This is a genomic window from Pectobacterium sp. F1-1 (genome assembly GCF_025643735.1).
In the GTDB taxonomy this organism is placed as follows: domain Bacteria; phylum Pseudomonadota; class Gammaproteobacteria; order Enterobacterales; family Enterobacteriaceae; genus Pectobacterium; species Pectobacterium colocasium.
Map to the genome: position 1 here is coordinate 3,229,597 of NZ_CP104733.1, position 115,343 is coordinate 3,344,939.

Here is a 115,343-nt window from a genome sequence, read left to right on the forward strand (position 1 = left end):
CCGTTAGAGGAGCCTGATAATGAAAACGATGCGCAAAATCAGCAAATTCTTTAAAAGAATGGGAGATGTTTATGTCAGTTACTGTGAACGTATTGGGTCAATCATCAGCCCGTTCTGATTGTGATATAAACAATCTCTGAAGCCGCCTCCTACAGGCGGCTTTTGTTTTTTCAGCCTCTCTCATACCTATTCATTCCCCTTTCCTTTTTGTCTACCCACACGTCGCAGATTTGTGCAGCACACCGCATGCCTGAACATTCTCTTTTAAAAACAGCTCAATGCGTTTTCCTTTCACGGCAAAACCACCGTTAACAGACTATGCTTTTCTCTGGCTGTACTTGCTTCGCGTCCCCGACGTCTGCGCTAAAAGATAAAAAGGACATGACTATGAGTAAAGTTAAGCAACAGGATATTGACCGTCTGATCGAACTGGTCGGCGGGCGCGAGAATATCGCGGCTGTCACGCACTGCATCACCCGTCTCCGCTTCGTTTTGCATGATGCGTCCAAAGCCCATCCCAAGAACATTGAAGAGCTGCGAATTGTCAAAGGGTGCTTCACGAATGCCGGGCAGTTTCAGGTTGTAATCGGCACCGACGTGGATGAGTATTACAAAGCGCTGCTCGCCACGACGGGAAAAGGCGAAATCAATAAAGAAGAGGCTAAAGTCGCCGCTCGTCAAAATATGAGCTGGTTCGAGCGCAGCATTTCACATTTTGCCGAGATCTTTTTTCCGCTGCTTCCTGCGCTTATCAGCGGAGGCTTGATCCTCGGCGCACGTAACGTTATCGGCGATATCCCGATGCGCGACGGGCAAACGTTGGTACAGCTCTACCCCACCTGGCAAACCGTTTACGATTTCCTCTGGCTGCTGGGCGAAGCCATCTTCTTCTATCTCCCCGTCGCGGTCTGCTGGTCAACCGTACGCAAAATGGGCGGTACGCCGATCCTCGGCATCGTACTCGGTATCACGCTGGTATCGCCGCAGCTAATGAACGCCTACCTCATCGGCCAACAAACGCCTGAAGTGTGGAATTTCGGCTGGTTCACGATTGAGAAAATAGGCTATCAGGCACAGGTTATCCCTTCTGTCTTAGCCGGGATGGCGCTGGCGCTGATCGAAATACGGCTGAAAAAAATCGTGCCGGATTACCTCTATCTGGTGGTCGTGCCAGTGACCTCACTCATTCTGGCTGTTTTCCTGGCACATACCTTGATTGGTCCGTTTGGCCGAATGATTGGCGATGGTGTCGCCTGGGCCGTTAAGGCAGTAATGACGGGAAGTTTTGCCCCCATTGGTGCTGCGCTGTTTGGGTTTCTGTACGCACCGCTGGTCATCACTGGCGTGCACCAAACAACGTTAGCGATTGATATGCAGATGATTCAGAGTATGGGCGGCACGCCGGTTTGGCCACTCATCGCGCTGTCCAACATTGCCCAGGCGGCCGCAGTCGTTGGGGTGATTCTCGTCAGCCGGAAAGCCAACGAGCGTGAAATTTCTGTTCCCGCCGCCATTTCCGCCTTTCTGGGCGTGACCGAGCCGGCCATGTACGGTATCAACCTGAAATACCGCTTTCCGATGCTGTGCGCCATGATTGGTTCCGCCGCCGCTGCGCTCATTTGCGGCCTGTACGGCGTGACGGCCAATGGCATCGGTGTCGGTGGATTGCCGGGTATTCTCTCCATCAAGCCACAATTTTGGGGAATTTTCGCGCTCGCCATGCTGGTTGCCGCCGTCATTCCAATCGTATTGACGTCGCTGGTCTATAAACGCAAGAGCCGCAATGGCACACTGGATCCTGCATAACGGCCACGCATAGATTAGGAGGATTGTTCATGACTACCTCGCTTCCCTGGTGGCAAAACGGCGTAATTTATCAGATCTACCCGAAGAGCTTTCAGGACAGTACCGGAAATGGCAGTGGCGACATCGCTGGCATTACCGCCCGACTCGATTATCTGCAACAGTTGGGCGTTGATGCGATCTGGCTGACGCCGGTTTATCTTTCCCCTCAGGTTGATAACGGCTATGACGTCGCCGACTACTGCGCCATCGACCCGACCTACGGCACCATGGCTGATATGGAAACGTTGATCGCAGAAGCGCACCGACGCCGCATTCGTATCGTCATGGATATGGTGTTCAACCACACCTCTACGCAACACCACTGGTTCCTGAACGCGCAGGATCGCCGCAGTCCCTATCGACATTTTTATATCTGGCGTGATGGCAATGACGGCGCATTACCCAATAACTGGCGTTCAAAATTTGGCGGCTCCGCCTGGCAGTGGCACGAAGAAAGCAAACAGTATTATCTGCACCTTTTCGCCACTGAACAGGCCGATCTGAATTGGGAGCACCCGCGCGTACGGGATGCATTAAAACAGGTCTGTAAATTTTGGGCGGATAAAGGCGTGGACGGGTTGCGTCTGGATGTGATCAATTTGGTCTCCAAACAGCAGGATTTTCCGTCCGATGCTCAGGGCGATGGACGCCGTTTCTACACCGATGGACCGCTGATTCATGATTACTTGCAGGAATTCAGCCAAGATGTTTTTCAGCCCCGTGGCTTGATGACCGTCGGCGAGATGTCATCAACCTCGCTGGAGCATTGCCGCCGCTACGCCGCGTTAGACGGTAGCGAACTCTCTATGACGTTCAATTTTCACCATCTGAAAGTCGATTATCCGAATGGGGAAAAATGGACGCTGGCGGAGCCTGACTTCATCCAGCTCAAGCAGATTTTCACTCACTGGCAGCAGGGTATGCACAACCATGCCTGGAATGCGCTGTTCTGGTGTAATCACGATCAGCCGCGCATCGTGTCGCGTTTTGGCGATGAAGGCGAATTCCGCGTGCAATCCGCCAAGATGCTGGCGATGGTGCTTCACGGCATGCAGGGCACCCCCTATATCTATCAGGGCGAAGAACTGGGTATGACCAATCCCGGCTATACGCAGATTGAACAATACCGGGATATTGAAAGCCTGAATCAATTTGCTGAACAGCTCGATCGGGGTCAGCCAGATGCACAAATCTTAGCGATCCTCGCCAGCAAATCACGCGATAACGGCCGTACACCGATGCAATGGGATGCCAGCAGCCATGCTGGATTTACGACTGGCACGCCGTGGATAGCACCGTGTCAAAACTTTACCCACGTCAACGCGAGTCAGGCATTGGCGGATAAAGACTCTATTTTTTATACCTATCAGCAGCTTATCGCCATGCGTAAAGCGCTACCGCTACTGACGTATGGAGAGTATCAGGATTTGCTGCCAGATCATCCCCATATCTGGTGCTATCAGCGTACCTGGGAAGGCCAACGGCTTCTGGTTCTGGCAAATCTCAGCAAACAGCCCCTACGTTGGGAACCACCAACGGACGCCCATGAGCGCCGCTGGCGACTGTTGTTCAGCAATTATTCTGACACACAACCCCAGCCCGCCATACTGGCGCTGCGTCCGTTTGAAGCCATATATTGGGTGCAAGGCATGCCGGAGAAAGAGGATAAGATCCAGGAATAGAGAATATTGGAGGATGTAGCGGGGAATCCCGCTACATGATTGGCAGAAATTAACGCTTAGCCAACAGTAATCCCACGACCAGACCGACGGTGGCACCGATACCGATACCGTGCCAGGGTTTGTCATGCACATACACATCGGCTTTGTCGGCCACCTGTTTTGCACGCGCATAATAGCTGTCTGTTACGCCAATGCGGGCTTTCACTTCCAACAGCGCTTTTTCTGCTCCTTTTTTCAAATCAAGGTAGGCCTGATCGGCCTGATCGCCCGTATAGCGCAGTACCTCATCCAGCGTTTCAGACAGAAGTTTTAAATCATCATCGACACGAATTTCTTCAGACTGTTTTTTGGTTGTCGCCATAAAGTGCTTCCTTCTGTTATGAAAGATCATTGGTTATGAAAAATCATGAGTTACAAATCGTTGCCTTCTTAACTATAGACAATTTTTCCTGACTTCTATGGCTTCAGCAGACCAGATCATTCCTAAAACGTACCTTGCTTGCTCTTACCCCCGTTCAAGAACGTGGTGATTTTGCTGATAAAAAAACGCAGGGAGCGTTTTTCAACGTCGCTTGCGACGGCCCGAAGGATGGCGAGCAGGAAGCTTGCCATAAAAAAACGCCGTTGATTCTCATCAACGGCGTTTCATGACTCAACCCGACTCTCGTCGGTGGTTACAGCATTGGCTGCGCCAATTGCACCAGAGAGATAAGCGGCTGTGGATACAAACCGAAGAACAGAACTGCGATGGAGGAGATCAGTACGACTACACCACCTGCGGTTAAGGCCCAGTTATTTGGCGTATCACGCTGTAGCTGTTGAGGAGCCGTCAGGTACAGGCTCACCATCACGCGCAGGTAGTAGTACAAACCAATGGCGCTACCCAGCACAACGGCACCAGTCAACCACCACAACTCCGCATTCACACCGACAGCCAGCACGTAGAATTTACCGAAGAAGCCCAGCGTCATCGGGATACCCGCCAGCGACAGCATCATCACCGTCATTACCGCAGACAAGATCGGTTTATGCCAGAACAAGCCACGGTAAGAAAACAGTGAGTCGACATCCGGACCACGGTACGGGCTGGACATCAGACTAACCACGCCGAACGCCCCCAGGCTGCTGAACAGGTAACCCACCAGATAAACGCCGACGGTTTCCAGCGCCAGTTGATGGCTCTGCACCGCAATCAGGGCAACCAGTAAATAGCCCAGATGCGCGATGGAAGAGTAACCGAGCAGACGTTTGATGTTGGTTTGCGATACCGCCATCACGTTACCGAACAGAATCGACGCGAACGCGATGATACCCAGCACGATTCTGACAGACTCGCTGTCGGCCATTGGCGCGTACAGGAACAAACGCATGACCGCACCGAAAACCGCAATTTTACCAGCCGTAGCCAGGAAGGTAGAGACTGGCGCAGGCGCCCCCTGATACACATCAGGCGTCCACAGCTGGAACGGCACCAGAGACAGCTTGAAGCCCAGACCGACAATCATCATCCCCAGACCAGCCAGCAGCAGTGGTTCATGAATTTGATGATCGCTCAGGCTCTTACCGAGGCTGGCAAAACTCATATCGCCCGATTCAGCATAAATCAGCGCCATACCAAACAGCAGGAAGGAAGACGCCGCCGCCGATAGGAGCATGTATTTAATACTGGCTTCCAGCGAACGTTTCTGACGGAAGGCATACCCCACCAGACCAAACAGCGGAAGGGAAAGCAGTTCAATCCCGATGAACAGCGACGCCAGATGGTTGGCGCTCGACAGCAGGATTCCACCCAACGCAGCAATCAGCACCAGCAGGTAGAACTCATCGCGGTTGTCCGAGTAGCCTTGCAGCCACGGATAGGCAAACGTACTGGTTGCCAGACTCGCAAGCAGAACCAGCCCGGTATAGAACATTGAGAAGCCATCAACACGCAGCAGCGGCGTTACGTCCGTTGGGCCAGCCTGGCCGACAAAGTACAGTGACAGCAACGCAATATTCAGGCCGATAACCGTCATGGTTGCGTTGACAAAATGGTTGCGTCGCCACGCAATGCACAGCATCACAACCACTACCGTCAATCCGACGATCAACAGCGGCGATAGCGCAATTAGTTGTTGAAGAGTTATTGTCATGGCGAATTACGGCCTTGTTGTTGAAATAATTGAATCTGGAGCAGACGACATAAACCACTGCTGGATATTTGACATCGCGGCACTGGAGGTATCCAGAATCGGTTGCGGGTAAACCCCTAACAACACCAGTAATACCACCAACAGCATCACGATAGACAATTCGCGGATCGACATACTCTTCAATGGCTCATCAGATTTAGGCGCGCCGTAGTAAGCACGCTGCATCATGATCAGTGAGTAGACTGACGCAAATACCAGACCGAAGGTTGAGATCACCGTAATCACCGGCACAACCTGATAGCTGCCGAACAGAATCATGAATTCGCCAACAAAGTTGCCCGTTCCTGGCATCCCCAACGTCGCGACAGCAAAGAACAGAGACAGCGCTGGCAGGTATTTCAAACGCGCCCACAGGCCGCCCATTTCACGCATGTCACGAGTATGCAGACGCTCGTACAGTTGACCGCACAGAATAAACAGACCGGCAGCAGACAGGCCGTGCGCAATCATCTGAATCACTGCGCCCTGATAAGCCAGTTGATTACCAGAATAGATGGCAATCATGACGAAGCCCATGTGGGACACCGAGGTGTAAGCGATCAGGCGTTTGATATCCGTCTGTTTAAAGGCCAGCCAAGCACCGTAGAAGATACCAATCACACCCAGCCACATGGCAATCGGTGCAAAGGCATGCGAGGCGTTCGGGAACAGCGGCAGGCTGAAACGCAGCAGACCATAGGCCGCCGTTTTCAACAGGATCCCCGCGAGGTCAACAGAACCTGCCGTTGGCGCCTGACTGTGTGCATCCGGCAGCCAGCCGTGCAACGGCACAACAGGCATTTTTACAGCAAACGCGATGAAGAAGCCCAGCATCAGCAGATATTCAACACCATACGACATCGGCGTTTTCAGCAGGTCTTCATAGTTGAACGTCCAGACACCAGTGGCATTGTGATGCACAAAGACCAGCGCCAGAATCGCAATCAACATGATCAGGCCGCTTGCCTGGGTATAAATGAAGAACTTGGTCGCCGCCGTAATTCTGGTTTTACCGTCAGAGCCTTTATGCCCCCACAGTGCAATCAGGAAGTACATCGGCACCAACATCATTTCCCAGAAGAAGAAGAACAGGAACATGTCGATGGCAAGGAACACACCGATAACGCCGCCCAGAATCCACAGCAGGTTCAGATGGAAGAAGCCCTGATAACGCTGAATTTCATTCCAGGAACAGAGGATTGCCAGCACGCCCAGCACCCCCGTCAGCACCACCATCAGCAGCGACAGGCCGTCCAGCGCAAGATGGATACCGATGCCGAAGCGCGGGATCCACGGCACATAAAACTCGGATTGCCATTGTGGTACGCCTGTCGGCGCGGTCAGCGAATAACCGCCTTGCAACCACAGTTGCAGAGACAGTACGAGTGTCAGCCCCATTGCAATCAACGCGATCCAGCGCGGTACTTTCGTACCAAAACGCTCTAACTGCCAGCACAGCAGACCGCCGATAAAGGGGAGAAGAATTAGCCAAGGTAGTAGCATGGCGTTTTGTGTCCCTAAATTAAAGAAATCTGAAAACTTGCCGTGGCGGGCATCCCTGTCTGCGGAATGCCCTACCTTTCATACGTTACCGGGTACTGCTTTACACCAGCAGCAACAAGGCCAGTACCAGCACGGCACCAAAGCCCATAGAAGCAACGTACCAGCGCAATTGACCATTCGCACTGAGAGCCAGCCCACGGTTACCCCAGCGGGTAATCGTTGCCGGAATGGTCATCAGCCCATTTAACGGATCACGCTGCAACAGCTTCGCGATAGCCAGATACGGTTTAACAAAGACATGGTCGTACAACCAGTCGAAGCCCCACGCGTGGAACCACCAGGTCGAGAAGAAACGACCCGGCGCACTCTTCGCGATGCTGCTCACCGCCTGACGTTTACCCAGCCACAGCACAGCAGCAAGCAGAATACCGGCAATCGCCACGACACCAGAGGTAATTTCCAGCGTCATCAACTGGCCGTGTTCAAGCTCAGTCGTCGCCGGCAACACACCGTGCAACGGCGGAACAATCATCGCACCAATAAAGGTGGACAGAACCATCAGCACAACCAGTGGTAAGTGGTGAGAAATGCCTTTTCCTGCATGCGCTTTGGTTTTCTCTTCACCGTGGAACACGATGAAAATCATACGGAACGTATACAGCGAGGTCATGAAGGCACCGGCCAATCCAGCCACCATCAGATTGATGTGACCATTTGCCCATGCACCAGCCAGAATCTCGTCTTTACTGAAGAAGCCTGCGGTAACCAGCGGCAGTGCAGCCAGCGCCGCGCCCCCGACCAGAAAGCAGACATAAACCAGCGGAATCGTTTTACGCAGGCCACCCATCTTGAAGATGTTCTGCTCATGGTGGCAGGCCAGAATGACCGAGCCAGAAGAGAGGAACAGCAGCGCTTTAAAGAACGCATGCGTCATCAGGTGGAAAATTGCGGCATCCCATGCCTGAACACCCAGCGCCAAGGGAACATATAACCAATCTGGCTCATGGTGGAATAGGCCAGCACGCGCTTGATGTCGGTTTGCACCAGAGCGGCAAAACCTGCCAGCACCAGCGTGACTGCCCCCACAATCCCCACCAGATGCAGGACATCCGGTGCCATCAGGAACAGACCATTGGTACGCGCAATCAGGTAGACACCCGCGGTAACCATCGTCGCGGCGTGGATCAATGCAGAGACTGGTGTTGGACCCGCCATCGCATCCGCCAGCCAGGTTTGCAGCGGCAACTGTGCAGATTTACCGACCGCACCACCCAGCAACATCAGCGTCGCCCAAGTGATTTCCGGTGAGCCTTCAGCCAGTTTCTGCGGCGCTAATACCATCAGCTCGCGGAAGTTGAGCGTACCCAACTCTTTGTAAAGGATGAACAGCGCAAAGGCCAGGAAGACGTCACCCACACGGGTAACGATGAAAGCCTTCATTGCCGCCGCACCGTTTTTCGGATTGGTGTAGTAGAAACCGATCAGCAGGTAACTGCACAGCCCTACCCCTTCCCAACCGAGATACATCAGCAACAGGTTATCGGCCAGTACCAGAACGACCATACTTGCGATAAACAGGTTGGTGTAGGCGAAGAAGCGGGAATATCCCTCTTCCCCACGCATATACCAGGAGGCAAACAGGTGAATAAAGAAGCCGACACCCGTAACAACGGACAGCATCGTCACCGCAAGGCCATCGAGCGTCAGCGTTACGCTGATGTCGAAATTGCCAACGGCCATCCATGTCCACAAATGCTGATTAAAGAAGGTGACGCCACCGTGCTGTTGGCCCATGAAATCGACCACAACCCAAGCGGTAACCAATGCTGCCAGACCAATCGAGCCAACACCGACTGTCGCGGACGTATTTTCCGACCAGCGACCGCGGGAAAATGCCAGCAACAGAAAGCCGAGCAGCGGGAAGAGTATTGTTAAATAGAGTAAGTTCATCCGCGCATCTCACTGACTGTATCAATATTCAGGGTCTGACGACGACGATACATCTGCAACAGCAGTGCCAGACCAATACTGGCCTCAGCCGCTGCCAGCGTAATCGCCAGAATGTACATCACCTGACCATCCGGCTGCTGCCAGTAGCTGCCTGCGACGACAAATGCCAGCGCGGCAGCGTTGATCATAATTTCGAGACTAATCAACATAAACAGCAGGTTACGACGAATCAGCAGACCAGTCAGACCCAGAACAAACAGAATAGCCGCTAAAATCAATCCATGTTGTAACGGAATCATGCGCGTTCCCCCGTTATTTTCTTCTCAGCGTCCTGATTCGCGCTTTCTTTATTCACAACGTCACCGCGTTTATCTTCACGACCAATGTGGAAAGCGACAACTAATCCCGCCAGCAGCAGCATTGACGCTAATTCAACTGCCAGAACATAAGGACCAAACAGGCTGATACCTACGGCTTTCGCCTCAACAGGCGTGCCCGTGATTCCCTGCTCTTTCAGGCTGAGGATCGCGTTGACGACAATCACCAGTAACGCCAGAGAAAGAATACCTGGCCCTACCCAAGCGCTAGGTTTCAGCCAATTCCGCTCTTGTTCTTCTACGGAATTACCGAGGTTGAGCATCATGACCACGAACACAAACAGCACCATGATGGCGCCCGCATAAACGATGATGCTCAGCGCGCCGGCAAAATTAGCCCCCAGCGAGAAAAATACGCCCGCAATCGCCATGAGCGAGGTGACCATATACAACAATGCATGCACAGGATTGGTATGCGTAATGACGCGCAATGTCGCCAGTATCGCAATCAAGCCTGTGGTATAAAAAGCGAATTCCATGCTAACTCCTTAGGGCAACAGGCCTTTGACATCAATGGGTTTGGCTTCGTTTTCAGCTTCGCCTTTATCTTTCCCATCGATTGCCATACCAGCCATCCGGTAGAAATTGTATTCCGGATATTTACCCGGCCCCGATATCAGCAGATCTTCTTTCTCGTACACCAGATCCTGACGTTTGTAATCGCCCATCTCGAAATCCGGCGTCAGCTGGATAGCGGTTGTCGGGCACGCTTCTTCGCAGAAGCCACAGAAAATGCAGCGCGAGAAGTTGACGCGGAAGAACTCGGGATACCAGCGACCATCTTTGGTTTCCGCTTTCTGCAATGAGATACAGCCGACCGGACAGGCCACAGCACACAGGTTGCAGGCAACGCAACGCTCTTCGCCATCGGGATCGCGCGTCAGCACGATACGACCACGGTAGCGCGGCGGTGGATTCACAGGCTCTTCTGGATACATTCTGGTTTCGCGCTTCTTAAAAGCATTCGATCCCACCATACAGATACTGCGTATCTGGGTGCCGAAACCAACCACTAAGTCTTTCAATGTCATGGTTTATTCACCCCTTCTTAAGCGTTGTACAAAATGACGGCCGCTGTCGCCAGCAGATTCAAAAGCGTTATCGGCAGACAGACTTTCCAACCGAAAGACATCACCTGGTCATAACGCGGACGGGGTAACGAAGCACGAATCAGGATGAACATCATCATGAAAAAGCCCGTTTTCAGCGCAAACCAGACAAATGGAGGCAGGATTGGACCATGCCAGCCGCCGAAGAACAGCGTCACCATCAGCGCAGAAACCGTAACGATCCCGATATATTCCCCAACAAAGAACAGACCGAATTTCATACCGGAGTATTCAATGTGGTAACCATCGGCAATTTCCTGCTCAGCTTCAGGCTGGTCAAACGGGTGACGGTGACACACCGCCACGCCTGCGATGGCAAACGTAATAAAGCCGAAGAACTGCGGGATCACGTTCCACAAGTGTTCCTGAGAATCGACGATGTCACGCATGTTGAACGAGCCCGCTTGCGCGACTACACCCATCAGTGACAGGCCGATGAACACTTCGTAGCTTACGGTCTGAGCAGAAGCACGTACCGCACCCAGCAGCGAGTATTTGTTGTTACTCGCCCAACCAGCAAACAGCACTGCGTAAACGGCCAAACCCGCCATCATCAGGAAGAAAAGGATCCCGATGTTCAGATCGGCGACACCCCAGGTTGGCGTAATCGGCACAATCGCAAAGGCAATCAGCATTGACGTAAACGCGATCATCGGTGCCAGCGTGAAGATCACCTTATCGGTGAAATTCGGCACCCAGTCTTCTTTGAAGAACATTTTGATCATGTCAGCGACAAGCTGCAATGAACCGCCCCAACCTACCCGGTTCGGTCCATAACGTCCCTGGAAGAGACCAAGCAGTCGACGTTCACCCATACTCATGAATGCGCCACAGGTCACCACAACCAGCAGAATCACGATCGCTTTTCCAACGGAGATCAGAATTTCGGTTAATTCCGGCGTTAACCAACTCATTGTGCGGCCTCCCGCAGATTTTCAACGGTTGCACCCGCCAGCACCGGTGCAATACCCGGCAAGCCCAGCGGTAAACCAACCTGTCCCTGACCCAATTCCGCACTTAAGCGCAGTGGCAGACGTAGCGTTTGTCCTGCACAGGTCAACTCCAGCAACGCACCAGCGTTCACACCCAGTGTTGCCGCATCAGCTGGGTTCACCATCACGTAAGGCTCTGGCATACGCTGTTGAATCACGTCGGAACGCTGTGACATTTCATCACTGCCAAACAGGTGATAGTACGGCGCAACGCGCCATTGACCAGCTTGTGGAACGAAAGCCGCAGGAATGTTGTCGAAATACGCCAGAGAACCTTCGCCAGCTTCGATCAGACGAACACCCGGATCGCCATGACGCAAATGTCCACCCACTTCATCCTGGAATTTGTTCGAGGCTTGCGGTGAGTTCCAGCCTGGTGCCCAGGCAAATGGAATCTGCTGACGGTTGGCTGTCGGGCTGTTATTCCCTTCCATTGAGAAGGCAAACATCGTGTCTTTATCGACAGGCTGACGTGGTTCATGGACGCTGATGTTAGCGCGCATCGCAGTACGGCCACTGGAGCGAATCGGTGAACGCGACAGTTTCTGACCACGGATACGGAACGAGGCGTCCGGCGCGGCGTCTTTGATCGCAGCCAGCTGCGGCAGTGCAGCAGCACACGCATCAATCACGTTATCCAACTGCGTCCAGTCAACCTGACGGCTGTTGTAAGTGATATACAGCGAGTGCAGCCAGCGCCAGCTCTCCAGCATCACGACTTTGTCGTTGTAGTACGTTGGGTCATAAACCTGGAAGAAACGCTGAGCGCGACCTTCCTGGTTAATTAGCGTACCGTCGCTTTCAGCAAAGCTGGCAGCAGACAGAATCATGCTGGCCTTGTCCATAATGCGGGTACGCTGATGGTCGACCACAATCAGGTTTTCCGCTTTTTCCAGCGCCGCATCAACGCGAGCGATAGGCGCATGGCGGTAGAGATCGTTCTCCAGCACCACTACGCTATCGGCGTCACCGTTTTCCAACTGCGCCAGCGCATCATCCAGCGAACCGCCGCCCATGATTGACAACCCGATGCTGTTGGCAGCAGGAGCAACAAAGGTAATTCCGACGTCAGAACCGCGATTTTTCAGCGCTTTGGCAACGTTTGCCGCCGCAGAGATCACGTCTTCGCTGCCAGCATTGGTGCCGGAAATGATGAGTGGTTTTTTCGCACCGGCCAGCGCCTGTACGATGATATCAACTTTCTGGTCAAGCCCCGCAGCCAGATCGGCAACGGCCGGCGCACTGCTATCCAGACCGTGTGCAATGGCAAAGCCAAGGCGCGCCTGATCGGCAACCGGCGCACGGTAGTTCCATGCGGCGATGTCGTCCAGACGAGTGCTGTCTACGTTGGTGACAAACAATGGATGTTTGGCGTGTTGACCAATGTTCATGATCGCCGCGATCTGCCAGTCAGCCACTTTCTGCGCTGCCGCCATTTCACGTGCTTTGCCTTTAACGGCCTGACGAACAGCCAGTGCGATACGTGCCCCTGTCTGCGTCAAGTCTTCACCCAGAATCAGAACGGCATCGTAGCCTTCGATTTCACGCAGCGCCGGCGTTCTCACCCCGCTTTCGCGCAGCACTTTCAGGATCAGTTGCAGACGATTTTGCTCTTCCTGCGCGATACCAGTGTAGAAGTTTTCTGCACCGACCAGCTCACGCAAGGCGAAGTTGCTTTCAATGCTGGCACGCGGCGAACCGATACCGATCGTTTTCTTCGCCTGACGCAGCACATCCGCCGCGCCTTGCAGTGCCTGATCGGCATTCAGCGCGATCCAGTCATCGCCGCGACGTTGCAGCGGCTGGTTCGGACGGTCTTTCTGATTCACATAGCCGTAGCCAAAACGGCCGCGGTCACACAGGAAATAGTGGTTTACGCTACCGTTAAAACGGTTTTCGATACGACGCAGTTCGCCATAGCGTTCACCAGGGCTGGTATTACAACCGATACTGCACTGTTGGCAGATGCTCGGTGCAAACTGCATATCCCATTTACGGTTATAGCGCTCAGAGTGCGTTTTATCAGTGAATACACCGGTAGGACACACTTCGACCAGGTTACCGGAAAATTCGCTTTCCAGCGTGCCATCTTCCGGACGACCGAAATAAACGTTGTCGTGCGCGCCGTAAACGCCGAGATCTTTGCCATCCGCATAGTCTTTGTAGTAACGCACGCAGCGATAGCATGCGATACAGCGGTTCATTTCGTGAGAAATGAACGGGCCAAGATCCTGATTGCGGTGGGTACGCTTGGTAAAGCGATAGCGACGGAAGTTCTGCCCCGTCATGACTGTCATATCCTGCAAATGACAGTTACCGCCTTCCTCACACACCGGGCAATCGTGCGGGTGGTTGGTCATCAGAAACTCAACTATCGTCTTACGGAATAGTTTCGCTTCTTCATCTTCAATGGCGATGAACGTACCCGGTGCCGCTGGTGTCATACAAGACATCACCAGACGACCGCGGGTGTCTTCCGCGTTTTGATACTGTTTTACCGCACAGAGGCGGCAGGATCCGACGCTCCCGAGCGCGGGGTGCCAGCAAAAGTAAGGAATATCAAGTCCCAGAGTCAGGCAAGCTTCCAGAAGGTTGTCTGCTCCGTTTACTTCATACTCTTTGCCGTCTACATGAATAGTAGCCATAGTCAGCATGCTTCCATAATGGCCCGTGTTGCCACGAGCGCTAATCAAAAATTCTGTATACCCTCATCTTTCAAATCGCAAATGCGTTAGCTACCTGCGCCTGAAATCTATTGGGTTTATAGAGGGTGGCTTATTTGCGCCACCCTGCGGATACATTCACTCACTGCATCTCGCACGTGTTGAGCGATAGCTTACCAGCGCTCTTTCAACAGGTTAGGCTGAATACCGCCAATCGCTTTAACGTTGCCTAAATACTGTTTAGAGATACCCGCTTCGAATTCTTCCCGGAAATATTTGATGGCACTTTGCAGCGGCTCAACCGCACCCGGCGCATGCGCACAGAAGGTGTTACCCGGACCAAGGAAGCGGCAAAGCTGCTCCAGCGTTTCGATATCGCCGGGCTGACCTTCGCCCTTCTCCAGCGCACGCAGAATCTTCACGCTCCACGGCAGGCCATCACGGCACGGCGTACACCAGCCGCAGGATTCACGGGCGAAGAACTCTTCCAGATTGCGCGTCAGCGAGACCATATTGATCTCGTGATCGACGGCCATCGCCAACGCCGTACCCATACGGCTACCTGCTTTCGCAATGTGCTCAAAATCCATTGGCAGATCGAGATGACTTTCTGTCAGGAAGTCCGTCCCTGCGCCGCCCGGCTGCCAGGCTTTCAGCTTCAGACCATCGCGCATACCGCCCGCGTAGTCTTCCAGAATCTCACGCGCCGTGGTGCCGAATGGCAATTCCCACAGGCCAGGATTGTTGACGCGACCGGAGAAGCCCATCAGCTTCGTGCCGGCATCTTTACTTTTACCCGCAGACAGCCCCTGATACCACGCCGCACCGTGTTCGATAATCGCCGGTACGTTACACAGCGTTTCCACGTTGTTGACGCAGGTCGGTTTACCCCACACGCCCGCAGACGCCGGGAACGGCGGCTTGGAGCGTGGGTTGGCACGACGGCCTTCCAGCGAGTTAATCAGTGCAGTTTCTTCACCGCAGATGTAACGCCCGGCGCCCGTATGCACGAACAGCTCGAAATCAAACCCGCTGCCCAGAATATTTTTGCCCAGCAGACCCGCCGCTTTCGCTTCTTCGATGGCACGACGCAGGTGGACAGCCGCTTCGATGTATTCGCCGCGCAGGAAGATGTAGCCGCGGTAGGCTTTCAGCGCAAAGGCGCTAATCAGCATACCTTCAACCAGCAGATGGGGCTCTTGCTCCATCAGCAGACGGTCTTTATACGTCCCTGGCTCCATCTCATCCGCGTTGCACAGCAGGTAGCGGATGTTCATGCTTTCGTCTTTCGGCATCAGGCTCCACTTCAAGCCTGTCGAAAAGCCCGCACCGCCACGCCCTTTCAGGCCAGCGTCTTTAACCAGTGAGACCACGTCATCCTGCGCCATACCGGTTAACGCTTTTTGCGCAGCGACATAGCCATTTTTGCTGCGATATTCATCCAGCCATACCGGCTGTTTGTCTGCGCGTAAACGCCAGGTCAGAGGATGCTGCTCAGCAGTCAGAACAATGTTTTTACTCATTGATACTGCTCCAATAACGATTCAATTCCTTCCGGCGTCACATGGCTGTGGGTATCGTCATCAATCATCATTGACGGCCCCTTGTCACAGTTCCCCAGGCAGCAGGTCGGCAACAGCGTGAAACGTCCATCGAACGTCGTCTGCCCCGGTTTGATGCTGAGCTTACGCTCCAGCGCCGCCTGAACGCCCTGATAGCCATTGATATGGCACACAACGCTGTCGCAATAGCGAATGATGTGACGCCCAACCGGCTGGCGGTAAATCTGGCTATAGAACGTCGCTACGCCTTCCACGTCACTGGCAGGGATGCCCAACACATCGGCAATCGCGTTGATCGCGCCATCCGGCACCCAGCCGCGTTCTTTTTGCACGATTTTCAGTGCTTCAATTGACGCGGCACGCGCATCTTCATAGTGATGTTTTTCGTGCTCAATGGCGTCACGTTCAGCGTCGCTCAGCACAAAAACGTTGTTATCAGAAATGTTGCGTTCAGAAACATTGTTATCAGGTATGTTGTGATCAGGCATAATTAGCGGTCCACATCTGACATAACGAAATCAATACTGCCGAGGTAAACGATCAGATCGGATACCAGACATCCGCGAATAACAGACGGAATCTGTTGCAGATGCGCATAGCTCGGCGTGCGAATACGGGTACGGTAGCTCATCGTGCCGCCGTCACTGGTCAGGTAATAGCTGTTAATGCCCTTCGTCGCCTCAACCATCTGGAATGATTCATTGGCAGGCATAACCGGTCCCCAGGAAACCTGAAGGAAGTGGTTAATCAGCGTATCGATATGCTGCAATGTGCGCTCTTTTGGCGGCGGCGTCGTCAGCGGGTGATCCGCTTTGAACGGCCCTTCCGGCATGTTCTTGAGGCACTGATCCAGAATACGCAGGCTCTGACGCAGCTCTTCAACCTTCAGCATCACGCGGCTATAGCAATCACTGATGCCATCGCCAACAGGCACTTCAAAGTCGAAGTTTTCATAACCGGAATACGGACGCCATTTGCGCACGTCAAAACCAATACCTGTAGCACGCAGACCCGCACCCGTTACGCCCCAATCCAACGCTTCTTTCGCATTGTAGGCGGCAACGCCCTGAGTACGGCCTTTCAGGATGGTGTTCTGCAGCGCAGCCTTAACATAGGTATCCAGACGAGCAGGCATCCAGTCGAGGAATTCACGCAGCAGGCGCTCCCAGCCGCGTGGCAGATCGTGCGCCACACCGCCGATACGGAACCATGCCGGGTGCATACGGAAGCCGGTAATCGCTTCAACCAAATCGTAAATTTTCTGGCGGTCAGTAAACGCAAAGAACACCGGTGTCATCGCACCAACGTCCTGAATAAAGGTACTGATATACAGCAGGTGGCTATTAATGCGGAACAGCTCAGACAGCATCACGCGAATCGTTTTCACGCGATCCGGCACCTCAATACCCGCCAGTTTTTCGACGGCAAGTACATACGGCATTTCGTTAACACAGCCGCCAAGGTATTCAATACGGTCGGTATAAGGGATATAGCTGTGCCAGGACTGGCGTTCGCCCATTTTCTCCGCGCCGCGATGGTGGTAACCCACGTCAGGCACGCAGTCGATGATTTCTTCGCCATCCAATTGCAGGATAATACGGAAAGCACCGTGTGAAGAGGGGTGGTTTGGACCGAGGTTGAGGAACATGAAGTCCTCATTTTCAGTGCCGCGCTTCATTCCCCATTCTTCCGGTTTGAACGTCAGCGATTCCATTTCCAGATCTTCTTTCTGCTTGGTCAGCTCGAAAGGATCGAATTCGGTCGCACGCGCCGGATAATCTTTACGCAATGGGTGCCCTTCCCACGTCTGCGGCATCATGATGCGCGTCAGGTGTGGATGGCCGTTGAACGTAATACCAAACATTTCCCATGTTTCGCGCTCATACCAGTTGGCATTCGGGAACAGTTTGGTTACGGTCGGTACGTGCAGATCGCTCTCGGCCAACGCGACTTTCAGCATGATGTCGCGGTTACGCTCGATGGAAATGATGTGATAAAAGACGGAGTAGTCTGCGGCAGGTAAACCTTCACGGTGAGTACGCAAACGCTCATCCATACCGTGTAGGTCAAACAGCATGACATAAGGCTTCGGCTGTTTTTTCAGGAATGCGACAACGTCCAGTAATTGCTCACGTTTGACCCACACAACGGGAATACCTGTGCGGGTTGCTTGTACAGTAAATGCATCTGGTCCAAAACGGTTACACAGCTCGCCAACGACCGGATCGTTAAGATGATCGCGGGTTTGCCAGCCTGGCTGAGCGAGATCGTGTGTCGTTAAATCTGTCATAAATATGTCACCACATTAAATGTGCTATTTCTGCATCTGATAATGACCGCACACTATTATCGGGGTATTACACGGTCACCGGATTTATCATCTACAGGTCAAATCTCATCAGGCGAACGCAGGTTAGTCACCGCGATTCGCTCGCCGCGTTTGCGCTCACGCTCAGATTGCATATTGGCACGGTAAACGCCCTGTTCACCCACCACCCATGACAGAGGGCGGCGTTCTTTACCGATGGATTCTTTCAGCAGCAACAGCGCTTGCATGTAGGCTTCAGGACGCGGAGGGCAGCCCGGAATATACACATCAACAGGCAGGAATTTATCTACGCCCTGAACCACGGAATAGATGTCGTACATACCGCCGGAGTTAGCACATGCGCCCATGGAGATAACCCATTTAGGCTCCAGCATTTGTTCGTACAGACGCTGAATGACGGGAGCCATTTTAGTAAAACAGGTTCCCGCTACGACCATGAAATCGGCCTGACGTGGCGACGCACGCAAAACCTCAGCGCCAAAACGTGCTACGTCATGAACGGCAGTAAATGACGTCACCATTTCTACGTAGCAACAGGAAAGGCCGAAGTTGTACGGCCACAGGGAGTTTTGACGACCCCAGTTCACCGTATCGTGTAATGCATGTTCCAGTTTGCCCATGTAGACACTACGGTGAACATGTTGCTCCAGAGGGTCGGAAACGATCTCCTGACGTTGCAGGGGATAACGGTCATTCTCACCGTCCGGCTCTATGCGGGTGAGCGTATAGTCCATCTTAAAATGCCTCGCTGTTACTGCGGATGAGTGTTGGTAGTGTTGATGATGTCTGATTTAACGACTTGTCTCTTGGAACGTACCGGGGTCCAGTCAAGTGCCCCAACGCGTACCAGATAAATCAAACCAGCCAACAGCACCAAAATGAAAATGGTTGCTTCAATGAAGCCAATCCAGCCGCTTTCTTTGATAGACACCGCCCAAGCGTAGAGATAGAGGGCTTCAACGTCGAAGATAACGAAGAACATAGCGACAAGATAAAATTTAGCAGACAGGCGTAACCGCGCTGAACCCACTGAGTCGATCCCGGATTCATAAGGTACGTTTTTGGCCCTGGCTCTGGCTCTCCCCCCCAGCAAGAATCCACCGGTCAGCATGAAGACACAAAGGCCTACGGCAATGATAAGGAATAGCCCAAATGCCCAATGATGGGCGAGGATTTCAGTAGTTGTTGACATTCTCTTTGCTTACTCATCAAAAGTGGCGGGTAACATCTCTGCTCTATTATCGGCAGTTAATGCGCCACATCGATTAAAAGGAAGGATTAATAACCACAAAAAAGCACGGAAACGTATCAGGTAAGCCTTGCTTGGTATGGTTGAGCCCCTAAATTTGTAACCTTTTTTTCAACCTTACTAAAAATAACAGTACATTACTTTACATGCACGCTGTTTTGTTAACATTTTGTGTTCTCATCCATAGCTAAATCGAGTCAGTCCTTTTATCGGTTAACCCACACGCAGCAACACAGGAAGCAAATTCGCTGCGTCACTATACCATTTTCACAGAAAATGCCTGTTCCCCCATGTGGTTATTAGGGGTATTTTTTGATCCAGCACACATTTTTACCAATTTAGTTAGTAAAAAAATCAAGACGATGTAGGACAGGAGGGATATCATTTTCCATAACATAATTTTAAAAAAATAGAACCAGCGTTTCATAAAAAGCAAGTGAGCGTTAATCTCGCTACGCCTAGCCTATTGATGTGAAATGGAAAATGCAACGTGGGATCGGAGTGAAGAAATCGGGGTAATAAGACGCTGCCAACGCAGGTTTAACACCTTAGTCATAAATCATCATCATTCGGGGTGCATCCCTACCCTCCCCGAATGATGGTTAACTACCCATTACGATCAGATCGCGTCCTTCAGCGACGGATCGGAAGACAACTTTTCATCCGTGCTATTTATTAACATGCTGACAGGCGTAATGTGAGAGGGCTTCCCTGATTCAATCACATTGAAAATTGCCGTCGCCAGTTCATTCTCCTGGTTAGGGTTCTGGCAGAGGAAATAACGCGTTTCAGGCAATCTCGGCAACCCTTCTTCTTCGCCCAGCACCCGCAGTTCCGGACTCATCATTTCTACCGAACGTACGGTGATGCCCATACCGGCCTTCACCGCAGCTCGCACAGCAGAGAGCGTTGAAGCCACGTAGGCGATTCTCCAGGGAATCCCTGCGGCCGTCAGTTGCTGCGTAGCCAAGGCACGGAAAGGACTGGGTTCATCCAAAACAACCAGGGGTACAGGTTCCTGCGATCGGAACTGATAATCCGCCGCGCAATACCATAGCGTCGGGGAGCTACGTAATAACACGTGAGGAAATACCACACCGTTCATTGTGGTAATAACCAGATCTATTTTCCCCTGATTCAGCATTTCCATCATTTCAGCGCTGCGTTTTACGCTGACATTGACGGAGAGTTTAGGAAATACGGATGTCACACGATGCAAAATATAAGGAAGGATGGTGTCTGCAGTATCGTCAGACGCCCCAATGGTCAGCGTACCCTGAATATCGCTGTACATTAATGAAATACAGGCTTCATCATTGAATTGTAATATTTTTCTGGCATAACCCAGAAACTGGATACCGTGTTCGGTCAGTAATTTATTACGCCCGTGCCGGGCAAAAAGCTCCTTTCCGATGAGTTGCTCCAGCCGCTGCATCTGCTGGCTGACAGCCGATTGAGTCCGATTGACTGCGGTCGCCGCCGCTGCAAATGTATTTAAATCTGCAACGGCAACAAACGTCCTCAGTAAATCAAGATCGAGATTAAGTACTGGTCGATTTGCACTGGTCATACGATTTTTCACTTATCTATTTTAATTTTAACAAAATATTCCTGGTGTTTTATTACATGTACAGGTAATGACCGATACATTTAAAGACACTATCGCAGACGCACGATAAGGGCAAAAAAATACTTATATTTCGTTACCCCTATCGCCTTTCCATTGGTAAGACATCACTAATTAAATGACTCACCAGTCTTAATCCTTCATTCAATAACAACGACACGTTCTCTTTATTTCATTCTGCGAAATAAATACGCTTCACATTTAAATAAACGAGCTTTCCCTGTCACCCTATTCTGGCGCTAAAAAGTGCGGTATGAATAGTTGTCCGCACCCCTACCATATCGCACCATCCAACGAGTACACAACCATATAGTGCAGATGCGCAACCATTTGCAGCAAAAGCGATAATCATTCTTCAAAAGGTACTACAGGAGGAGTACATTAAGCAGGTTATGCTATTCCGTATGGGAATATGCGCTCTCTGCAGAAGGTTCGTACTATTTATGTCTCCGATTGAAAAATCCAAGAAACTGGAGAACGTATGCTATGACATCCGTGGCCCAGTCTTAAAGGAAGCCAAGCGGCTTGAAGAAGAAGGTAATAAAGTCCTTAAACTGAATATTGGCAACCCCGCCCCTTTCGGCTTCGAGGCACCGGATGAAATTCTGGTCGATGTCATCCGTAACCTGCCCACGGCACAGGGCTACTGTGATTCCAAAGGCCTCTATTCTGCCCGCAAAGCCATCGTTCAACACTATCAGGCGCGGGATATGCGCGATATCACGGTGGAAGACGTCTATATTGGCAACGGTGTGTCCGAACTCATTGTGCAATCCATGCAGGCGCTGCTTAACCCAGGCGATGAAATGCTGGTTCCTGCGCCGGACTACCCGCTCTGGACCGCCGCCGTCTCCCTGTCTAACGGCAATGCCGTTCACTACCTCTGCGATGAGTCCTCCGATTGGTTCCCCGATTTGGATGATATCCGCAAGAAGATCACGTCCAATACTCGCGGTATCGTGATCATTAACCCGAACAACCCAACAGGGGCCGTCTACAGCAAAGAACTGCTGTTAGATATCGTCGCGATTGCGCGCGAACATAACCTGATCATTTTCGCCGACGAAATTTACGACAAAATTCTGTATGACGATGCGCAGCACCACTCTATTGCCGCACTCGCGCCGGATCTGCTGACGGTCACGTTCAACGGCCTTTCAAAGACGTATCGCGTCGCGGGCTTCCGTCAAGGCTGGATGGTACTGAACGGCCCGAAAAAGCACGCCAAAGGGTATATTGAAGGGCTGGAAATGCTGGCTTCCATGCGTTTGTGCGCTAACGTGCCAATGCAGCATGCGATTCAGACCGCTCTGGGCGGCTATCAGAGCATCAGCGAATTTATTCAGCCCGGTGGACGCTTGTACGAGCAACGCAATCGCTCCTGGGAGCTGATCAATCAGATCCCCGGCGTATCGTGCGTAAAGCCACGCGGTGCGCTGTATATGTTCCCCCGCATTGATGCCAAACGCTTTAACATCCACGATGACCAAAAACTGGTGCTGGATCTCCTGTTACAGGAAAAAGTGTTACTGGTTCAGGGAACCGCATTTAACTGGCCTTATCCGGATCATGTCCGCATCGTTACGCTACCGCGCATCGATGAACTGGACATGGCGATCCACAAATTGGGCCGTTTCCTCGGGCACTATCACCAATAGCCCAGCCCTTCTTCGCCGGGCGGCCATAGCCCGGCGAAAACGCGACCTTCGTTTGCATAATCCCCAGCAAGTGACCACAATAGACGCCCACGCTATCGCTATTTCACCGTGCTGCTGTCTGAGAGATCGCCATGAATCAGAGCCATTTTTTCGCCCACTTATCCCGTCTAAAGCTCATCAGCCGTTGGCCGCTCATGCGCAATGTGCGCACGGAAAACGTCTCCGAGCACAGCCTTCAGGTCGCCTTTGTCGCACATGCGCTGGCAGTCATCAAAAACCGCAAGTTCGACGGTAATCTGAACGCAGAACGCATCGCACTTCTGGCGATGTATCATGATGCCAGCGAGGTGCTGACCGGCGACATGCCGACGCCCATCAAGTACTACAACGCGCAGATCGCGCACGAGTACAAAAAAATAGAGAAGATTGCACAGCAGAAACTGGTTGAGATGTTACCGGAGGAGCTACAGCAGGATTATCGGATGCTGCTGGATGACAACTACACCAGCGAAGACGAACGTGCCATCGTTAAACAGGCAGACGCGCTCTGCGCCTACCTGAAGTGTCTGGAAGAATTATCGGCGGGCAACGCGGAATTCATGCTTGCCAAAGCGCGGCTGGAAAAAACCTTGCAACAGCGCCACAGCCCGGAAATGGACTATTTTATGACAGTTTTTGTTCCCAGCTTTAGCCTGTCACTTGACGAAATCAGCCAGGATTCTCCGTTATAACGCGCATCCGTCAGCACAGGGTCAGAATGGATACAGCCACGGTACCATCACCACGCTGACCAGCATCACCAGAACAGTAAAGGGGACGCCAACGCGCACAAAGTCCCCGAATTTATAACCGCCTGGCCCCAATACCAGCGTATTCACCGGTGACGAGACGGGCGTCATAAACGCGGCGGATGCCGCAATCGCAATGATCATCGCAAACGGATACGGTGACACCCCCATCTGCTTCGCCGCAGCAATCGCAATAGGTGCCATTAACACCGCTGTCGCCGTGTTGGAAATGAACAAACCAATCACAGCACACAGTACAAACAAACACACCAACATCACATGTGGCCCGGCGTCCCCGGCAACATCCATCAACCCTTTAACGATCAGCGTCACACCGCCGGTTTGCTGCAATGCCAGCGCAAACGGCATCATCCCAACAATAAGGATAATACTCGGCCAGTGGATTGCCCGATAGGCGCTTTCCATGTCAATACAGCGGAACTTACCCATCAGCAAACAGGCAATCAGCGCGGCAATCGCATTCGGTATTTCATCCGTCAGCATCATCGCCACCATCAGCGCCAGACAAAACAACGCATGTGGAGCCTGGCTCACCGCGGGTGCGACGTCATCCACTTCAGCAGGAAGATTAAGCAGCAGGAAGTCGTTTTTCTGCGTGTGCAGCTGCCGGATCATGCGCCAATCGCCCATCACCAGCAGAATATCACCAAGCTGGAGCGGTTCATCGGCGAGGATACCTTCCATCGCCTCACCTGCCCGGCGGATCCCCACGACGCTCAGGCCATAGCGGCTTCGGAAGCCGACATCGTATAGCGTTTTTCCCAACAGCTCGGAATCAGGGATCAACGAAACCTCCGCCATCCCCACATCACGTGCCTGCTCAGAAAAATATTCACCGCGCAGCACCATCGGTTCAAGCCGCTGCGCGGTACAAAATTCACGTAAATCCACTTCCGATGCTGACATGTCGATCAGCAGAACATCGTTCAGGCGAAGTTCGGTATTGCCCGCTACGCTGATCATCACGCGGCGAAACTTACGCCAGCGTTCAATCCCCACCACGTTCGCTCCAAAGCGCTGACGCAGACGTAAATCATCCAGCCGGTGGCCGATAAAAGGCGAACCCGGACGAATCGCCAGCCGGCGCGCCCTGCCCGTCAGCCGGTAATCACGAATCAGATCGCGGAACGTTCTTCTCTTCCACATCTCTTTTGCTGTGGCTGTCTCCGCGCCGCCAAGCCAGTAACGCGCCACCATCATATACGCCACGCCCAGCAGCAATACCACTATCCCTATCGGCGTCACACTAAAGAACCCAAAACCTGCCACGCCTTCGCGCATCAATTCACTGCTCACCACCATATTCGGCGGCGTCGCTACCAGCGTCATCATGCCGCTAATCAACCCGGCGAAACTCAGCGGCATCATCAGCCTTCCAGGAGAAATCTTCATCCGTGCGGAAACACTCAGCACCACAGGAATAAAAATCGCGACAACCCCAGTGGAACTCATGAAGGCCCCCAGCAGCGCAACGGTGACCATCAGTAAAACCAGCATCTTCATCTCACCGCTGCCCGCCACGCGAACCAGCCAATCACCGACCTGATAAGCGACGCCGGTACGAACCAACCCCTCACCAATCACAAACAGGGCTGCAATCAATATCACATTCGGATCGCTGAACCCGACCAGCGCTTCAGATAGCGTCAGCGTGCCGCTCAGTACAAACGCGATAATGACCAACAACGCTACGACGTCCATGCGTAATTTATTGGTGGTAAACAACACAATGGCGATCAGCAACAGGGATAAAACCCAGAGAAGTTCGCTATTCAAAACGGTTCCCCTGACGGAAAAATGCATGTTGAGAGGTGTGGATTCGCATACCCTGAAAAAGGGAGCCAACGCACAGGCAGCTTGAAGTATAACGGGTATAGTCTGCCATAAAAAAACCTCGCGGATGCGAGGTTTGATCATATTTAGTCACAGTTTTGTCATTAGGTTACAGACGACCTACTGGCGCAGAAGTACCTTAGCGCCGTTCGGTAATTTCTCTATTTCTATCTGCTCCAGCGAATCCAGTACCAGATCGACCTGATCCAGCTTTGGCGTGTCCGCTGGCGCTTTCACCGCAATGACCTTGCAGCCCGCGGCCAGACCCGATAGCACACCCGCTGGCGCATCCTCAACGACGACACACTCTTCCGGTTTCAACCCTAACTGCTGCGCGCCAAGTAAATAGGCATCGGGATGAGGCTTACCTTTGGCAACCTGCTCCGCGGTAATGAAGGCACGAGGAGCAGGCAGCTCTCCACGGTGATGACGCGCGCTGGCAATCGGCACCGTGCCGGACGTCACAATCGCCCAGGGAATATCCAGCGCATCCAAACGCTCCAACAGCACCTTCGCCCCTGGCATGGCGACGATACCTTGCGTATCAGACGCTTCCGTTTTCTCCAGCGCATCGAACTCCTGTTGAATCGTTTCTTCGCTCTGCCCCTGAAGAAAGTGGCGCAGGGATGTGATGGCCTGCTTGCCATGAATAAAATCCAGCACTTCCTGTGGTTCAATACCGTGATCTTTTGCCCAGTTAATCCACGCACGTTCTACCGCTGGCAGTGAATCGACCAGCGTACCATCGAGGTCGAACAGAAAACCTTTACACTCCACAGAAAGCCCCTTTTTCATTAATCAGGCGTTGATGATCTGCGCGATCTCCACCGCACTCAAGTGATACTGACGCGGGCAGGATTGCCAGACCGCCAGCATTCTGTTGTATTTTTCCCACATCTTCGTCTGCGCGTTAAACCCATGCGTGCCCGCATCAAACTGGGGATAGCGCCCCTCGACATGTACCATAAAGCGTACAAAACCGAGGTAGCGCGCTTCCGTTGCGGCATCAAAGCCGAGGAAGGTCAGACGTCGTTCATCCACATCCTGCTTATCTTTCAGATTGGTCCACGACACCTGCAAGGCATGATGCATTTCCATGATGTTAATAATGGTACGGCAAACCTCTTCGGTCAGCTCGCCAAACTCACGGTCCAGTTCGCGCATCTGCAAACCATAACCACGCTCGATAATCGTTTGTAACCGGCGATAGCGCTCGGCATTGTCGGGATCGAGCATCGTCATCATTTTATATTGATTTGAAAGGATCAATCTCTGGGCATTTGTCATTTCCATGTTGCTCTCCTGAACCTCTTTGGTGTAAGCCAATGTCGCTAAATAGGTATTGGTCTCAGAATCGCATACTGAATCGTGTCACGGTAGCGGTAGCCACCGCTTCTTTGATTTGAAACAGGGGAAAGAGCAAAATAGCCATCAACCCGCACACAGCCTGACGCCGATCACAAATCATCAAGGAAGGTTTTATCAAGCTGGTTGAATGCCCGCTTCAGCACATCCGCCAATGCTTGGTACGTCGGCGCTTCTTCCAATGGGGCTAACGCCTGACCTGACTCCAGCAGCTTATGACGAATGTCATGGAACCACTGTGCCAGCGTCGGCGGTAAGGGCGTAACGGAACGGCGGCCAAGCCACCAAAGGCCTTGCAACGGCAGGCTACAGGCAAACAGTGCGGTGGCGATGGCTGGGCCGAGCTGGCCGCCGAGCGCGATCTGCCACGTTAAGGTAAACACCGCCAGCGGCGGCATGATGCGGATGCCGAACCGCGTCGCTCGCGCCACGCGGTTTTCAGGAAAGACTGGCGCCAGCTGCTTTTCTGCCGGCCACGTTTTCATGTAATGCTGCCCACGTTGGAGTAGCTGTAGCCAACTGATTCTACTGTCTGGTTTCGTTGCCATAGCCACACCTCAACTTTACAGATAAAAAATAAAACTTTTGCACAAATCAACAACTCAAGTTGATAAGGTTAAAATATATTTTGTGTTTACCTTACGCTATCGGTATCCTAGACCGGCCTTTTGGCCGCTGTATACCTAAAGTAGTATGACTACACGCAAGGAGTATAATTCCCTTCGCGACATAAGCGCAGCCAACGGCCATAACGCGGTTATCCATCGCTTTAAAAGCTGCGGTTTACATCAGGTCGACGTCACGTTGTTGTAGAGATTAGTTATAGAGATTCGTTGTAGCGGTTAACTGTTGTAACGATTACCCGATATAACATACGTCATCGTATCGACCCTATTTCATCATCGTGTCTGGTGTATCGCACCAAGGCATGATGTTAATCATAAATGCCAGCGGCGGCATGCGATACGCTATGCCCTGTATGAAATTTTTTTAACCATGTATAACAAGTAGGTACTTCCATGTCGAGTAAGTTAGTACTGGTTCTTAACTGCGGTAGTTCATCCCTGAAATTCGCCATCATCGATGCGATTAACGGAGAAGAGTACCTGTCTGGTTTAGCCGAGTGTTTCAACCTGCCTGAAGCCCGCATCAAATGGAAAATGGACGGCGGTAAACACGACGCCGAACTGGGTGCCGGTGCCGCTCACAGCGAAGCGCTGAACTTCATCGTCAACACCATTCTGTCTCAGAAACCAGAGCTGTCAGCTCAATTGGTTGCTATCGGTCACCGTATCGTTCACGGCGGTGAGAAGTTCACCCAATCCGCGATCATTACTGATGATGTTCTTCAGGGTATCAAAGATTCCGTACCTTTTGCACCTCTGCACAACCCGGCGCACTTGATCGGTATCGATGAAGCACTGAAATCCTTCCCTCACCTGGCTGATAAAAACGTCGCTGTCTTCGACACCGCGTTCCACCAGACCATGCCGGAAGAGTCTTACCTTTATGCACTGCCGTACAAACTGTATAAAGAAAACCACATCCGTCGCTACGGTTTCCACGGCACCAGCCACTACTTTGTTTCTCGTGAAGCCGCTAAAGTGCTGAACAAACCTGTAGAAGAGCTGAACGTCATCACTTGTCACCTGGGCAACGGTGGTTCCGTTACGGCAATCCGCAACGGCGAATGCGTTGATACCTCTATGGGTCTGACGCCGCTGGAAGGTCTGGTGATGGGTACGCGCTGTGGCGATATCGACCCGGCTGTGATTTTCCACCTGCACGACGCACTGGGCATGGACGTAGCCAGCATAAATACATTGCTGACCAAAGAATCTGGCCTGCAAGGTCTGACTGAAGTGACAAGCGACTGCCGTTACGTTGAAGATAACTACGAAACGAAAGCAGACGCGAAACGTGCGATGGACGTTTACTGCCACCGTCTGGCTAAGTATATCGGCTCCTATGCCGCGCTGATGGAAGGTCGTCTGGATGCCGTCATCTTCACTGGTGGTATCGGTGAAAATGCCGCAATGGTTCGTGAAATGTCGCTGAAAAAACTGGGTCTGCTGGGCTTTGACGTCGATCACGAACGCAACCTGGCTGCACGCTTCGGTAAAGGTGGCAACATCGCCAAAGATGGCACACGTCCAGCGCTGGTTATCCCGACCAATGAAGAATTGGTCATTGCTGAAGACGCTTACCGTCTGACTGCGTAAAACACGTAACTCCCAACACCGTCAGCCAAGGCTGACGGTGTTGTTTTTGACTAACGAGCAACCGTAAAGAGGTTCAGCCGTGTCCCGTATAATCATGTTGATCCCAACTGGCACCAGCGTCGGTCTGACAAGCGTCAGCCTGGGTGTCATCCGTTCCATGGAACAGAAAGGCGTTCGCCTGAGCGTGTTCAAACCTATCGCCCAGCCGCGCAGTGGCGACAATACGCCAGATCAAACGACAACCATTATTCGTGCGAATTCCGCCATCAACGCCGCCGAGCCGCTGGCGATGAGCCGCGTTGAAGCCCTGCTGAGCTCCAACCAGCAAGACGTGCTGATGGAAGAAATCATCGCGCGCTATCACGAAAATACCAAAGACGCCGAAGTCGTTCTGGTTGAAGGTCTGGTTCCTACCCGTAAGCACCAGTTTGCTAACGCATTGAACTATGAAATCGCCAAAACGCTGAACGCAGAAATCGTCTTCGTACTGGCGCTAGGTAACGACTCCCCGGCACAGCTGAAAGACCGTATCGAACTGGCACGCTCCAGCTTCGGCGGCAGCAAAAACAAAAACATCACTGGCGTGATCATCAACAAACTGAATGCGCCGGTAGATGAGCAGGGCCGTACTCGTCCTGACCTGTCTGAAATCTTTGATGACTCCACGAAAGCCAGCGTTGCCAACATCGATCCGAAGCAGCTGTTCGCTAACAGCCCGCTGCCGGTGCTGGGCTGCATTCCATGGAGCTTTGACCTGATCGCAACGCGCGCCATTGATATGGCGAAGCACCTGAATGCGCGTATCGTCAACGAAGGTGACATTCAAACGCGTCGCGTTAAGTCTGTGACCTTCTGCGCACGCAGCATTCCTCATATGCTGGAGCACTTCCGTTCGGGTTCACTGCTGGTGACCTCCGCCGATCGTCCTGATGTTCTGGTTGCCGCCTGTCTGGCTGCCATGAATGGCGTGGAAATCGGTGCCCTGCTGCTGACCGGCGGCTACGAAATGGATCCGAGCATTGCCAAGCTGTGCGAGCGCGCCTTCCAGACTGGCCTGCCTGTATTTATGGTCAACACCAACACCTGGCAGACCTCACTCAGCCTGCAAAGCTTCAACCTTGAAGTTCCGGCTGATGACCGTCAACGCGTTGAGAAAGTACAGGAATACGTTGCACGCCATATCGACACCCAGTGGATCGATTCCCTGAGTGCAGAGTCTGAGCGTTCACGCCGTCTGTCTCCGCCAGCATTCCGCTATCAGCTTACCGAGCTGGCACGTAAAGCAGGCAAACGCATCGTTCTGCCAGAGGGTGATGAGCCGCGTACCGTTAAAGCCGCTGCTATCTGTGCTGAACGCGGTATTGCTCACTGTGTGCTGATCGGTAACCCAGAAGAGATTCAACGTGTTGCAGCTGCTCAGGGCGTAGAACTGGGCAAAGGCATTGAAATCGTCGATCCGATTGTTGTACGTGAGCGCTATGTGGCGCGTCTGGTTGAACTGCGTAAGAGCAAGGGCATGACCGAAGTGGTTGCGCGCGAACAGCTCGAAGACAACGTGGTTCTGGGTACGCTGATGCTGGAACAGGGTGAAGTTGACGGTCTGGTTTCTGGTGCCGTTCACACCACCGCTAACACCATCCGTCCGCCGTTGCAGCTGATCAAAACGGCACCGGGCAGCTCACTGGTATCTTCTGTCTTCTTCATGCTGCTGCCTGAGCAGGTTCTGGTTTACGGCGACTGCGCCATCAACCCAGATCCAACCGCAGAGCAGTTGGCTGAAATCGCTATCCAGTCTGCGGACTCCGCTACGGCATTCGGCATCGACCCACGCGTTGCGATGATCTCTTACTCCACCGGTAACTCCGGCGCGGGTAGTGATGTAGAGAAAGTGCGTGAAGCAACCCGTCTGGCGCAGGAAAAACGTCCTGATCTGGTCATCGATGGTCCGTTGCAGTACGACGCTGCTATCATGGCAGACGTTGCACAGTCTAAAGCACCGAACTCACCTGTTGCGGGTAAAGCGACCGTGTTCATCTTCCCTGACCTGAACACCGGTAACACCACCTACAAAGCGGTACAGCGTTCAGCCGACCTGATCTCCATCGGGCCAATGCTGCAAGGCATGCGTAAACCAGTTAACGACCTGTCTCGTGGCGCACTGGTAGACGACATTGTTTACACCGTCGCCCTGACTGCCATTCAGGCTACACAGCTCTAATCTGTTTGAGAGCATGGATATTGATGCCAGCCTTAGGGCTGGCATTTTTATTTGGAAGGAGAGCAAGGAGAGATGCCGCAGCGGAGAAAAAGCCGCGGCGAAGCGGGTCCTGATTATTTCTGTGAATCCGTCTCCGATGGAGCAACGTTGCTGTCATTCTCATCATCAACATTGTCATGATTCACAACAGATGCTTCTGTAGCCTCAACCGCCTCATTCAGCTTGCGTGAAATAGGCTTACCGTATTCCCGATCGCTATAGCGCGTCAGCCACAGCGACAGGGCTTTCAGCGAGTCCGGCGTAAATTCATCGCAGCGCGCAGTAATCTCCTGTGGCGTCAGCCAACTGACTTCGTCCACTTCTTCTTCCTGTAACGCAAATGGCCCGTGAGTGACGCAGCTAAACAAGGCGCCCCACACCCGGCAATTCTCGCCTTCGTAATAGAACAAGCCGTGTTCTGCGAATGGCACGCCAGCAATACCAAGTTCTTCTTCCGCTTCACGACGTGCGGATTCCAGCATTTGCTCACCGCTTTGCACCACACCACCTGCGGTCGCGTCCAGCCAGCCTGGATAGAAATCTTTGATCTTGGTCCGGCGCTGCACCAGAATTTTACCCATTCCATCATGCACAACAATGTAAGTAGCACGATGACGAAGACTCTGCGCACGCATCTGCTGACGACTTGACTGAGCAATTACCTCGTTGTTTTCATTGACGATATCAACCCACTCTGTGCCTGCTGCCTGACTTTGTTCCGCCATCCTCTGAAACCCTTTAGTATTGGCACGTTGCTACGCGCGTCTGTTTTAAATGATCGATCTTTGCTGCGAATCTTCCCTGCTACCTTGCCGTTATTCAAGGTCAAAAGCAGGGTATATGCTAAATTAGTGTCTAATTGAGAGCTGTGCAATAGGCTCGCGGCCGTGTAACGGCAGAACCCGAAGCGCGTCTTGTTCAAGCAAGCCATAGCTCGCGGGGTATCCCCCTTTCGGCAAGCTCACTGAACCGGGGTTGAAAAAATAATATTCACCGCGTCGCTCAGCAACCGGAATATGGGTATGACCATATACCAGCACATCCCCCGCGCGTAACGGCGGCAGATTATCTGGATGATAAAGATGGCCGTGCGTCAGGAAAAGGCGGTTTTGAGGCAGTAGCACATGTTGCCACGGTGTCGTGATCGGAAAGGTCAACAACATCTGATCAACCTCGCTGTCGCAATTCCCGCGCACGGCGATAATACGTGACGCATAGGCGTTAAGCCGCGTTGCCACCTCTGCGGGTTGATACGTCTCCGGCAGCGGATTACGCGGACCATGATTGAGAAAATCGCCCAATAAAATAAGCCAGTCGGCATGACTCTGCTCAAAGATCTCCAGCACACGTTCCGTCGCGCTGAGAGAACCGTGTATATCGGACGCAAACATCAACTTCATCGTTATCTCCACAATGTTTATCTCAGCTGTGTTTATATTCACAACCTCCCCATCCTTTATCGGAAATAGTCTACCAAAGTTGACCAGGTGCTTCCGGTAAAGATCGCTCAACGACGTGCGTCATCGCTTATTTTTCACCCGTAGAAGTGGTAGGGTAAGAGCCCGTTCCCCAATACGCTATTCTGACAGCGCATCGCACTGTGAAGCGATCAACTGCCATACAGTCCATGATGTTTTTCTGAATTAAAACGGAGATGTGATTCATGATTGACCTGTATTACGCACCAACCCCTAATGGGCACAAGATCACCCTGTTTCTGGAAGAAGCGAATCTCCCCTACCAACTCCACCGCGTAAATATCAGTAAGGGTGAACAGTTCAGACCGGAGTTTCTGGCTATCTCGCCTAACAACAAAATTCCCGCGATTGTCGATACACAGCCCGCGGAAGGTGGCACGCCGATTAGCCTGTTTGAGTCAGGCGCTATCCTGCTGTATCTGGCGGAAAAACACGGCGTGTTGCTGAACACCTCATTACGTGAGCGTACAGCCACGCTGCAATGGCTGTTCTGGCAGGTTGCTGGTTTCGGACCGATGCTGGGGCAGAATCATCATTTTAACCACTACGCGCCTCAACCAGTGCCTTACGCCATTGAACGCTATCAACAGGAGACGCTGCGCCTGTACCGCGTGCTGGATAAACATCTGCAAGACAGCCCTTGGCTAGCGGGAGAACATTACAGCATCGCCGATATCGCGACCTACCCGTGGGTGGTTTCTTATGCTCGCCAGCGCGTCGACCTTGATGATTATCCGGCGGTAAAAGCGTGGTATACACGCATTAGCGAGCGCCCGGCAACGCAGCGAGCCTATCAGCTCGCCGAGCAATAAAATTCTGGCATCATCTCGTTCGGCCTTTAGGTATCTTCTGCTATGGTAATCAACATATTGTCGTTAACGATACCCCTGAGGCTGCGGTTTAGCCGCAGTCACAGAAGCAACCGAGGGCCGAGCAATGCCACATCACTATTCTGACGCCATTATTCGTATAAAAAATCTGCGGCTGCGCACCTTCATCGGCATCAACGATGAAGAAATCACGAATAAGCAGGATGTGATCATCAACGTTGTGATTCACTACCCAGCAGAGCAGGCGCGCAACAGCGAGAATATCGCAGATGCGCTGAACTACCGCACCATCACCAAAAGCATTATCCGCCACGTCGAAGATAACCGCTTCGCGTTGCTGGAAAAATTAACGCAGGATGTGCTCAACATCGCCAGCGAGCATGAATGGATAACCTATGCTGAAGTAGAAGTCGATAAACCGTTTGCCTTGCGATACGCCGATTCGGTTTCTATGACCCTGCGTTATCACAAGGCATAAATATATGGGAGCGCGCAATGCAACTACTCATAACAGGCGGAACCGGCCTTATTGGCCGCCATCTTATCCAACGATTACAGCTGCTTTCCCATCACATTACGGTACTGACACGCGATCCTGAGCGCGCCCGAGGTATTCTCGGTAATCAGGTAGAATACTGGTCAACGCTGAGTAATATCACTTCACTGAATGACTTTGATGGCGTCATCAATCTGGCCGGCGAACCTATCGCCGATAAACGGTGGACGCCACAGCAAAAACAACTGTTGGCAAAGAGTCGCTGGAACATCACCGAGCAGCTTGCTGCGTTAATAAAAGCCAGCAGCGAGCCGCCAGCCGTTTTTATCTCAGGTTCTGCTGTCGGGTATTATGGCGATCAGGGGGAAGCGCTGGTTACGGAGAATGAATCTCCCGTTGATGAATTCACCCATCACCTGTGCGCCCGCTGGGAAGCGCTGGCGCAGTCCGCCGAAAGCGATAAAACCCGCGTCTGCCTGCTGCGTACGGGTATTGTTCTTGCGGCACAGGGCGGTGCACTGGCAAAAATGCTGCCGCTTTTCCGGCTCGGGCTTGGCGGGCCGATGGGTTCTGGCAAGCAATATATGCCGTGGATTCATATTGATGACATGGTTAACGGTATTATTTACCTGCTAGACCAACCGATATTGAGCGGCCCCTTCAACATGGTTGCGCCCTATCCGGTCCATAATGAGCAATTCTCCGCCACGCTGGCACACGTCCTGGATCGCCCCGGTTTTCTACGAGCACCCGCTTTTGCGATCAAATTACTGATGGGAGAAGCCTCGACGCTGGTGCTGGGCGGCCAACGCGCCATTCCACAGCGGCTAGAAGCCGCAGGCTTTGGTTTCCGCTTTTTTGAGCTGGAAGAAGCCTTACAGGACGTCATCAAGAAACCGAGCTGATAACTATCCATCTTAGGTTGCTGGTAGCCTTTTCGCAGAACGGGAACGATGATAATGGGATAGAAGAGTAAAGCGTCCGCGCCAAGGATGGCGCGGCTCGAGCTTACAGGGATGTATTCACAGCGTCTTTACGATCTACCCATTATCATCGCTCAACGCACATCACTATCCCCCAAAACTTACTTCAACGCACCAGACAAAACTGCTGCAAACGCGCGCTTTTCGGGCTGCCAAACAGTTGATCCGGTGCCCCTTCTTCTTCGATCACGCCCTGATGTAGGAAGATAACGTGGCTGGAAACATGGCGGGCAAACTCCATTTCATGCGTCACCACGACCATCGTTTTCCCTTCCTCCGCAAGCTGCTGCATGATGCGCAACACCTCGCCGACTAGTTCAGGATCGAGTGCCGATGTCGGCTCATCAAATAATAACACTTCCGGTTCCATCGCCAGCGCTCGCGCAATCGACACGCGCTGCTGCTGACCACCAGAGAGATCAGACGGGTATTTCTGCTGGGCAGAATCGGTGATCCCAACTTTGTTCAAATAGAACACCGCCCGCTCGCGCGCTTCCGCTTTGCTAAGTCCTAATACCTGAATCGGCGCCTCCATCACATTCTCCAACGCCGTCATGAAGCTCCACAGGTTGAAATGCTGAAACACCATCGTCAGGCGCGTCCGCAGCATCTGAAGCTGCTTTTTATCAAACACCTTCAGCTGTCCGTCAGTATCTCGCACCATGCGAATTTCCTGATCGCTAACGTAAATCGCCCCTTCGCAGGGCTTTTCCAGAAAATTAATGCAACGCAGTAAGGTGCTTTTTCCCGAACCGGACGAGCCAATAATTGAAATAACGTCACCCGCTTTCGCCTGTAATGAGATCCCTTTAAGCACCTCATGTTGGCCATAGCGTTTACGCAGTTCCGTCACCATCAGTTTGTTGTTCGACATGCTCTTTTTCCTGCGTTTAATGGGATGAACGGGTATAAAGATGACGTAACCAGCGCCGTTCCGCTCTTCTGAACAGCCCGATTAACACAAACGAGATCGCCAGATAGATAACCGCAGCGATACCAAATGCATAAAACGGCTGGTAGGTTGCGGCGTTGATATCGCGGGCAATCTTCAGAATATCCGGTACGGTCACGGTAAAGGCCAGCGCCGTCGAATGCAGCATCAGAATCACTTCGTTGCTGTATGCAGGCAGCGCGATACGTAGCGCCCCCGGCAAAATGATGCAGCGATATTGCTTAAAGCGGGAAAAGCCGTATGCTCTGGCCGCTTCAATTTCCCCATGCGGCACCGCGCGGATTGCGCCCGCAAAAATCTCTGTCGTGTACGCACAGGTATTCAGCGCCAGCGCCAAAATGGCACAGTTTAGCCCGCTGCGAAAAAAGGCATTCAGCAGGTCGGTACCGCGCACAATCTCCAGGCTATACACGCCGGAATAGAACACCAAAAGCTGCACGTAGAGCGGCGTGCCGCGGAACACATAGGTGAATAACCAAACCGGAAAGCTGAACCGGCGTCGCGGTGACACACGAGCGATCGCCAGCGGCAACGCCATCAGCCCACCGATGATCACCGAAGAAATAAGCAGCCAGAGCGTCATCGCCAGCCCGGTCAGACGGTAACCATCGCTCCACAGTAGCGGCTGCCAATATTGTTGCAGGATCTCACTCATAGTTTACTTTCTTGACTCCCTGCGAATAGTGCCTTTCCAGCCACCACAACACGCCGTTAGAAACGGTGGTAAAAATCAGGTACATCGCCCCGGCAACCAGCGCAAAATAAAACGGTTCATGTGCACCCTTGCCCGCCAGTTGCGTCGCCTTAATCACGTCATTCAGGCCAAGCAGTGACACCAGCGCCGTTGCTTTCAGGATCACCTGCCAGTTATTGCCAATACCCGGTAGCGCGAAGCGCATCATGGAAGGAAACAGAATGCGACGAAACACCTTTATGGAAGAAAAACCGAACGCCACCGCCGCTTCGATTTGTCCACGCGGCACGGCAAGATAGGCACCGCGAAAGGTTTCAGTGAAATACGCGCCGTAAATAAAGCCCAGCGTAATAATCCCGGCGGTCAAAGGATCGATGTCAATCTGCGCCATCCCCATCGACTCCGTCATGCCGTTTAAGACGATTTGCAGGCCATAGAAAATCAGCAACATCAGCACCAGGTCGGGAATGCCACGAATCAGCGTGGTATAGCAGGAAAAACACCCCGCCAGCAAACGGTTGGAAGACAGCTTCGCCGATGCGCCAATCAGGCCGATAACCAGCGCCAACAATAGCGAACTGGCTGCCAGCTCCAGCGTCATGATGGCGCCATCCAGAATTAGCTGGGAATAGCCATAGAGCATCAATGATATCCGTTGAAATAGCGTTTAATGGCACGGTGCGTCATCATCAGGAACACGGTACGGGAGGAACGATCCCGTGCCGTATTACCCTGCGATCCCGCTACACACTATCTACTGTAATAAAGAATCTACTGTGATAAAGAAATATGTACCGTGATAACGATATGCATCGTTGTGACGACATTAGCCGCCGTAAACGTCAAAATCGAAGTATTTTTTCGCGAAGGTATCGTAGGTACCGTCTTTACGCATCTCTTCAAAAGCCTTATCCAGCGCGGCTTTCAGCTCGGTATCCGCTTTACGTAAGCCCATCCCCGTCCCTACACCGAAGAATTTGTCATCTTTTACCGCCGGGCCAGCAAATGCGTAGTCTTTACCCATATCGAGCTTCAGGAAACCTTCGCTTCCCGCCACTTCATCCTGAAAAGCAGCATCGATGCGGCCTGCGGTCAGGTCTGCGTAAATCAGATCCTGGTTTTGGTAAGCTACCACGTCAACGCCTTTTGGCTGCCAGTTTGCGTTGGCAAATGCCTCCTGCGTCGATGCCTGCAACACACCAACACGCTTGCCGCCCAGAGAGGCCAGCGTCGGCTCGATGCTCGCGCCCTTCTTCGCAATCAGACGCGCGTTAGCTGCATACAGCTTCTCGGTGAAAGCAATTTCCTGCTGGCGTTTTTCAGTGATGGACAGGGAAGAGATGATGGCATCAATTTTTTTAGCTTTAAGGGAAGGAATTAATGCGTCAAAGTCACTTTCCACAAACGTACAGTTAGCCTGAATGCGTTTGCACAGCTCTTTCGCCAGATCGATATCAAACCCAACCAGTTCGCCGCTGGCGTTTTTGGATTCAAAGGGAGCATAGGTCGGATCGGTGCCAATTTTAATATTCTTAGGAATCTCCGCCATCGCGCTGCCCGCAGCCAGAATGAGCGCCAACGGCAAAACTTTGATCAGTTTCTTCATATTGCTACCCTTATCATGAGTGATTAATGTGTCGTCAATGTCGGAACAGATATCGATTTATTGCTTTAAAAATGAACGAGATGAAGGCTATTTGTTTTCTAACGCCGACTATTACCTTTTTCGTAGCAGTTTTCATGCCACAATGAACGCAAGGACATTGTAAATGTCCGGTGGAAAACACATGCGAGAAAAAATGAATAACCAATTGATTATTAAATATTTTCATCACAACCTTTTGGTACACAATAATAAGAATAGATAAGATTGCCATGAATACAAAAACCCAATTGCACCATTTAAGTGCTTTCATGCGCAAAATTAGTGCAATGTGATAAAAAGGCACGAAAAAAGGGCAGTAACGTGTTACTGCCCGGTGAGAAAAAAATATCAGATGTCCGCGTCTACCCTGCTACGACGCCCCCTGCCAGCGGATAAAGAGATCTTTCGGCAGTTCGATATCAAACTGGTCAAGAATACGATTCACCGTCTGATCGACAATGTCCTGCACACTTTCTGGGCGATGATAGAACGCAGGCACAGGCGGCATGATTATCGCGCCCAGCTCAACGGCCGTCGTCATCAGCCTTAAATGCCCTAAATGCAGCGGCGTTTCACGAACCCCTAGCACTAAAGGACGACGCTCCTTCAGCACCACGTCGGCCGCACGGGTTAATAAGTTATCGCTGTAGCTGTGCACAATGCCGGACAGGGTTTTTATCGAACAGGGTAAAATCACCATTCCCGCCGTTTTAAACGACCCCGAAGAGACGCTGGCAGCGATATCACGCGTATCATGCACCACATCAGCCAGCGCCTGCACATCACGCAGGCTAAAATCGGTTTCTAACGCTAGCGTTTGCCGGGCGGCCTGACTCATGATCAAATGTGTTTCGATATCTTCCAGCGTCTGTAAAACCTGTAGCAACCGGACGCCGTAAATAACGCCGCTGGCGCCGGAAATCCCTACAATAAGTCGCTTCATTCGTACTGCCTCTGGCTGACCGCGTAAGCAAAAACGCGGAAAAATCATCTGCGCAAACTTTGCCGCATTGACTGGCGATAAGCAAGGAGAAGCGCTGAAGCGATGTTTTTATATACCATGCTGTTTTTTATATACAACGGTTTTCTCTATGCAACAATTTTTTCTATATACAATAAAAAGGGGAAGACACTTTCGCGCCTTCCCCCTTTGATGAAGCCTTGACGTGCAGTTAGCCGTTAGCCTTCGTTGTGCAATTCCAGATCTTCGACTTCATTCTGGCTACGTAACGCTTTGGCGTCGTCGTTGCGCAAGACTTCCAGATAATCCAGATAGCCTTGATCGACATCCTTCGTCACGTAAATTCCGTTGAACACCGAGCATTCAAACTGAGCAATATCCGGGTTATCTTCGCGCGCCGCCTCGATCAGATCGTCGAGATCCTGGAAAATAAGTGCATCAGCGCCAATAATCTTACAGATTTCATCCACTTCACGACCGTGAGCAATCAGCTCATTCACGCTCGGCATGTCGATGCCATACACGTTAGGGAAGCGAATTTCCGGTGCCGCCGAGGCCAGATAAACACGTTTGGCTCCCGCTTCACGCGCCATCTCCACAATCTGCTCCGACGTGGTACCGCGCACGATGGAATCATCCACCAGCAGCACGTTTTTATCACGGAATTCGGCACGGTTAGCGTTCAGTTTACGGCGCACTGATTTCTTACGCGCCTGCTGCCCCGGCATGATAAAGGTACGGCCAACGTAGCGGTTTTTCACAAATCCCTGACGGTACGGCTTGTTGATAATACGCGCGATTTCCAGCGCGATATCACAAGAGGTCTCAGGAATCGGGATCACGACATCAATATCGAGATCTTCCCACTGACGTGCAATCTTTTCACCCAGTTTCTGGCCCATGCGAACGCGTGCGCTGTAGACCGAGATTTTATCGATGAAAGAGTCCGGGCGAGCGAAGTAAACATATTCGAACAGACACGGGTTGCTCTTTGGATTTTCTGCACACTGGCGGGTAAACAGCTGCCCTTTTTCCGTAATGTAGATCGCTTCTCCCGGCGCCACATCGCGTAAAAATTCAAAGCCCAGCGTATCCAGCGCGACGCTTTCCGACGCCACCATATATTCGCTGCGGCCATCTTCCAGATCGCGCTTACCAATCACCAGCGGACGAATCCCGTTAGGATCGCGGAAAGCCACCATACCGTGACCGATAATCATGCCGACACAGGCATAGGCACCGCGAATTTGCTGGTGCGTCGCGGCAACGGCCGCAAAAATATTATCGGCTTCCAGTGGGTAATGTTGGAAACGGTCCAACTCTCTGGCAAAAATATTCAGTAGAATTTCAGAATCAGACGTGGTGTTAACGTGACGGCGCTCCTGCTCGAACAGCTTTTTACGCAGCTCGTGGGCGTTAGTCAGGTTACCGTTGTGAGCCAACGTGATACCGAAAGGAGAGTTAACATAGAAAGGCTGTGCTTCCGAGGCGCTGGAACTGCCCGCGGTTGGATAACGCACGTGACCAAGCCCCATGTTTCCCTGTAAGCGTTGCATGTGCCGCGCTTCAAACACATCTTTCACCAGGCCATTGGCCTTACGCAGGCGAAAACAATTAAAGGCATCGATGGTTACAATACCCGCTGCATCCTGCCCACGGTGTTGCAACACCGTTAACGCGTCATAAATCGACTGGTTGACCGGTGTAAAACCGGCGATACCGACAATACCGCACATGGTGTCTTTTCCTCATCAGCGCTACCGCAGCGGTAAATGCTGCGGCAAGAAACTTGACGTGCTTTGCAGGTAGTCAAAAAACCACCTGATAATATAACTGAACTGCGGGATTAACTGGGACTGCTTCCAGTCATCACTTTGTGAAAAACCGGTGAAAGTATCCAGAAAGAATAGCAGTGCGGAAACGATCAGCACCCCGCGCAGCGCACCAAAACAGATGCCCAGAACGCGATCGGTGCCGGATAATCCGGTACGTTCAACCAGCGAACTAATCGCATAGTTGACGATAGCCCCCACAATCAACGTTGCAATAAACAGAATGGCAATCGCAATACCATTACGCACCAGCTCATCATCAAAACGGGTGAAGTAGACCGCGAGGTAAGCGTAGTAATGGCTGGCGACAAAAAAAGCACATCCCCAGGTCACTAACGACAGCGCTTCACGAACAAACCCCCGGATCAGGCTAACCAAAGCCGAAAATCCGATGATGCCAATAATGACGTAATCAACCCAAACCATGAACTATCCTAATAATGAACGATGCTACCGATAAGCCGCTACGTCATCCTGTTCGCGGCGCATTCTAACAGAAAAAGAAAACGTTTGCGTAGCGTATTTCCGCCGATTTCATCAATAGATAATCAGGCGAAAAAATCAGCAATAGACCATGCCTGAGCCTATTAACCGTCGGCGTAATAAAATCAACAACAACCGTCTTAAAACAGGTACGGGGCGAAGCATCACGCATGTGAGCCTCATCCCCGCGGCCTGTTTCTATCTATTTACGTGGCAGACGACAGACTACTCCACCCCGTTATTCTCACGCTCAACGACCGTTAACGAACGGAATGCGCACGCACCTGTCCGCTTAGCCCGCTGAGTTGTTTCAGCTCACCCAGCGAGGACTCCAGCTTCTGCTTAGACGCATCCGGCCCCACGTAAATACGGGTGATTTCTCCTGAAACCGGCGTTGACGGCACGGTATACGCGCGATAGCCGGAAAGACGCAATTTGGCGACAATTTCATTCACCTTATCCGCGTTTTTCAGTGCACCAAGCTGCACAATGTAGGCCTGTCCGACAGGGGCTTGCTGCGCTGGTTGGGTTTCAGGCTTCACTTCCGGCTTGGGTTCCGGTTTAGGCTCAGGCTTTGGTTTCACTTCTGGCTTCACCTCAGGTTTTGGCTGAGGCTTCGGCGTCACCGGGGTCTGAACCGGCGGACGCTCAACCACCACTGGCGGTGCCGTCATGGATGGCGTATTCGTGCCAGAATGGGACGATGGCGGCGCCTGCGTCGTGGTTTCAGGTGCTGTAGTTGTAGATGATGTGGATGATCTCGCTTCGGCTTCCGCGCTGTTCTGCATCGCCGCTTCCGCCCCTTCCGGTGGCAACGACGGGTTCAGCGCAGGCAGCGATTCCATCTCATTACTGTCACCCGGTTTAGGGATCAGCGGAATCGACGCAAACTCATCCTCGTAGTGCTTCTTCTTACCGTCCAGCAGGCCAGGTAAGACGATCACGCCCAACGCGACCAGAATGACCGTCCCCACCAGGCGATTCTGAAATTTACTCGCCATTCGCCTTCTCCTCATCCAGCGCTTCCATCACATGCGCTACCGTATGAAAAGATCCACAAACAATGACGATATCCTGCTCTGCGGCCTCGGACATCGCCTGCTGCCAGGCAGTCACGACATCGGGGAACGATTGGCTGCGCGTCAGGTGCTCAGCAATCTGCTGCGCGGTGGCACCACGCGGCCCTTCCAGCGGTGCGCAATACCACTCATCCACCAACGGCGTTAAGTGAGCCAGCGTACCAGCAATATCTTTATCCGACAGCATGCCGACGACGGCCCGCACTTTTCCGGTTGTCGGCAGTGCGGCTAAACGGTTTGCCAGATACGCCGCCGCATGGGGATTGTGTGCAACATCAAGAATCACTCGCGGTGATGCCTGCACCGTCTGAAAACGCCCCGGTAACGCCGCGTTCTGCACCCCCTGTCGAATCGCGTCTTCGCTCACATTGAGTGACGAATAGTGCAGTGCGGCCAGCGCGGTGGCAGCATTAGCCAATGGAACATTGGGTAATGGCAGACGAGATAATTCACGCTGCTTATCCTGCCAGCTCCACGTCTCACGCTGAACGGAATAGTCCCAGTCCCGACCACGATGGCGCAGCAGTGCCCCTTTCTCCGCGGCAACATCGGCAATCGTTCCCGGCATATCCGGCTCGCCGACAACGGCAGGTCTACCCTGTCGAAATATTCCCGCTTTCTCACGGCCAATACTTTCTCGATCGTTACCTAACCAGTCGGTATGGTCGATCGCAATACTGGTGACGACGGAAACATCGGCATCCACAATATTGGTGGCGTCCAGACGCCCGCCCAACCCTACTTCCAGAATGACGACATCCAGGTTCGCCTGCTTAAAGAGCTGCAACGCCGACAGCGTGCCGAATTCAAAATAGGTGAGCGATACCGCCCCTCTTCCTGCTTCGATATACGCAAACGCCTGAGTGTGCTGCGCTTCAGGCAATTCTTTGCCCTGGATACGCACCCGTTCAGTATAGCGAACAAGATGGGGAGAACTATACACGCCAACCCGTAACCCAGCAGCCAGCAGAATCGATTCCAGCGTACAGCAGGTGGTTCCCTTGCCGTTTGTCCCCGCGACAGTGAAAACCGTTGCGGCAGGCTGTAGCAGTTGGAGATGTTCAGCAACCTGCTTAACGCGCTCCAGACCTAAATCAATGGCCTGCGCGTGCAGGTGCTCAAGATAATGAAGCCACGTGACCAAAGGTGACGTGGCTTGAGGTATTTGAAGAGTATCCATGAGTCCCGTTCACTGGCTTACGGTTCATTGCGGGCTGAGCGTGCGTATGGCTACTCGGTCGAAAACGACGTGGTCGAGTACCACACGCCCAGCCCATCATGTCAATTATGCGTCATCCTGTGATGATTCAGACGGCGCATCGCTGCGGATTTCCACGTCATCGTTGCCCGGTTCTGGATGATTCGTCAGTTTGGCAAGAATGGTGGCCAGCTTGTAGCGCATTTCCGGACGACGAACGATCATATCGATCGCCCCTTTCTCAATCAGGAATTCGCTGCGCTGGAAGCCCGGCGGCAGCTTTTCACGCACGGTTTGTTCGATAACGCGTGGACCGGCAAAACCGATCAGCGCTTTCGGCTCAGCAATGTTCAGATCGCCCAGCATCGCCAGACTTGCGGAAACACCGCCCATCGTCGGGTCAGTCAGCACGGAGATATACGGCAAGCCGCGCTCACGCATTTTTGCCAATGCCGCACTGGTTTTCGCCATTTGCATCAGCGACATCAGCGCTTCCTGCATACGCGCACCGCCACTGGCGGAGAAGCACACCAGCGGGCAGCCGTCTTCCAATGCCTGCTCAACGGCACGTACAAAACGCGCTCCCACAACAGACGCCATTGAGCCGCCCATGAAAGAGAACTCAAACGATGCAGCCACAACCGGCATACCATACAGCGTGCCTTTCATGACGATCAGCGCATCTTTCTCATCGGACTGTTTCTGCGCAGAAACCAGACGATCTTTATATTTTTTGGAATCCCGGAATTTCAGGACATCCTTCGGCTCCAGTTCGCTTCCCAGCTCAACAGTGCTTTCTTTATCCAAAAACGCCTGTAGGCGGCTACGTGCGGAGAGACGCATATGGTGATCGCACTTCGGGCAGACCTCCAGATTACGCTCCAGCTCAGCACGATAAAGAACCTGACCGCAGCTATCACATTTTGTCCAGACCCCTTCAGGGATATTCGCTTTACGGGTCGGTGTGATGTTGCTTTTGTTAAGAATTCGTTCAATCCAGCTCATTGATAACCTTTCTGCTTGAACCTGGCAAATGCCAGTCCGCTGTTCATGTTATTCCCTGACAACATTGCCAATGAAAAAATGCCTGAGACGCACGACAATCGCGGTACAAAGGCATCGGCACCCAGGGTGTTCCCAGGAACAGACCATAAATGCTGCCCATTAAACCATAACGTTCCGGTACTGTGGATAAAAAACTGGTCAAACCGGATGTTAAAATACTTCACTTATTTCACATTGCCGCGCGCGGCCGCTCTACGATGGCGGACAATCTCAATAACGCCCGGCAGGATAGAGAGGAAAATAATCGCGACAATCAGTAATTTCAGATTTTCCTGCACGACCGGCAAATCACCAAACAGGTAGCCCGCATAGGTGAATGACAGCACCCACAGCAGCGCACCAATGACATTATAGGCAGCAAAATGCCGATAGCTCATGTGCCCCATCCCGGCGACAAACGGCGCAAATGTTCTCACAATCGGGACAAAGCGCGCCAGAATTATCGTCTTACCACCGTGGCGCTCGTAAAACGCATGCGTTTTATCCAGATAGCTGCGGCGGAAAATCTTCGAGTTCGGGTTGCTAAACAGCTTTTCACCGAACAGCCGTCCAATCGTGTAGTTCACCGCATCGCCCGTAATCGCGGCAACAATCATCAGGAACACCATCGTGTGCACATTCAGATCGTTCGACGGCAACGCCGCCAGCGCCCCGGCGACAAACAGTAACGAATCTCCCGGCAGAAACGGCGTCACCACCAGCCCAGTCTCACAGAACAAAATCAGGAACAAAATGGCATAAACCCAGACACCATATTGCGCCACCAGTTCCGCCAGATGCACGTCAATGTGCAGAATAAAATCAATAATAAACTGTATAAACTCCACCACAACATCTTCTCCCAAGAATGTATATCAAACGCACGCGGTCGATATACGCAAGGCAGCCGTACCATCCGTGTTGCCTTGCGTATAGCACGCTAACTCGCATCGACCTTATCACGCATTGCATACGGCTTTTTGATTTACCACCATCCGGCAGCATGCAACACGCAAAAGGCGCACTCGTTACAGCAAAAACGTCAATCTGCTAAAAAGAGCGGCCCCATCGTAGGCCGTGGTAAAGCAAAACGCGCGGGGTAATCCACCGCCACTAAATACAACCCCTCAGCTCTGGCCGTCGCGGCGGCCAGCGTACGATCTTTGGCAGCCAGCAGTTCTGCAATCCACGACTCCGGGCGATTGCCACAACCGACTTCCATCAGGCTACCCACGATATTACGCACCATATGATGAACGAACGCATTGGCCTTAATATCTACCACGATATAGTCACCGTGACGTGTAACCTTTAAATGATTTACATTGCGCCACGGCGTACGCGACTGACACTGCACGGCCCGAAAAGAGGTGAAATCATTTTCCCCCAACAGGCACTGTCCAGCCCGTTCCATGCGCGTCACGTCCAGCGGGTGATAAAAATGCGTCACGCCGTGGGCGAGCACGGCAGGGCGATAACGGTGATTATAGATGACATAACGGTAGCGACGTGCCGTGGCGCTGAAGCGCGCATGGAAATCCTCATCCACCGTTTTCACCCAGCGCACGGCGATATCCGGCGGTAAATTCGCATTCACGCCCATCGTCCAGGCCGCGTCTTTCCTGATGGCGTGCGTAGTAAAATGCACAACCTGCCCGGTGCCGTGAACGCCAGCATCGGTTCGGCCAGCGCAAAACACGTCTATCGGTTCATCTGCCACTTTGCTCAGCGCTTTTTCAAGGCAGGCTTGCACGCTGGCAACTTCAGCCTGACGCTGCCAGCCATAATAGCGGCTACCGTCATACTCAATGCCTAACGCGATTTTCAGCGGGGCACGTTCGTTTTCCGCAACGGCGTCGGCCTGAATGGCCTCCGCCTGAGTGGTTTCCGACATTACCCGAGATACTCCTGCACCAGACGCTCCGCAGTTTCCACCGCCATCAGCGCACCGCCAAAGCGAGCGTTATCGGCAACCGACCAGAATTGCAGCAGTTCAGGAATACCGTAATCGTTACGCAGGCAACCTACGCTCAGTTGCCCATTGCCGGACGCATCGCCAACCTGAGTTGGGTAATCCTGTTCATCGCTGACCTGAATATTTCCGGCGTTGAGTAATTCGTCACGCGCTTCTTCCGCAGACAGCAGGCGCAGCGATTCAAGATGAACAACCTGCGCATGACCATAGAACACAGGGGACTGAATGCAGGTCACTGAAATCGGTAATCCGTCATCCTGCAAGACCTTACGCACCTGATCGACCAAACGCCGTTCTTCACGCACGCTGCCGGCGTTATCCGGTAGTAAAGGCAACAGGTTGAACGCCAGCTGTTTCGGGAAAATCCCTTCTTCTGGCGGAATACCGTTCAGCAAACGGGCGCTTTGCCCTGCCAGATCGTCTACCGCTGCTTTACCGAGGGCAGAAACCGACAGCATATTGACAACATGCAGGCGTGAAAGCCCGGCGGCATCGGTCAGCGGTTTAATCGCCGTCAGCAGCTGGCTCGTCAGGCTGTCCGCCACCGCAACAATGTTACGGTTACGATAATCTGCCAGCGTATGCGCATTCACACCGGGCACCACCAGCGGGACATCCGGCTCCAGCGCAAACAGACCGCTGCTATCGATCACCAGACAGCCCGCATCTCCAGCGTCTTCCGCATAGCGGGCGCTGGCATCCTGACCGGCGACAAAAAACGCCAGCTGCGCCTGTGACCAGTCAAAATCCGCTACATCGGTGACCAGACAGGACTGGCCGTTAAAACGTATGGTTTCACCCGCACTACGTTCGCTGGCCAGTGGATACAGTTCACCCACCGGGAATTCACGTTCCTGCAATAATTCCAGTAACGCCGTGCCTACTGCGCCCGTTGCGCCCAGCAGAGCAATATTCCAGCCGTTAGACATTTGGTTCTCTCCCAAATTTTGAATGAAACACAAAACATGAATGAAACCGACAAACGATAGCGACGCCGTCCGTCAGTTCATGAATAAGTCACTTTCCGTTAATGAATGAAGAGTGGTACTTGTGCGACGCATCCGCCAACGGAGGATCTCAGCGGCCTCCGTTAACGCGCATCCCGCACTGACGCCGTGAACCCCAGCGCGTTCAGGCAATCTGCGCTGTCAGCATCGGCGCAGATAACATGAAGTGACGACCATTCGCGTCGTTCCTGATAATGTTTGCGCAGGCGATCAAACTCGCCTTCCTGATGCGCAACATGGCGCAACAGTGCATCGTCCCGGCGCACATCATACACCAGATGCACCAGACGTTTTAGCAGCGCCTCATCCAGCGGTACGGTCAGTGCCACTTCGGCAAACTCAGGCTCAGGCAAAAGCGATGAAAGCGCCACCTGCTGTGGGGTTCCGATAAACTCGCTCCAGGCTTCAAAAACCTGCGTAGTGCCACGCGCCTTCCCTTCCAGCGTATAACCAGCGATATGCGCCGTGCCAATATCGACTCGCGCCAGCAGATCGGTTGATAATTCTGGCTCGGGCTCCCAGACATCAAGAATGACACTGAGTTTTTTACCCTGCTGCAATGCCTCAAGCAGCGCCGCATTGTCCACCACCGGACCGCGACAGGCGTTGATCAGAATACGTCCGTCCGCAAAGTCACTCAGCACATTGGCGTCAACCAAATGATGGGTTCGGTATGGACCATCAAGATACAGCGGCGTATGCAACGTCAGGATGTCGGCATCGCGTACCAGCGTCTCTAGCGGCAGGAAATCGCCAGCCTCACCGCGATCGGCACGCGGCGGATCGCATAGCAGCGTTTTAACGCCCCAGGCTTTCAGGCGCGCATCCAGACGTCTGCCAACGTTCCCTACGCCAACAATCCCTACGGTTTTATCACGCAGTTGGAAACCATCACGCTCGGCCAGCATCAGCAAAGAAGAAAACACGTATTCCACTACCGCAATAGCATTGCAGCCAGGTGCAGCGGAAAACGCGATACCGTTGGCGTTAAGCCAGGTATCATCAACATGGTCAGTGCCTGCCGTTGCGCTGCCGACAAATTTTACCGCCGTACCCGACAGCAGATCTGCGTTCACCTTCGTGACCGAGCGCACCATCAGCGCATCCGCACCAGCCAGCAGATCGCGCGGTAAAGGGCGTCCCGGCACGGCTTGCACCTCACCCAGACGGCTAAAAAGCTCGCGGGCATACGGCATGTTCTCATCAACCAGAATCTTCATTGTCTTCTCCGACATCGGTAGCCAGCCAAAAAAAGCGGGGAGATATTTTGCCACCGAATGATGCAGAAACCCAAGGCAATTACGACACAACGTCTTTAGGTTATCCGTTCACACCAATGAAAGCCTTACAAGAGGGGGAGCATAGACAGCCGCTCGCCATACAAGGTTGATAGTCGCCACGTGGCTCTGTTATGTTGTTTGCCAATGCCACACTTGCCCCATTTTATCTACCAGACTGGCAATAGGTACGTTTTCCGTCTGGTCTGCTATGAGAAACCCAACGTTGAACGCCCTATTCCCCACTATTGCCGTCCTGATCTGGTCAATTAACGTCATCGTTAACAAACTCTCTGCGAACGTTATCGATCCCGCCGCCATCTCGTTTTATCGCTGGCTACTGGCATTCCTCGTCATGACGCCATTCATGCTGCCAACCCTGCGTCACCATGTGGCGGCCATTCGTCAACATGCCTGGAAGCTGCTGGTGCTGGGGTTGCTCGGCATGGTGTTGTATCAGAGCCTGGCCTACTACGCGGCACACACCATCAGCGCAGTAATGATGGGAATCATGGGCTCATTGGTGCCGCTCCTCACCGTTGTGCTCAGCATCCCTCTGCTACGTTTGGCTCCTACGCTGGGTGTTCTACTCGGTAGCCTGCTGTCGATGGCGGGAATTGTCTGGCTGATCGGTGCGGGGCATCCTGAACAGATTCTGGCGCAGGGCATTGGCCCTGGTGAATTCATGATGTTTTGCGCCTCATTGTCCTATGCGCTTTATGGCGTATTAACCAAACGCTGGAACATCCCGCTGCCCAATTGGGTTTCGCTCTATGTGCAAATTGCCTTTGGTGTGGTGTTGCTGGTACCCAATTTCCTGCTGACGGACAATGTGCAACTCAACGGTCAAAATCTGCCGCTGGTGATTTTCGCTGGCATCATGGCTTCAATCATCGCGCCTTTTCTGTGGATTCAGGGGGTTATGCGTCTGGGAGCCAACAAGGCTGCCATCTTTATGAATCTGACACCGATCTTTACGGCGATGATTGCGATTGGCTTGCTGAACGAACCCTTGCATCACTATCATCTGGTTGGCGGTGGCATTACGCTACTCGGTGTTATCCTCGCTCAGCGCTTGCGCATTCCTCTAGGACGTCCCACCTAGCGCCCACCATGATATTCGTGCCGTTTTACGCGACGCATGACTATCGGCCGTCACGGGAGATTGCTATGATTCATCTCAATCATGACGGCAGTGAGGATAACCGATATGCAACCTGTAAGTGGCCCAGGTGCCCCGCTGCCCGGCGAACGTCCGGTTACGCCGACCACCACATCCTCGGCCTCATCCGCCTCGAATACCACGGGTTCAGCCAACGGCGATCGTCCGCTCACGCTGGCGCAGCGCACCACGCTGGAAAATCTGGTGCTTAAAGTTGCCGCACTGACAACATCAAAGGCATCGGAAGTCTGGACGACGGTGAAGCAGGGATTAGGTCTGGCAGAAAATAATGAGCTGTTGTCCCGCCATTACCGGCCTGCCGAGCAAATACTCCAGACGCGTTTAACGCAGGCACAAGATAGCGGTGGACGTCAGCAGTTGCTGCAACGCCTGACAGATATGCTGTCACAGGGAAATAATCGTCAGGCAGTCAGCGATTTCATCCAGCAGCAGTTCGGTAGCACCACGCTAAGCGCACTGAATAAAACACAGCTACAGCAGGTGGTTACCCTGCTGCAAAACGGGCAAATTCCGCAGTCAACCGCGTCAACGAGCACCCCACAGGCGGCTCAGGCAGCCAATTCGCCCGAACGCCCGCTCTCCCCTGCGGAACAGCGCGGCCTGAATCAGTTAGTCACCCGGTTAGCAACCATGACGGGTGAACAGCCTGCGAGGGTGCTAAGCAATCTGATGATGATGCAGAATCTTAACGCGGGCGAAGCTATCCCGTTAAAACATCTGCCGCTGCTCACACAATTTCTGCAAGCACAGGTTGAGCTGCAACAGACGCAGACGCTGCTGCGCGCGACCTCACCGGCCCCGCACGCGGGAACAGCAGGCGCATCGCCAGAAGCGCGGACAGACACGGCAACCAACATTGCTAATGCGACCAATACGGCTACGAATTCGTCATCCGCAACAACCCTATCACCACAGCCATTATCGGCACAGAGCACATTGCTTTCTCCGAACCTCGCCCCGTTGCAGGCGCTGCTACAGCAGCCGATGAGCGTGCAGGAACAGCACTTATTGATGGATTACACGCAGAATCGCTTCAATATCGGGTTACAAACTCCGCTGACGCCAATGCAGGTCAGCGATCTGCTGACGTTCCTGTTTACTCAGCGCATTCAGCGTGCACAGGAAACGGACTGGACGACAACCTCACAGTTGTTGCATCCGCTGTTTAATCCTCTGATTGCCTCACTGCCGCTCAGTTGGCAATCCTTGTTCCATAAGCCCATGTTTCTGGTGATTGTCAGCACCTGCGTGGCGGCATTTCTGCTTTGGGTGTTGATCTAACGCTCCCCATTACAGCAAACATCGGGTTATCACTCGTACCAACAAAAAACCCCGCGGCTCACGCCTACGGGGTTTGTTTCTATTCCTGAGATAACGCGATTATTTATCGAGTTTTCTCATGACCAGCGTCGCGTTCGTACCACCGAAACCGAAGCTGTTAGACATCACCGTGGTCAGTTTACGTTCCGTCGGCGTCGTCACGATGTTCAGGCCAACCGCCTGCTCATCCAGATTTTCCACGTTAATGCTCGGTGCAACAAAGCCGTGTTCCAGCATCAGCAACGAGTAAATCGCTTCCTGAACGCCTGCGGCACCCAGAGAGTGACCGGTCATCGCTTTGGTCGCAGAAATAGCTGGCGAGTTGTCGCCAAACACTTCACGAATCGCACCCAGCTCCTTCACATCGCCAACCGGCGTGGACGTGCCGTGAGAGTTCAGGTAATCAATCGGGGTATCCACACCGTTCATTGCCATCTTCATGCAGCGAACGGCACCTTCGCCTGATGGGGCAACCATATCCGCGCCGTCAGACGTCGCGCCATAGCCGACCACTTCCGCATAGATGTGTGCGCCACGCGCCAATGCATGTTCCAGTTCTTCGACAACAACCATACCGCCGCCGCCTGCAATCACGAAACCATCGCGATCGGCATCATAGGTACGGGAGGCTTTTTCTGGGGTTTCATTGTATTTGGTCGACAGTGCGCCCATCGCGTCAAATTCACAGGCCAGTTCCCAGCACAGCTCTTCAGCACCGCCGGCGAATACGATGTCCTGCTTGCCCATCTGGATTTGCTCAACGGCGTTACCGATACAGTGTGCGGAGGTCGCACAGGCTGAGCTAATAGAGTAGTTCACGCCGTGAATTTTAAATGGGGTTGCCAGACACGCGGATACCGCAGAACCCATTGATTTGGTGACCACATAAGGGCCAACGGCTTTCAGGCCACGCGGGCTACGCATCGCGTCAGCACCAAACACCTGATAGCGCGCAGAGCCGCCGGAACCGGCAATCAGACCAACGCGTGGGTTATTCTGATAAACCTCATCGGACAGCCCGGAATCCTGAATCGCCTGCTCCATAGATAAGTAGGCATAAATCGATGCATCACTCATAAAACGCACAACTTTGCGATCGATGAGGCCAGTGGTGTCCAGTTTGACATTCCCCCAGACGTGACTACGCATACCGGAATCTTTCAGCTCTTGAGAGAAAGTAATACCCGAGCGGCCTTCCCGCAATGATGCCAGAACTTCCTGCTGGTTATTACCGATGCTTGATACGATCCCCAGGCCAGTAATCACTGCACGTTTCATTTAATACCTCTTTTCCACTTATAGAGTTTGGGATTTCGCTTCGCACTTTAGCGTACAGTTGTAAGCTGAACAAGTCCGATCAGCCGAACTATCGAGAAATTATTGCTAAATTTGCGCCACGATAGTCCGCTCGTTAAAATCTCGCCATCACTTGAATAATGAGCTTTTGTCGTGGCCAATCTTCCCATCCAACACGCGTCGTTAAGTTGGAACGCTCAGGGTACACCTGTATCGCAACAGTTTGATGACGTCTATTTTTCGAATCAGGATGGGTTGGCTGAAACCCGTTATGTGTTTTTAAAGGGCAATCAGTTTCCTGAGCGTTTTATCACACATCCGCGTACCACCTGCGTAGTAGCAGAAACCGGCTTTGGCACTGGCCTGAATTTTCTCACGCTGTGGCAAGCTTTTGCCGCGTTTCGCCAACAGCAGCCGCAGGCGACATTACGCCACCTGCATTTCATCAGCTTCGAGAAATTCCCTCTGCGCCGGCACGATCTGGCTGCCGCGCACGCCCAGTGGCCAGAACTGGCAGCGTTCGCAGATGAGTTGCGTGAGCAATGGCCGCTACCGCTGCCGGGCTGCCATCGTCTGATTCTGGCGCAGGGGGCTATCACGCTTGATCTGTGGTTCGGTGATGTCAACGCTTTACTACCTGAGCTGGATGATACCCAGAATCATCAGGTCGACGCCTGGTTTCTGGACGGCTTCGCACCTTCCAAGAATCCGGATATGTGGACAGAGCATCTGTTTCAGGCGATGGCTCGTTTGTGCCGTAAAGAAGGCTCATTTGCCACGTTTACCGCTGCGGGCTTTGTACGTCGCGGTCTGCAACAGGCAGGATTTCAGGTCAGCAAAATCAAAGGATTCGGCCAGAAGCGCGAGATGCTGAGCGGCATCCTTCCCGACACACTTCCCGTTATTTCGCCCACACCGTGGTACGCGCGCCCTGCGGCCAGTACGACTGATGATATTGCGATTATCGGCGGTGGTATTGCCAGCGTACTCACCGCACTGGCTTTGCAACGGCGCGGCGCGAACGTCACGCTTTATTGTGAGGAAGCACAGCCTGCCACGGGCGCATCCGGCAATCGTCAGGGCGCACTTTATCCTCTGCTGAATAATCGGCACGATGCGGTATCCCGCTTTTTTTCTGTCGCGTTTGACTTTGCACGCCGCCACTACACATCGCTGGCGCAACAAGGGCTGGCGTTTGAGCACCAATGGTGTGGCGTCAACCAGCTTGTCTGGGATGAAAAGAGTGCGCGTAAGATCGAGCAAATTCTGCAAGGAAACTGGCCGGAAGCGCTGGTCGTGAGCGCAGATGCGCAGCAACTGGAAAAACAGAGCGGCCTGAATCCCGGCGTAGACGGCATCACCTATCCCGAGGGCGGCTGGCTCTGTCCGGCGGAGCTGACAGCTTCAGCGCTGAGGCTGGCAGAGCAAAACGGCCTGGCAGTACAGATGAACACCCCCGTTTCGGCACTGGAGAAAACAGACAGCGGCTGGGCGCTTACCCTGAGCAGCGGCCAGAAGATACATCATACGGTTGTGGTGCTGGCGAACGGTTATCGCATTACCGACTGGTCGCAAACCCACCATTTGCCGGCCTACGCCGTGCGTGGGCAGGTCAGTCATATTCCTACCAACCCCGTGCTGGGGCAACTCAAACAGGTGCTGTGCTACGACGGCTATCTGACGCCGGTCAGTCCACGTCATCAGACGCACTGCATCGGGGCAAGCTATGTGCGGGGAGATTCGCGCTGTGATTATCGGGAAGCAGAACAGCAAGAGAACCGCCAACGGCTGCTGAATTGCTTGCCTAACGCAGAGTGGGTCAAGACGATCGACGTCAGCGATGCGCAAGCGCGTCAGGGCGTTCGCTGTGCGCTGCGCGACCATTTGCCGCTCTTAGGGGCTGTGCCGGACTATGAACAAACGCTGGCAGAATATGAAGAACGACTGCATCCCCAGCACCGTGCCGATGTGGTACCAAACGCGCCTTACTGGCAGGATCTGTTTATTATCGGCGCATTAGGTTCACGCGGGCTCTGCTCCGCCCCGCTCGCCGCGGAAATTCTGGCTTCGCAGATCTATGGTGAACCGCTACCGCTGGATCGCGATACGCTCGCCGCGCTCAATCCGAATCGTTTCTGGATAAGAAAACTGCTGAAAGGTAAGCCTGTCACTCAGGATTAATAAGAACAGCGAAGGACTAATGGGGAAGAAGTGTGCTGGCTCGACAGGCCAGCACTGACAGATTAACGATTAGCCCACAGGGGAAATCAGTGCGTACTATTCTGCGCCTGCTGGAACAAACGTTCCCACATTCCGTTAACCAATACCTGATCCGGCGGTGACAATTCACCGTTTTTAATGGCGTTATTAATGCTGTCGCTCACGCGCGCGTGCAGGGCTTCCAGCGTCTGTTCCCCGTGCTCTTCCGCCTCTGCCACCGACACCGTCAGATGACCACGCAGATAGCCGCCGGCAAACAGTTCGTCGTCGCTGGCATGCTCTACCATGTCATCAATCAGCGCCAGAATGCGCGTTTCAAATTCTGCGATCATGTCTTATCCTCAAGTTTTTGCATTTCCCGCGCATCACAGATCGGCTGGATACGGGAAGCTCGCCGCCGTCAGCGGGGGCGTATTGTAAAACGATTGTAGCGCGTGAATAAAGCGTGCCGGACGAGCGGGAATCCCCTCTTCCAGATACTGCATCACCTGCGCATGCACACGCCGCTGAAAATCAATGCGGTCCGGCTCGCAGTCGCCGTTCAGATTGTCGCAGCTGACGTTAAACGGAAAGCCCGCAGCGACACAGAACAGCCAGTCGAAAGCCTGAGGTTTGATTTCCACTCCCTCAAACTGGCTTTGCGTCGCCGCATCGCGGCCATCAGGGCAATACCAGTAGCCGAAATCAACCTGCAAGCGCCGCTGGGCACCGGCAATACACCAGTGAGAAATCTCATGCAGCGCACTGGCATAAAAACCATGCGCAAAGACAATCCGGTGATACGGAATTTCATTATCCGCGGGCAGATAAATCGGCTCATGGTCACCTTTTATCAGGCGAGTATTGTATTCATCGCCAAAGCAATCATTAAAAATATCAATCAGTTGTTGATAATGGTGCGTCGTTGTCATGTTATCTGTTGTTATCATAAACCTGTCATCATAAAAACTGCCCCAGCCAGACAGCAATCGTGTGACCGTGGCTGTCATAAATCAGTTTGCCGCTCATGGTGGCGGAAACCAGCACCAGCATAGGACGAATCAGCTTTTGCCCTTTCGTCATCACCATTCTGGCACCGAGTCGAGCCCCAATCATCTGCCCTGCCAGCATGACACCGCCGGCCACCCAGACAACCTGACCGCCCAGCATGAAAAACAGTAGCCCGCCGAAGTTGGAGGTAAAGTTCAGGATCTTGGCATTCGCTGTCGCTTTAGCCAGATTGAAGCCATACAAGGTGACAAACGCCAGCGCGTAAAATGACCCCGCACCGGGGCCAAAGAAACCGTCATAAAAACCGACGCAGCCGCCTGCCAGAATCGCAAACGGCAGTGGCGACAGGCGACGCTGCCGATCTTCATCACCAATTTTTGGCGTTAATAAAAAGTAGAGGCCAATGCCAATGATCAGCACCGGCAGCAGTTGACGCAGAAAGTCGGCGTGAATTTGCTGGATCAGCCAGGCACCAAAGGTCGACCCCGCAAACGTCAGCGCAATCGCCAGTTTCTGCTCGCCCAGATTCACCGCGCGACGACGGATGAAATACAGGCTGGCGGAAAAGGATCCGCCGACGGCCTGAAGTTTATTCGTTGCCAGCGCCTGCGCCGGGGATAACCCAGCCGCCAGCAGAGCTGGTATCGTCAATAAACCGCCGCCGCCCGCAATCGAATCAATAAATCCAGCCAACGCCCCGACAAAAAACAGCACGGCCAGCGTTTCTGGCCCAAGCACTAACCAATCCATCGTTATTTGTTATCTCGCGGAAAAATGTCTGTCGAGCAATGCCTGACAAGAAGGAGGCAATGGCGGCGGCATGGTTTTTTCTGGTGCTTCACTACTCGGCTGTTTCGGTTGGAACCAGCTGGTTAATTCGGCACCGCATCCGTCACCAAGTGGCGGATCGCTCTGTTCCTGACACTCCAGGCTGTCTGCCGGGCAGCGCAAGCGCACATGCATATGCGCACGGTGTGCAAACCAGGGGCGAACTTTACGCAACCAGTCACGATCGTGGCCAGCTTCAGCACACAGCTGTTTTTTAATCGCCGGATTGACGAAGATTCGCGTCACGTCGCTATCCAGCGCGGCGGTTTTGATCAGGGTGGTGATTTCTGGTCGCCAGACGCGCGGATTAACATTAAGCCCGCTTGCATTCACCAAATCAATAGGCTGCGGCTTCAGCAACTGCTGCTCGCTCCAGCGCTGTCTGGGCAATTGCAGCCAGATGTCCACATCCAGCCCGGATTGGTGACTGGCGTGGCCGCTGCTGAAACGTCCACCGACGGGCATCCCCATATCCCCCACCAGCACATTACCCGAAGTCGTGCGCTTCACCTCGTTGCTCAGGCGGTGAATAAACGCCAGTAGATCGGGGTGACCGAAATAGCGGCGCTGATCGACACGCATCACCTGATAATCCAACGACTGCAACGGCAGCGGCTGGGCACCGATGATACAGCCATTGGAAAAACTCCCAATTGACTGCGGCGTGCCCGCAACCGGATGCGTAATCTCCTGCCAGGGCGTTTTCGCCCACACGGCGTTCGACCACAGCGGCGCACTCAGCGCCAGCGCGAGAACCCCGATAAACCCTTGTTTCATTATGTTTTACCAGCGAGGAACCTGACTGTTCACATCCCCACACTGTGCGCGTTGGCGCAGCAGGTGATCCATTAATACAATCGCCATCATGGCTTCGGCAATCGGCACAGCACGAATACCCACACAGGGATCGTGACGGCCGCGCGTGACCATTTCAGTCGCTTCACCCTGACGGTTGATCGTTTTCCCCGGCACCATAATGCTGGAGGTCGGCTTCAACGCCAGATGCGCGACGATATGCTGACCGCTGCTGATCCCGCCTAAAATGCCGCCAGCGTGATTGCTCTGGAAACCGTCCGGCGTGATTTCATCACGGTTTTCGCTGCCGCGTTTGGTCACAACCGCAAAACCATCGCCAATTTCGACGCCTTTCACGGCATTGATGCTCATCAACGCATGAGCCAGATCGGCATCAAGACGATCAAACACGGGCTCGCCTAATCCGGCGGGGACGGATTCCGCCACGACACTCACCTTCGCGCCAATGGAATCGCCCTCTTTTTTGAGCGCACGCATCAGTTCATCCAGAGCGTCCAGCTTGTCGACATCCGGGCAGAAGAACGGGTTTTGCTCAACCTGATCCCAATCTTTCAGCTCGCAGGTAACATCGCCAATCTGCGACAGATAGCCGCGCACCTTCACACCGTATTTCTGTTGCAGGTATTTCTTCGCAATCGCTCCTGCGGCAACGCGCATCGCGGTTTCGCGCGCGGAAGAGCGGCCACCACCGCGATAATCGCGCAGGCCATATTTTTGCTCATAGGTGTAGTCGGCGTGACCCGGGCGAAAAACATCTTTAATAGCGCTATAGTCCTGAGAACGCTGATCGGTGTTTTCAATCAGCAGACCAATGCTGGTCCCTGTGGTTACACCTTCAAAAACGCCGGACAGGATCTTGACCTGATCGGGCTCGCGGCGCTGCGTCGTATAGCGGGATGTTCCCGGACGGCGGCGATCCAAATCGTGTTGCAGATCCGCTTCCGTCAGCGGGATCCCCGGTGGTACGCCATCAACAATACATCCCAGAGCAATACCGTGGGATTCACCAAATGTAGTGACGCGGAAAAATTGCCCAATACTGTTGCCTGCCATCACAACTCCTTCGCATGTGTTCTGTTTCTGCCTTACCGCTAGGTAAAGCGGTAAGGGTAATGAGTGTCGTTATGACCGTTTAATCACGGCTGCTGACAGAAGTCGTTAAGCGGTAGTAACGGATAGATCGTAAAGACGCTGCAAGTACATCCCTGTAAGCTCGGATTGCGCAGATATGAATCTCGTCCCTGAGATTCACCCTTTCAGGGCCGTCGCAAGCGACGTTCAAAAGCGTTCCTGACGCTTTTTTCCCTGGCGCAAACGCTTTACTCTTCTATTCCGTTACTCCCGCCCTCACTTCGCAAATAGGCTTATCAACTATCCGAATCACGGTAAGCGCTAAAATGATCTTTGCAATCAACCAGCTGTGATCGCGTTAGCATAAACACGCCGTCACCGCCGTTATCAAATTCCAGCCAGGTGAACGGGATTTCTGGGTATTGATCGATCAAATGCACCATGCTGTTGCCCACTTCGCAAATCAGCACGCCGTTGTCGCTAAGATAGTCTGGCGCACAGGCCAGAATGCGCCGTACCAGATCCAGACCGTCATTGCCCGCTGCCAGCCCCAGTTCCGGCTCGAAGCGGAATTCCTGCGGCAGATCGGACATATCTTCTTCATCCACATACGGTGGATTGGTCACGATCAGATCATAGCGAATCGCCGGTAAATCGCGGAACAGGTCAGACCGGATTGGCGTGACGCGGTATTCCAGGCCGTGCTGCTGAATATTCTGCTCGGTTACCGCCAGCGCATCGCCAGAGATATCCACAGCGTCAACTTCCGCTTCGGGAAACGCCTGCGCGCAGGCAATCGCAATACACCCGCTGCCCGTACACAGATCCAGAATGTGATTTGGCGCTGTTGGCAACTGCTCATCGAAATAGTTATTGATCAATTCACCGATAGGAGAACGCGGCACCAGCACGCGTTCGTCAACGTAGAATTCCAGGCCACAGAACCAGGCCTTGTTGGTCAAATAAGCGACCGGAATACGCTCATTGACGCGGCGAATCACGCGTTCCACAATGCGCTGCCGCTCACTGGTGATCAAACGGGACGTGTACATATCTTCAGGAATATCGAGCGGCAAATACAGGCTAGGTAATACCAGCTGTATGGCTTCATCCCAGGGATTATCCGTCCCGTGACCGTAATAGACGTTGGCTGCGTTAAACCGGCTGACAGCCCAGCGCAACATATCCTGAATGGTATGAAGTTCACTGACGGCCTCATCGACGAAAATTTTGTCCAAGGGTGTCCTCCGCAGACAGTTCTGAACGGGAAATTGGCGCTTAGTTTGCCATGAAGCCCGCGACAAATCAGCAGATATAACCGACTGAATGCGCCTCGATACAGACTTTTATTTAGCGACGGCGGGGAGACGAGGTAAACTGCTCGAATGTTGACGCAAGATGAATGAAATATGAGTAATAAATATTCGCTGAATGACGACGAATTACAGCTTTTTCGCACGTCAATCACTGGCACAAAAAAGTTGCGTCAGGACACCTATACCCACAAACCGCAGCGCAGGAAAATAGGCGAATTACCAGCAAAACGGGCATTGCAGGAGCAGGTTGATGCCAGTTTCTATTTTTCGGATGAATTTCAGCCCCAGTTGGATGCAGAAGGCCCGACGCGCTACGTCCGCCCCGGCGCCAGCCACTATGAATTGAAGAAACTCCGCCGGGGAGACTATTCACCGGAGCTGTTTTTGGATCTGCACGGCCTGACGCAGCTTCAGGCGAAACAGGAGTTGGGTGCTCTGCTGGCGGCCTGCCGTCGGGAGCACGTTTACTGCGCCTGCGTGATGCACGGACACGGCAAACATATACTGAAGCAACAAACGCCGCTCTGGCTGGCGCAGCACCCTGACGTGCTGGCTTTTCATCAGGCACCGAAAGAATTTGGCGGGAACGCCGCGCTGCTGGTATTGGTGGCGCTGGAAGCGCCTTCGCTTGAATAGCCCCGCCCTTCGCCAACAAACGACAAGGCGTGTAAACCCATTACACGCCTTGTCTCCTATGAATTCAGGTATTCGGGGTGAATCGTGTTAGGGTTTTGCGGTCAGCTGTGCCGGGCTGACTTGCCAGTGCAGTACGCCGTTGCCAGATTCTGCTTCCACTGTCACACAGGCGATAGCGGACGTGGCGAACATCGGTGCTGTTTCATTGCGGCATAATTCGGCGACCAGATAACCCACCAGCGGCAGATGCGAAACAACCAACACCGCCGCAACACCTTCTCTTGCCAGCGTTTGCAGATAGTAACCAACTAGCTGGGCATCCCCGCCGGGTGTGAGCTCATTTAAGCAATCCGCTTCTTCTGGCAGCGGCAGCACGTTCTTCACTACGTCGAGCGTTTGCTGGGCGCGTAAATAAGGGCTTACTAAAACGCGCTCAATATCGATATTCTGCTCGTTCAACCAACACGCCATCTGACGAGACTCATCACGACCACCGTCGCTCAATGGCCGAACGGCATCACTCGCTGCATCAAGTACCGCATCACCATGACGCATTATCAACACTTGCATATTACACCGCTATGTTAATGAAATATATGGTATATCCTCATAACCAGATGGGATGAGGATTGGCTTTCCTGCAATTTGAGCATGCCGGAAACATAAGCCATATCAGGTTTGCTGTAGGTTACCTGAGTTTTTCACTATGTAAACTCGCCTGAGGTCAGGTTTTGGTAGAAAAATTCATCCTTACCCGCATCCTCCCACAGCCCACCGACCGGAGTCAGTCGGAAATATGACCGAATAGTGTTGTGAAATTAATCATTTTCAACGACGCATTTTTAGCCGATCTGTGACCAAAGCGTCAATAATTGCCCTGAAGCGACAGCGCCAGAAGGTACGTCACACGTCTGCATTATCACTGTAATTATATGATAAATAAAACATTTAAAGACATACAGCACAGTCTCTCACATCCGAAGTAGATAACCACACCATTAGGATGGGAATTCAGATTTATTACGATAAAATAAAAAATTAGGATATACATCCAAGTAGAAATCAAAAATCCAGCATAAAAAACTTTAAAAGAAAAAAATATCGATTACTTAAACTTTTTTGACGCATATCAATTTTGCGATATTGTTAAACAACCACTCTACTTCTATCTTTATCTTAAATAGCGTTTTTTACTATTCTTTTTATATAAACAAGGTCATTACACAGAATATAACGTCATATAATAAAAATAGATTGCTCTTCTATTTATGGACGAATGTGCAATTCAGGATAAAGCCCGAAGAACCTCTCTGTTATTTTATATGCCCGCCATTATTCACACCATGGAAGAAAAAAATTAGCAGTACATTTCTTTATAGATTTATTTTCACCATACGGAAAGCACTGAAAATAGTAGCGATACATATTTCAGCAGTGCGATTTTTTATGTCTGTAGGTTAGGTGATCGGGAAAGAGAACATCTCTTTTGCATTTTCCCGAAAAACCGAAACTATGTCATATAAATACACGTACTGATTAAAACGACTCGTTATGGTTTTTTTCGTAATAGTCACTCATGACGAGCAGTTTTCACGGAAACCACGGTACTTTCGTGAAGGTAATTTCGTGAAGACACTTTCGATGAAAATAAGTGAGAGACATATAAAGGAATCGTTATGAATTCTAAACGTATCACATTATCTATTCTGGCGACGTTATTCACCACATTTGGCCTATCCCCCACCGCCAGCAGCGTGACGATTAATGGTCAGATTCCTGTATCACTTACCATTACCGCCGCCTGCACGGTCGACAACGGAGTAGGCGCAGGAACCACATGGGGAACAATAGACTTCGGCTCCCACTCCGATCTGACTACCGCGATAGATAGCCAGATAACCAGCATCGGGGGCAACGGAATTACGGTCAGTTGCTCTGTAGGTACCCCTGCGTCATTAAAGATAGGTGCTGGTGCAAACGCCACCGCCTCGCTACGCAGGCTGGCTCCGGGTACAGGAACGTATAATATCCCTTACCGTTTATATAGCGACTCAACCCGCACCACTGAAATACCGCTAAGTAGCACCACCGGCATTGCCATTGTGGCAACGGGCAACCCGCAGTTGGTTCCGATTTATGCGCGTATTCAGCCGTTAGACCAAACCGTTCTGGCGCCCACTGCCGGGTCTTATACCGACACAGTCACTGCAACTATCGAATGGTAATCTTTTACAGGCCGGCATGCCCACATGCCGGCCTTTTTAGGGTCATTGATCCACAAAAATTGATCCGCAGAAAAGGAGCCGTTATGTCACCACGCCTTATACACGTTATCGCGTTTACTGACTGCACTCTGCCGTTCACCCTTGCGTCGGGTGTGTTCCACATCGCCATTCTGGCTAGATAACCGTTGGTATTGCGATGCGTTTTCCATCGGCATGGGTTTTGTCACTTCTGCTGTCCGGCGCCATCATTCCCACGGCGGCGATAGCGCTCACCGTGAGCAGCACATTCGATGTCACAGCGACGATACAAAGAGGCTGCGTTTTTGGCACCAGCACGGCAAATAGCCAGCCCAACATGGGCACGCTTGACTTCGGAACGCGCAGCGCCACGGCAACCAACGTGGATATCGCCAGCACCAGCGGCGGCGGCTCGATTGTTGCCACCTGCACACCCGGCACAAGCGCCATCATTGAACTGGGTTACGGCGCCAATGGCGGCAGCAGTGCGCAGCGTTATCTGAAAAATGCAGCGGGAACGCGCCTGTTGGCCTATCAGCTTTACCGCGATGCTGCGCGCACGCAGGTGTGGGGTACGGGAAGTCTGGCGCTCAGTATTGTCTCCTTTCCCGCCACAACCCAGACCTACACCGTTTATGCCCGCTATTTTGGCGGCACGCCTCTGCCTCCCGCAGGGGTTTATACCGATAACGTGACCGTCAGCCTGACTTATTAAAAACAAAACAGGGTGAACACAGGATGAAGAGGAAAATGACGTTTTTTATTCGGGCAATGGCCTTTTTATTAAGCAGTTTCAGCACATTTTGCTTTGCCGCCAGTTCTATTCTCGTGTGGCCGATTTATCAGGTCATTGAAGCTGATGAGAACAGCTCAGCACTGTGGCTGGAAAACAAAGGCAATGCGCCCGTCGGTTTGCAAATCCGCATCATGTCCTGGAAGCAAATAGACTTTCAGGATCGCTATGCTGAACAAAGTAACGTGATTGCTACACCGCCGTTCATGACGCTGGAACCGGGTAAGCGCAATATGGTACGCCTGATTCGCGTCAACTCGGCTCCCGCCAATACCGAACAGGCTTACCGCATCATCGTTGATGAGATTTCCGCCCCCTATCAACAAAATGCCCCGCAGATGGGGCTGCAATTCCAGATGCGCTATCTGCTGCCTCTGTTTCTCGATGGTGAAGGCATATGGACGCATAGTCGCCCAGAGAAACGACGCGCCAACGCCAAACCGACACTCCCCGTACTTAGTTGGCGAGTCAGTGCAGTTGGAGGAAAAAGCTATCTGTATGTCCGTAACCGTGGCGTGGTGCACGCCCGCCTGAGTAACGTCTATTGGTCATCTGACCAAAGCGGAAAAGGAAGCCGGATAAAGATAACCGATGGCTTTTTAGGCTATGTGCTACCAGGGCAAGAGATGCGCTGGCCGTTGCCTGCGGGCGTATCCACACCAGGCGCGGCGATGCAGCTCTTCACCAACTTGATCGATATCACCGATCCCATACTGATTAAACGCGAATGATGGCTCGGTTGATGACAAAGGTGTGTCGAGTGACTGTACGGCCATGGTGAGGTCTGGCATGAAGCGTAAAACAAGTGCCTTCCTTCTGCTCATGTACGCGCCATCTGCGCTGTTTTATTCTGCGACGATTCTCGCGGAAGACTATGCCGATCTTCCTGCGCCCCCCAGCGCCATGCCTTCACTCAGCGAATCCGTTTATTATTTGACGATTTCCGTTAACGGACAGAGCGATAATCAGGTCGTGCCTGTCACATATCGTGACGGGAATTATTATGTCGATGCGGCAACACTGCGTCAGAATCACATTCGTCTGTCGGAGCAAAGCGTGGGGCAGATTAATATCAGCGCCCTGCCCGATGTCACTGTCGATTACGATCAGACCATACAGCAGCTAAAGCTCACCGTGCCGATGCACTGGCTGCCCGAGCAATCCGTCGAAGGTGGGGGACAGGATATGGCTCGTTTCCCCGCCCGCAGTAGCCCTGGCCTGCTCTTCAACTATAACCTTTATTACACCTCGCCCCGCGGCAGTTCGGATTCTCTCAGTAGTTGGATGGAACAGCGCTTTTTCAGCCCCTACGGAACCTTATCCAATACGGGAATCTACTATTTCACCTCGGGCAACAGCACTTCGCAGCAAAATGGCTATCAGCGCTTCGATACCTATTGGCGCTATAACGATAACGAACGCATGATCACCTATCAGGTTGGCGACCTGATTAGCAACTCCCTGACGTGGAGTAACTCGGTACGTATGGGCGGCCTGCGTGTCGCCCGCAATTTTGGCCTTCGCCCGGATATCGTGACCTATCCGATGCTGCAATACACCGGTACCGCCGCTGTGCCCAGCACACTTGACCTGTTTATCAACGGTTATAAAGCCAACAGTACTAGCCTGAACGCAGGTCCATTCACCCTCACCAATACGCCTTACCTGAACGGCGCAGGGGAAGCGACCGTCATCACCACGGACGCACAGGGGCGACAGATTTCCACCACCATCCCCTTTTACGTCTCCAACGCGTTGCTGAGAGAGGGGTTGAGCGATTTCGATCTGTCCGTTGGCGTTCTGCGTCAGGACTATGGCATACAGAATAATTCCTACACTGACGATCCTGCCGTCAGCGGCATCTATCGCTACGGATTGACCAATAAACTGACGGTATCGACACATGGCGAAGCGGTAAAAGATCTCTATCTGCTCGGCGCGGGGGTAGATTTTACCGTCGGCCGCTGGGGAACGCTGAGTTCTTCCTACAGCCAGAGCGAAAAGGAAGCCACCGGACACCAATACACCACGGGATATTCTTACTACAGTTCCGCCTTTGGCATGAGCGTTCAACACGCTAAGCGCAGTGAGAAATACCGCGATTTAACCGCCGTGCTCACAGAAGGCCGACTCAGTCGGGAAAGCTATCAGGCGACACTCAACAGCCAGCTGTTTGGTGAAGGCAATGGCTCATTCGGCGTGGGTTACTTCGACATCCGCGCGTACGATTCAACCCGTACCCGTCTGCTGAATTTCTCTTTCAGCCGTCAGGTCTGGCAGGACAGCTCCATTTACCTCGCCTTTAATAAAGCGCTGGGAGAAAACGGCTACAGCGCCCAGCTCCAGTTCGTGATGCCTTTTGGTAGAAACGGCAGCATCAATGCCGGGGTTCAGCGCGACAGCAATGGCGATTATTCACCGCGCGTAGGGGTGAACCGTACCGCGCCGACAGAAGGCGGATTTGGCTGGAACGCCGCGTATGGCGCAGGAAAAAACCCTTATCACCAAGGCTCGCTGAACTGGCGTGGCCCTTATGCCACAATGGCTGGCGGAACCTATGGCAACGAAGGCGATACCACGCAGTGGGGGGAACTGAGCGGTTCGCTGATCTACATGAACGGGGGGCTTTTCCCCAGCAACCGCATCAACGACGCCTTTATTGTGGTCGATACCGAAGGATACCCCGATGTCCCGGTAAAATATGAAAACCAACTGGTGGGGAAAACGAATAAACGCGGCCACTTACTCGTACCGTGGGTGGTATCCAACTACCCCGCGAAACTGGAAATCGATACGTTACAGCTGCCAGCCAACGTCTCCACACCGCAGGTGGAATCACGCGTGTCGGTCAAAGAAGGCAGCGGCACCATCGTGAAATTCCCCGTTCATGTCGTGCGAGCGGCCAACATTAAGCTGCGCAATACGGATGGCAATCCGCTCACCATCGGCACCTGGATAACCGACGAAATCAGTGGCGACACCACCATCAGCGGCTACGATGGTCTGGCCTACTTCACCAATCTGGGAACCGCTAATCGCTTACGTTTCAAACAAGAAGACGGACGGCTTTGCCGGGTGGAATTCTCACTGCCGGAATCACAGACCATGATGGCGACCATCGGCCCACTCACCTGCCAGACGACTGACCCAAAAGGATAACATGATGCTGACCACGATACCGACAATCCAGCACGTCTTCCCCGCCAACCGGCGATCTGCCCGCTGGCTGCGTCTGGCTTTCCTGCTGATGGCGCTGTATTACGCCCCCTTTGGCTACGCCGCCTGCACGACGCCACCAAGTTCCACTACACTGGGGCCTTATGCTTCTTCCGTTGTCGGTGTTAATGGAACACCCCAAATCATGGCCTCGGGGAGTGGGTTTCGCTGTACGGGAAGTTTGTTGAGCCTAAACAGCACCAATACCATCACCGCCACAATACAGAGTGACAGCAACCCCAGCGGCACCACCATGCGGATGCGCAGAGGGACAAGCTCAGACTACGTTCCCTACAGCCTGTGTATGGATTCTGGCTGCGGTACGCTCTATAACATCGGTTCGACCTACACCTGGAGCCAAACCACCTTTCTGGGGATATTAGGCCTGTTCAACTCATCGGACGGCTCCATACCGATCTATATCCGTACCAGTATTGGCAACAACGTCTCCGCCGGTACCTATACAGATACGGTGACGATCAAATGGGACTATCGGCTTTGCTCACTAGGGGCAACGGTATTAGGTGTGACGGTCTGCGTTTACGAGGAAGGAACAACGACCTCAACCCTCAACATTACCATGAACATCACCAATGATTGCCAGATCACCAGCGCGCCGAATATCAGCTTTGGCACAGCCGCGTTTCCCGCCGATTTCGCGGCGGTCAGCAATAGCCTCGTGGTGCGTTGTACACTGCTGGGCGCGTATACCGTCAAGCTCGTCAGTACGCATCCCGACGATGCCAACTGGCGCAGAATGACGGCCACGGTCGGCGGCACCCCTTACTACCTGCAATATCAGCTCTACCGCACTGGTAATATCGCCTGGACCGAAACAAACGATTACAGCGGAACGGGTACGGGGATTACACAGAGTATCCCGTACACCGCCCGCATTAACGCCAGTCAGGCCAGCCAGCCGGAGGGAGCCTATAAAGACACCGTCACGATCAACGTCACGATTAACTAGCGCTATCGTCCTCATCGATTGGCGGATAAAACGTCCGCCGCTCTTCCCGCATCGCGAGCAAACGTTCACAGGGGGCAAACCGATCTCCATACTGCTGTTGCAGCACCAGCAGCGTTTTCACTACCGTTTCCACTCCCAGACGATCCATGTAGTGGAATGGCCCGCCGAGGAAAGGAGGGAAACCAATACCGAATACGGCACCGATATCTCCATCGCGCGCACATTGGATCACGCCTTCATCCAGACAACGCGCGGCCTCATTTAACATCATCATTACACCACGCTGGCTGATGAGCGCGGGATCGATATGGGCTTTCGGCGTCACATCCAGCAGAGGGTAAATCGAGCTATCCACCTCTCTCCCCGCGTGCCAGAAACGGCGCGTTTTATTGTATCGATAGAACCCTTTCCCATTCTTTCGCCCTTTACGTCCGTCTTTCAGAATTGCATCAAACGCGGGTGGGGAGGTGAAACGTTTACCCAGTTCTTCGCTTAACACCGGCACAATTTTGGTCGCGACATCAATACCGACCTCATCAAGCAGCGCGAGCGGGCCGACAGGGAAGCCAAAGCGCACCAACGCATAGTCAATCGATTCAATCGGTTCCCCTTCCAGTAAGCAGTAAGCCGCTTCGTTGATATAAGGCGCTAATATGCGGTTCACATAAAAACCGGCGCTGTCGCCCACGACGATCGCGGTTTTCCCCTGCTTTCTCGCCAGAGCCACCGTCGTTGCCACCGTCTCTGCGCTGGTGTGCGCGTGAGGAATCACCTCAACCAGCGGCATTTTGTCCACCGGACTAAAATAGTGCAGGCCAATAACCTGCTGCGGACGACGCGCGCCCTCCGCAATCTGGTGGATGGGCAGCGATGAAGTGTTTGACGCGAATATCGTATGCGGCGCGGCATGATCTTCAATCTCCGCCACCATTTGCCGCTTCAGCGCCAGATCTTCAAAGACAGCCTCAATGACGATATCCGCATGTTCAAACCCACGATAGTCCGTACTGCCGGAAATCAACGTCATCAACCGCTGACGCTCCGTCGGCTTCATCCGTTTACGCTGGACGCGCTTGGTCAGCAGTTGCCAGTTGTACTTCAGCGCATGGTTGATGCCCTGCTCATTAATATCTTTAATGCGCACTGGCAACTGCCCGCGCGTCGCCGTCACGCTGGCGATCCCTCCCCCCATCAACCCACCGCCAAGAATGCCGACGTAGTGAATCGGCTTGGCATCAGAAGCCGCACCAGCGGTTTTCTTTAAGGCGTTGGAAGCAAAGAACAGATGGCGTAGCGCGGCAGATTCCGGCGTCATGACCAGCTTGCCAAACGCTCGCGCCTCCTGACGGTATCCTTCTTCACGGCCTTTTTCGATTCCCCGGCGCACCACCTGAATAATCTTTTCGGTAGCCGGATAGTTGCCGTGTGTTTTCGCACGGGTTTTGCGTTTCACTATTTTGAACAGCACATGGCGAATGCCCGGACTGCTCAGCAGACGAGAACGCCAGCCCAGCGGCACGGCTTTGCGTTTTCCTTTTTTGAGGATCTCTACCGCGGTCTCCAGCAGGATATCGTGCGGGACAGCTTCATCAACTAGCCCCTGTCGTAACGCCTGACTCGCGCGGAGATGACGACCGGTCAGAATGAGATCCAGCGCGCTATCCAGGCCAATCAGCCGTGGCAAGCGCTGCGTTCCGCCCGAGCCGGGAAGGAGCCCAAGCTGCACTTCCGGTAGCCCCAGCACCGTCTTTTCATCCAGCGAGCAAACGCGATAATCACAGGCTAATGCCAGCTCCAGCCCACCGCCCAGACAGGCACCGTGAATCGCAGCCACCACGGGGAACGGCAGTGCAGCAATCTGATCGAACGTTTCCTGCCCTTGCTTCGCCAAATTTTCTGCCTGTTCAGCACTGCTGCACTGATCCAACATGGTGATATCCGCACCAGCGATAAACGAGTCAGGTTTGGTGGAAATCAGAATCAGCCCCCTGAGCGTCGCATGCTGTCGCGCCTGCTCGAAGACGGAGAGAATCTGCTGCGCAAATTCGCTTTTTAGCGTGTTCACCTTCTCGCCGGGCACATCAATGCCGATCACGCCAATGTTGTCTGGCCGAATAGTGAGAGAAAAGGCCGAGGAGCTTTCCGTTACGGTAGGGAAAGGCTGTTGATCGTTCATGGCGTCACCTCCAGTACCATTGCCACGCCCAGCCCACCCGCCGCGCAGGCCGTGGTTAATCCCAGCCCGCCGCCGCGACGGCGCAATTCATTCAGCGTTTGGGTAATCATCCTCGCGCCGGTAGCGGCAAAGGGATGACCATAGGCAATAGAGCCGCCCAGCACGTTGAACTTGGCGCGGTCTACTTCACCCAGCGCGGCATGTCTGCCCAACAGGGTGCGTGCGAACTCATCGCTGGCAAACAGTTTGAGGTTGGCCAGCGTCTGGGCGGCAAAAGCCTCATGCATATCAATGAGCGTCAAATCAGCCAGTGCCACGCCAGCCCTTGCCAACGCAAGCGGAGAAGCATAAGCCGGCCCCAGCAACATATCACGCTGTACGCCAATGGCGCTGAATGCATAGCTGCGCAGGTAGCCTAGCGGCGTGAGTCCCAGACTTTTAGCCTTGGATTCACTCATCATTAAAACGGCCGCCGCGCCATCCGTCAGCGGCGTACTGTTAGCCGCCGTGACCGAACCATGTCGGCGATCGAACGCCGGGCGTAAACGGGAATACTGCTCCAGTGCGGAATCATGGCGCACATTGTTATCTTCGCTTAGCGCTTTCTCATACGGTGGGACGTAAGCCGTCATCACTTCATCGCGCAACACGCCAGATTCCCAAGCCTGTGCCGCCAGTTTGTGCGAACGGTGCGCCAGTTCATCCTGCTCTTCACGTGTGATACCGTAGGTTTTTGCCATCTGTTCCGCGGTATCACCCATGCGCAACCCAGTGGAATACTCCGCCACGGCAGGCGCAACCGGCAGCAGGTCTTTCGGGCGCAGACCGCTTAACAGTTTCAACTTCTGGCCCAGCGTTCTGGCTTTGTTCATATCCACCAGCGTTCTGGCCAGCGCTTTGCTGACACCAATAGGCAGCACGGAAGAGGAATCCGCGCCGCCGGCAATACCGACTTCCACCGTACCCGCCATAATACTTTCTGCCACGTTGGCGACCGCCTGAAAACTGGTGGCACAGGCGCGCGACACGCTGTAGGCATCGGTATGTACGCTCATCCCCGTACCGAGCACGATCTCTCTGGCGATATTCGGCGCCTCGGGCATTTGGACCACCTGCCCGAACACCACTAGTTCGATCAATGCAGGATCGATACCCGTGCGAACCAGTAATTCACTGGTGACGAGCTTCCCTAATTCGAGGGCGGGTACGCCATGATAGGCCGTTGCCTGCCGGGCAAATGGGGTGCGTAATCCGCTCACGAACGCAATGCGATCGCCACGGCGGGTTATCAGAGGTAATACCTCACTCATAAACGCTCCTGTTAACCGAAAATACTCCCGTTAACCAAAAATACTTCCGTTAGCCAAAAATAAATTGCGAGCACAACAGGTCAGACCTGATTTCATTGTTAACCAGATGGTTACATTACGCAAAGGCACGCAACACAAAAGTGTGAAGAGCGTGGGGTAGCCGCGAACAAAAGTGAAGAAATAGCCACAACAGAAGGGATAGAAGCGAGGTAAGACGTCAGAGGAAACCGTGACGGGCAGAAGCCACAGAAGGCTCCTGCCGGGACAAAAATTAACGCAGGCCGAGCTGGAAAATCATCGTTTCAGCCTGGCAGCTGAACGTAAAATCGATGTCCAGCTTAACGCCACCGTCTACGTCTTCCAGCGTGCTGACGATGTCGCAAGGTTCGGACTCTACCGCACGCGCTTTTGCCGTCAGAGCGGTCAGCGCCGCTTCCGCATCAGAACGATCGCCGAAAACTTTGCTGTAAGACGCCGTGCAATCGGTGTTATCCATAATTGTGCCGACATCGACACAGCAGCAGGCTGCGGTTTCCTCAGCACTGCATTTGTTGATTACGTTCGTCATGATTCTTTCCTCTTAAAACGCGGGAGATATGATCCAGTTCAAATATTTTCTATCTTCCTTATATTTTACTCCCTCATCCCAAAGCAGTACCAGCACTTCATGCCAGACAGTAATTTTAGTGATATCAATCACATTAGTGTGTTATATGGCAGTAAAAACCACGTAATATCTCTTCACACAAATTAACCAAAACGTTAAGCAGATCTAAATTTTGCATCATTTTGGAAATATTCTTAACACATGAGCGCAACATTATCGTATTCCCAACTTATACTTTGGCAACTGGTCTGATTTGTCTGGCTAAGTGCGCCCCCTACAATGCGCGTCCCTTGTTACCCCGTGTAACAACGTTAAATAACAAGCATATAAAGAGGTTTTGGTCATGAGCCAGAAAAACCTGTTCAAACAATCCACAATTGCTGTTGCGGTGGCACTGTTCTCAGCAAATGTATCAGCAGCTGGTTTCCAGCTAAATGAATACTCCTCATCGGGTCTGGGCCGTGCATTTTCTGGTGAAGGTGCCGTAGCCGACAATGCGGCCTCCGGCAGTCGTAACCCAGCGACCATGACCATGTTTGACCGCCCGTCATTCTCCGGTGGCGTCACCTATATCAACCCGGATATTGATGTTCAGGGGAAAAACTCTCTGACAGGGCAAAATACCAGTGCCAAAAATATCGCTCCGCACGCCTGGGTACCGAACCTGCATTTTATCATGCCGCTTAATGAACAGTGGGCAATCGGCGCTTCTGCCACCACTAACTATGGCTTAGCAACAGAGTTCAACGATACCTATGCCGCAGGTTCCATTGGCGGGCAAACCGACCTGATAACGTCAAACCTGAATCTGAGCGCCGCCTACCGTCTTAACCAGCATTTCAGCTTCGGTCTGGGTGTCAATGCTGTCTATGCTGATGCCAAGATTGTTCGCCGGGCAGGTGAATTGGCAAATGTGCCTACCGCAGTTGGTGGGTTACAAGGGGTCGTCGCTGGTCCTTCTTCAGAAATAGCTCGTCTGGAAGGTAAAGAATGGGGATACGGCTGGAACGCCGGTATTCTGTATGAAGTGGACGAAAATAACCGCTTCGGTCTGACCTATCGTTCTAAAGTCGATATCGACTTTAACGGCGATTACAGCAACAACCTCCCAACAGCAGTAACAGCATTGAACGGTACGGGTGGTGCTAAGATTCCTGGCAAGCTAACGCTCAATCTACCAGAGATGTGGGAGGCCTCAGCCTACCATCGCGTAGCACCGAAGTGGGCAGTGCACTACAGCCTGGCCTATACCAGTTGGAGCCAATTCCAGGAACTGAAAGCGACGGGTAGCAACGGCCAGACTCTGTTCCATAAAGATGAAAGCTTCCGTGATGCTTACCGTATCGCACTCGGAACCACCTACTATCATGATGATAACTGGACGTTCCGCGGCGGTATCGCCTTTGATGACAGCCCGGTACCAGCCGACAAACGTTCTATTTCCATCCCGGATCAGGATCGTTTCTGGCTGAGTGCAGGTACCACCTATGCCTTTAATAAAGACGCGTCTGTGGATGTTGGCGTATCCTACATGCACGGTAAGCAAGTTGATATCAGCGAACCTATCTCTGATAGAGCAGGTTCGCCAAGCTACACGTTCAGCTCCAAAGGTAAAGCCTGGCTGTACGGCGTGAACTTCAACTATGCGTTCTAAAAACGATGCGTTCTAAAAACGATGCGTGCTAAATAAGAACAGACGTTCTCATTCTCTTCACGAAGAACGTGATAAAGCAGGTAAGGCAACTTACCTGCTTTTTTATTGCGCCACGTTATCTTCGCCACCAGAAACAAAAGATCGGCATAACAGCAACCAGCATCTACTCGCTAGAGTCCTTTCCTGAAAAACGTATTTTTGTTTCCGTCATTGCTGTGCTAAACATAACCACGTTGCATTTTTACAATTTCGCAACAAACAGATAAAGACCTGATTCATTACTGCAAGGAGCACACATGAAACGACACTTTTCCCTAGCCTGCCTGACCGCATTGCTGATCATCATCTCACCCTCGACGTTCGCACGTGATTATTTGAAAACGGATGAAACCCAGAAATTTGGTATTTCACCGGGCGTAGTAACCGAAGGGGGTAAGACAGTTTGGATATCAGGTCAAGACGGTTTATACAACGAGCAAGGCAAATCGATGGCCGGGGATTTTGAAGGCCAGGCGAGAGTCATCTTTCGTAGCATCGATGCCATTGCCAAGAGGGCTGGGGAAGCATTAAGGACGTCGTTAATATTACGGTATACCTGACCGATCCGAGATTATTAGAGCCGTTACGCCCTATTCGTCGTGAGTTCTGGCCAGACGGCAATTTTCCTGCCAGCACAACCATCACGGTACATAGCCTCCCGTCCGTTGGGATGATGCTGGAAGTCTCCGCTGTCGCGGTCATTGGCGACAACTAAAACAGCATAGCGCTCAGCCAGCATGGTCAGAACGTTAAAATGCTGTCGTCCGCCGAACACATGCATGCAGAGCATGCGATATACTACTGTGCCATCATAAATAAGGCCGCTTTCGCGGCCTTATTTCGTTCTTTGCGGCTAATACCGATTACTCAGGTTTAACCTCAATATAGTCCAGGCCCAGCGTGCTGCTGGTGTAGCTGCGGATTTTATTGGTCATGTCAATATTACCGTTCAGCTTCTGGCCATAAGATGGAATGATCTCTTTCAGTTTGCCCTGCCATTCTGGCGTCGCCACTTTATCTTTAAAGACTTTTTCGAGCAGGCTCAGCATAATCGGCGCGGCGGTAGACGCGCCCGGAGAAGCGCCCAGCAGTGCCGCAATCGAACCATCCTGAGAACTGACGATTTCCGTACCCAGCTTCAGTACGCCGCCTTTCTCATCATCTTTCTTGATAACCTGAACGCGCTGGCCGGCAATCACCAGTTTCCAGTCTTCTTTCTTCGCGTTAGGGAAGTATTCCTGCAACGAGGCAAAACGATCGTCGTCATCCATCATGACCTGACCAACCAGATATTTCACCAGATCGAAGTTATCCAGACCCACGTGCGTCATCGGCATCACGTTGGAGAAGGTCACAGAGCCGATCAGATCCCACAGCGAACCGTTTTTCAGGAACTTACTGGAGAAGGTAGCAAACGGTCCGAACAGCAGTACCGGCTTACCATCAAAAATACGCGTATCCAGATGAGGAACGGACATCGGTGGCGCACCAACAGAGGCTTTACCGTACACTTTTGCCATGTGGCGTTTTACGATTTCCGGATTTTCGGTTACCAGGAACTCCCCCCCTACCGGGAAGCCACCGTACAGATCGGCCTCAGGAATACCGGATTTCTGCAGCAGCGGCAGTGCCGCCCCGCCCGCACCGATAAAGACAAACTTCGCCTTAATCACGCTCTCCTTCTCGCCGTTCTTCAGATCGGCGTAAGTCACGCTCCAGGTGTTGTCCGCGTTACGCTTGATATCACGCACTTCTGAATTCAGGTGCAGCGCAAAGTTGGACTTGGTTTTCATCGCGCCAACCAGCTGGCGGGTGATTTCACCGTAGTTCACGTCAGTACCAATAGGCATGCGGGTCGCCGCAATCTTCTGAGCCGGATCGCGACCTTCCATCACCAGCGGTGCCCATTCCTTGATCGTGTTGGGATCGTCAGAGAATTCCATGCCACGGTACAGCGTGCTGCGCTGCATCGCATCATAGCGGTGTTTCAGGAAGGTGGTGTTCTCATCGCCCCAGACAAAAGCGATGTGCGGCACGCTATTGATGAAAGAGTGCGGGTTATTCATCACACCGTTTTTCACCTGATAGGACCAGAACTGGCGGGAGACTTCAAAGGCTTCGGTAATTTCCAGCGCTTTGCTGATATTGATTGGGCCGTCGGGATTATCCGGCGTGTAGTTGAGTTCCATGAAGGCCGAGTGACCCGTACCGGCATTATTCCAGCCGTTAGAGCTCTCTTCCGCCACGTTGTCCATACGCTCAACCATATCGATAGACCAATCTGGTTGCAGCTCCTGTAAATACACACCCAGCGTAGAGCTCATAATGCCCCCGCCGATCAGCACCACATCCGTTGTCTTCTCTGTCGTTTTAGCCTCTTCAGCCATCGCCAGTGGTGCGTTAACCACCACGTTCAGGCAGAAGAACATAGCAAGTAGTTTTTTCATGCTTATATCTCTATTTTTATAAGTGCAGGTAAATAGAATTCCAGGCATTCATTAACACACGACCGCACCACCATCAGTTAAAGGCATCATTTTTATGACCTTTTTGTTAATCACCTTGCTAACAAAAAAATCAGCGTGCTGACACATTTCAGCCATGATGGACATCAGTAGCGGTTAACGACGTTGCATTATTGTTATCTGACGGCAGGAAATAAATTTTAGTAAGTAAATAAATGGACAACAAAGTAATAACTTTTAAGAAACAAACCACAGAATCAGTAGGGTAAAAGTAAGTTTAGTAGTGTTTTATAAAAGCAACAGGCACCCGAAGGTGCCTGTGAAAAGCGCGATGCGATGCAAGACTATTGCGCTGAATCGATCTCGTCGAGCGAGTCTTCAATCGCTGCCGCATTTGGATTCTTCTGCGGGGTTATTTGCCCATCGCTGGCGAGGAAATCATGCCGTTGGAAGTAAGCCTCACGCATCATCAAATAAGGATCGGAAGAGTTGCGCAGCAAACCGTCGGAATCCAACAGTTGCGCACGCGTTTCGATCCCTTCGATAGCCCATTTGCCCGCAGACATCCAGAGCGTCAGATAGCTCAGCATCGGATACAGCGTATCCACTACGCCACCGCCGTCTTCACGGGGCGTCGCGCTACCGTAGCCGGGCACCACGACATAAGGCCCGTAACCCACGCCATAGTTACCCAATGTGCTACCAAAGCGGCGAGATTCTTCTTTCGCCAGTTTCGGATTCGCCATTGACGCGACGTCAATCAGACCGCCCATCCCGAGTAGGGTATTCAGGAAGAAACGGTTAAAGTGAATCATCGCTTTATACGGTTTGCCTTCAACGAAGTAGTTCACCATCGTTGCAGGCTCTTCCAGGTTGCTGAAGAAATTCCCCAGCCCATTACGCGCGGGCTTCGGTACATAATCGCGCCAGGCAACAGCCGCAGGACGCACCAGATAAGGATCCAGAACGTCATAGTTAAAGCTGAACATGGTACGGTTAAAGCCTTCAAGCGGATCGGAACGACCTTCTTGATCGCGATCCCCGGAACTGGCGCAGCCGATCAGTAACACGCTGGCAAACACCACCCCACTCAGGCGGTAATTCATATCTGTTCTCCCTGATTTATAGTGTGCTATACCCGCGACCGAAAATGGGTATTCCCAGTATCAGCCCCAGCCTATCAGGCTGAGCGACAAGGACGGGATATCGGCCAACAGTGTAACATTTTATGGCTCCATCGCTACGTTGGCTTACGTATTACTGCATTTTCAGAGGTTTGCCATTTTTCTTATGGGGCAGCTCACGGCATCGTTCGACACGCGCTCCAGCGTGGACGACAGCCCAGTATTTCATTACTCCACTCACAGCATAGCACTGCCAGCCTAAACCAGTGAGCTACGCCACATCATCCCACGTAACACGCGCAAAACGACGTGAAGCGAGGAAAAAGAACGCTCATAAATCCTCTGATTGCCGACACTTTGAGCAAACGCGCCGTTAAGTGCTTATTCTCAGAGCGAAAATGCGTATAATAGTCGGGCTTCACGTCTCCATAGTTAAATGGATATAACGAGCCCCTCCTAAGGGCTAGTTGCAGGTTCGATTCCTGCTGGGGACACCAAAATCTCGCCTACGAACGTCCATTAAAGTCTATTTTTTCCATACTATTCATCAATTTGACACAACCAGTCCGTCTACTAAAATCTACTCAGTTTTACCGACATCCACGCTATTTTGTTGGTATCAATGTTGGCATGGTAAGTTCGATAATGCAGATACCATCACTGTGGGAGATTTTCTATGGCACTCACTGAGGCAAAGGCCAGAAATGCAAAACCTGCGGAGAAGTCCGTCAAACTGACTGATGCAAATGGTATGCACCTGCTGGTTCAACCTAACGGCTCTAAATACTGGCGTTTTCAATACCGTTTTGCAGGTAAGCAAAAAATGTTGGCATTAGGTGTTTATCCTGCGGTTTCTTTAACGGAAGCCCGTCGCAGAAGGGACGAAGCCAGGCAACAGATTGCCAATAACGTCGATCCCGGTGAAAAGAGAAAAGCGGAAAAGGTTGAAGAGACAGGTTTACTCACCTTTGAAACCGTTGCCAGAAGCTGGCATGCCAGCAATAAAACCTGGTCTGAGGGGCACCGGACTCTGATTCTCAATAGTCTGACAACGCACGTATTCCCAATTATCGGGCAAAAAAACATCGCAACCCTTAAAACCCGCGATTTGTTGATCCCTGCTAAAAATGCAGAAAAAACCGGACATCTGGAACTGGCTTCTCGCTTGCAACAACGCATCACAGCAATCATGCGTTATGCAGTTCATAATGATCTGATCGACGTTAATCCGGCTTATGATCTGGCAGGAGCCATCGCTACGGCTAAAAGTGTCCACCGCCCCGCTTTGCCTCTTGAACACATTACGTGGGTAGGATCACCCTCTATCTGCATTGGGGATATGCAACGGTACTCTACGCGGCGGTGGGTTTTGTGGTGATTGCTATCCTGTTCACACTACAACAGAAAACACCAACAAATGCCGAACAGCATTAGTACATTCCCATATCTTATTCAGCAATAATGTTATTTCGTAGAGGAATTTACCCTCTAAAAAATTCAAATGAGAGAGGTAGGTTTCACAATACCTCTCTCATTATGATTATTTCGATGCCGTTATGCTATCATTTGTAAACTCTGGATAACCGGCAGGCCGACCATTATTAAGGTTATTCATGAAATTGTTGTCTTTAAGGGGAATAGAAGCTGAACCGTAGTCAAACGCATTTAATCGGTTACGCAATTCTTGATTATTAATGCCATCTCCAGACATGGAGTACCAGCTGATAATATCCGGTGTAACAAATTTATTATACGGATTTTCCGCTTGCTCATTCGTTTTAGAAAAACGGAAGGCATGGGTTAACAAGCCATCTTTGTGATAAACAAATTTCAGATGACCATCCTGTTTATCGATACCCGATGCATCTTTGGTCGTTAATTTACCGTGTGCACTGTAGCTACCATGTGTCACGACGCCATTTTTAGTCCAAATGGCAACATGTTCCCAATCATGACGGTGGCCTGAGTTTACGCCACTTAATATCTGGTCTTTTAAAAAATAGAGCGCATAAAAGCTGCCACAATAGCGAGCACCGCCGGAATTAACACAGGCATATCGGTGCAATGTATTTGACGAATCGAGGAAGTTACTCCATCGGCATCCGCCCGTAATATTCCCTGTCGGTTTCAGTCCGCCGTTCTGAACACCATTACGGCTTACGCCAGCGCTGGGAAGACAACCATCCGTATCAAAATCAAATACCGGCGCAATCGCCCGCGCATCAATGCCTGATGGCAAAGCCTGATTCAATTTAGGAAACGTGTCCGCCTGTGAAGAGAAAGTCGCGAACAATATTGAGCATGCCAGAACTGTTTTCTTTCCTGAAAGCATATTAACTCCTTTAGCAAAGGATAGTCCTTTGAAAACCAATATCATCACTTGCCATAAAATTAGCCATGATGAAAGCGTAGGAAATAACACTTTTAACAAGAAAGAAAAGGAAATAAAAATCATTTATTTCCAACAATGAACAAAAATATATTTAGCCTGCAAAATAATGCAGGGAATTTACTGATAGCATCAGCCTGGCCACAACTCGCCAGCGCGTTTACTCTCCAACCACGTTATAACGCTGGGTTGCCGTATCGAAACGATATTCCAGCAGAATATCGCCTCCGCCGTGGGAATAACAATTCAGCATAATGCTGCGATTATCTCCACCATTTTCAATATTCATATAAATCGGTGTCATGAAAAAGCCAAACTGGCATTGCTGAAAGTCAGGCTCAAGAAGCTGGTCGACATTACCATTCTTCTTGTTAATCGCCTTAATTCCCTCAACGACCATCCCCGTATCGCTGTTTTGATACACACCAACAAAGCTGTGAGTCGCCGTTTGCCCCCAGAAAGGAATATCGACTTGCCCTTCGATCTTGGCAGGCTGCGTACTGTCATCAAAGGATGCCACACGCCGTAAGCTAACATCATAGCGTGCTTTCCCGTTCGACCACTCGCCGCTGAGCCCCTCCCCCGTTTCCGTCAATGTAAACGGGCAATGTGTTACGTCAGTGTCCGACTTAACCGCCTGAACGATATACTTATCATAATCCTGCGGGGTATGGATTTCGCAAAGCTGAAGCGACGTTCCCGATAGCCGCCCATACAAAGGGATCGGCGCTCTGTATTTATCGTAAAAGTAACTGCCCAGAAGGTTCTTCTCTTGGTCGATACTGTATTTCTGCAATGAGAAATGTACCGGATAAGGCCCGATTTGGCCTTCGTAGTTACTCACAACATACCAGCCGGCATGTGCGGTTGCCGTCCACAATCCACAGGCTATTAAGGTTGATACCGCTAATTTCATCATATTCACCTTGTCTACCCGTCATACTTCAAGCTGCTCGTGCATGGGTTTATCTGCAACTCGCGCGGTATTGGTTATCTGTAAATCATGAAGCAAAAGTGTTCAAAAACGGCTTAGCCTATCAGGCTAATCATGATGGCAGCAGGGGCAGATCTCCACCTCAGACACCGTCATCGCTGTTGTTCCCTCGCAATCCCATTCAACACGCACGGGGAGCGATTCCGGCCCTGAATGGTGCAAATATTTATTGACCGGGCTTTCCGTCATACCGGTAATTATCTCCGTGGCGATAAGTTCATTACCAACAAAAACGCGGGCTGTCGCCTGTGACGCTTCACGGGTTTCACCAGATTGCCGATACAAATAGTTAACCGTCAGTTTAATACTGGGCATAAGGCTTCTTAAGACAGGGAAAAGACGAGGAAAACAGTGTATCGCGTTCCCCCGCGCTTGTAGAGCATATACGTTTCAAACCCGACCACTGCTTTATGCTAATGCCATGATAGTTTTCTATTTTTTTAAAATGAAGATATTTGGTCACATAACATCACACGATTGGTAATCAAAAAGTTAAATCTTATACCTTTTGGGTATTAATGAAGCTGAAAAAACCGCCGATACCTTTTGCGATAGGGTGTTTTTTAATGCAATTGCATTTTGCATAAATAGTGTTTGGCATAAATACTGTTTTACATTAACCGTGTTCTGAATGAGCCACTTAGCTAACGTCATATTGTTGAATAACAGGAAATTATACTCCGCAGATTGATGTCTCTTCAAAGGAAGACAATCCTCTGCCTGTGTTGATAGTCTGAATGTCAACGATTGCAGTATTCGCATGTGGTTTTAACACACTGAAGTAACTCACTGGTAAAAACCATTACCAGCATTAAATAGATATAAGAAGGAGTTATACTGTGGTGATTCCAGATATTCAAATCGTGAATGCAACAACCCCGGCGACCATGCCTCCTATTGGTGCTGCTGCCAACCCAACAGTCGTTGCCGCTATCAGCGCGGGGAATAAAACTGACACATCAACAAACTCCGACTCGCAAAATATGCAGGGCTCGAACGAGAGCACCAAAGTCACGCTGTCTTCTCAAAAGAAACGTGCGTCTCAGGAAGATGATACTCCGAAGACTGAACACACCAAAACACAGCAGAAAGCCGCGACTGAATACTCTCTGGCAATGACAGGTATTCCTTTGTATAACGGCAAGCTCATTTCCATTGTTAAATACCCGGACGGTAACTCTGAGATGTTTGATGCCTTTACAGGAGAACGCATCACACAAGAAGATCTGGCTCTCATGGGTGCGCTTCATAGTTCTGGTGGAGAACAGGTATTACATTTCGAGAGCAAAACATCCTATAGCAATTTATCTGCGGCCGAAGTTTATCAGCAGATTCAGGAAATGTTGCATGGTTCAGGCAGTGAGGAAACCCTGTCTTAATGAAGGTATGGTGCCAAGACAACTAAATTCACTGCCCTGGCATTAAAGGGAAATATAACGTTCTTTTAATAATGGAACACGGCTACTCAATAGAAAATCGGCCTATTAACGACGAGCAATGAGTTTCTCTGAAAACTCGGCTAATCTTGTCAGGCCGTATTCCCATGAGCCAAACCCCGCCTCAGCATTAATATGCCCAGCTTCACCGACATCAACCAGTTCGCTATCCCACGCATGCGCCCAGTATTGGGCGCGTGTAAAACTCATCAACGGATCGTTATGGCTGGCAACGGTCAGCGCCGGAACGGGCAACGGCGTAGCCTGAATACGCTCGTCAATCTCAAAGCGCATGGGTTCGGCAGGCGCCACCAGCATCACACCGGCAATCCCTTTCTGACTTTGTTGCACAACATGACAGGAAGCCAGAGCGCCAAAGCTATGGCCGATCAGAATGACAGGTTGTGTACAGACGCTAAGCTCACGGCGGATCGCCAACACCCAACGATCCAGATTGGCCTGATACCATTCCCGCTGGCGTATATGGTGCCAGTGAGGAAAACGCCGTTCCCAATGACTTTGCCAGTGCTCATCATCGCTGTCTCGCAGACCCGGCACCAGTACCATTGTTAGCTGCTGGCTCACGTCCGTCAGCCGCCGATCGATTTCTGTTGTCTGCACGCCATTAACACTCCTGTCTGTTACCCAGCGACGTCATTTTATTCTGTCTGGTATATCAGCCACCGGTTACTTTAACAATCTGGCCTTACAGCTTTTTCCTTTGATTTTACCTTTCTGGAGCTGCTGCAACGCGCGTTTAGCGCTGGCTTTACGGATAGCGACATACGCATGCAGCGGAAACATATCAATCTTCCCCACTTCTGCTGCCGTTAATCCTGCATCGCCAGTTAATGCACCGAGGATATCGCCGGGACGGATTTTCGCTTTTCTGCCCCCATCAATACACAGCGTCATCATCTCAGGTTCCAGCGTAACCTCGCCGGTGCGGCCAAGGCTATCCGCCGATGCCCATTTAATGCGCATACCGAGATAGTCTTCAATCAAATTAGCGCGGTTCATTTCCTGTGGCGTACACAGGCTAACGGCCAGACCCTGCATTCCCGCACGACCCGTTCTGCCAATGCGGTGAACGTGGACTTCAGGATCGAAAGCTAGCTCAAAATTCACGACTAGCTCCAGCTCTTTGATATCGAGACCGCGAGCAGCAACATCAGTTGCCACCAGCACACGACAGCTGCGGTTAGCAAAGCGCACCAGAACCTGATCGCGATCGCGCTGTTCCAGATCGCCATGCAGCGCCAATACGCTAATCCCCCGCATGTCCAGCGCATCAAACACGCTTTGGCAGTCGCGCTTGGTGTTACAGAACACCACACAGGAGGAAGGCTGATGATGACCCAGAATAGCAATCAACAGCGGCAGGCGCTGCTCTTTCGTCGTCTCATAGAAACGTTGTTCGATGGCCGACTCTTCCACATCATCTGCAACCTCGAAACGCTGCGGCTGAAGCTGAACGCGCGCGCTGATCTGTTCGATCTCTTCCGGGTACGTGGCAGAGAATAGCAGGGTTTGACGATCGGACGGCGTATAGGAAATCACATCATCAATCGCGTCAGTGAAACCCATGTCCAGCATGCGATCGGCTTCATCCAGCACCAGCACTTTCAGGCTCTCCAGAGACAGTGACTGCTTACGTAAATGATCCTGAATACGCCCTGGCGTTCCGACGACAATATGTGGTGCGTGAACCAATGAGTCGAGCTGCTGGCCCATCGGCTGACCGCCGCATAACGTAAGAATCTTAATGTTTTGCGCAAAACGAGCCAGACGACGCAGCTCTTTGCTGACTTGATCGGCCAGTTCACGCGTCGGGCACAACACCAGCGCCTGCGTGGTAAAGTCGCTTACGACAATACGATCCAACAGCCCGATGCCGAATGCCGCCGTTTTGCCGCTACCGGTTTTCGCCTTGGCACGCACGTCTGCACCACTCAGAACGGCTGGCAGCGTCGCCGCCTGAACAGGCGTCATTTCGGTATAGCCCAGTTCATTAAGATTGGATAACTGCTGTGCTGGCAGCGCGAGGGAAGAAAAAGAGGTTGTACTCACAGTGATTACTCTACCAAGGACGAGATAACGAAAGGTGACGCCGAGCCAAAGAGCGACGCAGATATGCCGCAATCATAGCAGAGTTCATCATCGTTGACCGATTTACCTCTCGTCCCCGCTAAAACAACGAGGCGAATCCTTTGTTCACCAGAAAATTCTGCCCTTCCGGCGATAAAAGATAGTTCGCCAGCAGCCGTGCCTCACGTCGGGCTGGCTTCATAATGGCCAGCATGTATTCGGCATCAATACGATAGGGATCGGGCAAGTGAACCACATGCAGGTCAGGTTGATTGAGAAGCAACGGTAGATAACTGGCATAGCTAATGTGCATATCGCTCTGCCCGCTCCGAATCAGGTAACTTCCCGCCGTCATGCCAGCCAGAATCGCCGTAATCTCTCCTTCCCGACAGCACAAATTCAACGGTGCAAAAAAACCCTGTCCCTGGCGGTAGCCATACACCAGCATTTCTGTCGATAACCTGATAGCAGACATGTTAGCGTCCTCTCTCCTGCCGCTGCGTCTTATATAACAGCACGGCAAAAAGTGGCGCGCCAAGTAGCGCCGTCAGAATGCCCAGCGGAATCTCGGCTTCACTGAGCGTGCGCGTCAGATCGTCCACCAGCACCATAAAGCCGCCCCCGCACACCAGGCTAATAACACGCGGGGTAGACGGACGCTCCACACCACTTGCCGTTCGATATCACCAAGCAGCGGTTTTTTTCCGAACAGCAGATCGTTGCCAGACAGCGGTTCGACAAGGATCTGGACAATGCGCCACGGGGATAAGCTAAAATGCCCTATCCCCAGTGAGCACACGGCAATCAGCAGTGTGGACACCACCACCGTTAGCAGCGTGATCCGGTAGGTGCGATAACTCATTGCGCTGCGGAGGCTTCCGCATGGTAGTCCATACGATAAAAGCGTTGATAATACGCATCGGCGGCTTTTTGCATATCAATATCGGCAAAACGTTCAGGGTACAGCTTTTTCGCCATCCACAGTTCGCCAATCGCCAATGCTTCTGGCATCCGGTAACCCCAGGCTTTGGCGTATTCCGGCATCAGATACACGCGATGTTGTTTCACCGCATCAATTGCCTGCCAGGCCGGATCGTTGACGATCTGTTTCACGACCTCCGGGTAGCGATCCTTGAAGAAAATCGGCTTTTTATCATTCAGCCACTGGGCACCCTCGCAGCAGTCTGGCACGCGTTCCGCGGCTGACGCCTTACTGCAATCTATGGACCTCGCTGTTGCCGCAGAGGAACTGGGCGCTGACGGCGCTTATTTCAGGGTGCACCACTTTGCCCGTCAGTTGGGTTCCCCCTTCCCGCTGCTGTCAGCGATTGGCGCGAAAACTAAAAGCATCGAAATTGGCACTGGCGTCATCGACATGCGCTACGAAAACCCACTCTACATGGCTGAAAACGCCAGCGCCGCCGATCTGATCGCTGGCGGACGCTTGCAGCTCGGCATCAGCCGTGGTTCGCCTGAGCAGGTGATCGATGGCTGGCGCTACTTTGGCTACCAGCCGACAGAAGGGGAATCGGAAGCGGACATGGCACGGCGTCACACCGAGATCCTGCTGGATGTACTACGTGGTGAAGGGTTTGCAAAACCGAACCCGCAGCCAATGTTCCCGAATCCACCGGGCCTTTTGCGTCTGGAGCCTTATTCTGATGGGCTACGTGAGCGCATCTGGTGGGGGGCTGGCTCGAATGCCACGGCAGTATGGGCAGCAAAACTGGATATGAACCTGCAAAGCTCCACGCTAAAAGACGATGAAACAGGCGAACCTTTTCATATCCAACAAGCACAGCAAATTCGTGCCTATCGGGCCGCCTAGGCTGAAGCTAGGCATACACGTACGCCACGCGTCTCCGTCAGCCGCAGTATTTTTGCCCTGATGGATCATCGCGATCGCGCCTATTTTGGCGGGAGCAGTAACGATAGCGACAAAGTCGGTTTCCTGGATGAAAAAACGCGTGCGATCTTCGGGCGCAGCTATGCCGCCGAACCGGAAGCACTCATCCGGCAGTTAAAACAGGATGAAGCGATTGCCGAAGCGGATACGCTATTGCTCACGGTGCCGAACCAACTGGGCGTGGATTACAATGCGCATGTTATTGAAGCGATCCTGACACATATCGCCCCCGCAATGGGATGGAGAGAGTAGGTCTGCTGTCTGACGCACTAAGGCCTGCTCAACAGGCGTCAAAAAACCGAAGATAAGGGCACCAAGAATCGGGGGAATTGAGGGCTATTTTCACGCCTATTCCCCCGTTTTTTTCAGGCTCTGAAAGGGCTCAACGCTTTTTAATGCTATTTTGAAAATATAGTTTCTGGACCTCTTGAATTCCCCCCCTCACTCGGCGTAGATTTAGCGCCGATCCCGTCATAACTGGTGTGATTCTGGTGATGACAACGGGAAAGATTACCCTTCGGTGACATAGCCGGCTGCGTAATAATTTCCTTCCATAATAAAACGCACAATCGGGATCGTTGCTGGCGTGGTTTCTGCTGGAGAATAAATCGGTGAAGTATTTTTTTATGGGTATCTCATTCTGTTTAGTCGTTTGGGTGAGTACCTTTATGCTGATGGTAGAATAACCTGTCATTTGCCCGACAAAGATTTATTCATTGAAGGGCACACACAGAGATAAAAAAGGCTGATGGTATTTATACCCTCAGCCTATTTTTATGGCCGTCATTCACCATTCAGTCAATGGTTCGGCATGACGCTTGCTCTTCTCTGGATCTTCCCCTGTCACCGTGACTAAAGTGATAGTGATGGACAGCTAAATATGAATGACTGAGCCAATATCATAGTTAAAGTATATTTTGCAGTAATTGAGCCTTCATACTGGCTTCAAAGGGAATAATATCAGCGGTAGCAATATTCAACTTCTGGAATGGATCCTGACTAAGGCGTTCTTCTAACGATTCAACACTGTCGCATTTTGCCAGTATGACTCCACCGTTTCGAGGGATTCTCCTTCCTGACGCGAGAAACACGCCATCTGAGTTAATGCCGATCGTTTAAGGATCGAGATACCGGGGGCTACCACGGTGCAAGGTATCCCTGCGGGAACCTCATCACCGTGTTTCCCCCTAAATCCACGTTTAAGTGAACAACATTACCATCTGAGTAACCTTTTTTAAGCCACTCAACATGAGCAGGAATTTGCGAATCAACCGCTTCCAAGGGTTTTATATACGTTAAAACCACTACATAAATGATACCCATTTTAAAGTCCTTATAGAAAGAAAGCGTTAAAATGGTATCACCGAGGGAGGTCGTGCTAAAGAACGTAGCCACTTCCCACCATAATCGAGAAAGCCACTGCCCTCTACAGATTGAACCCGTTCATCATCACGCTGAACACGCCACCTATTGCCAGCCAGGGGCCAAAGGCCAGCGGTTTAGCCGTATCTTCTTTACGCAATCCACGCCAAATAAGCGTCACGATCAGACCACTCAGCGCCGCCACCAAAACCAGATTCGGTAATGCCTGCCAGCCCAGCCAGGCTCCCAGTGCAGCCAGCAACTTAAAATCACCGTACCCCAGCGCGTCTTTGCCAGTGGCATATTTAAATACCCAGTAAAGTAGCCACAGGGACAAATAGCCCGCCATCGCACCGACCACGGCATCACGTAATGGAACAAATGTCTCCGACAGGTTAAACAATAGCCCTATCCACAAGAGCGACAGCGTAAGCACATCCGGCAGCAGCAGCGTTTTTATATCAATAACGGTCAGCACCACCAGAAAGGACAGCAGGATTAACGCCGCACACAGCGCCATACCGGGCAGCCACAGCAACCCCGCAGCCAGAAAAGCCAGCATGGTGATGGCTTCCACCAGCGGATACTGTACAGACACCGGTTGATAACAGCAGCGGGAGCGACCGCGTAGCCACAGCCAACTGAACAACGGGATGTTATCCTTCACCGCAATCGCCTGCTGGCAGTGCGGGCAGGACGAAGGCGGCCACCACAGGTTATAGCGCGTAGCCTGCCCGGCATCCGTTACGCCGGTTTGCAGCTCGATGTCTTGCCGCCAGCGCCGTTCCAACATAATCGGCAAGCGATAAATCACTACGTTCAGAAAGCTGCCAACAATCAATCCCAATACGCCCAGCGCACCATACCACCATGCTGGAAACACCTGTGCGAATTCCCTTAAATCATCCACGTTAGTCCCTGATTGTTGATAAAGAAAAGAGATAAGTTAGCGGTTTATTTTTGCAGTCGGCTACACCGCGATGACAGCGCGCGTTTCTCTTACCGCGCTCGTCCCTGTTACAACAGGCGCCCCTGAAAATTCAGCGTTCTGGCACCTTGTTCATCCGCTTTGCCAGTAGTCGCCAATAATTTCTTCATGGTCGCAGGCAAGTCGTTTCCGCTACTCAGTTGCCCCGTAAAACGGTATTCGCCTTTCGGGGTGACGCTGCCCTTACCGGATAGTTGCAGATGTGAGGAGGCCTGCCGCAGATTCGCTTCAAGCGCTCCTTGCTGGCAGCGTAATGTGGCTTTGGGTGTCGCAAGCACAAGCCCACCCAGCGGCGTTTTCACCCGCGCGCCCGGCCAGATTATGTTGGCATCCAGCGACTGGCAGCCAGAACGGTCAACCGTCGCTTCTTGCAGATTCAACTGCACGTTTCCTTCTGCTCCGATTGGCACGATAAAACGCAGGTAGCGGAGTAAATAGCCCGCTGGCACAGACAGTCGCCATTGATAAAACTGCGGCTGCTGCCAGCCACGAATAATTCCGTGGCCTTCGATGCCTTCCGGGTTTTGAAACGCAATTTCCAGCGCGGGCATAAAACCCGAGAAAGTGATCTTCCAGTGCACATCGTCCAACGTTAACGTGCGCCAGCTAAACCGTTGCAGGTTCCCCTGCCATAGCGTTCCGGCGGCTTCTGCGACCACCATGCCAGCCGGCAGCGGCACCGCCGTGAGCAAGCGGGCAGGTGCATAGCACGCCAAGGGAACAGCCCATAGGCCAGAACCAGAGCGACACCTGCGCCGATGCAGGATTTACGCTTCATCCGCCCGTTCCAGCATCAGCCTGGTGACATCGACCATTCCCGGACTTTGCTCGACGGCGTTCACATCCAGCGACAGCACTTTCACGCCGTTCTTCTGTTCCAGTTCGCCAAGCCAGCGTAGCAGGCTAGTAAAGTCGCTCTGAGCCAGCGTCACCGACGCCTGATTGCCCTGCGGTTGCAGACGAACGACAGTCAGCCCGTAACGTTTGGTACTTTGCGAAATCAAAATCGGCAGACTGACATCGCGCTGACTATTTTCCCCCTGTGACTGATTGCCCTGCGGAATCGATGAGGCCTGTTTCTGCATCCAGTTGACGGTTTGTTGCTCGCGGGAAATCGTACGTTCCCACTGTTCTTCCCGCAGTTGCCACGGCTGAAAAATAGCGTAATACACCAGACAGAGCAGGAGCACTGCCGCACACACGACCATCAGTTGACGCTCGCGCTGGCTCATCGCCTGCCAGCGTTGCCGTAATTCATTCATTGCTGGCTCCTTAACGTTAAGCGGCCTTCAACCCGATCGTTTTCCTGCCGCATCTCCCCCGCCTGTACCTGATAATAGGCGGTTGCCTGCTGCTGGAACTGCTCTAATTCCTGATACGACGTAGCCTGCAACGCCAGCCGGAATTCGCCAGCGGAACCGTCATAAGACAGCGACTGAATTTTGATGGCGCTATTCTGCGTAATCAGTTGCTGTAAGGGATTCAATTGCTCCAGTAACCCTTTCCCTGCCCCCCCGGCAGCCGTACGTTGCAGGTGCTGCTGCATCTGCGCACGTGGATTAACGACATTCGTCTCGGCAGGGAAAATCTGCCGATAGACGCGAATGCTTTCCTGTCGCCAATGTTCGGCCTGCTGGTAAAGCTGATAGTGCGCCCAGCCCGCATCCGCCAAGACCAATAGAAGGTAGCAGGCAAAAGCAATCCCGACGCCGCGCCACGGCAACAACGTGTTTTGCCAGGCTTTCTCCGGCGCATAGTCGCCTTGGCGCAGATCGACCGAAGCCGGTAGCTGCGCCGTTGCCGCCAGCGTGAAGAGATCCGTTGCAGGTTGTGTTTTCCACTCGCCCTCCTCCTGCCAGTCGTACTGCGACAGCTCACCGCCGACCGATGCGGCACTGTAGCTGTATATCGCTGGCAGCGGCATGGATGCTTTCAGCAGGTCACCACACCAGGAGGACTCCGCCGCCATGGCATGCCCCGTCGGCTGGCGAAATAGCCACATGTCATCATGCTGTAACGCGCTCCAACCATCCTGATGCTTCGGCAATACGCGGGCATCGGGCAATAAGGTATCGACGTTGAGCCCCAGCGCATCACTCTGCGCTAGCCAACGCTGCATCCGGTTTTTTTCCACCACGGCGACCGTGCCATCATCGCCATGAATTTCCAGCACGGCAAAATGCAGCTTTTCAATTTCCGTCGCCAGTTGGTCTTCCAACATAAACGGCACGACCTGCGTCAGCTGACGGCGAGCCTGCCGGGGCAGCGTCAGGGCATAAAACGTCACGTCCGTTGCTGGAACCAGAACGCGAGTAAAGGCCACGGACGGATACGCCGCCAGCGCCTGACGAACCTGTTCTACGTTACCCCGTCCCTGACTCAGTAAACTTTCCCCATTGGATGAACGCACCTGCCATTCAATGTCTCCCAATTCCTCTACCGGAAGGCGTACAATGAGACACGGATGTCGAACAACCGGGTCTCGATTTAATGGGGCTTTCGCGGCTTTTTTCTTCCATTTTCCCGCTATTTTCATGGATTCACCGTCCTATATCCTCCATATTGCCGCTGCACGACCTGTACCTTTTGTCCACTCAGATGAAGCAAGCTACGCTGATGAAAATCACTGTCGCCAACACGCACCTGGAGTTTTACAAAGAACCATTCACTTTTCACTGCCAGCACTCGCTGCGCGGTATTTTTACTATTCGTTGGCAATAACCCGGTTTGTTGCAGAACCTCAAGGCCTGCCCATCCCGTACGAGGCCGCTGCTGCACCAGCGCTTTCGCCTGCGACATCGTCATTTCATTCAGGAATAAAGCAGATAACAGCGGGGCATCAAATTCAGTCAATGTGTTGATATTAATCGACATCGTATCCATCGGTAGCGCACAGACATAGGGCAATAATCGGCGATAGAGATCGCTGTCCATGCCATAAACTGCGCGTAATTCGCTGATTTCACTCATTCTCTGATTGGCGGTACGATAAGGCACTGGAAGCGTGGCGTAGAGCTCATCTTCTGCACCGTTCGCCGACGGATAGTTATCCACGTCAATCCAGTCGCGCAATGCCGCAGTGATTTTTTCTGCACGATCCGCATCTTCGCCCAGATTTTTCAATAGCAAGCGGAAAACCTGCGCCGGATAAGGTGTCTTCACCACCGTGCTGTCGTTATCCACGCCTTGATTGATCGCATTCACATTAAAGCAGGTGCGCGCATCACTAATCTGGCCAAGGATTTCCCCGCCCTCCACCGGGAAACGATGTCCCGGCTGAGACCAGTTCTGCCCGACAAACGTGCGCCCCGGCATATTCTTCGCGTCGCGCAGTAATATCTGCCCGCTTAGCGTTTCCGCCCCCAAGGCATACCATTTCGCCTGCTGACGGCTCAAATGGCTTTCGGTGCGCAAAAACGCTTTGCCGGTGCGTTCCGTAATCACCGCAGCAATCGTCACCATTAATGCCAGAATCAGGAGCACCACCAGTAGCGCCGCGCCACGCTGACGCGACCTCATTTAACTGGCCCGGTGGTAATCAAGAACATACGCGACATTTCTCCGTAATCCCTTAAGGTCAGCACCACTTCAATCCCTTGTGGCAATTGCGTACTGTTATCCCAGCGATCGCGCCAGGTTTTATTGCTGAAAAAACGCAGGCGAAAACCATCAACCTGCGTGAGAAGCGGTTTTGCACCGGGATCGATCCCCTCAATGGGGTCAGGCACCACGTGGGTTAACCGTTCCAGAGTATGTTCCCGTAGCCGGTAGGCAACAGGCTGAAGTTCAGAGCGTGGCAATATGCCAAACGGATTCTGCCAGCCAGCACGCATAAAGCTGACACCCCAGTCATCGCTTTTTAGCTGATCGCGGCCAGCGTAAAATATCGAGGTACTTCCTCTACTACCGCGCGCGATCATCTGGGAGAAATCACTGTCCATTTGTGAAAAGGCGCGCTGTATTTCGGCCAGACGCTCGGCCTTGCGCTGCGAAATCTCATCGTTACGCATCACACCGTTCAAAACCTGAAAAGCACTGACGCTTAGCGCGGCAAAGATCGCGATCGCCAGGATCATCTCCAGCAGCGTAAACCCCTGCTGGCGTTTCTGGCGTCCTGCCTCTCGGCTCCGTCTTATTTGATTGCATGTCCCTATTTTATTAAACATTATTGCTTCACCACATAGGTACGCAGCGAAGCATCCGCGGCAAAAGCATCTTTATTACGTCGTACTTCCACATCCAGCGCTTTGGTCTGAGGGTCACCCGTCTCTACACCTTGCCAGCGCCAATGCCAGCGCATGCCCGCAAACTGCGTTTCGCCTCTCACCCACGCGGCTTCCGGCCAGCGCTGTTCCAGTCGCAGTTGTACCTGCTGGTTTTCCGCCACCCAGCCAGCAAACGTCTTCTCTTCCAGCCGGCTCAGACTGCTTGCCTGTCTGGCTGTCGTTTGCAACACCGCAATGCCTGCAAGTGCGAAAACGCTTAGCGCGACCAGCACTTCCACCAGCGTCATCCCTTTCTGTCGTTTCATCGTTTCTTACCCTGACTCATCGACGTTAAAAATCGTCCGGTTCCATCCACCTGGAGCCAATTCGAGAGCGCTTTGTCTTTAGACTTAACCAGCAAACGGAAAGGCGTGATTTCGCCGCCGGGTAAAATCAGGATATCGGGGTCGTCGCCGCTCTGCGTTTTCTCGACTTTCTTCCCATCAGCCTGCACTAGCTCAAGCCGGAATGCATCAGGCAGCGTTGCCGTTGCACTCACCCGATGAGGTTGCCACGGCTGCCACTTGTAGCCCTGCCAGCGATCACCGCTCGGGATCGGCATCCCTTCCGATGCCTCGGGTCGCTGGAGTTGATAAAACTGCCAGCGATCGGGATAGATACGAACGCCCAACATGTATTCGTTAACCTGACTGCTTTCCGCGGCAAACTCTAGCTGCGCCTGAAAACGAGCCAACTGCCACGCGCTGTCATTCTGGCGTTCGGGAGGAAACGCCATGACCACCATGCTAGCCGCGATGCCCGCCAGTAGCACGACCAACATCATTTCCAGCAGAGTGAACCCCTGCTGCTTTCTCGTTGCCCGCTTCATTGCGCTTTGCCGTCCTTTTCACGCCGCCATCGATAGCAACTACCAACAATCCATCTGCAACAGTTACCAGTAAAGATGGGCATCTCGCCTAATGCCGATCGTTTAAGCATTGAGATACACGGGGCGACCACAGGGGTGAGACCTCCCTGCGGGAACATCCCCCTGTGTTTCCCCTAACAACGGGCTTAAGTCATCAATATTAGGCATACCGCCCATGTCCTTATTTCTTATCCAGGTTCCAGTTGCCGATATCATCTTCCGTTCCCGGCATGCCATCTGGCCCCAGAGAGAAAATATCCAGCTTGCCGTGCTGACCGGGGTTCAACAACTGATACTCCGTGCCCCACGGATCCTGCGGCAGGCGACGAATATAGCCATCGGCTGGGTAGTTACGCGGTTCCGGTTGCACCGTCGGCTTCGTCACCAGCGCCTTCAGCCCCTGCTCGGTGGACGGATAACGGTTGTTATCCAGCTTGTACATGTCGAGTGCGCTTTCCAGAGATACAATATCGCTAACGGCTTTTTGCCTGTCCGCTTTTTCCTTATTCCCCATCAGATTGGGCACGACCAGACTCGCCAGTACGCCAAGAATGACGATCACCACCATAATTTCCAACAGGGTAAAACCACGTTGACCATGGCTATGCTTACCACCACTACGCTGAGACTGTTGCATCCTTACTTTTCCTCGTTCAATTGTTGGTTCTCTTACGAACTCATTAACGTATTCAGTTGCAGAATCGGTTGTAAAATCGCCAATACGATGAACAACACCACCGCCGCCATGCTGACCACCAGCAGAGGTTCAAATAACCCCAGCGCCAGTGTCATCTGCGAACTGAATTCCCGATCCTGATTATCCGCGGCTCGTTCCAGCATGCTGTCCAACTCGCCGCTGCGTTCACCGCTGGCGATCATATGGCGCATCATGGGGGGAAATAGCGCGGTCTGTTCCAGCGCCTTGTGCAAGCTGACGCCCTCACGTACCGCATCCGTCGCCAGCGCGAGCCGATGGCGGGCATAGTCATTGCTCATCACATCGCCGCTAATACGCATCGCCTGTAACAGCGGCACCGCACTGGCGTTGAGAATACTGAGCGTCCGCGCGTAACGCGCCGTATTCAAGCCACGAGCGATACGACCAAGCAGCGGTAGATACAGCAGGCGTCGGTGAAAACGGATACGCCGCTTTTCTTGCCGCAGCATCACGCGAAGCGCCATAAACGCGGCCAGCAGCGCCAACACCACCCACGGCCCGAACGTGCGCACCGCATCGCTCATCCCCATCAATACGCGGGTAGAAAGCGGCAGCGCCTGCTTCATATGAATAAACTGTTCAACAACTTTCGGCACCACGACGGACAGCAAAATACTGACTACGGCAATCGCAACGACGGTTAACACACACGGATAGATCATCGCCTGCTGGATGCGGCTGCGCATCTGCTGGCGCTGCTCGGTGTAGTCCGCCAGCCTATTCAGCACTTCATCAAGGTGGCCGGAGGTCTCGCCTGCGGCGACCATCGCGCAATACAACCGCTCAAAGCTGCCGGGAAAACACTTCATCGCATCGGCAAGCGAATGGCCTTCCATCACTTTGCTGCGCACCGCCGCCATCAACTGGCTCAGCTGTGGCTTTTCGCTCTGTTTCGCCACGGCATCCAGCGCTTCTTCCAGCGGCAACGACGCCGCCACCAGCGTAGCCAGTTGGCGAGTTAATAACGCTAAATCTGAGGTACTGATCCGAATTTTACGGCGGAGAGAGAATCCTGTAGATCCCGGTTTCTGCTGGTCGCCGCGACCTTCATCAACCGACAGCGGCACCAGCCCGCGCTCCCGCAATAGCTGACGCGCCTGTCTGGCGGAGTCGGCCTCTTGCGTGCCGCGGCATTTTTTCCCCTGCGCATCCAGCGCCTGATAGTGGTACTGTGCCATATCATTCCTCTTTGGTTACGCGGATCACTTCTTCCCAGGTCGTGAGCCCCGCCAGTACCTTTTCCAATCCGTCTTGACGGATAGTGGTTCGACTCTCCCCAGAATCTGCGCAATCGCCATTTCACCGTCACTGCGGTGGATCGCCGCACGAACATCGTCATTGATCAACACCAGTTCATGAATGCCGATACGTCCCCGATAGCCGGTATAGCTACACTGCGGGCAACCTACAGGGTTATGCAGCAGCGTACCCGGCGCGATCCCCATCAGTGCAGCCTGAACCGGATCGACCGGATGCGGCTGGCTACAGTCAGAACACAGCGTTCTAACCAGACGCTGGGCGAGCACGCCCAGTAGAGAGGTTGAGAGCAGGAAAGGTTCGACGCCCATATCCTGCAAGCGAGACAGCGCGCCCAGCGCGCTATTGGTATGCAGAGTGGATAACACGAGGTGACCCGTCAGCGATGCCTGCACAGCAATCTGTGCCGTTTCACCATCACGAATTTCCCCTACCAGCACCACGTCCGGATCCTGACGCAGAATGGCACGCAGCCCGCGGGCAAACGTCATATCCACCTTGGTATTAACCTGCGTTTGCCCAATACCTTCCAGCTCATACTCGATGGGATCTTCCACCGTCATGATGTTACGTTCCGAGGCATTCAGGCGACTGAGCGCGGCATAAAGCGTGGTACTTTTCCCCGATCCTGTCGGACCGGTGACCAGAATAATACCGTGTGGACGATGGATCAGGCTGTCCAACCGCTGCCGATTACGCTCCGACATGCCCAGCAATTCAAGATCGAGCTTAACGCTGTTTTTATCCAGCAAGCGCAGCACGACGCGTTCACCGTAGTTCGACGGTAACGTGGAGACACGAACGTCAATCGCCCGTCCCCACTCGTAGCGCCATGCGTCCATCCTGCGGGATACGCTTTTCCGCAATATCCAGCTTCGCCATGACCTTGATACGCGATACCAGCAGCGACGCCAGCTTACGCTGTGGACGCAGGATTTCACGCAGTACGCCATCGACACGGAAACGGATCAGCAAATAGCGCTCATACGTCTCGATATGAATATCCGACGCTTTATCCTTAATCGCTTCGGTTAGCATCGCATTGATCAGGCGGATAATCGGCGCATCGTCATCGGCGTCAAGCAGATCGTCGCTGTCTGGCAGTTCTTCCACCAGCGTATAGAAATCCATCTCATTGCCGATGTCTTCCATCAAACGGCGCGCTTCTTCCGAATCGCGCTGATAGCTAATGACTAATTGCCGTTCAAACTCGTCTTCCGTAACACGTTCAATTTTAAGCGAACAGCCCGCAATCCGACGTGCTTCCAGCAAGGCGGCCGCTGGCGTTTGCGCGACGCAGATCGTCTGTAGACTCGCATCATTTTCCCGCTGCAACAGCAAAATTTGCTGCGATCGTGCATAGGCAAAAGGCAGTACGGGGCGTAATTCTATAATCTGGGAGGCAACGTCACTCATTTCCCGCCCGCCGGATAAAACGCCACAATGGAAGACTGAACCTGACGGAACGTATAGGCGTTCCCACCTTCCGGCAAGCGCAGTAAATCGTTATCCAGAAGATTAGCCTTCCCGCCATTCGCCTCTCGCTGCTTCTCTTCTTCAGCATTGAACGAATGATACTTACTGGCAGAGGCGCTCTGATATTGGCTGCGATCGCGAATAATGGAAGGACGGATAAACAACATCAGGTTACGCTTTTTCGTCTCCTGACTGTTGGAACGGAATAGGTATCCCAGAACGGGAATATCCCCTAACAATGGCACTTTACTTGCTGACTCATTGGTACTTTTATCCAGCAAGCCACCCACCACGACGGTTTCGCCACTGCTGACCAGCACCGCGTTATTCACAGTACGCGTATTGAATGTGGCGCCGAGGTTGGTGCTGCTGCTGGAAGCCGCATCTGCCACGCTGGATACTTCCTGTTCGATCTCCAGCAGAACGGAGTCACCTTCGTTAATTTGGGGCTTCACTTTCAATTTGATACCGACCGTTTTACGCTCCACCGTTTGGAAAACATTGTCACCGGATGTCGTCTGCGACCCCGCCAATACCGGCACTTCCTGACCGACGTTAAACGTCGCCTCCATGTTGTCCAGCGTGACGATACTCGGCGTCGCCAGAATGTCGTTCTTGCTGTTGCTGGACAGCGCCGTCATCAGCATGCTCCAGTTCCCCTGATAGAAACCTGCGGCAATGCCGTTGAAGCTGCTCAATGCACTCGATGTTGCGGTATTCAGCGTCCCGTCACGCCGATACTGATCCGCTCCCGCAATCATTGTCGTGATCGGTAACCCGGTATTCGTAAACTGCGTCGTTCCTGCATTTTTATTGGCCCACTGAACACCCAGATTCATTCCGTCGGCATCCTGAACTTCCGCGATGATCGCTTCGACCAATACCTGTGGACGACGGATATCCAACTGTGCGATCACCTGCTCCAGATCCCTCATGATGTCAGGTGCAGCATTTACGATCAGGGAATTGGTTTGCTCATGTGCCTTAATCGAAATGTCTTTGCGCAGTGCAGGCAGCGCATTTTGCTGGTCGGTTTGGATGCTGTCACCGACGCCGGTAAGCACTTCGACCAGATCGGCAGCTTTGGCGTATTTGAGATAGATGACTTTGGTATTGCCCTGTACCGCCTGCTGGCGATCGAGCTGTTTGATCATATCAATCACGCGCTGGCGTGAATTCGGTTCTCCACGCACCAGCACCGAGTTGGTGCGTTCATCCGCCACCACATTCGCGGTCAACATCCCTGGCAAGGCGGATTTCTCATCCATCTTGTTCAGTTCATTCACCATCTTCACCACTTCCGTTGAGGACGCGTAAGACAGCGGTATGCTGGTCACATTCCGATCGCCCGTCTTATCAACCCGTTCGACAATCGTCATCAACCGCTTGATCACCCCCGCGCGTCCCGTCATCAACAGCACGTTCGACGGTTCGTAATGCACCACGCTCCCGGCACCGGCGTTGTCGTTCAACTGGCGCAACAGCGGTGCCAGATCGCGGGCGGCGACGTTGTTCACTGGCACAACACGCGTCACCACTTCATCACCAATGCCGGGCTGATCGTCAGTCGCCAGCGGCATAGACGTCGATTTCGCATCCTTCGAGCGAATGATTTTCAGGACGTTGTTATCCATCGGAATAACGGTAAATCCGTAGACATCCAGCACGCTCAGGAAGAACTGGTAATACTGTTCTTCATTCATCATGTCATAGCTGCGTACGGTGATCGTTCCGCTGACCGAGGGATCGATAATGACCGTCTTATTCAGATTCTTACTGACGGTATTGATAAACTCCTGAATATCCGTGCCCTTAAAACTGGCGGAGAATTCGGCGCTCCACGCGAGTGATGACGCCATCAGAAGCACACTTCCGCCAAGCAATAACATGCTTTTACGGCGTACCTGACCAAGCCATTGGTTTTTATGTTTTGAAAAAACCTGATGCTTAAAAAATCCCTGTCCCTTGCTAAACAAATTAGTGGTCTCCATCCAATGCCAGATATATATCCTGCTGTTGACCATCACGCTCGACGGTCAAATTAAATTTGCTCATCCCTGCCAGTTGCGCCATCGCCTGCTGTGCCTGATCCGCATCGCGTAAGTCCATGCCGTTTAATGACACAGCGAGATCGTTATCCTGCAAGCCAGCGCGGTAGAAAAGATCGGGATTTTTGCCGGGGTTTAACTGATATCCTTTCAGTACTTCTTCTTCCGTGACGGGAGAAATAGTGAGGTAATCCTGTGCCGAGACGGGATTTTTTTGTATCTCTTCTTTCACTTGGCTAAATGCGCCAGCAGACGGCGACGTGTCAGCCGCCTTTTCTTCCTGATACAAATGCAGCGCCTCATAGCGCCCCTGATACTGGAGCACGACACGATCGGCAGAGATAGTCACAATTTTGGCTTCATAGCCCGGAATGGCATCGCCGACGTTGCGACTGTATTGCAGACCATCTTTAGAGATGATGGCAATCGAACGCTGAGCTTCCCCACTAGCCAGAACCCCTGTCAAGCTGATATTTAACGATGTCAGCGGAATATCACCGGATAATGCAGCGTCATTAACCGCAGAAGCATCCGCATCGGGGGCATGGCCAAACAACGTAAAATCGCCTGGCGTCGCAGGCTTTTCTTTCGCCTGGGCAGGCGTTACCGACACGCCAACAAGGCGTGAATCTTCAGGGAGGAGAAAGCGCCAGGTCAAGACGGCCAATTGCTGACAAATCAGCAGCAAAATCAGCCCCAACACAATACGTCGGATGAGAGGGGCTGGCAGTGACCGGAGAGTGGCGACCAACGAATTAAAAGACGGTTCTTTGAAAACTTGCAATCGTGCCATAGATAATCATCCATAATACTCCCCACGCCCATTGGCGTGGGGAAAATGCCTTATTCCGTTGCGGCTTCTCGGGTGAGCGTTTCATCACCGCTGGTCGCCAGCGCGGCATCATTATTTACACGGTCTTCGAGCCGGATATTTTCAATATGACCGAAATTCCAGGCTCCCGGTACATTCTCAAAAATGACATTTTTAAATTCACTGTTCTTCAGGAACGTAATGTCCGTGGCTTTTACATTTTTGAATTTTACATTCTCAAAATGCAAGCCTTGGTGATAAGCATCGCGTCCAAAGGAGAACTTATACGCATCAGCCATCTCAGTGATGGTCATGCCATCAACCAGAATACTGTTTTTCTTGGCTGAACCATCCACCGTGACGTTGGAAACGGTCACATCACGGAACTGTGCGGGTTCGGCCGCAGGCTGGGTATCGTTCACGTCCGCTTTATATTTAATCGTGAACACGAACGGCTCGTTGACAATATCACGCATCGCGTTATTACGGAATACCACGTCACGCGAGCCGCCACCATAATAAGGTCGGCTCTTCATGCGCAGGCCAACATCCGTCTTATTCATGACATTATCTTCAGCAACAATTTTTTCAATCCAGGTACCCGTATGGCTACCCGTGACCACCGCACCATGCCCGCGACGGAAGTAGTTATTGAAGATCCAGGCACCACTCTGCGCTTTTTGTCCCAGCGTCGCCACCTCGGCACCGTATCCTGCCGCAAAGTTTACGCTGTCATCACCAGTATCAAAAAAGTTATTGAATACCATGACATTTTGGCTATTGCCAAATTCAATACCATCCGCATTATTGGCATCATACGTCGTGTGCACTAGCGCATTCATCGCCACATTTTCGGATTCCAGCACCATCACGCCATGATAGGCTGGATTCAGAATCGTCAGCCCTTCCAGATACATGTTGCTCACGCCGCGCAGTGTCATCAGGCTGGAGCGTCGGTTTTTGTACGCTTCATCCAGTGACATGCCTTCATCAACGGCTTTTGCCGTTTGGTTTTTTGCCAGAATACCGTCACTGCCAACATTGGTCGCTTTGCTTGCACGGTAGAGCGGCAATTCATTCTTTAACTCATCAGTTTCAGTAATGTTTGTATCGCTGGCTTTGATGCCACGCGTCCAGCCGTTGCCATCTATCGTACCCTGCCCGACGATACGAATATTTTTAAACGTACCCGCATGGCTACTGCCCTGATCGTTCGCTTCCAGTACGTTAATCAGCGAAGGAGGTCGTTTCGGTAATTGAGGCGCAGTGTAAGGGTAGAGATAATAGCCACGAGCGAGCGGGTAATCGTCGCCATTTGCCGAGCCCAGCAACGTCGCGCCTTTCGCCACTTCAAACGTCATGTCGCTATGCAGGAACAGCGCACCCGTTTTAAACGTCCCCCCTTCAACCACGACTTTACACCCTTTCGGATACGCGGCTGGCGTACAATCATCAATCGCCTTCTGAATCGCCAGCGTATCATTGGTGACGCCATCCCCTTTCGCACCGTAGTTGGTCACATTCAGTGACGCTGGCGTCGCCGTCGTTTTCTGCACGACGGTTTCACTATCCACGGATTCTTTGCCATCGTCATAAAGCGCACGCACCGTGAAGCGGTATTCCGTTTCCGGCGACAGGTTCGTCACCTTAAAATTATGGAAGCTAACGCGCACATGCCAGTTATTGGTATCAATCGTGTTGTAGAAATTATCGATATAAGGCTTGGCGGGCGAATGAGTATTCTGGTTATCAATCGTGCCGCCCAGCAAGGTTCCATTCATATAGACACGGTAATCCTTAATACCGGCAGCAGGTTTGGTCGGTTTTTCCCAGGCCAGTACCACGCTGTTGTCATCATACGCCAGCGTCGGCACGTTAAGATTCTGTGGCGCCGCAGAACGATCAACACCCACATTTGGCGTTGAGTCGCTATCGCTGCATCCGGCAATCAGGCCGCTCAGAACAAGTGTCGCGCAGAGCGTCAGGCGAGTACGGGGTAAAAAGTCAGTCATAGCATTTCCTGTATTTTTATGTCATCCGACCTATGTTTCCCTACGGCAGAGCCACTACCGCGGGGGAGACACACATCGGGCTGAGGGTTTACAGATAAAAAATTAAATAAAAAATAATGAATGAGGTCGGGTGACTACGGCAGGGCAATCTCCAGTTTTCCCGCACCGGCATTTTCCAGCACATATTTCTCAACGGTGGCGATGGATTTCCCTGCGCTATACGCATAAGGTGGGCTCCATTCCAGTTCATTGGTACAGGTTTCCAGCGCCCATGCGGGTATGGCCTTCCCGGAACTTGTGGCGGCGGCTTTCTCGGCGTCTTGCAAGGCGCTGCATTTGTCTACTGCGATTTGATTCACATTGCTTGCCGGATTGCCATTAAACCAGGAGCCGTTGTCTTTAAATTTGCTTCCCTTGTAGGCACCAATAATCAGCTTTTCATCCGCACCGCCGCCCTGGAAATTAAACACGTTACTTTCGGAAAGAATGGATGAATCGAACCCCATGCCAATCGCATACAGAATAGGGTAATTCGTATCCGTTGCCCCACGATGGTAGTTGTTGAGCAAATGCACCTGACCAAAGCGCACTCGCGGCGAACGCTGCACGCTGTTGTCCCATAAATTCCCTTCAAAGGTGATCCGATACTCTCCTTTATCACCATCACCTGAGCCAATTAATACCGTTTTGTCATGCTGAGCGAAAATGTTGTAGGAAATCGTCAGATAATCGGCTCCATCTTCGATATCCAGCAAACCATCGTGGCGCTGGATATGCTTGCCAAATAGCACCGGCTCCTGATAATCAGGATGTTCACCATCCGTAAAGGTGCAGTGATCAACCCAGACATTTTTGCTGGCATTAATCGATACCGCATCATAGCGGGCATTCCAGTTTCCTTTATCGCCGTCACTGCCGTCCCAAGCCGGGGCAAAGTCGCGCGGAGCCTGGAACGTAATATTACGGATAATGATGTTGCTGTTATCGGTTTTGCCAAACGTGTGGCTTAAGGTATTGAGGGATAAATAACCTTCCACCAGTTTCGCTTCGCTACCCACGCCTAAAATCGTGGTATTCGGTGGGACCTGAAATTGAATTTGCGCCTTCTGGTTGTTGGCATACTGCGAGCGTTGGCCATTTTGCTTCTTAAGCAGGCTAAGCTCAGCGCTAGCCGCCGCATCGCTGCCACCCGCATCCGCCGTCGCTTTCAACTGCGCCATATAATCCTGATCGAACGCTTTGACATATAAATCAAAATCAAACGTTGTTTTATTCGGCTTGGTTTTATAATACTCAGCATCCGCATAGCGTCCATTACCTAAATCATCGCCGCGAATAGTGCCTTGCCAGTAGATAATTTTGGGTTCTAATTTTGCCTTCAACTCCGCATCGGCATCGCCTGCAATATAATGGGGGCTGCGGATATTATTTAACGCATCTTTTAATTCCTGGCGGCTGGTTACGACATAAATACTATTTTCATGTGCGCCTTCGCCTCCCGTTGTTGCATAAAATTTACCATCCGTATTCTGATATTGTGCAGCCCAGCCAAACGGTGCCGTTTTCACCTGTAAATCTGGCGGTGCCGATTCTGCCACTGGCTGCTGACTATTATCACACCCGGAAAGCACGAGCCCGGAAAAGGCAATAGCTACCGCACAGGTGCGTAAACGACCAGTCCCAATAACCATTCTAAACATGTTATCCATCAGTATTTTTTAATTATCAAAATAGAAAAAAAACCGCAAGAAACCCTGCGATATTAATCGCATACTTTAAAATTGCTTTTATTCTTCATTTAGCGGTAGTTTTATACATCCCGTATTGATAAAAAAGCAGCACAATACCTGTAGTAAAAACCACACAATAAAACTGCCGATTTTACACGCGGGATGATTAATTAAAGACTTATGACGCCTCCACATTTATTGACTAGCAAACACAAAAAGAAACGTTATACCTACAAGGGTAAAACATGATTTCATTAAAGCAAATTCGCACGTTTTTTTTGCGACCCGCATCAAGATTCCATCTGTGATTATTATGATTGCAATAGTTTTTAATCAAAATGGAGGAACTGTCACATAACCGAGAGATTCAGTTTTCTGGCTCTTTCTATTTTTTGCAAAATAAGGCATACGGCCCCCTCCTACTCACCCTACTTTCGTTTATGATGTGAGGCTACACAACCTAAGGTTGATAATTAAGGATTAGCACGTGGACAACGCACCGGACGCACCGACACACTCACAGCCAGCGCTGCTTGCCAAATACTCAATGCCTGGGTATTTGATGATTATTTATGCTCTGCTTTTTATCGCGCTTGGCTGGTTCAGCCATCAGCGCTGGGGAATCCTACATCTCCTACGACCGCGTTGGCGGCTCAAGCCGCGACCTTACCTGCGGCAGCAGAACAAACGCCAGCAACACCCGCGGCAACACCTCATCAAGAAGAAGCCTATGTCGATACTCCTGCACCGCCAGAGAAAAGGACCACACTGCCGTTGCCAGCCATCAGCAATGGTGAGATTCCCCCGCTGACCTACAGTGCTCACGTTTACACATCGGATGAAGCCAAGCGCAGTATCAAACTCAACGGGCTGCAATTCCATGAGGGCGATTCGCCAATAGAAGGATTGGTCATAGAACAAATCCAGCAGGATATGACCATTTTCAGCGTTGAGGGCGAGGTGTTTATTCTGGAAGCGTTGGAGGATTGGCCGGGCGGAAAATTCAACGAGAATGAACGTTCCGCCGACAATGAAAGTGGAAGCGCCGCGCCTTAACCGTGACTGCGAATGGCATCAATAAACGGCGTCAAGGTACGGTTAAATTCAGAACACTGCGTCTCTTTGGGCGTACTGTCTTTTAATAACCCTTGATACAGGCTTTCACTGCGCTGCGGTAAAGCCTGATAGCTCGCGACATTCCAGCCTCGTTGTTTCGCCACAGTCAACGCGACATTGGTAATCGTCGCATCATCGGGAAGATCGCTGCGGTTACACTTCGATTTGAGATAGCGGGTAGCCGCTACCAGCGATGACAGCTGATTCAGTTGATCGTTAGGAGAAACCGTGACCGCAGAAGACTGACCTGCCACCGTTCCTTTGTGGACAGACGTTCCTGTTTGTTGGCACCCGGCCAGCACGACGCAAAGTAGCGTTAACGCAGAAAATTTAGACAGAGATAACGACATGACAAACTCATCCTGATTGAGATTAACGGTAGGCATTCTAGCAAATGATAGGCCGCTGTCACGGCATGTTTATGCGGCTCCCAGCACAGAGCGGGAACCGCAGTTATCGGGAAGTCGCTATCAGGCAGCGGAACCTTTGCCTGATACCGGTTTGGTGGTCGGTAAAATACCATCGGCGCGGAACATGGTCTTAATACCGCGCACCGCCTGCCGAATACGATCCTGATTTTCAATCAAGGCAAACCGAACATGGGTATCGCCATAATCGCCAAAACCGATACCTGGGGAGACGCAAACCTTCGCTTCCGACAACAGGCGCTTGGCAAATTCCAGCGACCCCAGGTGCGCATACGCGTCAGGAATTTTCGCCCAGACATACATGGATGCTTTCGGTTCATCAACCATCCAGCCCGCTTCATGCAGACCGCGAACCAACACGTTACGGCGCTGGCGATACTGCTCGGCAATATCCAGCACGCATTGCTGATCGCCTTCCAACGCAGCGATAGCGGCAACCTGCAACGGCGTAAACGTGCCGTAATCGTGGTAGCTCTTAATCCGCGCCAGTGCGCTGACCAGTTCTGGGTTGCCGACCATAAAGCCAATACGCCAGCCCGCCATATTGTAGCTTTTTGACAGCGTGAAGAACTCGACTGCAATGTCCTTGGCACCGGGAACCTGCATGATCGACGGTGCCTTCCAGCCGTCATACACGATATCGGCATAGGCCAAATCATGGATCACCAGCACGCCGTACTGTTTCGCCAACTCCACCACGCGTTCAAAGAAATCCAGTTCGACACACTGCGCCGTCGGGTTAGACGGGAAACCGAGAATCATCATTTTCGGTTTCGGGATACTCTCGCGGATAGCGCGTTCTAATTCATTGAAGAAATCGACGCCTTCTACCAGCGGCACAGAGCGAACCTGCGCCCCGGCAATGACCGCACCATAAATATGAATCGGGTAACTGGGATTTGGCACCAGTACCGTATCACCATGATCCAACGTTGCCAGCATCAGGTGCGCCAATCCCTCTTTCGAACCAATCGTGACGATCGCTTCACTTTCAGGATCGATATCAACCTCGTAGCGATCGGCGTACCAACGGGAGATCGCACGGCGTAAGCGTGGGATACCTCGGGAGGTCGAATATCCGTGAGTATCTTCACGTTGTGCAACCGTACAAAGTTTTTCCACGATATGGGGAGGTGTCGGGCCGTCAGGATTACCCATACTAAAATCAATAATGTCTTCGCCACGACGACGGGCAGCCATTTTTAATTCAGCGGTAATATTAAATACATACGGGGGAAGACGATCGATGCGCGTAAAACGGCGCGGGGAAGTAGAATCAGCCATAACATCCTCAAAGTAACGTGAGCGCCCGGACCATCCGAGCGACGCAGTGCCGGTAAAAGCACTCTACTCAACATCCTTCACATCGCAGAAAAGTCGTTTTCGTTGAACACGGCGTTCACTGAACACAACCGTTATTAACTACAAGACTGTCATTAACTACAAGGCTGTCGTTAACGACAAGCGCCCATGCGACCTAAAGTATGATGAACCTATCCAAGCTATCTCAGATAATTCGCGCTGTCGATAACGTGCCGATAAATTTTTCCAGTGTCAAAAGAAGCCATATCGATTTCTTACGAAAATCGCGAAAAATGAAGAATATGTAGCAGAATAAGCATTACACTTTACGACCCGCTCAGGCCTTCAAGACAAGGCATGGAAGACGCGAAGGTTCAAAATAGAGGCACCGAGAATAAGCTTATGATCGAGATGCGATATTTCACCGAGAGTTGGCCCATAGAGGGCGCATTTACCATCTCACGCGGCAGCAAGCGTCAGGCGGATGTCGTTGTGGTGGCTCTCCAGTCCGGAGACATGGCAGGCTACGGAGAATGTGTCCCTTATTCACGCTACGGCGAGTCCCTAGACAGCGTAATGGAGCAAATTAGCGCATTGCACGGCGACATCCGTAACGGTTTAGATCGACAGATGCTACAAACCATCCTGCCCGCAGGCTCGGCGCGCAATGCGCTGGATTGCGCATTCTGGGATCTGGAGTGTAAACAGCATAAGCAGCGCATCTGGCAACGTTTGAATCTCCCGTCGCCTATAGCGTTGGAGACGGCCTATACCCTATCGCTGGATACGCCAGAGCATATGCGGCACGCCGCGATACATCATGCCAATCGCCCTCTTCTTAAATTAAAACTGGCGGATGCAAACGATCTGGCCAGAGTGGCGGCCGTTCGCGAAGGCGCGCCATTGGCCCGCCTGATTGTCGATGCGAATGAGGGATGGGACACCGAGCGCTACCTGACGCTGGTTCCTGAACTCGCCGCACTTGGCGTAACGATGATCGAACAACCTTTCCCGGCGGGCAAAGATGATGTGCTGGCAGACCTGCCTCGCCCGATTCCCGTCTGTGCCGATGAATCCTGTCATGACAGTCAGTCGCTGGCTGCCCTGACCGGGCGCTATGACATGATCAACATCAAGCTGGATAAAACCGGCGGGCTAACGGAAGCCTTGCGCCTGCGTCACTACGCGCAGGAACAAGGCTTAAAAATTATGGTTGGCTGCATGGTGAGTACATCGCTCTCAATGGCACCCGCCTTTGTCGTGGCGCAGGGTGCCGCCGTAGTCGATTTGGACGGTCCGCTGCTTTTGCAACGCGATCGCGCTAACGGACTGCACTATAACGGTAGCGAAATATTACCGCCCGACGCATTATTGTGGGGATAACGCGCGTTAACCTGCATTGAGCAACTATTAAGGAGTGTTGTGATGCAACGTCTTGTTTATGTTGATGGACAGTATCTGGAAGAAAATGAAGCAAAAATCTCTGTATTTGACCGTGGTTTCCTGTTTGCCGATGCCGTCTATGAAGTGACAGCAGTCATTGATGGCAAACTGGTTGATTTCCCCGATCATATCACTCGCTTGCAACGCTCCTGCCGCGAACTCTCACTCACGTTGCCTGTAGCTCCCGAGGCACTCAAAGACATTCACGATGAGTTGATCCGTAAAAATGACCTGCAAGAAGGCGCGATCTATTTACAGCTTAGCCGCGGTAATGCTGGCGATCGTGATTTCTATTTCCCTTCTGCTGACGTCAAATCCACGCTGGTGTTATTCACTCAGGCACGTTCGCTGGTCGGTAATCCGAAAGCTACAACCGGCCTGCATGTTGTCACTACCGAGGATATTCGCTGGCATCGCCGGGATATCAAAACCGTCAGCCTGCTCGCCGCCAGCCTGGCAAAAGAGTACGCCCATGCCAATCAGGCCGATGACGCCTTCTTTGTCGAGGAGGGGTTCATTACCGAAGGCAGTTCCTGCAACTGTTATATCGTCCTGCATGACAACACAGTTGTGACCCGCCCACTCAGCAACGATATTTTGCACGGTATTACCCGTCAGTCACTGCTCAAGCTGGCAGAAAAGGATGGCATTACGCTGGAAGAACGGTGCTTTACACCGGAAGAGGCTTATCACGCCAAAGAGATTTTTGTCAGCTCGGCCACCATGCTCGTCCTCCCCGTCGTGATGCTGGATGGAAAAACGATCGGTGATGGCAAGCCCGGAAAAATCACTCAGCGGTTGCGTGAAATCTATCTTGATATGATTAAACAACAGGGAAAATAGCCGCGCGTCACATCCTGCAAGCACGGCTTTCGATCTTCATCCGTTACCCGTTCAATGCCGGATAACGGATGACTAAGCGCACTACTTATCGTCACCCGAAATGCTGTCAGGCAGCGCAAAACCCGAGTTTTCCAGCACCATCTTCTGCGGTACGGCCAGCGGAATATTAGATTCCCGCAGCCGCTTGATGATTGCAAACAACAGATCGCTCTTCGCTTCCGATACCATTCTCGGGCTGCTGACATAGCCCGTTACGCTCAGCACCATGCCCGTTGGGTTCAACTGACTGAACTTCACTGACGGTGCTGGTGATTCCAGAATCGCATCGTGGTTGATATAAGCATCCAGTAGCAGCGCCCGGACCTCTTCAGGGTCGATATCCAGCGGGAACGTCAACGCCAGCGTGGCAACCCCAAACGGATTCCCCATCGTAATATTGCGCACATTCTGTGAAATAAATTGAGAGTTCGGCACGATCACCGTCGAACGGTCACCCAACTGGATTTCCGTTGCACGCACATTAATCCGCCGGATATCCCCTTCAACCCCGCTGATGCTGACCGAGTCCCCTACTTTCACCGGGCGCTCCGTCAACAAAATCAGGCCGGAGATAAAGTTCTTCACTATCTCCTGTAAACCAAAACCGATACCTACCGACAGCGCACTGACAATCCATGCCAGCTTGTTCCATTCAATCCCCAATGTCGCCAACGTCAGCAGGATAATCAGGATGTAGCCGATGTTGCTGAACAGCGTCACCAACGACGCTCGGATTCCGCGCTCTAACGTCGTTTTCGGAAGGAATTCATCTTCCAGCCAGCGTTTTGAGGAGCGTAAAACATACACCCCCACGACCAGAAAGAGCACAGCATTGACCAGATGTGCAGGCACGATGCTCAGCGTTTCCAGCCCTTTTCCGCCCCAGATTTCAACGGCTTTTTGCACCAGTTCCAGAGGCGTAGTGGTACCAAACGTGCCGTTAAGTAAGGCAACCGCTGCCATTAAGATTAAAAGCACTTTGCCGCTGGCCGACAGAATCAAGGTGGCCTGAGCCAGATGGCGGTCGTCCAGATTGAGCGAATTTTTCATCCGCTTGCCGCTGGCATTGTTAGGGGAAAAGAGGCTTTCGCAGATATCGGTAATAAACGTTGAGAACAAATACAGGCAGGAGAACACCATGCCAATCCACACCAGCTCGAACGCCAGAAAACGGGCCAGTGAGATATAACCGATAACCAGCGACACCAAAATCGAGAACGATGTCGCTAATACCGCAAGATGAATCACGCCGGATAACGTCGAACGGGCTTCCGGCTGCTCCCCTGAATGCACCATCTGCCGACGAATCTGATCGCTTTTCAGCGTTATCGTCCCTGCGGTGAACGCGAGGAACAGTGCAGATAAGCCGTTCACCATAATAGTTGCCGCGACCGATGTACCCACCGTCGCGGTCACTTGTTCAATAAAACCAAAGATCAGAATAATGCCTGCGGCAACCACAGGAAACGGCTTCATGGCTTTTGCGACGGGGTTAGCAATCGCAGGCAAACGCCAGGAAGGACGCTGATTCGAAAGAAACGCTCGCCCTAACCCTGCCACCATCGAGCAGAAAATGGCCTGTTTCACCAGCGCATCAAGGAACGACACGACGCGTTCAGAAGCCTCGCCGTGGCGCGTAAACGTAAAGTCGATCAGATTTACCGCAATACCGATCGTGACCACGGTTGAAATAACCGACGCTATGGCTAAAAAACTCCGCCGCAGACGCCCTTCCGGTAGCCAGTGAATTCCCGCCCAGGCCAGATATTTTTCCAAATACCGGCGCCCTGCCGAACTCATAACTATGGCGATCAAAATCAGGAATGCAGAACCGTAACGCCAGTCAGGTTCCCAGGCGACACTAAAGGCATCCCTGATCTGATCCTGAAACGCACTCAGGCGACGGACATCTTCAGCCTGCGGAGCCACAACCGGCGACCAGAAGCGCCCACCCAGAATACTGCCGGAATTCAATGCCAGTTGTGTTTTCAGCGCATTACGGCGCAGAGTAACAATTTGTGCTGACAAGTTAGTCGCGCTGGTGCGTAGAGCCTGAATCTGCTCGATCTGCGCATCCATTTTTGCTTTTTGCGCATTCAGGCTATTGCGCTTACGCGTCACTTCACTGGTTTCATTAATACTGGAGCCTGGCTCCGGCGCTGGCCCTAAAACGTCCAACTGAGCCTGAATTTGAGCGCGCTGTGGTGCCACCGCATTAGCAAGCTCATTGGCACTATTTACCAATTCCTGCGTGGTGTCATTCAACGCACCAAATTTGCTGTCGCTATTGGTGCCTGAAACCTGCTGCTTGATGTTATCTAACTGTTTTTGCAGCTTGACCAACTCGGTATCAACATTAATTTGTACTGGCGCATCGGTCTGCACAGGCTGTGGGTCAGGATCAGAATCCGCACTCGCCGCCGATGCATACCCAACAGGCAGCATCAACATTGCCAGCAAACAAACACGCAAGAATGCGGATGAAAGAATGTTCATAAATCAGAAGGTTCCAAAGTTCGACAAAATAGCGGATCCACAAATGACCGAGCGGTAAACCCGATACGTGAAAGCAGCCCACATTCATCCAAAACCCAACGAATGCGGACATAGTGTACCAACAGCGTAGGGTGCAGAATACGTCCGATCATAACTTGAAAAGAATTACTGAACGCATCCAGCAGATAAAACTGAAATTTTCACTGCTCTATGTCATTCATGTGGATGACGCTCGCAATTGTGCAAAAAAGTCACATCAGGAAAAGCGACATTCGCCAAAGTTGTACAGGGATTCACCGTATAGCGTAAATCCAGCGCCAACCCGTTGACTCATTGGGACGTGTGGGTATAATCCAGCCCACTGTTGTGACAAGCAGCAGCCACTTCTTTCGCGCAATGCGCCCTTAGCTCAGTTGGATAGAGCAACGGCCTTCTAAGCCGTAGGTCACAGGTTCGAATCCTGTAGGGCGTACCATTTCGAAGTAAACAGACGTCAGCCGACGTCTTTTTTTATGCCTAAAATTCAGTGAATTAGCTATAAATTCGCTGTTTTCAATCAACCAGACTCTACCGACATCTACGTACATCAAGTAGGATTTGTTGGTATAAGTGATGGTACAAGCCCGTTCAATGAATTCTTATACCAACAGCCAGCGTATGCCGACACCTCACTACCCAGCAAGGGTCACACTTGATCGCCGGAACCACCCAGCAAAAAGTCTTAAAAATCGTACCCGTTGCTATCGGCTAAACCCAGAACTGAATACGCATTGTGCGTATCGGATAGATAAAAAACTCATATGTTGAAAGTTCGTCCCTTAAGAAAATATGTAGACTATCTGTACAAATAAGAAAATTTATGTAATCATATGCAGACATTCTCAATAAGTAACGACAGATAATCATTAAGTCATTATATAACATGAAATATAAAAACGCTGCGAAGTATATTGATAAGGCGATAAATAACCAATAGGTAAGAAATAATAAACATTCCGACACTAAATCCAATCAATCAGCCCGATGGTGAAGGAACAACAATCTCTCTTTAAAAAGGAATTTTTACAATGGCTAATGGAATCCATTGCGAGTTGGAAAATAGACTAATTTGTCGCGTGAATGCCTATAAAACCATGATGAGCCAGGGTTATTGTCAGTTAGACTCAGATGATTTTAGCCTTACCGATGACCAGAAATCCGATTTACACATTATTCAAAGACATTTTGACTCACTGGCGCAGGATCCATACGACCAAAAATCGGGTCGTTATCGTCAGCACAGTAAGTATGTGCTGCTACCTTGTCTAGACCTCTTGATTCCCCAATCATCCGAGCATGCCTATTCTTATAAGCAAGACATTAATTTTAACGATGAAGTGATCGATAAGCCGAGAAAGTTTCAGCAGGTGCCGGACAAGATACTATCGAATAGGCTTATTACTGCACTCATTCTGCATGACTTTAAAAACTCGCCGTTGTATCAGTACTCCGATACCATCCCGATGGAAGTAGGCATCCACTTTATCCGTATGAAGGCAACGTTTGGTTCACCGAGCATCTCCGTTCCCAATCGACTGCATAAGGACGGCGAGCCTTGTACCTGGATACATTTGGTCAATCGCGACGGCGTATCCGGCGGTGAAAATATCATCACTGATAATACTCAGGTCAATGTCCTTTGTAATCAAATCATGCTCAATCCATTGGATTCTATCGGTATCGTTGATGACTTAGTCTGGCACCAGGTGAAACCGATTCACGTGGAGGAGCAAGGAAAGGTTGGTTATCGCGACGTTATACTCATTGACTTTACTCCGATGGCCGCCATACCAAATAGCCCAGAATAATTAAGAATCTATATCATCGACTTAATGCCATAGATAGGCATTCTTTTAATACGTAAAATCAGGTAGTCATCGTGCTAGCAAAAGAAACCCTGGCAGTTCACAGTGGAACAATTGTTGATGAAACGAACGGTGGAATCCTTTCTCCGCTATTTCCAGCGAGTTCCCACAAACATCTGGATATGGAAGAAGATGTATATCCAAGACACGGTAACTTAGCCAACCAACGCGCTGTCGCTAAGAAAATGTGCGCGCTCGAAAGCGGCGGCGAGGCCGCTTTGGTATTTAGTTCCGGAATGGCAGCCTTCTCAACCGCCATGCTGTCTCATTTAAAGGCCGGCGACCATATTGTTTTGCAAAACGGCGTTTACTCCGGCGCGTTTAAATTTATTCAGAATCACTTTGCCAAGTTAGGCATCGGCTACAGCGTCTCCGAGAGTTGTGAAGTCGAGAGCATCATCCAGTCGGTACAGGCAAATACTAAAGCGATATATATCGAAACGCCGACTAACCCACTGCTCAAAATTCTCGACATTGAGTTATTGACTCGCTTTGCCAAAAGCAAGGGGTTATTCACTATTATAGATAACACCATTGCGACCCCTATTAATCAGAACCCGTTGGAATACGGCGTCGATTTGGTGTTACACAGCGCAACCAAATTTTTGGGCGGCCACGGCGATGTGTCAGGAGGCATTGCGGTAGGCAGTGAAGAGTCCATCTCTTTAATGACCAATTATATGAACGACTTTGGCGGCTGTTTAAACGCCCAGTCATGCCACTTGCTGGAGCGAAGCCTTCGCACCCTGGCAATACGCATGAATACAATTAACCGCAACGCCATGGAGTTGGCCTTGCGCTTGAATGAGCATCCCAACGTGAGCAACGTTTATTATCCAGGGCTTGCGCATCATCACAACCATAGCATTGCACGTGAGCAAATGCGCGGCTTTGGCGGCATGGTCAGCTTTGAGATTGCCCAGCGATTTGACACGACAATTTTCCAGAAGAAGTTAAATCTTATCGTTCCGTCAAACAGTTTGGGTGACCTGGAGACAACATTAAATTCGCCTTACCAAGCCTCATCATCATTCAGAAGCCTTAGCGAAGCTGAACAGAAAAAATCTGGAATCACCAGGCAATTAATTCGTATGTCAGTTGGCATCGAAAACATTAACGACTTGTATGAAGATTTGCATCAGGCGCTCAAGTGAAAGATAAGGTTTTGGAAACGAACGTGGTAACGAATTTAACATTAAATAGTGATGAAGTGCGGCGCATAGAGTTTCTTTATGGCATAAACGTAAAAAACAGCACCTTTTTGGGCATGGGCTCAGGCAATACCAATTACTGTCTTGAAACCGATATCGGTCGCTGTGTATTTAGCATTATCGAAGAGCAGAACCGTGACGACGTTGAGATTATGGCTAAGACGCTGGTATGGCTAGAAGAGCATAATCACAAGACATCGTTGCTGATCAGACCCAAACAGCAAGGAAGCTATTCGATTATCTTAAGAGGGAAGTACTCACTACTGCGCTCCTACATGCTCGGAGCAGTGTGCCAGGATTTAAGCGCTTCCATGCTTAGGCAGCTTGGCGCCGAAACAGCGAAGTTGCACAGCATACCTTTGCCCAACTTTTTAAGCGATTCTGTTTTCTACGAACAGCAGAAGTTTATGGATGCTCTTGAGGCCAATATCGATAGAGATTACGAGCGTTGGGCCAAGGGCAGACTGAAGGCGCTTGCAGTGGGAACGTTCGGTGACCTACCAACCTCGATCATTCACTCCGATCTCTTTTATGACAATATGCTTTTTGACGGCGATCGACTCGTCGGTATGATTGATTTTGAGTTAACCTGTATTTATCACTCGGTGTTTGATATTGGCATGGCAATCGTCGGCACCTGCAGCACTGATGGAAAATTATCCGCGGAAAAAGCGCACCACCTCATCGCCGGCTATCAATCGATCCGAACGTTGAAAAACAGCGAGCTCGACGTTCTGCAAAGATATACGGAATACGCTGCCATCCTGACTTCTCTTTGGCGCTATTGGCGCTATCGAATCTAT

General features: G+C 52.1%; 101 protein-coding genes, 2 tRNA genes and 8 pseudogenes (1 of these 111 running past the window's edge). 33 read left to right on the top strand and 78 right to left on the bottom strand.

Annotated elements, in window-relative coordinates; translation table 11 throughout:
* Window positions 1–387: 387 nt before the first annotated feature.
* Both treB and treC read left to right on the top strand, forming a co-directional pair.
* Entirely contained in the window at window positions 388–1,806 is a 1,419-nt protein-coding gene (gene treB / locus NAL19_RS14380; RefSeq protein WP_263057703.1) for a PTS trehalose transporter subunit IIBC, read from the top strand.
* Between the two features lie 29 nt (window positions 1,807–1,835).
* A complete protein-coding gene (gene treC / locus NAL19_RS14385; protein WP_263057704.1) occupies window positions 1,836–3,527 on the top strand; it encodes an alpha,alpha-phosphotrehalase in 1,692 nt (563 codons plus the stop codon).
* 49 nt (window positions 3,528–3,576) lie between these two features.
* Here treC and elaB read toward each other — a convergent pair whose 3' ends face one another.
* The 15 genes and pseudogenes from elaB to lrhA all read right to left on the bottom strand — a co-directional run bounded on the left by elaB (window position 3,577) and on the right by lrhA (window position 21,002).
* A complete protein-coding gene (gene elaB, locus NAL19_RS14390) occupies window positions 3,577–3,888 on the bottom strand; it encodes a stress response protein ElaB (protein WP_263057705.1) in 312 nt (103 codons plus the stop codon).
* 313 nt (window positions 3,889–4,201) lie between these two features.
* On the bottom strand, window positions 4,202–5,659 hold the full coding sequence (nuoN, locus tag NAL19_RS14395; protein ID WP_263057706.1) for an NADH-quinone oxidoreductase subunit NuoN: 1,458 nt from the start codon (window positions 5,657–5,659) through the stop codon (window positions 4,202–4,204).
* A gap of 6 nt (window positions 5,660–5,665) precedes the next feature.
* Window positions 5,666–7,201 (bottom strand): NADH-quinone oxidoreductase subunit M, encoded by a 1,536-nt coding sequence (gene nuoM, locus NAL19_RS14400; protein WP_263057707.1) that lies wholly within the window; start codon window positions 7,199–7,201, stop codon window positions 5,666–5,668.
* Window positions 7,202–7,301: 100 nt separating this feature from the next.
* Window positions 7,302–9,151, bottom strand: a pseudogene (nuoL, locus tag NAL19_RS14405) (NADH-quinone oxidoreductase subunit L).
* Complete coding sequence (nuoK, locus tag NAL19_RS14410) at window positions 9,148–9,450, bottom strand: NADH-quinone oxidoreductase subunit NuoK (RefSeq protein WP_005969835.1); 303 nt, start codon at window positions 9,448–9,450, stop codon at window positions 9,148–9,150. Before nuoK ends, nuoL begins: the two are co-directional and overlap by 4 nt.
* Window positions 9,447–10,007 carry an NADH-quinone oxidoreductase subunit J gene (gene nuoJ / locus NAL19_RS14415; RefSeq protein ID WP_225085245.1) on the bottom strand — a complete coding sequence of 187 codons (561 nt, stop codon included), beginning with the start codon at window positions 10,005–10,007 and terminating at the stop codon, window positions 9,447–9,449. Before nuoJ ends, nuoK begins: the two co-directional genes overlap by 4 nt.
* 9 nt (window positions 10,008–10,016) lie before the next feature.
* The gene (nuoI, locus tag NAL19_RS14420; protein WP_015840961.1) at window positions 10,017–10,559 is read right to left on the bottom strand and encodes an NADH-quinone oxidoreductase subunit NuoI; all 543 of its coding nucleotides are present in this window, start codon (window positions 10,557–10,559) and stop codon (window positions 10,017–10,019) included.
* Between the two features lie 17 nt (window positions 10,560–10,576).
* Complete coding sequence (gene nuoH, locus NAL19_RS14425; protein WP_225085246.1) at window positions 10,577–11,551, bottom strand: NADH-quinone oxidoreductase subunit NuoH; 975 nt, start codon at window positions 11,549–11,551, stop codon at window positions 10,577–10,579.
* Entirely contained in the window at window positions 11,548–14,274 is a 2,727-nt protein-coding gene (nuoG, locus tag NAL19_RS14430; protein WP_263057708.1) for an NADH-quinone oxidoreductase subunit NuoG, read from the bottom strand. Before nuoG ends, nuoH begins: the two co-directional genes overlap by 4 nt.
* Window positions 14,275–14,465: 191 nt before the next feature.
* A complete protein-coding gene (nuoF, locus tag NAL19_RS14435) occupies window positions 14,466–15,815 on the bottom strand; it encodes an NADH-quinone oxidoreductase subunit NuoF (protein WP_225085248.1) in 1,350 nt (449 codons plus the stop codon).
* Complete coding sequence (gene nuoE / locus NAL19_RS14440) at window positions 15,812–16,342, bottom strand: NADH-quinone oxidoreductase subunit NuoE (protein ID WP_225085249.1); 531 nt, start codon at window positions 16,340–16,342, stop codon at window positions 15,812–15,814. Before nuoE ends, nuoF begins: the two co-directional genes overlap by 4 nt.
* 2 nt (window positions 16,343–16,344) lie before the next feature.
* Window positions 16,345–18,144 (bottom strand): NADH-quinone oxidoreductase subunit C/D, encoded by a 1,800-nt coding sequence (gene nuoC, locus NAL19_RS14445; RefSeq protein WP_225085250.1) that lies wholly within the window; start codon window positions 18,142–18,144, stop codon window positions 16,345–16,347.
* Between the two features lie 98 nt (window positions 18,145–18,242).
* Window positions 18,243–18,917 (bottom strand): NuoB/complex I 20 kDa subunit family protein, encoded by a 675-nt coding sequence (locus tag NAL19_RS14450; protein ID WP_005969846.1) that lies wholly within the window; start codon window positions 18,915–18,917, stop codon window positions 18,243–18,245.
* A 17-nt stretch (window positions 18,918–18,934) separates the two neighbouring features.
* Window positions 18,935–19,375 (bottom strand): NADH-quinone oxidoreductase subunit A, encoded by a 441-nt coding sequence (locus tag NAL19_RS14455; RefSeq protein ID WP_015840967.1) that lies wholly within the window; start codon window positions 19,373–19,375, stop codon window positions 18,935–18,937.
* A 676-nt stretch (window positions 19,376–20,051) separates the two neighbouring features.
* Window positions 20,052–21,002, bottom strand: a complete 951-nt coding sequence (gene lrhA / locus NAL19_RS14460) for a transcriptional regulator LrhA (protein WP_225085251.1) — start codon at window positions 21,000–21,002, stop codon at window positions 20,052–20,054.
* 500 nt (window positions 21,003–21,502) lie between these two features.
* Between lrhA and NAL19_RS14465 the strand changes: the two genes are divergently transcribed.
* Both NAL19_RS14465 and yfbR read left to right on the top strand, forming a co-directional pair.
* Window positions 21,503–22,717: a pyridoxal phosphate-dependent aminotransferase gene (locus NAL19_RS14465; protein WP_014916029.1), complete on the top strand. Its 1,215-nt coding sequence runs from the start codon at window positions 21,503–21,505 to the stop codon at window positions 22,715–22,717.
* Window positions 22,718–22,848: 131 nt separating this feature from the next.
* Window positions 22,849–23,448, top strand: a complete 600-nt coding sequence (yfbR, locus tag NAL19_RS14470) for a 5'-deoxynucleotidase (protein ID WP_263057709.1) — start codon at window positions 22,849–22,851, stop codon at window positions 23,446–23,448.
* A 21-nt stretch (window positions 23,449–23,469) separates the two neighbouring features.
* Here yfbR and NAL19_RS14475 read toward each other — a convergent pair whose 3' ends face one another.
* From NAL19_RS14475 to yfbV, 4 genes are all read right to left on the bottom strand, one after another.
* Complete coding sequence (locus NAL19_RS14475; protein WP_263057710.1) at window positions 23,470–25,302, bottom strand: SLC13 family permease; 1,833 nt, start codon at window positions 25,300–25,302, stop codon at window positions 23,470–23,472.
* A gap of 177 nt (window positions 25,303–25,479) precedes the next feature.
* Window positions 25,480–26,136 (bottom strand): sugar phosphatase, encoded by a 657-nt coding sequence (locus NAL19_RS14480; protein WP_263057711.1) that lies wholly within the window; start codon window positions 26,134–26,136, stop codon window positions 25,480–25,482.
* Between the two features lie 21 nt (window positions 26,137–26,157).
* Window positions 26,158–26,652, bottom strand: coding sequence for a YfbU family protein (locus tag NAL19_RS14485; RefSeq protein WP_263057712.1), 495 nt, complete (start codon window positions 26,650–26,652; stop codon window positions 26,158–26,160).
* Between the two features lie 164 nt (window positions 26,653–26,816).
* Window positions 26,817–27,272 (bottom strand): terminus macrodomain insulation protein YfbV, encoded by a 456-nt coding sequence (yfbV, locus tag NAL19_RS14490; protein ID WP_263057713.1) that lies wholly within the window; start codon window positions 27,270–27,272, stop codon window positions 26,817–26,819.
* Between the two features lie 471 nt (window positions 27,273–27,743).
* Between yfbV and ackA the strand changes: the two genes are divergently transcribed.
* Together ackA and pta are read left to right on the top strand one after the other, a co-directional pair.
* Window positions 27,744–28,946: an acetate kinase gene (gene ackA, locus NAL19_RS14495; RefSeq protein ID WP_225085257.1), complete on the top strand. Its 1,203-nt coding sequence runs from the start codon at window positions 27,744–27,746 to the stop codon at window positions 28,944–28,946.
* Window positions 28,947–29,025: 79 nt separating this feature from the next.
* Window positions 29,026–31,164: a phosphate acetyltransferase gene (pta, locus tag NAL19_RS14500; RefSeq protein WP_263057714.1), complete on the top strand. Its 2,139-nt coding sequence runs from the start codon at window positions 29,026–29,028 to the stop codon at window positions 31,162–31,164.
* A 113-nt stretch (window positions 31,165–31,277) separates the two neighbouring features.
* Here the strand turns inward: pta and yfcD are convergent, their stop codons facing one another.
* Both yfcD and yfcE read right to left on the bottom strand, forming a co-directional pair.
* Window positions 31,278–31,928, bottom strand: coding sequence for an NUDIX hydrolase YfcD (yfcD, locus tag NAL19_RS14505; protein ID WP_225085259.1), 651 nt, complete (start codon window positions 31,926–31,928; stop codon window positions 31,278–31,280).
* Window positions 31,929–32,051: 123 nt separating this feature from the next.
* Window positions 32,052–32,603, bottom strand: coding sequence for a phosphodiesterase (yfcE, locus tag NAL19_RS14510; RefSeq protein ID WP_225085260.1), 552 nt, complete (start codon window positions 32,601–32,603; stop codon window positions 32,052–32,054).
* A 263-nt stretch (window positions 32,604–32,866) separates the two neighbouring features.
* Between yfcE and yfcG the strand changes: the two genes are divergently transcribed.
* The 3 genes from yfcG to NAL19_RS14525 all read left to right on the top strand — a co-directional run bounded on the left by yfcG (window position 32,867) and on the right by NAL19_RS14525 (window position 34,912).
* Window positions 32,867–33,493, top strand: coding sequence for a GSH-dependent disulfide bond oxidoreductase (gene yfcG, locus NAL19_RS14515; RefSeq protein WP_225085261.1), 627 nt, complete (start codon window positions 32,867–32,869; stop codon window positions 33,491–33,493).
* A gap of 124 nt (window positions 33,494–33,617) precedes the next feature.
* On the top strand, window positions 33,618–33,989 hold the full coding sequence (folX, locus tag NAL19_RS14520; RefSeq protein ID WP_225085262.1) for a dihydroneopterin triphosphate 2'-epimerase: 372 nt from the start codon (window positions 33,618–33,620) through the stop codon (window positions 33,987–33,989).
* Between the two features lie 17 nt (window positions 33,990–34,006).
* Window positions 34,007–34,912, top strand: coding sequence for a TIGR01777 family oxidoreductase (locus tag NAL19_RS14525; protein WP_263057715.1), 906 nt, complete (start codon window positions 34,007–34,009; stop codon window positions 34,910–34,912).
* Between the two features lie 184 nt (window positions 34,913–35,096).
* On the opposite strand, the gene hisP is transcribed toward NAL19_RS14525, so the two are convergent.
* The 14 genes from hisP to pdxB all read right to left on the bottom strand — a co-directional run bounded on the left by hisP (window position 35,097) and on the right by pdxB (window position 49,080).
* Window positions 35,097–35,864, bottom strand: a complete 768-nt coding sequence (gene hisP, locus NAL19_RS14530) for a histidine ABC transporter ATP-binding protein HisP (protein ID WP_263057716.1) — start codon at window positions 35,862–35,864, stop codon at window positions 35,097–35,099.
* A 16-nt stretch (window positions 35,865–35,880) separates the two neighbouring features.
* Window positions 35,881–36,597, bottom strand: coding sequence for an ABC transporter permease (locus tag NAL19_RS14535; protein WP_225085265.1), 717 nt, complete (start codon window positions 36,595–36,597; stop codon window positions 35,881–35,883).
* Entirely contained in the window at window positions 36,590–37,279 is a 690-nt protein-coding gene (locus NAL19_RS14540) for a histidine ABC transporter permease HisQ (RefSeq protein ID WP_263057717.1), read from the bottom strand. The genes NAL19_RS14535 and NAL19_RS14540 overlap by 8 nt, the downstream gene beginning before the upstream one ends.
* Window positions 37,280–37,462: 183 nt before the next feature.
* Window positions 37,463–38,242: a lysine/arginine/ornithine ABC transporter substrate-binding protein gene (locus tag NAL19_RS14545; RefSeq protein WP_225085267.1), complete on the bottom strand. Its 780-nt coding sequence runs from the start codon at window positions 38,240–38,242 to the stop codon at window positions 37,463–37,465.
* A 409-nt stretch (window positions 38,243–38,651) separates the two neighbouring features.
* Window positions 38,652–39,224 carry a UbiX family flavin prenyltransferase gene (locus tag NAL19_RS14550; RefSeq protein ID WP_225085268.1) on the bottom strand — a complete coding sequence of 191 codons (573 nt, stop codon included), beginning with the start codon at window positions 39,222–39,224 and terminating at the stop codon, window positions 38,652–38,654.
* A gap of 236 nt (window positions 39,225–39,460) precedes the next feature.
* The gene (purF, locus tag NAL19_RS14555; protein ID WP_225085269.1) at window positions 39,461–40,978 is read right to left on the bottom strand and encodes an amidophosphoribosyltransferase; all 1,518 of its coding nucleotides are present in this window, start codon (window positions 40,976–40,978) and stop codon (window positions 39,461–39,463) included.
* 21 nt (window positions 40,979–40,999) lie between these two features.
* Window positions 41,000–41,500: a colicin V production protein gene (gene cvpA, locus NAL19_RS14560; protein WP_015840986.1), complete on the bottom strand. Its 501-nt coding sequence runs from the start codon at window positions 41,498–41,500 to the stop codon at window positions 41,000–41,002.
* A gap of 317 nt (window positions 41,501–41,817) precedes the next feature.
* Window positions 41,818–42,558 carry a cell division protein DedD gene (dedD, locus tag NAL19_RS14565; RefSeq protein ID WP_225085270.1) on the bottom strand — a complete coding sequence of 247 codons (741 nt, stop codon included), beginning with the start codon at window positions 42,556–42,558 and terminating at the stop codon, window positions 41,818–41,820.
* Entirely contained in the window at window positions 42,548–43,816 is a 1,269-nt protein-coding gene (gene folC / locus NAL19_RS14570; RefSeq protein WP_225085271.1) for a bifunctional tetrahydrofolate synthase/dihydrofolate synthase, read from the bottom strand. Before folC ends, dedD begins: the two co-directional genes overlap by 11 nt.
* Window positions 43,817–43,921: 105 nt before the next feature.
* Window positions 43,922–44,839 carry an acetyl-CoA carboxylase, carboxyltransferase subunit beta gene (gene accD, locus NAL19_RS14575; RefSeq protein ID WP_225085272.1) on the bottom strand — a complete coding sequence of 306 codons (918 nt, stop codon included), beginning with the start codon at window positions 44,837–44,839 and terminating at the stop codon, window positions 43,922–43,924.
* Window positions 44,840–45,063: 224 nt separating this feature from the next.
* A complete protein-coding gene (locus tag NAL19_RS14580; protein ID WP_015840991.1) occupies window positions 45,064–45,726 on the bottom strand; it encodes a DedA family protein in 663 nt (220 codons plus the stop codon).
* A gap of 194 nt (window positions 45,727–45,920) precedes the next feature.
* A complete protein-coding gene (gene truA / locus NAL19_RS14585; protein ID WP_225085273.1) occupies window positions 45,921–46,772 on the bottom strand; it encodes a tRNA pseudouridine(38-40) synthase TruA in 852 nt (283 codons plus the stop codon).
* A complete protein-coding gene (locus NAL19_RS14590; RefSeq protein WP_263057718.1) occupies window positions 46,772–47,782 on the bottom strand; it encodes an aspartate-semialdehyde dehydrogenase in 1,011 nt (336 codons plus the stop codon). The genes truA and NAL19_RS14590 overlap by 1 nt, the downstream gene beginning before the upstream one ends.
* A gap of 161 nt (window positions 47,783–47,943) precedes the next feature.
* A complete protein-coding gene (gene pdxB, locus NAL19_RS14595; protein ID WP_263057719.1) occupies window positions 47,944–49,080 on the bottom strand; it encodes a 4-phosphoerythronate dehydrogenase PdxB in 1,137 nt (378 codons plus the stop codon).
* A gap of 268 nt (window positions 49,081–49,348) precedes the next feature.
* Here pdxB and NAL19_RS14600 point away from each other — a divergent pair, with 268 nt between their 5' ends.
* Together NAL19_RS14600 and flk are read left to right on the top strand one after the other, a co-directional pair.
* The gene (locus tag NAL19_RS14600; RefSeq protein ID WP_225085276.1) at window positions 49,349–50,242 is read left to right on the top strand and encodes a DMT family transporter; all 894 of its coding nucleotides are present in this window, start codon (window positions 49,349–49,351) and stop codon (window positions 50,240–50,242) included.
* Between the two features lie 105 nt (window positions 50,243–50,347).
* Window positions 50,348–51,601 carry a flagella biosynthesis regulator Flk gene (flk, locus tag NAL19_RS14605; protein ID WP_263057720.1) on the top strand — a complete coding sequence of 418 codons (1,254 nt, stop codon included), beginning with the start codon at window positions 50,348–50,350 and terminating at the stop codon, window positions 51,599–51,601.
* A 99-nt stretch (window positions 51,602–51,700) separates the two neighbouring features.
* Here the strand turns inward: flk and fabB are convergent, their stop codons facing one another.
* Window positions 51,701–52,918 (bottom strand): beta-ketoacyl-ACP synthase I, encoded by a 1,218-nt coding sequence (gene fabB, locus NAL19_RS14610; protein ID WP_225085278.1) that lies wholly within the window; start codon window positions 52,916–52,918, stop codon window positions 51,701–51,703.
* 171 nt (window positions 52,919–53,089) lie between these two features.
* Between fabB and mnmC the strand changes: the two genes are divergently transcribed.
* The gene (gene mnmC / locus NAL19_RS14615; RefSeq protein ID WP_263057721.1) at window positions 53,090–55,117 is read left to right on the top strand and encodes a bifunctional tRNA (5-methylaminomethyl-2-thiouridine)(34)-methyltransferase MnmD/FAD-dependent 5-carboxymethylaminomethyl-2-thiouridine(34) oxidoreductase MnmC; all 2,028 of its coding nucleotides are present in this window, start codon (window positions 53,090–53,092) and stop codon (window positions 55,115–55,117) included.
* An 86-nt stretch (window positions 55,118–55,203) separates the two neighbouring features.
* On the opposite strand, the gene NAL19_RS14620 is transcribed toward mnmC, so the two are convergent.
* From NAL19_RS14620 to prmB, 6 genes are all read right to left on the bottom strand, one after another.
* Window positions 55,204–55,488 carry a YfcL family protein gene (locus NAL19_RS14620; RefSeq protein ID WP_225085280.1) on the bottom strand — a complete coding sequence of 95 codons (285 nt, stop codon included), beginning with the start codon at window positions 55,486–55,488 and terminating at the stop codon, window positions 55,204–55,206.
* A 33-nt stretch (window positions 55,489–55,521) separates the two neighbouring features.
* A complete protein-coding gene (locus NAL19_RS14625; protein ID WP_225088191.1) occupies window positions 55,522–56,067 on the bottom strand; it encodes an elongation factor P hydroxylase in 546 nt (181 codons plus the stop codon).
* Between the two features lie 28 nt (window positions 56,068–56,095).
* Window positions 56,096–56,896, bottom strand: a complete 801-nt coding sequence (locus NAL19_RS14630) for a sulfite exporter TauE/SafE family protein (RefSeq protein ID WP_225085281.1) — start codon at window positions 56,894–56,896, stop codon at window positions 56,096–56,098.
* Between the two features lie 9 nt (window positions 56,897–56,905).
* Window positions 56,906–57,751 (bottom strand): penicillin-insensitive murein endopeptidase, encoded by an 846-nt coding sequence (mepA, locus tag NAL19_RS14635; protein WP_225085282.1) that lies wholly within the window; start codon window positions 57,749–57,751, stop codon window positions 56,906–56,908.
* Between the two features lie 6 nt (window positions 57,752–57,757).
* Window positions 57,758–58,843, bottom strand: coding sequence for a chorismate synthase (gene aroC / locus NAL19_RS14640; protein WP_263057722.1), 1,086 nt, complete (start codon window positions 58,841–58,843; stop codon window positions 57,758–57,760).
* A 314-nt stretch (window positions 58,844–59,157) separates the two neighbouring features.
* Entirely contained in the window at window positions 59,158–60,099 is a 942-nt protein-coding gene (gene prmB, locus NAL19_RS14645) for a 50S ribosomal protein L3 N(5)-glutamine methyltransferase (protein ID WP_225085284.1), read from the bottom strand.
* 171 nt (window positions 60,100–60,270) lie between these two features.
* Between prmB and smrB the strand changes: the two genes are divergently transcribed.
* Complete coding sequence (gene smrB, locus NAL19_RS14650) at window positions 60,271–60,813, top strand: endonuclease SmrB (RefSeq protein ID WP_263057723.1); 543 nt, start codon at window positions 60,271–60,273, stop codon at window positions 60,811–60,813.
* A gap of 87 nt (window positions 60,814–60,900) precedes the next feature.
* Here the strand turns inward: smrB and sixA are convergent, their stop codons facing one another.
* Window positions 60,901–61,383 (bottom strand): phosphohistidine phosphatase SixA, encoded by a 483-nt coding sequence (sixA, locus tag NAL19_RS14655; protein WP_225085286.1) that lies wholly within the window; start codon window positions 61,381–61,383, stop codon window positions 60,901–60,903.
* Window positions 61,384–62,489: 1,106 nt separating this feature from the next.
* Here sixA and NAL19_RS14660 point away from each other — a divergent pair.
* Window positions 62,490–63,038 carry a spore coat U domain-containing protein gene (locus NAL19_RS14660; protein WP_263057724.1) on the top strand — a complete coding sequence of 183 codons (549 nt, stop codon included), beginning with the start codon at window positions 62,490–62,492 and terminating at the stop codon, window positions 63,036–63,038.
* 86 nt (window positions 63,039–63,124) lie between these two features.
* On the opposite strand, the gene NAL19_RS14665 is transcribed toward NAL19_RS14660, so the two are convergent.
* Window positions 63,125–63,265 (bottom strand): hypothetical protein, encoded by a 141-nt coding sequence (locus tag NAL19_RS14665; RefSeq protein ID WP_263059772.1) that lies wholly within the window; start codon window positions 63,263–63,265, stop codon window positions 63,125–63,127.
* Here NAL19_RS14665 and NAL19_RS14670 point away from each other — a divergent pair.
* The 4 genes from NAL19_RS14670 to NAL19_RS14685 are packed head-to-tail and all read left to right on the top strand — an operon-like array spanning window position 63,235 to window position 68,035.
* The gene (locus NAL19_RS14670; RefSeq protein ID WP_263057725.1) at window positions 63,235–63,771 is read left to right on the top strand and encodes a spore coat U domain-containing protein; all 537 of its coding nucleotides are present in this window, start codon (window positions 63,235–63,237) and stop codon (window positions 63,769–63,771) included. The two genes, NAL19_RS14665 and NAL19_RS14670, sit on opposite strands and share 31 nt — an antisense overlap.
* Before the next feature lie 35 nt (window positions 63,772–63,806).
* The gene (locus NAL19_RS14675) at window positions 63,807–64,580 is read left to right on the top strand and encodes a molecular chaperone (protein ID WP_263057726.1); all 774 of its coding nucleotides are present in this window, start codon (window positions 63,807–63,809) and stop codon (window positions 64,578–64,580) included.
* A gap of 58 nt (window positions 64,581–64,638) precedes the next feature.
* Window positions 64,639–67,008 carry a fimbria/pilus outer membrane usher protein gene (locus NAL19_RS14680; RefSeq protein ID WP_263057727.1) on the top strand — a complete coding sequence of 790 codons (2,370 nt, stop codon included), beginning with the start codon at window positions 64,639–64,641 and terminating at the stop codon, window positions 67,006–67,008.
* 4 nt (window positions 67,009–67,012) lie between these two features.
* Window positions 67,013–68,035, top strand: coding sequence for a spore coat U domain-containing protein (locus tag NAL19_RS14685; RefSeq protein ID WP_317630325.1), 1,023 nt, complete (start codon window positions 67,013–67,015; stop codon window positions 68,033–68,035).
* Here NAL19_RS14685 and fadJ read toward each other — a convergent pair.
* The 3 genes from fadJ to NAL19_RS14700 all read right to left on the bottom strand — a co-directional run bounded on the left by fadJ (window position 68,028) and on the right by NAL19_RS14700 (window position 72,089).
* Window positions 68,028–70,211, bottom strand: a complete 2,184-nt coding sequence (gene fadJ / locus NAL19_RS14690) for a fatty acid oxidation complex subunit alpha FadJ (RefSeq protein WP_263057729.1) — start codon at window positions 70,209–70,211, stop codon at window positions 68,028–68,030. The genes NAL19_RS14685 and fadJ overlap by 8 nt on opposite strands.
* Window positions 70,208–71,521 carry an acetyl-CoA C-acyltransferase FadI gene (gene fadI, locus NAL19_RS14695; RefSeq protein ID WP_263057730.1) on the bottom strand — a complete coding sequence of 438 codons (1,314 nt, stop codon included), beginning with the start codon at window positions 71,519–71,521 and terminating at the stop codon, window positions 70,208–70,210. Before fadI ends, fadJ begins: the two co-directional genes overlap by 4 nt.
* 271 nt (window positions 71,522–71,792) lie before the next feature.
* Window positions 71,793–72,089 (bottom strand): YfcZ/YiiS family protein, encoded by a 297-nt coding sequence (locus tag NAL19_RS14700; RefSeq protein WP_225085294.1) that lies wholly within the window; start codon window positions 72,087–72,089, stop codon window positions 71,793–71,795.
* A gap of 382 nt (window positions 72,090–72,471) precedes the next feature.
* On the opposite strand from NAL19_RS14700, the gene fadL reads away from it, so the two are divergent.
* The 3 genes from fadL (at window position 72,472) to NAL19_RS21850 (ending at window position 74,536) form a co-directional block, all read left to right on the top strand.
* Complete coding sequence (gene fadL / locus NAL19_RS14705) at window positions 72,472–73,782, top strand: long-chain fatty acid transporter FadL (RefSeq protein ID WP_263057731.1); 1,311 nt, start codon at window positions 72,472–72,474, stop codon at window positions 73,780–73,782.
* Between the two features lie 296 nt (window positions 73,783–74,078).
* Window positions 74,079–74,381, top strand: a complete 303-nt coding sequence (locus NAL19_RS14710; protein WP_263057732.1) for a RidA family protein — start codon at window positions 74,079–74,081, stop codon at window positions 74,379–74,381.
* A complete protein-coding gene (locus tag NAL19_RS21850) occupies window positions 74,378–74,536 on the top strand; it encodes a hypothetical protein (RefSeq protein ID WP_411561437.1) in 159 nt (52 codons plus the stop codon). Before NAL19_RS14710 ends, NAL19_RS21850 begins: the two co-directional genes overlap by 4 nt.
* Window positions 74,537–74,684: 148 nt before the next feature.
* Here NAL19_RS21850 and mqo read toward each other — a convergent pair whose 3' ends face one another.
* The gene (gene mqo / locus NAL19_RS14720) at window positions 74,685–76,268 is read right to left on the bottom strand and encodes a malate dehydrogenase (quinone) (RefSeq protein ID WP_263057734.1); all 1,584 of its coding nucleotides are present in this window, start codon (window positions 76,266–76,268) and stop codon (window positions 74,685–74,687) included.
* Between the two features lie 362 nt (window positions 76,269–76,630).
* Window positions 76,631–77,392 carry a phospholipid-binding lipoprotein MlaA gene (gene mlaA / locus NAL19_RS14725; RefSeq protein WP_225085298.1) on the bottom strand — a complete coding sequence of 254 codons (762 nt, stop codon included), beginning with the start codon at window positions 77,390–77,392 and terminating at the stop codon, window positions 76,631–76,633.
* Between the two features lie 440 nt (window positions 77,393–77,832).
* On the opposite strand from mlaA, the gene NAL19_RS14730 reads away from it, so the two are divergent.
* A tRNA-Arg gene (locus NAL19_RS14730) sits at window positions 77,833–77,907 on the top strand.
* A 179-nt stretch (window positions 77,908–78,086) separates the two neighbouring features.
* Window positions 78,087–78,716: pseudogene (locus NAL19_RS14735) on the top strand (tyrosine-type recombinase/integrase); the annotation flags it as partial.
* 234 nt (window positions 78,717–78,950) lie between these two features.
* Here NAL19_RS14735 and NAL19_RS14740 read toward each other — a convergent pair.
* From NAL19_RS14740 to NAL19_RS14750, 3 genes are all read right to left on the bottom strand, one after another.
* On the bottom strand, window positions 78,951–79,742 hold the full coding sequence (locus NAL19_RS14740) for an NPP1 family protein (RefSeq protein WP_225088192.1): 792 nt from the start codon (window positions 79,740–79,742) through the stop codon (window positions 78,951–78,953).
* 217 nt (window positions 79,743–79,959) lie between these two features.
* Window positions 79,960–80,715: a hypothetical protein gene (locus tag NAL19_RS14745; RefSeq protein ID WP_317630326.1), complete on the bottom strand. Its 756-nt coding sequence runs from the start codon at window positions 80,713–80,715 to the stop codon at window positions 79,960–79,962.
* Between the two features lie 126 nt (window positions 80,716–80,841).
* Window positions 80,842–81,108 (bottom strand): hypothetical protein, encoded by a 267-nt coding sequence (locus tag NAL19_RS14750; RefSeq protein WP_263057736.1) that lies wholly within the window; start codon window positions 81,106–81,108, stop codon window positions 80,842–80,844.
* 524 nt (window positions 81,109–81,632) lie between these two features.
* Between NAL19_RS14750 and NAL19_RS14755 the strand changes: the two genes are divergently transcribed.
* Window positions 81,633–82,172, top strand: coding sequence for a hypothetical protein (locus NAL19_RS14755; RefSeq protein WP_225085301.1), 540 nt, complete (start codon window positions 81,633–81,635; stop codon window positions 82,170–82,172).
* 105 nt (window positions 82,173–82,277) lie between these two features.
* On the opposite strand, the gene NAL19_RS14760 is transcribed toward NAL19_RS14755, so the two are convergent.
* From NAL19_RS14760 to NAL19_RS14785, 6 genes and pseudogenes are all read right to left on the bottom strand, one after another.
* Window positions 82,278–82,850, bottom strand: coding sequence for an alpha/beta hydrolase (locus NAL19_RS14760; RefSeq protein WP_263057737.1), 573 nt, complete (start codon window positions 82,848–82,850; stop codon window positions 82,278–82,280).
* A 66-nt stretch (window positions 82,851–82,916) separates the two neighbouring features.
* A complete protein-coding gene (dbpA, locus tag NAL19_RS14765; RefSeq protein WP_263057738.1) occupies window positions 82,917–84,299 on the bottom strand; it encodes an ATP-dependent RNA helicase DbpA in 1,383 nt (460 codons plus the stop codon).
* A 118-nt stretch (window positions 84,300–84,417) separates the two neighbouring features.
* Window positions 84,418–84,792 (bottom strand): substrate-binding domain-containing protein, encoded by a 375-nt coding sequence (locus tag NAL19_RS14770; RefSeq protein ID WP_263057739.1) that lies wholly within the window; start codon window positions 84,790–84,792, stop codon window positions 84,418–84,420.
* A gap of 1 nt (window position 84,793) precedes the next feature.
* Window positions 84,794–84,928, bottom strand: coding sequence for a hypothetical protein (locus tag NAL19_RS14775; protein WP_411561400.1), 135 nt, complete (start codon window positions 84,926–84,928; stop codon window positions 84,794–84,796).
* A pseudogene (locus tag NAL19_RS14780) lies at window positions 84,928–85,179 on the bottom strand (iron chelate uptake ABC transporter family permease subunit); the annotation flags it as partial. The gene NAL19_RS14775 and the pseudogene NAL19_RS14780, both read right to left, overlap by 1 nt.
* Window positions 85,176–85,460: pseudogene (locus NAL19_RS14785) on the bottom strand (hypothetical protein); the annotation flags it as partial. The pseudogenes NAL19_RS14780 and NAL19_RS14785, both read right to left, overlap by 4 nt.
* On the opposite strand from NAL19_RS14785, the pseudogene NAL19_RS14790 reads away from it, so the two are divergent.
* Together NAL19_RS14790 and ypdK are read left to right on the top strand one after the other, a co-directional pair.
* Window positions 85,450–86,475 (top strand): annotated as a pseudogene (locus tag NAL19_RS14790) (LLM class flavin-dependent oxidoreductase). The pseudogenes NAL19_RS14785 and NAL19_RS14790 sit on opposite strands and share 11 nt — an antisense overlap.
* A gap of 359 nt (window positions 86,476–86,834) precedes the next feature.
* Window positions 86,835–86,909 (top strand): membrane protein YpdK, encoded by a 75-nt coding sequence (ypdK, locus tag NAL19_RS14795; protein ID WP_099606229.1) that lies wholly within the window; start codon window positions 86,835–86,837, stop codon window positions 86,907–86,909.
* 219 nt (window positions 86,910–87,128) lie between these two features.
* Here the strand turns inward: ypdK and NAL19_RS14800 are convergent, their stop codons facing one another.
* The 17 genes and pseudogenes from NAL19_RS14800 to NAL19_RS14880 all read right to left on the bottom strand — a co-directional run bounded on the left by NAL19_RS14800 (window position 87,129) and on the right by NAL19_RS14880 (window position 103,719).
* Window positions 87,129–87,335: a YciI family protein gene (locus NAL19_RS14800; RefSeq protein WP_225088193.1), complete on the bottom strand. Its 207-nt coding sequence runs from the start codon at window positions 87,333–87,335 to the stop codon at window positions 87,129–87,131.
* Between the two features lie 103 nt (window positions 87,336–87,438).
* Window positions 87,439–87,546 (bottom strand): annotated as a pseudogene (locus NAL19_RS14805) (hypothetical protein); the annotation flags it as partial.
* Between the two features lie 103 nt (window positions 87,547–87,649).
* On the bottom strand, window positions 87,650–88,495 hold the full coding sequence (locus NAL19_RS14810; protein ID WP_263057740.1) for a prepilin peptidase: 846 nt from the start codon (window positions 88,493–88,495) through the stop codon (window positions 87,650–87,652).
* A gap of 107 nt (window positions 88,496–88,602) precedes the next feature.
* Window positions 88,603–89,289: a type II secretion system protein N gene (locus NAL19_RS14815; protein ID WP_263057741.1), complete on the bottom strand. Its 687-nt coding sequence runs from the start codon at window positions 89,287–89,289 to the stop codon at window positions 88,603–88,605.
* 51 nt (window positions 89,290–89,340) lie between these two features.
* Window positions 89,341–89,835, bottom strand: a complete 495-nt coding sequence (locus tag NAL19_RS14820) for a type II secretion system protein M (RefSeq protein WP_263057742.1) — start codon at window positions 89,833–89,835, stop codon at window positions 89,341–89,343.
* Window positions 89,832–91,109, bottom strand: a complete 1,278-nt coding sequence (gene gspL, locus NAL19_RS14825) for a type II secretion system protein GspL (protein ID WP_263057743.1) — start codon at window positions 91,107–91,109, stop codon at window positions 89,832–89,834. Before gspL ends, NAL19_RS14820 begins: the two co-directional genes overlap by 4 nt.
* Window positions 91,106–92,092 carry a type II secretion system minor pseudopilin GspK gene (gene gspK, locus NAL19_RS14830; RefSeq protein WP_225085310.1) on the bottom strand — a complete coding sequence of 329 codons (987 nt, stop codon included), beginning with the start codon at window positions 92,090–92,092 and terminating at the stop codon, window positions 91,106–91,108. The genes gspL and gspK overlap by 4 nt, the downstream gene beginning before the upstream one ends.
* A complete protein-coding gene (gene gspJ / locus NAL19_RS14835; RefSeq protein WP_225085311.1) occupies window positions 92,089–92,739 on the bottom strand; it encodes a type II secretion system minor pseudopilin GspJ in 651 nt (216 codons plus the stop codon). The genes gspK and gspJ overlap by 4 nt, the downstream gene beginning before the upstream one ends.
* On the bottom strand, window positions 92,739–93,104 hold the full coding sequence (gene gspI, locus NAL19_RS14840) for a type II secretion system minor pseudopilin GspI (protein WP_180741890.1): 366 nt from the start codon (window positions 93,102–93,104) through the stop codon (window positions 92,739–92,741). Before gspI ends, gspJ begins: the two co-directional genes overlap by 1 nt.
* The gene (gene gspH, locus NAL19_RS14845) at window positions 93,101–93,667 is read right to left on the bottom strand and encodes a type II secretion system minor pseudopilin GspH (protein ID WP_225085312.1); all 567 of its coding nucleotides are present in this window, start codon (window positions 93,665–93,667) and stop codon (window positions 93,101–93,103) included. Before gspH ends, gspI begins: the two co-directional genes overlap by 4 nt.
* A 220-nt stretch (window positions 93,668–93,887) precedes the next feature.
* Complete coding sequence (gspG, locus tag NAL19_RS14850) at window positions 93,888–94,343, bottom strand: type II secretion system major pseudopilin GspG (RefSeq protein ID WP_180741889.1); 456 nt, start codon at window positions 94,341–94,343, stop codon at window positions 93,888–93,890.
* Window positions 94,344–94,375: 32 nt separating this feature from the next.
* A complete protein-coding gene (gspF, locus tag NAL19_RS14855; RefSeq protein WP_263057744.1) occupies window positions 94,376–95,602 on the bottom strand; it encodes a type II secretion system inner membrane protein GspF in 1,227 nt (408 codons plus the stop codon).
* Between the two features lies 1 nt (window position 95,603).
* A pseudogene (gspE, locus tag NAL19_RS14860) lies at window positions 95,604–97,097 on the bottom strand (type II secretion system ATPase GspE).
* Window positions 97,094–99,046, bottom strand: a complete 1,953-nt coding sequence (gene gspD / locus NAL19_RS14865; protein WP_225088194.1) for a type II secretion system secretin GspD — start codon at window positions 99,044–99,046, stop codon at window positions 97,094–97,096. Before gspD ends, gspE begins: the two are co-directional and overlap by 4 nt.
* 88 nt (window positions 99,047–99,134) lie before the next feature.
* Window positions 99,135–99,998, bottom strand: coding sequence for a type II secretion system protein GspC (gspC, locus tag NAL19_RS14870; protein WP_225085315.1), 864 nt, complete (start codon window positions 99,996–99,998; stop codon window positions 99,135–99,137).
* Between the two features lie 50 nt (window positions 99,999–100,048).
* On the bottom strand, window positions 100,049–102,028 hold the full coding sequence (locus tag NAL19_RS14875; RefSeq protein ID WP_263057745.1) for a glycoside hydrolase family 28 protein: 1,980 nt from the start codon (window positions 102,026–102,028) through the stop codon (window positions 100,049–100,051).
* Window positions 102,029–102,162: 134 nt separating this feature from the next.
* The gene (locus NAL19_RS14880; RefSeq protein ID WP_263057746.1) at window positions 102,163–103,719 is read right to left on the bottom strand and encodes a polysaccharide lyase family 1 protein; all 1,557 of its coding nucleotides are present in this window, start codon (window positions 103,717–103,719) and stop codon (window positions 102,163–102,165) included.
* 526 nt (window positions 103,720–104,245) lie between these two features.
* Here NAL19_RS14880 and gspB point away from each other — a divergent pair.
* Window positions 104,246–104,814, top strand: a pseudogene (gene gspB, locus NAL19_RS14885) (type II secretion system assembly factor GspB).
* Here gspB and gspS read toward each other — a convergent pair.
* Window positions 104,811–105,224, bottom strand: a complete 414-nt coding sequence (gene gspS / locus NAL19_RS14890) for a type II secretion system pilot lipoprotein GspS (protein WP_225085319.1) — start codon at window positions 105,222–105,224, stop codon at window positions 104,811–104,813. The pseudogene gspB and the gene gspS sit on opposite strands and share 4 nt — an antisense overlap.
* Window positions 105,225–105,344: 120 nt before the next feature.
* A complete protein-coding gene (gene alaC / locus NAL19_RS14895; RefSeq protein ID WP_015841055.1) occupies window positions 105,345–106,586 on the bottom strand; it encodes an alanine transaminase in 1,242 nt (413 codons plus the stop codon).
* A gap of 420 nt (window positions 106,587–107,006) precedes the next feature.
* Between alaC and dgcA the strand changes: the two genes are divergently transcribed.
* Window positions 107,007–107,987, top strand: coding sequence for an N-acetyl-D-Glu racemase DgcA (gene dgcA, locus NAL19_RS14900; RefSeq protein WP_263057748.1), 981 nt, complete (start codon window positions 107,007–107,009; stop codon window positions 107,985–107,987).
* A gap of 42 nt (window positions 107,988–108,029) precedes the next feature.
* Entirely contained in the window at window positions 108,030–108,890 is an 861-nt protein-coding gene (locus NAL19_RS14905; protein WP_263057749.1) for a D-amino-acid transaminase, read from the top strand.
* A gap of 81 nt (window positions 108,891–108,971) precedes the next feature.
* Here NAL19_RS14905 and NAL19_RS14910 read toward each other — a convergent pair whose 3' ends face one another.
* Window positions 108,972–111,425 carry a DUF3772 domain-containing protein gene (locus NAL19_RS14910; protein ID WP_263057750.1) on the bottom strand — a complete coding sequence of 818 codons (2,454 nt, stop codon included), beginning with the start codon at window positions 111,423–111,425 and terminating at the stop codon, window positions 108,972–108,974.
* Between the two features lie 398 nt (window positions 111,426–111,823).
* Between NAL19_RS14910 and NAL19_RS14915 the strand changes: the two genes are divergently transcribed.
* From NAL19_RS14915 to NAL19_RS14930, 4 genes are all read left to right on the top strand, one after another.
* Window positions 111,824–111,900 (top strand) — tRNA-Arg (locus tag NAL19_RS14915).
* A gap of 592 nt (window positions 111,901–112,492) precedes the next feature.
* Window positions 112,493–113,272 (top strand): 2OG-Fe dioxygenase family protein, encoded by a 780-nt coding sequence (locus NAL19_RS14920; RefSeq protein WP_263057751.1) that lies wholly within the window; start codon window positions 112,493–112,495, stop codon window positions 113,270–113,272.
* A 71-nt stretch (window positions 113,273–113,343) separates the two neighbouring features.
* Complete coding sequence (locus tag NAL19_RS14925) at window positions 113,344–114,483, top strand: trans-sulfuration enzyme family protein (protein ID WP_263057752.1); 1,140 nt, start codon at window positions 113,344–113,346, stop codon at window positions 114,481–114,483.
* Window positions 114,480–115,343, top strand: the 5' portion of a protein-coding gene (locus tag NAL19_RS14930; RefSeq protein WP_263057753.1) for a phosphotransferase. 123 nt of this gene lie beyond the right edge of the window; only the first 864 of its 987 coding nucleotides appear in the window; it begins with the start codon at window positions 114,480–114,482; the stop codon falls past the right edge of the window. The genes NAL19_RS14925 and NAL19_RS14930 overlap by 4 nt, the downstream gene beginning before the upstream one ends.

Coding starts and splice junctions, on each gene's coding strand:
- treB (WP_263057703.1), top strand. CDS start 388: ATGAGTAAAGTTAAGCAACAGGATATTGACCGTCTGATCGAACTGGTC.
- treC (WP_263057704.1), top strand. CDS start 1,836: ATGACTACCTCGCTTCCCTGGTGGCAAAACGGCGTAATTTATCAGATC.
- elaB (WP_263057705.1), bottom strand. CDS start 3,888: ATGGCGACAACCAAAAAACAGTCTGAAGAAATTCGTGTCGATGATGAT.
- nuoN (WP_263057706.1), bottom strand. CDS start 5,659: ATGACAATAACTCTTCAACAACTAATTGCGCTATCGCCGCTGTTGATC.
- nuoM (WP_263057707.1), bottom strand. CDS start 7,201: ATGCTACTACCTTGGCTAATTCTTCTCCCCTTTATCGGCGGTCTGCTG.
- nuoK (WP_005969835.1), bottom strand. CDS start 9,450: ATGATTCCGTTACAACATGGATTGATTTTAGCGGCTATTCTGTTTGTT.
- nuoJ (WP_225085245.1), bottom strand. CDS start 10,007: ATGGAATTCGCTTTTTATACCACAGGCTTGATTGCGATACTGGCGACA.
- nuoI (WP_015840961.1), bottom strand. CDS start 10,559: ATGACATTGAAAGACTTAGTGGTTGGTTTCGGCACCCAGATACGCAGT.
- nuoH (WP_225085246.1), bottom strand. CDS start 11,551: ATGAGTTGGTTAACGCCGGAATTAACCGAAATTCTGATCTCCGTTGGA.
- nuoG (WP_263057708.1), bottom strand. CDS start 14,274: ATGGCTACTATTCATGTAGACGGCAAAGAGTATGAAGTAAACGGAGCA.
- nuoF (WP_225085248.1), bottom strand. CDS start 15,815: ATGAGTAAAAACATTGTTCTGACTGCTGAGCAGCATCCTCTGACCTGG.
- nuoE (WP_225085249.1), bottom strand. CDS start 16,342: ATGCCTGATCACAACATACCTGATAACAATGTTTCTGAACGCAACATT.
- nuoC (WP_225085250.1), bottom strand. CDS start 18,144: ATGACAGATTTAACGACACACGATCTCGCTCAGCCAGGCTGGCAAACC.
- NAL19_RS14450 (WP_005969846.1), bottom strand. CDS start 18,917: ATGGACTATACGCTCACCCGCATAGAGCCGGACGGTGAGAATGACCGT.
- NAL19_RS14455 (WP_015840967.1), bottom strand. CDS start 19,375: ATGTCAACAACTACTGAAATCCTCGCCCATCATTGGGCATTTGGGCTA.
- lrhA (WP_225085251.1), bottom strand. CDS start 21,002: ATGACCAGTGCAAATCGACCAGTACTTAATCTCGATCTTGATTTACTG.
- NAL19_RS14465 (WP_014916029.1), top strand. CDS start 21,503: ATGTCTCCGATTGAAAAATCCAAGAAACTGGAGAACGTATGCTATGAC.
- yfbR (WP_263057709.1), top strand. CDS start 22,849: ATGAATCAGAGCCATTTTTTCGCCCACTTATCCCGTCTAAAGCTCATC.
- NAL19_RS14485 (WP_263057712.1), bottom strand. CDS start 26,652: ATGGAAATGACAAATGCCCAGAGATTGATCCTTTCAAATCAATATAAA.
- yfbV (WP_263057713.1), bottom strand. CDS start 27,272: ATGGCAACGAAACCAGACAGTAGAATCAGTTGGCTACAGCTACTCCAA.
- ackA (WP_225085257.1), top strand. CDS start 27,744: ATGTCGAGTAAGTTAGTACTGGTTCTTAACTGCGGTAGTTCATCCCTG.
- yfcD (WP_225085259.1), bottom strand. CDS start 31,928: ATGGCGGAACAAAGTCAGGCAGCAGGCACAGAGTGGGTTGATATCGTC.
- yfcE (WP_225085260.1), bottom strand. CDS start 32,603: ATGAAGTTGATGTTTGCGTCCGATATACACGGTTCTCTCAGCGCGACG.
- yfcG (WP_225085261.1), top strand. CDS start 32,867: ATGATTGACCTGTATTACGCACCAACCCCTAATGGGCACAAGATCACC.
- folX (WP_225085262.1), top strand. CDS start 33,618: ATGCCACATCACTATTCTGACGCCATTATTCGTATAAAAAATCTGCGG.
- NAL19_RS14525 (WP_263057715.1), top strand. CDS start 34,007: ATGCAACTACTCATAACAGGCGGAACCGGCCTTATTGGCCGCCATCTT.
- hisP (WP_263057716.1), bottom strand. CDS start 35,864: ATGTCGAACAACAAACTGATGGTGACGGAACTGCGTAAACGCTATGGC.
- NAL19_RS14535 (WP_225085265.1), bottom strand. CDS start 36,597: ATGAGTGAGATCCTGCAACAATATTGGCAGCCGCTACTGTGGAGCGAT.
- NAL19_RS14540 (WP_263057717.1), bottom strand. CDS start 37,279: ATGCTCTATGGCTATTCCCAGCTAATTCTGGATGGCGCCATCATGACG.
- NAL19_RS14545 (WP_225085267.1), bottom strand. CDS start 38,242: ATGAAGAAACTGATCAAAGTTTTGCCGTTGGCGCTCATTCTGGCTGCG.
- NAL19_RS14550 (WP_225085268.1), bottom strand. CDS start 39,224: ATGAAGCGACTTATTGTAGGGATTTCCGGCGCCAGCGGCGTTATTTAC.
- purF (WP_225085269.1), bottom strand. CDS start 40,978: ATGTGCGGTATTGTCGGTATCGCCGGTTTTACACCGGTCAACCAGTCG.
- cvpA (WP_015840986.1), bottom strand. CDS start 41,500: ATGGTTTGGGTTGATTACGTCATTATTGGCATCATCGGATTTTCGGCT.
- dedD (WP_225085270.1), bottom strand. CDS start 42,558: ATGGCGAGTAAATTTCAGAATCGCCTGGTGGGGACGGTCATTCTGGTC.
- folC (WP_225085271.1), bottom strand. CDS start 43,816: ATGGATACTCTTCAAATACCTCAAGCCACGTCACCTTTGGTCACGTGG.
- accD (WP_225085272.1), bottom strand. CDS start 44,839: ATGAGCTGGATTGAACGAATTCTTAACAAAAGCAACATCACACCGACC.
- truA (WP_225085273.1), bottom strand. CDS start 46,772: ATGTCGGAAACCACTCAGGCGGAGGCCATTCAGGCCGACGCCGTTGCG.
- NAL19_RS14590 (WP_263057718.1), bottom strand. CDS start 47,782: ATGTCTAACGGCTGGAATATTGCTCTGCTGGGCGCAACGGGCGCAGTA.
- pdxB (WP_263057719.1), bottom strand. CDS start 49,080: ATGAAGATTCTGGTTGATGAGAACATGCCGTATGCCCGCGAGCTTTTT.
- NAL19_RS14600 (WP_225085276.1), top strand. CDS start 49,349: ATGAGAAACCCAACGTTGAACGCCCTATTCCCCACTATTGCCGTCCTG.
- flk (WP_263057720.1), top strand. CDS start 50,348: ATGCAACCTGTAAGTGGCCCAGGTGCCCCGCTGCCCGGCGAACGTCCG.
- fabB (WP_225085278.1), bottom strand. CDS start 52,918: ATGAAACGTGCAGTGATTACTGGCCTGGGGATCGTATCAAGCATCGGT.
- NAL19_RS14620 (WP_225085280.1), bottom strand. CDS start 55,488: ATGATCGCAGAATTTGAAACGCGCATTCTGGCGCTGATTGATGACATG.
- NAL19_RS14625 (WP_225088191.1), bottom strand. CDS start 56,067: ATGACAACGACGCACCATTATCAACAACTGATTGATATTTTTAATGAT.
- NAL19_RS14630 (WP_225085281.1), bottom strand. CDS start 56,896: ATGGATTGGTTAGTGCTTGGGCCAGAAACGCTGGCCGTGCTGTTTTTT.
- mepA (WP_225085282.1), bottom strand. CDS start 57,751: ATGAAACAAGGGTTTATCGGGGTTCTCGCGCTGGCGCTGAGTGCGCCG.
- aroC (WP_263057722.1), bottom strand. CDS start 58,843: ATGGCAGGCAACAGTATTGGGCAATTTTTCCGCGTCACTACATTTGGT.
- smrB (WP_263057723.1), top strand. CDS start 60,271: ATGAGTAATAAATATTCGCTGAATGACGACGAATTACAGCTTTTTCGC.
- sixA (WP_225085286.1), bottom strand. CDS start 61,383: ATGCAAGTGTTGATAATGCGTCATGGTGATGCGGTACTTGATGCAGCG.
- NAL19_RS14660 (WP_263057724.1), top strand. CDS start 62,490: ATGAATTCTAAACGTATCACATTATCTATTCTGGCGACGTTATTCACC.
- NAL19_RS14670 (WP_263057725.1), top strand. CDS start 63,235: ATGCGTTTTCCATCGGCATGGGTTTTGTCACTTCTGCTGTCCGGCGCC.
- NAL19_RS14675 (WP_263057726.1), top strand. CDS start 63,807: ATGACGTTTTTTATTCGGGCAATGGCCTTTTTATTAAGCAGTTTCAGC.
- NAL19_RS14680 (WP_263057727.1), top strand. CDS start 64,639: ATGAAGCGTAAAACAAGTGCCTTCCTTCTGCTCATGTACGCGCCATCT.
- NAL19_RS14685 (WP_317630325.1), top strand. CDS start 67,013: ATGCTGACCACGATACCGACAATCCAGCACGTCTTCCCCGCCAACCGG.
- fadJ (WP_263057729.1), bottom strand. CDS start 70,211: ATGAACGATCAACAGCCTTTCCCTACCGTAACGGAAAGCTCCTCGGCC.
- fadI (WP_263057730.1), bottom strand. CDS start 71,521: ATGAGTGAGGTATTACCTCTGATAACCCGCCGTGGCGATCGCATTGCG.
- NAL19_RS14700 (WP_225085294.1), bottom strand. CDS start 72,089: ATGACGAACGTAATCAACAAATGCAGTGCTGAGGAAACCGCAGCCTGC.
- fadL (WP_263057731.1), top strand. CDS start 72,472: ATGAGCCAGAAAAACCTGTTCAAACAATCCACAATTGCTGTTGCGGTG.
- NAL19_RS14710 (WP_263057732.1), top strand. CDS start 74,079: ATGAAACGACACTTTTCCCTAGCCTGCCTGACCGCATTGCTGATCATC.
- mqo (WP_263057734.1), bottom strand. CDS start 76,268: ATGAAAAAACTACTTGCTATGTTCTTCTGCCTGAACGTGGTGGTTAAC.
- mlaA (WP_225085298.1), bottom strand. CDS start 77,392: ATGAATTACCGCCTGAGTGGGGTGGTGTTTGCCAGCGTGTTACTGATC.
- NAL19_RS14740 (WP_225088192.1), bottom strand. CDS start 79,742: ATGCTTTCAGGAAAGAAAACAGTTCTGGCATGCTCAATATTGTTCGCG.
- NAL19_RS14745 (WP_317630326.1), bottom strand. CDS start 80,715: ATGAAATTAGCGGTATCAACCTTAATAGCCTGTGGATTGTGGACGGCA.
- NAL19_RS14750 (WP_263057736.1), bottom strand. CDS start 81,108: ATGCCCAGTATTAAACTGACGGTTAACTATTTGTATCGGCAATCTGGT.
- NAL19_RS14770 (WP_263057739.1), bottom strand. CDS start 84,792: ATGTCTGCTATCAGGTTATCGACAGAAATGCTGGTGTATGGCTACCGC.
- NAL19_RS14775 (WP_411561400.1), bottom strand. CDS start 84,928: ATGGTGCTGGTGGACGATCTGACGCGCACGCTCAGTGAAGCCGAGATT.
- NAL19_RS14820 (WP_263057742.1), bottom strand. CDS start 89,835: ATGAATGAATTACGGCAACGCTGGCAGGCGATGAGCCAGCGCGAGCGT.
- gspL (WP_263057743.1), bottom strand. CDS start 91,109: ATGAAAATAGCGGGAAAATGGAAGAAAAAAGCCGCGAAAGCCCCATTA.
- gspK (WP_225085310.1), bottom strand. CDS start 92,092: ATGAGGTCGCGTCAGCGTGGCGCGGCGCTACTGGTGGTGCTCCTGATT.
- gspJ (WP_225085311.1), bottom strand. CDS start 92,739: ATGTTTAATAAAATAGGGACATGCAATCAAATAAGACGGAGCCGAGAG.
- gspI (WP_180741890.1), bottom strand. CDS start 93,104: ATGAAACGACAGAAAGGGATGACGCTGGTGGAAGTGCTGGTCGCGCTA.
- gspH (WP_225085312.1), bottom strand. CDS start 93,667: ATGAAGCGGGCAACGAGAAAGCAGCAGGGGTTCACTCTGCTGGAAATG.
- gspG (WP_180741889.1), bottom strand. CDS start 94,343: ATGCAACAGTCTCAGCGTAGTGGTGGTAAGCATAGCCATGGTCAACGT.
- gspF (WP_263057744.1), bottom strand. CDS start 95,602: ATGGCACAGTACCACTATCAGGCGCTGGATGCGCAGGGGAAAAAATGC.
- gspD (WP_225088194.1), bottom strand. CDS start 99,046: ATGTTATTGCTTGGCGGAAGTGTGCTTCTGATGGCGTCATCACTCGCG.
- gspC (WP_225085315.1), bottom strand. CDS start 99,998: ATGGCACGATTGCAAGTTTTCAAAGAACCGTCTTTTAATTCGTTGGTC.
- NAL19_RS14875 (WP_263057745.1), bottom strand. CDS start 102,028: ATGACTGACTTTTTACCCCGTACTCGCCTGACGCTCTGCGCGACACTT.
- NAL19_RS14880 (WP_263057746.1), bottom strand. CDS start 103,719: ATGGTTATTGGGACTGGTCGTTTACGCACCTGTGCGGTAGCTATTGCC.
- gspS (WP_225085319.1), bottom strand. CDS start 105,224: ATGTCGTTATCTCTGTCTAAATTTTCTGCGTTAACGCTACTTTGCGTC.
- alaC (WP_015841055.1), bottom strand. CDS start 106,586: ATGGCTGATTCTACTTCCCCGCGCCGTTTTACGCGCATCGATCGTCTT.
- dgcA (WP_263057748.1), top strand. CDS start 107,007: ATGATCGAGATGCGATATTTCACCGAGAGTTGGCCCATAGAGGGCGCA.
- NAL19_RS14905 (WP_263057749.1), top strand. CDS start 108,030: ATGCAACGTCTTGTTTATGTTGATGGACAGTATCTGGAAGAAAATGAA.
- NAL19_RS14910 (WP_263057750.1), bottom strand. CDS start 111,425: ATGAACATTCTTTCATCCGCATTCTTGCGTGTTTGTTTGCTGGCAATG.
- NAL19_RS14920 (WP_263057751.1), top strand. CDS start 112,493: ATGGCTAATGGAATCCATTGCGAGTTGGAAAATAGACTAATTTGTCGC.